At 72.5% G+C, this 115,343-nt stretch carries 106 protein-coding genes, 2 pseudogenes and 1 riboswitch (2 of these 109 cut by a window edge); of the genes and pseudogenes, 89 read left to right on the forward strand and 19 right to left on the reverse strand.

Features of this window, described 5'->3' with window-relative positions:
- The 4 genes from thrS to ACN28G_RS07230 all read left to right on the forward strand — a co-directional run.
- Positions 1–409 carry the 3' portion of a threonine--tRNA ligase gene (gene thrS / locus ACN28G_RS07215; protein ID WP_421478744.1) on the forward strand. It extends 1,589 nt beyond the left edge of the window, so 409 of the gene's 1,998 nt are visible here — the last part of the coding sequence; its start codon lies off the left edge, out of view; the stop codon is at positions 407–409.
- Between the two features lie 179 nt (positions 410–588).
- Entirely contained in the window at positions 589–1,101 is a 513-nt protein-coding gene (locus ACN28G_RS07220) for an HIT family protein (RefSeq protein WP_421480876.1), read from the forward strand.
- Positions 1,102–1,148: 47 nt separating this feature from the next.
- Entirely contained in the window at positions 1,149–1,787 is a 639-nt protein-coding gene (locus tag ACN28G_RS07225; RefSeq protein ID WP_421478745.1) for a CG0192-related protein, read from the forward strand.
- Positions 1,788–2,053: 266 nt separating this feature from the next.
- Complete coding sequence (locus ACN28G_RS07230; RefSeq protein WP_421480877.1) at positions 2,054–3,106, forward strand: aldo/keto reductase; 1,053 nt, start codon at positions 2,054–2,056, stop codon at positions 3,104–3,106.
- A gap of 367 nt (positions 3,107–3,473) precedes the next feature.
- On the opposite strand, the pseudogene ACN28G_RS07235 reads toward ACN28G_RS07230, so the two are convergent.
- A pseudogene (locus ACN28G_RS07235) lies at positions 3,474–4,799 on the reverse strand (GTP-binding protein); the annotation flags it as partial.
- 270 nt (positions 4,800–5,069) lie between these two features.
- Between ACN28G_RS07235 and pgsA the strand changes: the two are divergent.
- The 11 genes from pgsA to ACN28G_RS07290 all read left to right on the forward strand — a co-directional run bounded on the left by pgsA (position 5,070) and on the right by ACN28G_RS07290 (position 12,844).
- A complete protein-coding gene (gene pgsA / locus ACN28G_RS07240; RefSeq protein WP_091436464.1) occupies positions 5,070–5,699 on the forward strand; it encodes a phosphatidylinositol phosphate synthase in 630 nt (209 codons plus the stop codon).
- 40 nt (positions 5,700–5,739) lie between these two features.
- A complete protein-coding gene (locus ACN28G_RS07245; RefSeq protein WP_421478746.1) occupies positions 5,740–6,672 on the forward strand; it encodes a phosphatidylinositol mannoside acyltransferase in 933 nt (310 codons plus the stop codon).
- Positions 6,673–6,688: 16 nt separating this feature from the next.
- Positions 6,689–7,849, forward strand: coding sequence for a glycosyltransferase family 4 protein (locus tag ACN28G_RS07250; RefSeq protein ID WP_421478747.1), 1,161 nt, complete (start codon positions 6,689–6,691; stop codon positions 7,847–7,849).
- Positions 7,850–7,870: 21 nt separating this feature from the next.
- Positions 7,871–8,374: a hypothetical protein gene (locus ACN28G_RS07255; RefSeq protein ID WP_091436473.1), complete on the forward strand. Its 504-nt coding sequence runs from the start codon at positions 7,871–7,873 to the stop codon at positions 8,372–8,374.
- Positions 8,375–8,597: 223 nt separating this feature from the next.
- Positions 8,598–9,515 (forward strand): pyridoxal 5'-phosphate synthase lyase subunit PdxS, encoded by a 918-nt coding sequence (pdxS, locus tag ACN28G_RS07260; protein ID WP_091436476.1) that lies wholly within the window; start codon positions 8,598–8,600, stop codon positions 9,513–9,515.
- Between the two features lie 74 nt (positions 9,516–9,589).
- Positions 9,590–10,195 (forward strand): pyridoxal 5'-phosphate synthase glutaminase subunit PdxT, encoded by a 606-nt coding sequence (gene pdxT / locus ACN28G_RS07265; RefSeq protein WP_091436478.1) that lies wholly within the window; start codon positions 9,590–9,592, stop codon positions 10,193–10,195.
- An 18-nt stretch (positions 10,196–10,213) separates the two neighbouring features.
- On the forward strand, positions 10,214–10,411 hold the full coding sequence (locus tag ACN28G_RS07270; protein WP_421478748.1) for a hypothetical protein: 198 nt from the start codon (positions 10,214–10,216) through the stop codon (positions 10,409–10,411).
- Between the two features lie 203 nt (positions 10,412–10,614).
- The gene (locus tag ACN28G_RS07275) at positions 10,615–11,367 is read left to right on the forward strand and encodes a YebC/PmpR family DNA-binding transcriptional regulator (protein ID WP_091436483.1); all 753 of its coding nucleotides are present in this window, start codon (positions 10,615–10,617) and stop codon (positions 11,365–11,367) included.
- Between the two features lie 111 nt (positions 11,368–11,478).
- The gene (locus ACN28G_RS07280; RefSeq protein WP_091446274.1) at positions 11,479–11,691 is read left to right on the forward strand and encodes a type II toxin-antitoxin system VapB family antitoxin; all 213 of its coding nucleotides are present in this window, start codon (positions 11,479–11,481) and stop codon (positions 11,689–11,691) included.
- Positions 11,688–12,083, forward strand: a complete 396-nt coding sequence (locus ACN28G_RS07285) for a PIN domain-containing protein (RefSeq protein ID WP_091436486.1) — start codon at positions 11,688–11,690, stop codon at positions 12,081–12,083. Before ACN28G_RS07280 ends, ACN28G_RS07285 begins: the two co-directional genes overlap by 4 nt.
- A gap of 128 nt (positions 12,084–12,211) precedes the next feature.
- On the forward strand, positions 12,212–12,844 hold the full coding sequence (locus tag ACN28G_RS07290) for a DUF402 domain-containing protein (protein WP_091446276.1): 633 nt from the start codon (positions 12,212–12,214) through the stop codon (positions 12,842–12,844).
- Between the two features lie 70 nt (positions 12,845–12,914).
- Here the strand turns inward: ACN28G_RS07290 and ACN28G_RS07295 are convergent, their stop codons facing one another.
- The 6 genes from ACN28G_RS07295 to ACN28G_RS07320 form a co-directional block, all read right to left on the reverse strand.
- A complete protein-coding gene (locus tag ACN28G_RS07295) occupies positions 12,915–13,979 on the reverse strand; it encodes an ABC transporter permease (protein WP_091436488.1) in 1,065 nt (354 codons plus the stop codon).
- Complete coding sequence (locus tag ACN28G_RS07300; RefSeq protein ID WP_091446279.1) at positions 13,976–14,869, reverse strand: ABC transporter ATP-binding protein; 894 nt, start codon at positions 14,867–14,869, stop codon at positions 13,976–13,978. The genes ACN28G_RS07295 and ACN28G_RS07300 overlap by 4 nt, the downstream gene beginning before the upstream one ends.
- A gap of 82 nt (positions 14,870–14,951) precedes the next feature.
- Positions 14,952–15,677, reverse strand: a complete 726-nt coding sequence (locus ACN28G_RS07305) for a response regulator (RefSeq protein ID WP_373868341.1) — start codon at positions 15,675–15,677, stop codon at positions 14,952–14,954.
- Positions 15,674–16,960, reverse strand: a complete 1,287-nt coding sequence (locus ACN28G_RS07310) for a sensor histidine kinase (RefSeq protein ID WP_373868345.1) — start codon at positions 16,958–16,960, stop codon at positions 15,674–15,676. The genes ACN28G_RS07305 and ACN28G_RS07310 overlap by 4 nt, the downstream gene beginning before the upstream one ends.
- Positions 16,961–17,033: 73 nt before the next feature.
- Entirely contained in the window at positions 17,034–17,978 is a 945-nt protein-coding gene (locus ACN28G_RS07315; RefSeq protein ID WP_091436493.1) for a permease prefix domain 1-containing protein, read from the reverse strand.
- Complete coding sequence (locus ACN28G_RS07320; protein ID WP_091436495.1) at positions 17,975–18,316, reverse strand: PadR family transcriptional regulator; 342 nt, start codon at positions 18,314–18,316, stop codon at positions 17,975–17,977. The genes ACN28G_RS07315 and ACN28G_RS07320 overlap by 4 nt, the downstream gene beginning before the upstream one ends.
- Before the next feature lie 136 nt (positions 18,317–18,452).
- On the opposite strand from ACN28G_RS07320, the gene ACN28G_RS07325 reads away from it, so the two are divergent.
- From ACN28G_RS07325 to ACN28G_RS07335, 3 genes are all read left to right on the forward strand, one after another.
- Positions 18,453–19,079 carry a TetR family transcriptional regulator gene (locus ACN28G_RS07325; RefSeq protein WP_091436497.1) on the forward strand — a complete coding sequence of 209 codons (627 nt, stop codon included), beginning with the start codon at positions 18,453–18,455 and terminating at the stop codon, positions 19,077–19,079.
- A gap of 87 nt (positions 19,080–19,166) precedes the next feature.
- Positions 19,167–20,753 carry an MDR family MFS transporter gene (locus ACN28G_RS07330; protein WP_091436499.1) on the forward strand — a complete coding sequence of 529 codons (1,587 nt, stop codon included), beginning with the start codon at positions 19,167–19,169 and terminating at the stop codon, positions 20,751–20,753.
- Positions 20,754–20,888: 135 nt separating this feature from the next.
- Positions 20,889–21,884 carry a hypothetical protein gene (locus ACN28G_RS07335; RefSeq protein WP_139135637.1) on the forward strand — a complete coding sequence of 332 codons (996 nt, stop codon included), beginning with the start codon at positions 20,889–20,891 and terminating at the stop codon, positions 21,882–21,884.
- A gap of 69 nt (positions 21,885–21,953) precedes the next feature.
- On the opposite strand, the gene ACN28G_RS07340 is transcribed toward ACN28G_RS07335, so the two are convergent.
- Positions 21,954–22,106, reverse strand: coding sequence for a hypothetical protein (locus ACN28G_RS07340; protein WP_175440504.1), 153 nt, complete (start codon positions 22,104–22,106; stop codon positions 21,954–21,956).
- 219 nt (positions 22,107–22,325) lie between these two features.
- Here ACN28G_RS07340 and ACN28G_RS07345 point away from each other — a divergent pair.
- Positions 22,326–23,155 (forward strand): annotated as a pseudogene (locus tag ACN28G_RS07345) (helix-turn-helix domain-containing protein).
- Here the strand turns inward: ACN28G_RS07345 and ACN28G_RS07350 are convergent.
- The gene (locus ACN28G_RS07350; protein WP_091436503.1) at positions 23,097–23,285 is read right to left on the reverse strand and encodes a hypothetical protein; all 189 of its coding nucleotides are present in this window, start codon (positions 23,283–23,285) and stop codon (positions 23,097–23,099) included. The pseudogene ACN28G_RS07345 and the gene ACN28G_RS07350 overlap by 59 nt on opposite strands.
- Positions 23,286–23,727: 442 nt before the next feature.
- Between ACN28G_RS07350 and ACN28G_RS07355 the strand changes: the two genes are divergently transcribed.
- From ACN28G_RS07355 to ACN28G_RS07365, 3 genes are read left to right on the forward strand one after another with little or no spacing between them, the layout of a single operon-like run.
- On the forward strand, positions 23,728–24,318 hold the full coding sequence (locus ACN28G_RS07355; protein ID WP_421478749.1) for a DUF4956 domain-containing protein: 591 nt from the start codon (positions 23,728–23,730) through the stop codon (positions 24,316–24,318).
- Complete coding sequence (locus tag ACN28G_RS07360) at positions 24,315–25,148, forward strand: polyphosphate polymerase domain-containing protein (protein WP_091436508.1); 834 nt, start codon at positions 24,315–24,317, stop codon at positions 25,146–25,148. Before ACN28G_RS07355 ends, ACN28G_RS07360 begins: the two co-directional genes overlap by 4 nt.
- Before the next feature lie 38 nt (positions 25,149–25,186).
- On the forward strand, positions 25,187–26,980 hold the full coding sequence (locus ACN28G_RS07365; protein WP_091436510.1) for a carbohydrate-binding domain-containing protein: 1,794 nt from the start codon (positions 25,187–25,189) through the stop codon (positions 26,978–26,980).
- Positions 26,981–27,101: 121 nt separating this feature from the next.
- Here ACN28G_RS07365 and ACN28G_RS07370 read toward each other — a convergent pair whose 3' ends face one another.
- The 4 genes from ACN28G_RS07370 to ACN28G_RS07385 form a co-directional block, all read right to left on the reverse strand.
- Positions 27,102–27,842, reverse strand: a complete 741-nt coding sequence (locus ACN28G_RS07370; protein WP_268239676.1) for a response regulator transcription factor — start codon at positions 27,840–27,842, stop codon at positions 27,102–27,104.
- Positions 27,843–28,041: 199 nt separating this feature from the next.
- Positions 28,042–28,608 carry a hypothetical protein gene (locus ACN28G_RS07375; protein ID WP_091446282.1) on the reverse strand — a complete coding sequence of 189 codons (567 nt, stop codon included), beginning with the start codon at positions 28,606–28,608 and terminating at the stop codon, positions 28,042–28,044.
- A 163-nt stretch (positions 28,609–28,771) separates the two neighbouring features.
- Complete coding sequence (locus tag ACN28G_RS07380) at positions 28,772–29,824, reverse strand: hypothetical protein (protein WP_139135638.1); 1,053 nt, start codon at positions 29,822–29,824, stop codon at positions 28,772–28,774.
- A gap of 3 nt (positions 29,825–29,827) precedes the next feature.
- Positions 29,828–30,436, reverse strand: a complete 609-nt coding sequence (locus ACN28G_RS07385; RefSeq protein WP_421478750.1) for a hypothetical protein — start codon at positions 30,434–30,436, stop codon at positions 29,828–29,830.
- Positions 30,437–30,694: 258 nt separating this feature from the next.
- On the opposite strand from ACN28G_RS07385, the gene dnaE reads away from it, so the two are divergent.
- The 12 genes from dnaE to ACN28G_RS07445 all read left to right on the forward strand — a co-directional run bounded on the left by dnaE (position 30,695) and on the right by ACN28G_RS07445 (position 46,818).
- Complete coding sequence (gene dnaE / locus ACN28G_RS07390) at positions 30,695–34,237, forward strand: DNA polymerase III subunit alpha (protein WP_421478751.1); 3,543 nt, start codon at positions 30,695–30,697, stop codon at positions 34,235–34,237.
- Between the two features lie 119 nt (positions 34,238–34,356).
- Positions 34,357–35,394 (forward strand): aminotransferase class V-fold PLP-dependent enzyme, encoded by a 1,038-nt coding sequence (locus ACN28G_RS07395; RefSeq protein WP_421478752.1) that lies wholly within the window; start codon positions 34,357–34,359, stop codon positions 35,392–35,394.
- 126 nt (positions 35,395–35,520) lie between these two features.
- Complete coding sequence (locus ACN28G_RS07400; protein WP_421478753.1) at positions 35,521–36,117, forward strand: transcriptional regulator; 597 nt, start codon at positions 35,521–35,523, stop codon at positions 36,115–36,117.
- Between the two features lie 107 nt (positions 36,118–36,224).
- On the forward strand, positions 36,225–37,286 hold the full coding sequence (locus tag ACN28G_RS07405) for an FAD-dependent monooxygenase (protein ID WP_091436523.1): 1,062 nt from the start codon (positions 36,225–36,227) through the stop codon (positions 37,284–37,286).
- Positions 37,287–37,445: 159 nt separating this feature from the next.
- Positions 37,446–37,973 carry a crossover junction endodeoxyribonuclease RuvC gene (gene ruvC / locus ACN28G_RS07410; protein WP_421478754.1) on the forward strand — a complete coding sequence of 176 codons (528 nt, stop codon included), beginning with the start codon at positions 37,446–37,448 and terminating at the stop codon, positions 37,971–37,973.
- A complete protein-coding gene (ruvA, locus tag ACN28G_RS07415; protein WP_421478755.1) occupies positions 37,970–38,572 on the forward strand; it encodes a Holliday junction branch migration protein RuvA in 603 nt (200 codons plus the stop codon). The genes ruvC and ruvA overlap by 4 nt, the downstream gene beginning before the upstream one ends.
- Positions 38,569–39,636, forward strand: a complete 1,068-nt coding sequence (gene ruvB / locus ACN28G_RS07420; protein WP_421478756.1) for a Holliday junction branch migration DNA helicase RuvB — start codon at positions 38,569–38,571, stop codon at positions 39,634–39,636. Before ruvA ends, ruvB begins: the two co-directional genes overlap by 4 nt.
- A gap of 121 nt (positions 39,637–39,757) precedes the next feature.
- Entirely contained in the window at positions 39,758–40,126 is a 369-nt protein-coding gene (gene yajC / locus ACN28G_RS07425; RefSeq protein WP_091436532.1) for a preprotein translocase subunit YajC, read from the forward strand.
- 221 nt (positions 40,127–40,347) lie between these two features.
- Positions 40,348–42,213: a protein translocase subunit SecD gene (gene secD, locus ACN28G_RS07430; RefSeq protein WP_175440505.1), complete on the forward strand. Its 1,866-nt coding sequence runs from the start codon at positions 40,348–40,350 to the stop codon at positions 42,211–42,213.
- 3 nt (positions 42,214–42,216) lie between these two features.
- On the forward strand, positions 42,217–43,401 hold the full coding sequence (secF, locus tag ACN28G_RS07435) for a protein translocase subunit SecF (RefSeq protein ID WP_091436536.1): 1,185 nt from the start codon (positions 42,217–42,219) through the stop codon (positions 43,399–43,401).
- 104 nt (positions 43,402–43,505) lie between these two features.
- Positions 43,506–44,069, forward strand: a complete 564-nt coding sequence (locus tag ACN28G_RS07440) for an adenine phosphoribosyltransferase (RefSeq protein ID WP_091436538.1) — start codon at positions 43,506–43,508, stop codon at positions 44,067–44,069.
- A gap of 169 nt (positions 44,070–44,238) precedes the next feature.
- Positions 44,239–46,818, forward strand: a complete 2,580-nt coding sequence (locus ACN28G_RS07445) for a RelA/SpoT family protein (protein WP_091436540.1) — start codon at positions 44,239–44,241, stop codon at positions 46,816–46,818.
- Positions 46,819–46,885: 67 nt separating this feature from the next.
- Here ACN28G_RS07445 and ACN28G_RS07450 read toward each other — a convergent pair whose 3' ends face one another.
- Positions 46,886–47,719 (reverse strand): peptidylprolyl isomerase, encoded by an 834-nt coding sequence (locus ACN28G_RS07450; protein WP_091436542.1) that lies wholly within the window; start codon positions 47,717–47,719, stop codon positions 46,886–46,888.
- 63 nt (positions 47,720–47,782) lie between these two features.
- A complete protein-coding gene (locus ACN28G_RS07455) occupies positions 47,783–48,652 on the reverse strand; it encodes a peptidylprolyl isomerase (RefSeq protein WP_421478757.1) in 870 nt (289 codons plus the stop codon).
- A 271-nt stretch (positions 48,653–48,923) separates the two neighbouring features.
- Here ACN28G_RS07455 and ACN28G_RS07460 point away from each other — a divergent pair, with 271 nt between their 5' ends.
- The 4 genes from ACN28G_RS07460 to ACN28G_RS07475 all read left to right on the forward strand — a co-directional run bounded on the left by ACN28G_RS07460 (position 48,924) and on the right by ACN28G_RS07475 (position 53,449).
- Positions 48,924–49,643 carry an MBL fold metallo-hydrolase gene (locus tag ACN28G_RS07460; protein ID WP_091436546.1) on the forward strand — a complete coding sequence of 240 codons (720 nt, stop codon included), beginning with the start codon at positions 48,924–48,926 and terminating at the stop codon, positions 49,641–49,643.
- Positions 49,644–49,733: 90 nt separating this feature from the next.
- Positions 49,734–51,062 (forward strand): histidine--tRNA ligase, encoded by a 1,329-nt coding sequence (gene hisS / locus ACN28G_RS07465; RefSeq protein WP_091436549.1) that lies wholly within the window; start codon positions 49,734–49,736, stop codon positions 51,060–51,062.
- Positions 51,063–51,131: 69 nt separating this feature from the next.
- On the forward strand, positions 51,132–52,067 hold the full coding sequence (locus ACN28G_RS07470; RefSeq protein ID WP_091436551.1) for an acyl-ACP desaturase: 936 nt from the start codon (positions 51,132–51,134) through the stop codon (positions 52,065–52,067).
- A 329-nt stretch (positions 52,068–52,396) separates the two neighbouring features.
- Positions 52,397–53,449 carry a S1 family peptidase gene (locus tag ACN28G_RS07475; RefSeq protein ID WP_091436553.1) on the forward strand — a complete coding sequence of 351 codons (1,053 nt, stop codon included), beginning with the start codon at positions 52,397–52,399 and terminating at the stop codon, positions 53,447–53,449.
- A 297-nt stretch (positions 53,450–53,746) separates the two neighbouring features.
- Here ACN28G_RS07475 and ACN28G_RS07480 read toward each other — a convergent pair whose 3' ends face one another.
- Entirely contained in the window at positions 53,747–54,409 is a 663-nt protein-coding gene (locus ACN28G_RS07480; RefSeq protein WP_421478758.1) for a DUF998 domain-containing protein, read from the reverse strand.
- A gap of 218 nt (positions 54,410–54,627) precedes the next feature.
- On the opposite strand from ACN28G_RS07480, the gene aspS reads away from it, so the two are divergent.
- From aspS to ACN28G_RS07610, 26 genes are all read left to right on the forward strand, one after another.
- A complete protein-coding gene (aspS, locus tag ACN28G_RS07485; RefSeq protein ID WP_421478759.1) occupies positions 54,628–56,448 on the forward strand; it encodes an aspartate--tRNA ligase in 1,821 nt (606 codons plus the stop codon).
- 102 nt (positions 56,449–56,550) lie between these two features.
- Positions 56,551–57,366, forward strand: coding sequence for a sugar nucleotide-binding protein (locus tag ACN28G_RS07490; RefSeq protein WP_421478760.1), 816 nt, complete (start codon positions 56,551–56,553; stop codon positions 57,364–57,366).
- 96 nt (positions 57,367–57,462) lie between these two features.
- Positions 57,463–57,639, forward strand: coding sequence for a hypothetical protein (locus ACN28G_RS07495; RefSeq protein ID WP_421478761.1), 177 nt, complete (start codon positions 57,463–57,465; stop codon positions 57,637–57,639).
- 76 nt (positions 57,640–57,715) lie between these two features.
- Positions 57,716–59,263, forward strand: a complete 1,548-nt coding sequence (locus tag ACN28G_RS07500) for a replication-associated recombination protein A (RefSeq protein WP_091436564.1) — start codon at positions 57,716–57,718, stop codon at positions 59,261–59,263.
- 2,939 nt (positions 59,264–62,202) lie between these two features.
- The gene (locus ACN28G_RS07505; RefSeq protein ID WP_091446287.1) at positions 62,203–62,838 is read left to right on the forward strand and encodes a hypothetical protein; all 636 of its coding nucleotides are present in this window, start codon (positions 62,203–62,205) and stop codon (positions 62,836–62,838) included.
- Between the two features lie 159 nt (positions 62,839–62,997).
- Positions 62,998–63,492: a DUF948 domain-containing protein gene (locus tag ACN28G_RS07510; RefSeq protein WP_421478762.1), complete on the forward strand. Its 495-nt coding sequence runs from the start codon at positions 62,998–63,000 to the stop codon at positions 63,490–63,492.
- Positions 63,489–63,794 carry a DUF6167 family protein gene (locus tag ACN28G_RS07515; RefSeq protein ID WP_091436570.1) on the forward strand — a complete coding sequence of 102 codons (306 nt, stop codon included), beginning with the start codon at positions 63,489–63,491 and terminating at the stop codon, positions 63,792–63,794. Before ACN28G_RS07510 ends, ACN28G_RS07515 begins: the two co-directional genes overlap by 4 nt.
- Positions 63,791–66,469: an alanine--tRNA ligase gene (gene alaS, locus ACN28G_RS07520; protein WP_421478763.1), complete on the forward strand. Its 2,679-nt coding sequence runs from the start codon at positions 63,791–63,793 to the stop codon at positions 66,467–66,469. The genes ACN28G_RS07515 and alaS overlap by 4 nt, the downstream gene beginning before the upstream one ends.
- A gap of 86 nt (positions 66,470–66,555) precedes the next feature.
- Positions 66,556–67,002 carry a Holliday junction resolvase RuvX gene (gene ruvX / locus ACN28G_RS07525; RefSeq protein ID WP_229688302.1) on the forward strand — a complete coding sequence of 149 codons (447 nt, stop codon included), beginning with the start codon at positions 66,556–66,558 and terminating at the stop codon, positions 67,000–67,002.
- Entirely contained in the window at positions 67,002–68,222 is a 1,221-nt protein-coding gene (gene mltG / locus ACN28G_RS07530; RefSeq protein ID WP_091436574.1) for an endolytic transglycosylase MltG, read from the forward strand. Before ruvX ends, mltG begins: the two co-directional genes overlap by 1 nt.
- A 143-nt stretch (positions 68,223–68,365) precedes the next feature.
- Positions 68,366–68,725, forward strand: coding sequence for a hypothetical protein (locus ACN28G_RS07535; RefSeq protein WP_229688301.1), 360 nt, complete (start codon positions 68,366–68,368; stop codon positions 68,723–68,725).
- A gap of 92 nt (positions 68,726–68,817) precedes the next feature.
- Complete coding sequence (locus ACN28G_RS07540) at positions 68,818–69,690, forward strand: shikimate dehydrogenase family protein (RefSeq protein WP_091446291.1); 873 nt, start codon at positions 68,818–68,820, stop codon at positions 69,688–69,690.
- 126 nt (positions 69,691–69,816) lie between these two features.
- Entirely contained in the window at positions 69,817–71,532 is a 1,716-nt protein-coding gene (locus tag ACN28G_RS07545) for a glycoside hydrolase (protein ID WP_421478764.1), read from the forward strand.
- A gap of 205 nt (positions 71,533–71,737) precedes the next feature.
- The gene (locus ACN28G_RS07550) at positions 71,738–73,666 is read left to right on the forward strand and encodes a hypothetical protein (protein WP_373868344.1); all 1,929 of its coding nucleotides are present in this window, start codon (positions 71,738–71,740) and stop codon (positions 73,664–73,666) included.
- Between the two features lie 96 nt (positions 73,667–73,762).
- Positions 73,763–74,314: an acyltransferase gene (locus ACN28G_RS07555; protein ID WP_091446295.1), complete on the forward strand. Its 552-nt coding sequence runs from the start codon at positions 73,763–73,765 to the stop codon at positions 74,312–74,314.
- Positions 74,307–75,986, forward strand: a complete 1,680-nt coding sequence (locus ACN28G_RS07560) for a lipopolysaccharide biosynthesis protein (protein WP_421478765.1) — start codon at positions 74,307–74,309, stop codon at positions 75,984–75,986. Before ACN28G_RS07555 ends, ACN28G_RS07560 begins: the two co-directional genes overlap by 8 nt.
- Positions 75,979–77,328, forward strand: a complete 1,350-nt coding sequence (locus tag ACN28G_RS07565) for an O-antigen ligase family protein (RefSeq protein ID WP_421478766.1) — start codon at positions 75,979–75,981, stop codon at positions 77,326–77,328. Before ACN28G_RS07560 ends, ACN28G_RS07565 begins: the two co-directional genes overlap by 8 nt.
- Entirely contained in the window at positions 77,325–78,887 is a 1,563-nt protein-coding gene (locus ACN28G_RS07570) for a lipopolysaccharide biosynthesis protein (protein WP_421478767.1), read from the forward strand. Before ACN28G_RS07565 ends, ACN28G_RS07570 begins: the two co-directional genes overlap by 4 nt.
- A gap of 6 nt (positions 78,888–78,893) precedes the next feature.
- The gene (locus tag ACN28G_RS07575; protein ID WP_421478768.1) at positions 78,894–79,790 is read left to right on the forward strand and encodes a sulfotransferase domain-containing protein; all 897 of its coding nucleotides are present in this window, start codon (positions 78,894–78,896) and stop codon (positions 79,788–79,790) included.
- Entirely contained in the window at positions 79,775–81,109 is a 1,335-nt protein-coding gene (locus ACN28G_RS07580) for a hypothetical protein (RefSeq protein ID WP_421480878.1), read from the forward strand. Before ACN28G_RS07575 ends, ACN28G_RS07580 begins: the two co-directional genes overlap by 16 nt.
- Positions 81,110–81,316: 207 nt before the next feature.
- Positions 81,317–81,799 carry a UDP-N-acetylglucosamine--LPS N-acetylglucosamine transferase gene (locus ACN28G_RS07585; RefSeq protein WP_421478769.1) on the forward strand — a complete coding sequence of 161 codons (483 nt, stop codon included), beginning with the start codon at positions 81,317–81,319 and terminating at the stop codon, positions 81,797–81,799.
- Positions 81,796–82,458, forward strand: coding sequence for a glycosyltransferase (locus tag ACN28G_RS07590; protein ID WP_421478770.1), 663 nt, complete (start codon positions 81,796–81,798; stop codon positions 82,456–82,458). Before ACN28G_RS07585 ends, ACN28G_RS07590 begins: the two co-directional genes overlap by 4 nt.
- Entirely contained in the window at positions 82,455–83,375 is a 921-nt protein-coding gene (locus ACN28G_RS07595; protein ID WP_421478771.1) for a glycosyltransferase family 2 protein, read from the forward strand. The genes ACN28G_RS07590 and ACN28G_RS07595 overlap by 4 nt, the downstream gene beginning before the upstream one ends.
- Before the next feature lie 503 nt (positions 83,376–83,878).
- A complete protein-coding gene (locus tag ACN28G_RS07600; protein ID WP_421478772.1) occupies positions 83,879–84,304 on the forward strand; it encodes a hypothetical protein in 426 nt (141 codons plus the stop codon).
- Positions 84,305–84,403: 99 nt separating this feature from the next.
- On the forward strand, positions 84,404–85,582 hold the full coding sequence (aroC, locus tag ACN28G_RS07605) for a chorismate synthase (RefSeq protein ID WP_421478773.1): 1,179 nt from the start codon (positions 84,404–84,406) through the stop codon (positions 85,580–85,582).
- 31 nt (positions 85,583–85,613) lie between these two features.
- Positions 85,614–86,120: a shikimate kinase gene (locus tag ACN28G_RS07610; protein ID WP_091436605.1), complete on the forward strand. Its 507-nt coding sequence runs from the start codon at positions 85,614–85,616 to the stop codon at positions 86,118–86,120.
- Here the strand turns inward: ACN28G_RS07610 and ACN28G_RS07615 are convergent.
- Positions 86,110–86,292: a DUF2243 domain-containing protein gene (locus ACN28G_RS07615; protein WP_421478774.1), complete on the reverse strand. Its 183-nt coding sequence runs from the start codon at positions 86,290–86,292 to the stop codon at positions 86,110–86,112. The genes ACN28G_RS07610 and ACN28G_RS07615 overlap by 11 nt on opposite strands.
- A gap of 119 nt (positions 86,293–86,411) precedes the next feature.
- On the opposite strand from ACN28G_RS07615, the gene aroB reads away from it, so the two are divergent.
- From aroB to nusB, 4 genes are all read left to right on the forward strand, one after another.
- Complete coding sequence (gene aroB, locus ACN28G_RS07620; RefSeq protein ID WP_421478775.1) at positions 86,412–87,488, forward strand: 3-dehydroquinate synthase; 1,077 nt, start codon at positions 86,412–86,414, stop codon at positions 87,486–87,488.
- Positions 87,485–87,928: a type II 3-dehydroquinate dehydratase gene (gene aroQ, locus ACN28G_RS07625; protein WP_091436609.1), complete on the forward strand. Its 444-nt coding sequence runs from the start codon at positions 87,485–87,487 to the stop codon at positions 87,926–87,928. The genes aroB and aroQ overlap by 4 nt, the downstream gene beginning before the upstream one ends.
- A 106-nt stretch (positions 87,929–88,034) precedes the next feature.
- On the forward strand, positions 88,035–88,592 hold the full coding sequence (efp, locus tag ACN28G_RS07630; RefSeq protein WP_091436612.1) for an elongation factor P: 558 nt from the start codon (positions 88,035–88,037) through the stop codon (positions 88,590–88,592).
- Positions 88,593–88,615: 23 nt separating this feature from the next.
- Positions 88,616–89,026 carry a transcription antitermination factor NusB gene (gene nusB, locus ACN28G_RS07635; protein WP_175440762.1) on the forward strand — a complete coding sequence of 137 codons (411 nt, stop codon included), beginning with the start codon at positions 88,616–88,618 and terminating at the stop codon, positions 89,024–89,026.
- An 82-nt stretch (positions 89,027–89,108) separates the two neighbouring features.
- Here the strand turns inward: nusB and ACN28G_RS07640 are convergent, their stop codons facing one another.
- Complete coding sequence (locus tag ACN28G_RS07640) at positions 89,109–89,597, reverse strand: transcriptional regulator (protein ID WP_091436620.1); 489 nt, start codon at positions 89,595–89,597, stop codon at positions 89,109–89,111.
- A gap of 286 nt (positions 89,598–89,883) precedes the next feature.
- On the opposite strand from ACN28G_RS07640, the gene pyrR reads away from it, so the two are divergent.
- The 18 genes from pyrR to ACN28G_RS07730 all read left to right on the forward strand — a co-directional run bounded on the left by pyrR (position 89,884) and on the right by ACN28G_RS07730 (position 111,131).
- Positions 89,884–90,468, forward strand: a complete 585-nt coding sequence (gene pyrR / locus ACN28G_RS07645; RefSeq protein WP_091436623.1) for a bifunctional pyr operon transcriptional regulator/uracil phosphoribosyltransferase PyrR — start codon at positions 89,884–89,886, stop codon at positions 90,466–90,468.
- 114 nt (positions 90,469–90,582) lie between these two features.
- Positions 90,583–91,509 carry an aspartate carbamoyltransferase catalytic subunit gene (locus ACN28G_RS07650; RefSeq protein ID WP_421478776.1) on the forward strand — a complete coding sequence of 309 codons (927 nt, stop codon included), beginning with the start codon at positions 90,583–90,585 and terminating at the stop codon, positions 91,507–91,509.
- Complete coding sequence (locus ACN28G_RS07655; protein ID WP_091436628.1) at positions 91,506–92,840, forward strand: dihydroorotase; 1,335 nt, start codon at positions 91,506–91,508, stop codon at positions 92,838–92,840. The genes ACN28G_RS07650 and ACN28G_RS07655 overlap by 4 nt, the downstream gene beginning before the upstream one ends.
- A complete protein-coding gene (gene carA / locus ACN28G_RS07660; protein ID WP_091436630.1) occupies positions 92,837–94,018 on the forward strand; it encodes a glutamine-hydrolyzing carbamoyl-phosphate synthase small subunit in 1,182 nt (393 codons plus the stop codon). The genes ACN28G_RS07655 and carA overlap by 4 nt, the downstream gene beginning before the upstream one ends.
- On the forward strand, positions 94,011–97,403 hold the full coding sequence (gene carB, locus ACN28G_RS07665; RefSeq protein ID WP_421478777.1) for a carbamoyl-phosphate synthase large subunit: 3,393 nt from the start codon (positions 94,011–94,013) through the stop codon (positions 97,401–97,403). Before carA ends, carB begins: the two co-directional genes overlap by 8 nt.
- A 34-nt stretch (positions 97,404–97,437) precedes the next feature.
- Positions 97,438–98,481, forward strand: coding sequence for a quinone-dependent dihydroorotate dehydrogenase (locus ACN28G_RS07670; protein WP_091436634.1), 1,044 nt, complete (start codon positions 97,438–97,440; stop codon positions 98,479–98,481).
- A gap of 79 nt (positions 98,482–98,560) precedes the next feature.
- Positions 98,561–99,838 (forward strand): adenosylmethionine--8-amino-7-oxononanoate transaminase, encoded by a 1,278-nt coding sequence (locus ACN28G_RS07675; protein WP_421478778.1) that lies wholly within the window; start codon positions 98,561–98,563, stop codon positions 99,836–99,838.
- A gap of 227 nt (positions 99,839–100,065) precedes the next feature.
- Positions 100,066–100,905, forward strand: coding sequence for an orotidine-5'-phosphate decarboxylase (pyrF, locus tag ACN28G_RS07680; protein ID WP_421478779.1), 840 nt, complete (start codon positions 100,066–100,068; stop codon positions 100,903–100,905).
- 175 nt (positions 100,906–101,080) lie between these two features.
- Positions 101,081–101,398, forward strand: a complete 318-nt coding sequence (gene mihF, locus ACN28G_RS07685) for an integration host factor, actinobacterial type (protein ID WP_091436637.1) — start codon at positions 101,081–101,083, stop codon at positions 101,396–101,398.
- A gap of 26 nt (positions 101,399–101,424) precedes the next feature.
- A complete protein-coding gene (locus ACN28G_RS07690) occupies positions 101,425–101,928 on the forward strand; it encodes a guanylate kinase (protein ID WP_421478780.1) in 504 nt (167 codons plus the stop codon).
- 19 nt (positions 101,929–101,947) lie between these two features.
- Complete coding sequence (rpoZ, locus tag ACN28G_RS07695) at positions 101,948–102,211, forward strand: DNA-directed RNA polymerase subunit omega (RefSeq protein ID WP_067373935.1); 264 nt, start codon at positions 101,948–101,950, stop codon at positions 102,209–102,211.
- Positions 102,212–102,228: 17 nt separating this feature from the next.
- The gene (gene coaBC, locus ACN28G_RS07700) at positions 102,229–103,437 is read left to right on the forward strand and encodes a bifunctional phosphopantothenoylcysteine decarboxylase/phosphopantothenate--cysteine ligase CoaBC (protein WP_091436639.1); all 1,209 of its coding nucleotides are present in this window, start codon (positions 102,229–102,231) and stop codon (positions 103,435–103,437) included.
- 81 nt (positions 103,438–103,518) lie between these two features.
- A complete protein-coding gene (metK, locus tag ACN28G_RS07705) occupies positions 103,519–104,712 on the forward strand; it encodes a methionine adenosyltransferase (protein WP_091436640.1) in 1,194 nt (397 codons plus the stop codon).
- Positions 104,713–104,783: 71 nt separating this feature from the next.
- Complete coding sequence (locus ACN28G_RS07710) at positions 104,784–106,763, forward strand: primosomal protein N' (RefSeq protein ID WP_421480879.1); 1,980 nt, start codon at positions 104,784–104,786, stop codon at positions 106,761–106,763.
- Between the two features lie 124 nt (positions 106,764–106,887).
- Positions 106,888–107,871, forward strand: coding sequence for an AAA family ATPase (locus tag ACN28G_RS07715; RefSeq protein WP_091436641.1), 984 nt, complete (start codon positions 106,888–106,890; stop codon positions 107,869–107,871).
- Between the two features lie 179 nt (positions 107,872–108,050).
- Positions 108,051–108,605: a peptide deformylase gene (gene def, locus ACN28G_RS07720; protein WP_091436642.1), complete on the forward strand. Its 555-nt coding sequence runs from the start codon at positions 108,051–108,053 to the stop codon at positions 108,603–108,605.
- A 7-nt stretch (positions 108,606–108,612) separates the two neighbouring features.
- Positions 108,613–109,539, forward strand: a complete 927-nt coding sequence (gene fmt, locus ACN28G_RS07725) for a methionyl-tRNA formyltransferase (protein WP_091436643.1) — start codon at positions 108,613–108,615, stop codon at positions 109,537–109,539.
- Positions 109,536–111,131: an RsmB/NOP family class I SAM-dependent RNA methyltransferase gene (locus ACN28G_RS07730; RefSeq protein WP_229688299.1), complete on the forward strand. Its 1,596-nt coding sequence runs from the start codon at positions 109,536–109,538 to the stop codon at positions 111,129–111,131. The genes fmt and ACN28G_RS07730 overlap by 4 nt, the downstream gene beginning before the upstream one ends.
- 91 nt (positions 111,132–111,222) lie before the next feature.
- Here ACN28G_RS07730 and ACN28G_RS07735 read toward each other — a convergent pair whose 3' ends face one another.
- Positions 111,223–112,107: a septum formation family protein gene (locus ACN28G_RS07735; protein ID WP_421478781.1), complete on the reverse strand. Its 885-nt coding sequence runs from the start codon at positions 112,105–112,107 to the stop codon at positions 111,223–111,225.
- A gap of 256 nt (positions 112,108–112,363) precedes the next feature.
- Between ACN28G_RS07735 and rpe the strand changes: the two genes are divergently transcribed.
- The 3 genes from rpe to ribD all read left to right on the forward strand — a co-directional run.
- Complete coding sequence (gene rpe / locus ACN28G_RS07740; protein WP_091436645.1) at positions 112,364–113,044, forward strand: ribulose-phosphate 3-epimerase; 681 nt, start codon at positions 112,364–112,366, stop codon at positions 113,042–113,044.
- A gap of 2 nt (positions 113,045–113,046) precedes the next feature.
- On the forward strand, positions 113,047–114,009 hold the full coding sequence (locus ACN28G_RS07745; RefSeq protein ID WP_091436646.1) for a GGDEF domain-containing response regulator: 963 nt from the start codon (positions 113,047–113,049) through the stop codon (positions 114,007–114,009).
- Between the two features lie 57 nt (positions 114,010–114,066).
- A riboswitch (FMN riboswitch) is annotated at positions 114,067–114,238 on the forward strand.
- 136 nt (positions 114,239–114,374) lie between these two features.
- Positions 114,375–115,343, forward strand: the 5' portion of a protein-coding gene (ribD, locus tag ACN28G_RS07750; RefSeq protein ID WP_091436647.1) for a bifunctional diaminohydroxyphosphoribosylaminopyrimidine deaminase/5-amino-6-(5-phosphoribosylamino)uracil reductase RibD. 93 nt of this gene lie beyond the right edge of the window; 969 of the gene's 1,062 nt are visible here — the first part of the coding sequence; it begins with the start codon at positions 114,375–114,377; its stop codon lies beyond the right edge, outside the window.

Raw genomic sequence — 115,343 nt, forward strand, 5'->3', positions numbered from 1 at the left:
GGTGATGATCCACCGGGCGCTCTTCGGCTCGATCGAGCGGTTCTTCGGGGTGCTCACCGAGCACTACGCCGGTGCGTTCCCGGCCTGGCTGGCCCCGGTGCAGGTGGTCGGCATCCCGATCCGCGAGGAGCACACCGAACACCTGGACGGCTTCGTCGCGGCGCTGCGCGCCGAGGGCATCCGGGCCCAGGTCGACACCGGCGACGACCGGATGCAGAAGAAGATCCGCACCGCCCAGCAGCAGAAGATCCCGTTCATGGTGATCGCCGGCGACGACGACGTGGCCGCCGGCGCGGTCTCCTTCCGCTACCGCGACGGCTCCCAGCGCAACGGCGTACCGATCGCCGAGGCGGTCACCCACGTCCTCGACGTGGTCCGCACCCGCACCAACACCGGCCCCTCCGCCTGAGGTGTAAGGAAGGGCCCCCTGTTAACGCATTCGGTAGAGAGGGGTTCCCCTCTCACGCAGCCGCGTTAACAAGGGGCCCTTCCTTACGGTGGGACGGTGGGACGGGGCACGGGGGTGGTCCGGTGGCGGAACGTAGGATCGGGGGCGTGACAGGGGCGGAACGGCACACGGACAGCGGCATGGCCGACGGGCTGGATCGGCTCTGGACACCACACCGGATGACCTACATCTCCGGGGCGGACCGCCCCGAGGGTGGGTACGAGAAGCCGACCGGTTGCCCGTTCTGCCTCGCGCCGGGCCGCCCCGAGCCGGAAAGCCTGGTCGTGGCCAGGGGCGAGCACGTCTTCGTGGTGCTCAACCTGTACCCGTACAACCCGGGGCACCTGTTGGTCTGCCCGTACCGGCACGTCGCCGACTACACCGACCTGACCGCCGAGGAGACCGTCGAGCTGGGCACCTACACCCAGACCGCGATGCGGGTGGTCCGCCAGGTCAGCAGCGCCCACGGCTTCAACCTGGGGATGAACCAGGGTGGGGTGGCCGGTGCCGGGATCGCCGCCCACCTGCACCAGCACGTCGTACCGCGCTGGGGTGGGGACGCCAACTTCATGCCGGTGATCGGCCGGACGAAGGTCCTCCCGCAGTTGCTCACCGACACCCGTACGTTGCTCTCCGACGCCTGGCCGTCCTGACCCGGCCGCCCCCCGCGACGGGGGGACAGCGCCTACCCTCGTTGGGCATGGCTCTGCTTCACCGCGCTGAACTGCGTCCCACCAAGTTCGAGCTGCTGGCCGCCTGGTTGCCCGGTCGGGAGTGGTTCCACGGTCGGGTCGGCCGGACCGTCGACCGGGTGGCCGCGTACCGGTTCGACGACCCGGCCGGCCAGGTGGGCATCGAGACCCTGCTGGTGCGCACCGGGGAGGGGCCGGTCCACCAGGTGCCGCTCACCTACCGGGACGCGCCGATCGAGGGCGCCGACGGTCATCTGATCGGGGTCGCCGACCACACGGTGCTCGGGCGACGCTGGGTGTACGACGCCATCGGTGACCCCGTCTACGCCGCCGCGCTGGCCTCGGCGGTGCTCGCCGGCACCGGCCAGGCGTCGGAGTACTTCGAGTCCGACGGCGGGCGGGAGTACCGCGCCCCGAGCATGACCGTCGCCGTGGTCGGTGCCGGGCCCGCCGCCGTACCGCAGGTGGGTGCCGTACTGCGGGTGGTGGACGCCGATCCGGCCGTCGTGGTCACCGACGCGGTCGAGTTGACCGTGTGCCGGCGGTTGGGTGCCGACCGTTCCCTGCCGGCGGACGCCCCCGTGCTCACCGGCACCTGGGACGGCCAGCCGACCGCCCTCGCTCTGGCCTACGCCAGCCCACGGTGACGTCGCCCGGCCACCACCGCCGGACGGGCCGCCTGATGCCGTGCGGTGACGGCCCGGCGGTCAGCGCGTGACACTCGGCCCGATCCGTCGGTCGCGGTCACACCGGCCCTGACCTGCCCGTCGTGCCCGGCCTTCCGGATCCGTCGGTACGGAAGCCGAATTCGGCGCGGCCGACGGTGATCCGTGGACCTGGGCGGCCCGTACGGATGGTCGTGATGGACATCTGTCAGTTCGTGTCCGAAAGATGGCAGGATGCGTCGGTGGGCATGTCGACGCGCACGTTGGGCCGCAGCGGCATCGAGGTCAGCGCCCTGGGTATGGGCTGTTGGGCGATCGCCGGCCCGTGGTCGGAGGGCACCACCCCGCTGGGCTGGGGTGCGGTGGACGACACCGAGTCGATCAGGGCGGTCCGTCGGGCGCTCGAGCTCGGGGTGACCCTCTTCGACACCGCCGACACCTACGGTGCGGGGCACGGTGAACGGCTCCTCGGGCAGGCACTCGGCCGTCAGCGGGACGAGGCGGTGATCGCCACCAAGTGGGGTCACACGTTCGACGAGCGGGCCCGGCAGGCCACCGGCCGGGACGCCACGCCGGCGTACCTGCGCCGGGCGGTACGGGAATCGCTGCGTCGCCTCGGCACCGACCGGATCGACCTGTACCAGTTGCATCTGGCGGATCTGCCGGTGCCCCGGGCGCAGGCGCTGATCGGCGAGCTGGAGGAGCTGGTCTCCGACGGGCTGATCCGGGCGTACGGCTGGAGCACCGACCGGGCGGACCGAGCGGCCGTCTTCGGGCAGGAGGCCCCGCACGCCGCCGCCGTGCAGCACGCCCTCTCGGTGCTGCGCGACGCCCCCGACCTGCTCGCCGTCTGTGACAAGTACGACCTGGCCAGCATCAACCGGGGGCCGCTGGGGATGGGGTTGCTCACCGGCAAGTACACCCCGGCCTCGACCCTGCCCCGAGACGACGTACGGGGTCTCTCCTCGGGCTGGCTGGAGTGGTTCCGCAGTGGCCGGCCGGCCCCGGAGTGGTTGCGCCGGGTCGAGGCGGCCCGCGCCGCGTTGACCGCCGACGGGCGCACCCTGGCCCAGGGGGCGTTGGGCTGGATCTGGGCCCGCAGCGGGCGGACCATCCCGATCCCGGGCTGCCGGACGGTCGCCCAGGTCGAGGAGAACGCCGCCGCCCTGGCGCTGGGCCCTCTCCAGCCGGACCACTTCGTCGAGGTGGAGCGGCAACTGGCCGCCCTGCGTACCGCCGCCCTGCGGGAGGTGGACCGTCCCTACTGGCCCAGCCCCATGCTGCCCACCGCCTGGCCCTGAACGCCCCGGCCCGCCGGTCGCCTCGCCTCGCCCGACCGCGGCGGCCCGCCGGCCGGGTCGCCTCGCCGGACTGCGGCGGCCTGCCGGTCGGGTCGCCTCGCCGGACTGCGGCGGCCTGCCGGTCGGGTCGCCTCGCCGGACTGCGGCGGCCTGCCGGTCGGGTCGCCTCGCCGGACTGCGGCGGCCTGCCGGTCGGGTCGCCTCGCCGGACTGCGGCGGCCTGCCGGTCGGGTCGCCTCTCCGGACTGCGGCGGGTCGCCTCACGGGACAACGGCGTTGATCGACTCGGTTGGGCCGATATGGCGGCATCAACCGACCCCGGACACCGCCTTTTCGGCCCAACCGAGTCGATCAAGCCCTAGCTGATGATCAGCAGTGGGTCGTGCCGGGCGGAGATGGTGTCCCCGATCCCCGCGCTGCCGAGATTCGTGATCACACAGTTGTCGCCGGCGACGCAGAAGGGCACCTCGCGCCGGTCCCCGTCGAGCGCGTGGTGGAGGCGGCCGATCCGCTGGTCGGCGTCGTGCTCGGCACTGCCACGCTCGCCGGAGCCGGAGCCGGAGCCGGAGCCGGAGCCGGAGCCGGAGCCGGAGCCGGAGCCGGAGCCGGAGCCGGAGCCGGAGCCCGAGCCCGAGCCCGAGACCGAGACCGAGACGTGCACGTCCTGTCCGGGGCGCAGGGTGCCGGAGAAGACCCGGACCAGGCAGATCCGACCGAGAAGCGGATCGGTGCCGGTCCGGAGCACCTCGGCCACCAGCGGACCGTCCGGGTCGCAGGGCAACGGGGGGCGGGGTGAGCCGTCCACCCCGGTCACCGCGGGCAGGTCGCGCTCCAACGGCGACGGGACGGCCGTGACCAGGGTGTCGAGCAGGACGTCCAGGCCGACACCGGTGGCCGCGCAGACCGACAGTACCGGGTGGAAGTGGCCCCGCGCCACGGCCTGCGCCAGCTCGGCGACCAGCACCGCGCTGTCGATCTCCTCGCCGGCGAGGTAGCGGTCCATCAGGGACTCGTCCTCGCTCTCGGCGACCAGCGGATCGATCAGCTCGTGCCGGGACTCGGTGATCGCCGGCAGGTGCTGCGGCTCGGGTTCGCGGACCTGGGCCGGCAGGCCGGTGGTGTAGTCGAAGACCTGGCGGGTGACCAGGTCGAGCAGCCCGGCCACCGACTCACCGTCGTCGCCGAGCATGATCAGATGCAACGGCAACACGTTGTCGCCGAACACCCGCTGGCACAGCGCCACCACCTCGTCGAAGTCGGCGCGGGGGTGGTCCAGCCGGGTCACCGCCACCACCCGGGGCAGGCCCAGGGCGGCGCACTCCTCCCAGCGGGCGGCGGTGGCGGTGTCCATCCCGTCGACGGCGGAGACCACGAACAACGCCGCGTCGGCGCCCCGTAGCCCGGCCCGCAGACCGTCCTCCGGGCCGTCCGGGCCGTCGCCGTCTCCGCACGGGTCCAGCAGATTGATCTTCACACCGCGGTGCCACAGCGGTACGCAGGCCAGGCCGACCGCCCGCCGCTGGCTGCCCGCCGCCGCGTCCGGACCGTCCGCGTCGCCGGCGGCCAGCAGGGCCTCCACCAGGGTGGTCTTGCCCGAACCGGAGTGCCCGATGAGCACCACGTTGCGTACCCGGTCGGGTGCCGTGACCACCGACGGCACGCCGGTGGTGCCGTCCTGACCGTGCTGCGCCATCGGGCGCACCTCACTGCGCTGCGCCATCGGGCGCACCTCCTCGACCGGTGGTGGTGTCCGCCACCCGTTACGGCAGCGGGCCCGGGGCTGATCCGCGGCGATATCCTCCGGTGTCCCGCCGTCCCGCACCGACGGGGCAGGCACGTGGGTGAGCTGGCTCACCATCACCGCCCGATTTCACCTCTTCGACCGGCCGCACACCACCACGCCGCGCCGGGCGACCACCGGCCGTATCGCGGACGGTGGACCGCCCGTTATCGTGGGACCGCCATGGCGAAGATCTTCCAAGTGTCGGCCCGAGCGGGGATGACCCGCGTCGTCGAGCCTGTCGCACGCGGCCTGCTGAAAGCGGGCGTCACCCCCAACACGGTCACCGTGGCGGGCACCGTCGGGGTGCTCGTCGGTGCCCTCGGCTTCGGTGCCCGCGGCCACCTGGTCACCGGAGCGCTCATCGTCACCGTCTTCGCGTTGACCGACCTGCTCGACGGGACGATGGCCCGGATGTCGGGCGGCTCCACCCGCTTCGGCGCGTTCCTCGACTCGAGCATGGACCGGGTCGCCGACAGCGCGGTCTTCGGCGCCGTGGCCTACTGGCTCGCCACCCAGGGCGACTACCCGTCGGTGGCGGCGGCCCTGCTCTGCCTGGCCGTCGGCGGTCTCGTCTCGTACGTGAAGGCCCGCGCCGAGGGACTCGGCATGACCTGCAACGTGGGCATCGCCGAGCGTACCGAGCGGTTGCTCATCGTCGGCGTCGGCGGCCTGCTCACCGGCCTCGGCGTGGACCGGGCCCTGCCGATCGCGCTCTGGCTGCTCGCGGCGGTCTCGGTGTTCACCGTCGGGCAGCGGATGGTCCACGTCCACCGGCAGGCCCGCCAGCTCGAGCCGGGCGGCCAGCGGTGACGGCCACCGCACGTGGGCCCGGGGTGACGGGCGGGCGCAGGTGAACGCGACCGAGCTCGGGTACGTCGCCGGTTGGCGGCTGGTCCGCGCGCTGCCCCGGCCGATGGTCGCCGCCGCCTTCCGGGCCGGGGCGGACCGGTCCCACCGTCGCGGCGGTGCCGGGGCCCGCCGGCTGCGGGCCAACCTACGCCGGGTGGTCGGCCCGGCGATGCCCGAGGCCGAGCTGGACGACCTGGTCCGGCAGGGTCTGCGGTCGTACGCCCGGTACTGGATGGAGGCCTTCCGGCTGCCCGCGCTGAGCCGGGAGCAGATCCTGGCCGAGTTCCGGCTGGGCAACTCCGAGTCGCTGGCCGCCGACGTGGCGGCCGGGCGGGGCGCGGTGGTGGCGCTGCCGCACGCCGGAAACTGGGACCTGGCCGGTGCCTGGGCGGCGGCCACCGGCTGGCCGATCACCACGGTCGCCGAGCGGCTCAAGCCCGAGGGGGTCTTCGAGCGGTTCGTGGCCTTCCGGGAGGGGCTGGGGATGGAGATCCTGCCCAACCACGGTGGTACCCGGCCCACCTTCGACGTGCTGGTGGACCGGCTGGGCGCCGGTACGGTGGTGCCGCTGCTCGCCGACCGGGACCTCTCCGCCCGGGGCGTGGAGGTGGACTTCTTCGGCGGCCGCACCCGGATGCCGGCCGGCCCCGCGCTGCTGGCCATCCGGACCGGCGCCCCGCTCTACGTCGCCTCGATGTGGTACGAACCGGACGCGGCCTGTGCCGCCCTCGACGGTCCGCTGACCCTGCCGGCACCCGACAGCGGCCCGCTGGACCAGCGGGTCCGGCTGCTGACCCAGCGAATTGCCGACGGTCTGGCGGCGGGCATCGCCCGTCATCCGCAAGACTGGCACATGTTGCAGCGTATGTGGCTGGACCAGAAGGGCCCGGGACCGGACCGTACGAGGCCCCCGGCCGCCACCGGCTCGGTCTGAGACGAAGGGCACTGACGTGCGGATCGGCATCGTGTGCCCGTACTCCTTCGACGTTCCCGGCGGAGTGCAGAACCACGTCATGGACCTCGCCGAGGCCCTGATCGGGCTCGGTCACCAGGTGAGCGTGCTCGCCCCGGCCGACGAGGACTCCGAACTACCGGCGTACGTGGTGCCGGCCGGCCGGGCGGTGCCGCTGCCGTACAACGGTTCGGTGGCCCGGATCGCCTTCGGCCCGGTCTCCACCGCCCGGGTCCGGCGCTGGATCATCCGGGGTGACTTCGACGTGCTGCACGTGCACGAGCCGCTCACCCTCAGCCTGTCGATGCTCGCGGTCCTGTCCGCCCGGGGGCCGGTGGTGGCCACCTTCCACACCGCGATGACCCGGTCCCGGGTGCTCTCGGCGGCCCAGGGGGCGCTGCGGATCGTGCTGGAGCGGATCACCGCCCGGATCGCGGTGAGCGCGCTGGCCCGCAAGGTGCAGGTCGAACACCTCGACGGCGGGGCGGTGGAGATCCCCAACGGGGTCACCGTGCGTAAGTACGCCGGGGTCGATCCGCTGCCCGGGTGGCCGGGGGAGTGCGCCTCGGGCGTCGGCGGCAGCATCGGTTTCCTGGGCCGGTTCACCGAGGCCCGCAAGGGCTTCCCGATCCTGCGTGACGCCTTCGTCGAGCTGGCCCGGCAACGGCCCGGCCTGCGGCTGCTGGTCGCCGGCCCCGGTGACCCGGACGACCTCTACGGCCGGTTCCCGGCCGACCTGCGCGAGCGGGTGGACTTCCTCGGACGGGTCTCCGAGGCGGACAAGGCACGCATGTTACGCAGTGTGCATCTCTACGTCGCGCCGAACACCGGTGGGGAATCATTCGGGATGATCCTCACCGAGGCCCTCGCCGCCGGCACCACGGTCGTCGCCAGCGACCTGGACGCGTTCCGTCGGGTGCTCGACCAGGGGCGGGCCGGCTGCCTCTTCCCCAACGGTGACGCCGTGGCGCTGCGGACGATCCTCGGCGAACTGCTGGACGATCCGGTGCGTCGGGCCGCGCTGACCGCCTGCGGCGACCAGGTGGTGGCGGGCTTCGACTGGCCCGTGGTGGCCCGGCGGGTGGTGGAGGTCTACGCCGCCGCCATCGAGGCGACCGACGGGCGGGTCATCGACCAGGAATGGGTGGGGCTGGGCTGAGCGGAACGGAGCAGCACTACGATGCCGGGCATGTGGTGGGTGGTGGGCGCGACCGTGGTCGTCGGCCTGGTCGCGGCGTACCTGATCTGGACCGCCGGCCGGGTCGAGCGGCTCCAGGTCCGGGCCGAGTCGGCCGCCCGTGCCCTCGACGCCCACCTGCTGCGCCGGGCCGCGGCCGCGGCGGTGCTGGCCGAACGGCGGTTCGGTGTCGAGCTGTACGCCGCCGCGCGGATCGCTCTGGACGCCGGGCCGCAGGAGCGGGAGGCGGCCGAGAACGACCTCACCCGCCAACTGCGCTCGGTACGGCTGGACCCGACCGACCCCGAGTGCGAGGCGGTGATCGCGGCCAGTCGTCGCCTGGCGCTGGCCCGGCAGGTGCACACCGACCTGGTACGCGACGCCCGGGCGGTGCGGGGGCGGCCCCTGGTGCGGCTGTTGCGGATGGGGCGTGGCCACGACTGGCCCCGCTACTTCGACGTCGACGACCCCACCCTCACCACCCCCGCCGCCGACGTCCCCGCCTGAGGTGAAAGGAAGGGCCCCCTCTTAACGCATTCGGTAGAGCGGGGCACCCCTTTCACCCTCGCCGGGGCACCGGGGACTCCAGGCTGGCCGGGCAGCCGCAGCAGGCGGGGTGATGACGGCCACAGAGCAGGCCACCGTGGGGCTGATTGGCTGTCGGGTGCGCGTTGTGGCCGTCGTAGCATTTCGACAAGCCACCCCGTACCCGTCCGAGGAGCGATGACCCGTGTCCGAATCCACCGCCGCACCCGCCAGCGCCACGCCGACCGTCGGCACCGCCCGCGTCAAGCGCGGCATGGCCGAGATGCTCAAGGGCGGCGTCATCATGGACGTGGTCACCGCCGAGCAGGCCAAGATCGCTGAGGACGCCGGCGCGGTCGCGGTGATGGCCCTCGAGCGGGTTCCCGCCGACATCCGTGCCCAGGGCGGGGTGTCCCGGATGAGCGACCCCGACATGATCGACGGCATCATCAACGCGGTCTCCATCCCGGTGATGGCCAAGGCCCGCATCGGCCACTTCGTCGAGGCCCAGATCCTGCAGTCGCTCGGCGTCGACTACGTCGACGAGTCCGAGGTGCTCACCCCGGCCGACTACGCCAACCACATCGACAAGTGGGCTTTCACCGTGCCGTTCGTCTGTGGCGCGACCAACCTGGGTGAGGCGCTGCGCCGGATCACCGAGGGCGCGGCCATGATCCGCTCCAAGGGCGAGGCCGGCACCGGTGACGTCTCCAACGCCACCACCCACATGCGCAAGATCCGTCAGGAGATCCGTCGGCTGCAGACGCTGCCCACCGACGAGCTCTTCGTCGCGGCCAAGGAGCTGCAGGCCCCGTACGAGCTGGTCAAGGAGATCGCCGAGACCGGCAAGCTGCCGGTGGTGCTCTTCACCGCCGGTGGGATCGCCACCCCGGCCGACGCGGCGATGATGATGCAGCTCGGCGCGGAGGGTGTCTTCGTCGGCTCCGGCATCTTCAAGTCCGGCAACCCGGCCCAGCGGGCCGCCGCGATCGTCAAGGCCACCACCTTCCACGACGACCCGGACGTGCTGGCCAAGGTCTCCCGGGGCCTGGGTGAGGCGATGGTCGGCATCAACGTCGACGACATCCCCCAGCCGCACCGCCTGGCCGAGCGCGGCTGGTGACGTGAAAGGAAGGGCCCCTTCCTAACGCCTGCGGTAGGGGAAGGGGCCCTTCCTAACACCTGGAAGGAAGACACGTGACGGTACCCGTGATCGGCGTGCTCGCATTGCAGGGCGACGTCCGCGAACACGTCACCGCGCTGACCGACGCGGGCGCCGAGGCGCGCGCGGTGCGTCGGGCGGAGGAGTTGGACGCGGTCGACGGGCTGGTGATCCCGGGTGGGGAGTCCACCACGATCAGCAAGCTCGTCGACATCTTCGAGCTGCGCGAGCCGATCGACAAGCGGATCGCCGCCGGCCTGCCGGTCTACGGCTCCTGCGCCGGCATGATCATGCTGGCCACCGAGGTCCTCGACGGCCGGCCCGACCAGCGGGGCTTCGCCGGGATCGACATGACGGTCCGGCGCAACGCCTTCGGCCGCCAGGTCGACTCGTTCGAGGCGCCGGTGGAGATCGCCGGGGTCGAGGGCGGCCCGCTGCACGCGGTCTTCATCCGCGCCCCCTGGGTCGAGCGGGTCGGCGACGACGTCGAGGTGCTCGGCACGGTCACCGCCGGCCCGGCCGCCGGGCGGATCGTGGCGGTCCGCCACCACCACCTGCTGGCCACCTCGTTCCACCCGGAACTCACCGGCGACGCTCGGCTGCACGCCTACTTCGTGGACCTGGTCCGCGCGGCGCGCTGACCGGAGGACCTGCGGTACGTGACACTGCGGCTCGACGACGGGTGCACCTTCGTCGAGGTGATGTCGGGCCCGCACCTGCCCGACCCGCTGCCGTCGCTGGCGGCGATCCGTCGGTTCCGGGCGGGGCTGGCGGAGCGCTGCGACCTGCAGGAAATGGCCGCGGCGACCGTGTCGGGGGCGTACCGGACAGGGGAGTGGTTTTTGTCTGGTCTGTAGAGCTCGGGGGAGATCAGGCCGGCGGCCGACGTGCGGCGGGTGACGTCCACCCGCCGCACGTCGGTAGGATTGCCGAGATTCGGCGGGGCATCTGCTCGCCACGGCTTCCACCAGGGTCGACCGGCACCACCGCGTGCGCCGGGTGGGGTCGGTGCGGGCACGGTGCGGTCGACGCAGACGGCGGGTAGCAACGGAGGTAGCAGATGTCCGGCCACTCAAAGTGGGCGACCACCAAGCACAAGAAGGCCGTCATCGATGCCAAGCGTGGCAAGATGTTCGCCAAGCTCATCAAGAACGTCGAGGTCGCCGCGCGCACCGGTGGTGGTGACCCGGCCGGCAACCCCACCCTCTTCGACGCCATCCAGAAGGCCAAGAAGAGTTCGGTGCCCAACGACAACATCGACCGGGCGGTCAAGCGCGGCTCCGGCCTGGAGGCCGGCGGCGCCGACTGGCAGACGATCATGTACGAGGGGTACGGCCCGAGCGGCGTCGCGATGCTCATCGAGTGTCTCACCGACAACCGCAACCGCGCCGCCACCGAGGTACGCACCGCGCTGACCCGCAACGGTGGCTCGCTCGCCGACGCCGGCTCGGTGTCGTACATGTTCTCCCGCAAGGGCATGGTGATCGTCCCGAAGGAGCAGACCAGCGAGGACGACGTCATGCTGGCCGTCCTCGACGCCGGTGCCGAGGAGGTCAACGACCTCGGCGAGGCCTTCGAGGTGATCTCCGAGCCGACCGATCTGGTGGCCGTGCGCACCGCCCTGCAGGACGCCGGCATCGAGTACGAGTCGGCCGAGACCTCCCTGGTCCCCAGCGTGAACGTGCCGCTGGACGAGGAGGGCGCACGCAAGATCTTCAAGCTGATCGACGTGCTGGAGGACTGCGACGACGTGCAGAACGTCTACGCCAACTTCGACGTCTCGGACGACGTGCTCGCGTCGGTCGAAGCATGAGGTGCTGACGGCCCCGTCGGACCTCAGGTGACGTGGTCGCCGGGACTGTCGGCTGACCTTGCCTGGATATACGCGCCTCCCGGATATATTCTTCTCCGGGAGGTGCGTTCGATGGCGAAAACTCTGTTGGATCTCGACGAGGATCTGCTGGCGGAGGCCACCGCGGCGCTCGGCACCGCGACCAAGAAGGAGACGGTGACGCTGGCGCTCCGACAGGCGGTGGAGTCAAGCCGCGAGCGCCGCCAGCAGGCCTTGGCCGACCTGCAGGAGGTCGCTGATGCTGGCGGATTCGACTTCGACCAGCTCGACGAACTCGACAGGTGAAGTACCTTGTCGACACCAGCGCCCTGGTCCGGATGGTTCGGCGTCAAGCTGATCCGCAGTGGTCCGACCTGGCGGCCCGTGGCCTGATTGCCATCTGCGATCCGGTGCTCGTGGAGACGCTGACCATCGCGGACGCCAAGGCGTACGACCGGGTCGAGCAGGGACTGCGCCACGTCTACCCCTGGGTTCCCGTACCGGATGACGCCTGGCAGGTTGTCCGGGCAGTCCGGCAGGAACTCGCCAGTCACAGCGCCCATCAGGGTCTTTCCGTGGCAGATCATCTCGTGGTGGCCACGGCGATTCGGCTGAAATTGGTGGTGCTCCATCAGGACTCCGACTTCGAAACAGTGGCCCGGTTGGTACCCCAACTGAATCAGGAACGGATCACCTGACCGCGGGGATCTTCGCGCACCGGGACGTCGGTGACGAGGTCATGGCCGCCGTGGCTCGTCGTGTCGACACGGCCCGGACGGCGGCGGCGGTTACCCTGGTCCGGTAGCGGCCGGATCAGGGAGTGTCGATGTCCTTGACGCAGAGTGGACCAACGCGCCGGTTCGCCCCGGGTGAGCCGGTCGTGCGCCGCGAGATCCTGCTCGGCGAGGTGTGGTTCGGCATGCCCACCGTCTGTGTCGAGGACTCCCCGGACCTGCTCGCGCTCTACCTGCCCGAGGGTGCCGCCTTCGGCTTCCCCGAAACCGGGGTCTTCCCGGCCGGCCGGCACCCCTGGCAGACGGGCGGTCACCAGCGGTGGACCGGGCCCGGCAAGCTGATGCTGCACCTGCCCGGGGTGGCGCACTCGATCGACGTGTTCTGGGTAGGCCCCGAGCGGGCCTTCGCCGGCTGGTACTTCAATCTCCAGGATCCGTTCCGGCGTACCCCGATCGGCATCGACACCCTCGACCACGAGCTGGACCTGTGGTGGGCGGCGGACGCCGACCGGTACGTCTGGAAGGACGTGGAGCTGTTCGGGCAGCGGCTCACCGAGGGGCGCTACCCGGGGCAGGGCGAGGCGATCCGGGCCGAGGGGGCCCGGATCGCCGATCTGCTCGACGTGGGACGGCGCTGGTGGGACGAGGCCTGGGCCGGGTGGCGCCCGGACCCCCGTTGGCCGGTGCCCCGCCTCCCCGCCGGCTGGGACACCGTCCCCTGCTGACCGGGCGCCGGGCCCGACCGAAACCCGATCCCGGGCCGGCCTGAGGCCGGAACCCGGGCCGGGTCGTGGCTCAGCCGATCCGTTCCCGCTGCCGCCAGGCCGTCGACATCGAGGTCCGGCCGTTGGTACGCAGCAGCGATCCCTCGTAGAGCCGGGCTCCGACCAGGACGAAGGCGACCGCGCTGACCGCCAGCAGGGCCAGCGACAGCACTGGCTCCCAGCCCGCCGCGTCACCGGTGAAGGCCCGTAGCGGCATCGCCATCGGCGACGAGAACGGCAGGTACGACAGCAGTCGCAGGATGCCCGCGTTGTCGTTGAGGAAGACCACCGCGAAGAAGGGCACCATCAGGGCCATCTGCACCGGTGTGGAGGAGGCGGCGATGTCCTCCTGCCGGGCCACCAGTGCCCCGGCCACCGCCCACATCGCGGCCAGCAGCAGGAATCCGAAGAGGAAGAACGGCACGAACCAGGCGATCGCCGGCCCCAGCAGGCCGAGCAGGTCGGTGTTGCCGCTGAACGCGAGACCGGCGAAGGTGACCAGCGCGATCAGGGCGATCTGGCCCAGGGCGAGCAGGCAGCCGGCGATCACCTTGCCGGCCAGCAGGGCCCGGACCGGTACCGCGGCGACCAGGATCTCCACGATCCGGGTCTGCTTCTCCTCGGTGATGCTCTGCGCGATCTGCAGGCCGAACGTCTGGGAGGTGATGAAGAAGACGAACGCGAGGGCGAAGGGCACGATGAAGGCGACGAACGGGTCGACCGCGTCCGGATCGAGGAACCGGACCGGCGGTGCGACGCTGAGCGCGTTCACCACGTCCTGGGGGGCGTTGGCCAGGGCGACCACGGTCGGTCCGGAGACCACGGCGGCGTCCACGTCGCCGTCGCGTACCGCCTGCTCGGCGGCGGCGTCGTCGGCCACGGTGCGGACCTGCAGGCCGGCGTCGCGCAACCCGGCGGCGACGCTCTCGGTGGCCACCGCGACGCTGGACGGCCCACTGGAGAACAACCCGGGCAGGATGGTCGCCCCCGCCGCGATGAGCAGGAAGATCAGCGTACTGATCAGGAAGGTACGGTCGCGCAGCTTGACCCGGATCTCCCGGCCGGCGACGAGGCGGGTGGCCTGGTACGTGTTCACTGGGTGACCTCTCGGAAGATCTCGGCGATCGTGGGGGTGACCGGGCGGAAGGCGCGGACCGGGCCGCGCGCCAACGCCTCCCGCAGCACCTGCTGGTCGTCGGCGTCGGCGGTGAGGTCGAAGACCGCACGCTGCCCGTCCAGGTCGACCAGGGTCACGCCGCGCTGGTCGCGCAGCCAGCCCGCGTCGGTGTCGACCACCAGCTCGAACCGGGGCCGGGCGTAGGTCGAGCGCAGCTCGTCGCGGCTGCCGGTGGCCCGGATCTCCCCGTCGGAGATGATCACCAGGTCGTCGCAGAGCCGTTCCACCACGTCGAGCTGGTGGCTGGAGAAGAGCACCGGCACCCCTCGGGCGGCCCGTTCGCGCAGCACCGCCAGCAGCGTGTCGACGGCCAGCGGGTCGAGCCCGGAGAACGGCTCGTCGAGCACCAGCAGCTCCGGGTCGTGGACCAGCGCGGCGGCGATCTGCGCACGCTGCTGGTTACCGAGGGAGAGCGTCTCCAGCAGGTCGTCGCCGCGGGCGTCGAGCCCCACCTGTTCGAGCAGGTCGTCGGTGGCCCGCCGGGCGGCGGCAGGGCCGAGCCCGTGCAACCGACCCAGGTACGTCACCTGTTCGCGGACGGTCATCTTGGGGTAGAGACCGCGTTCCTCCGGCAGGTAGCCGAAGCGTTGCCGGTCGGAGGTGGTAAGCGGCGCGTCGCGCCAGCGCACCGACCCGGCGTCCGGGGCGAGGACCCCCAGGATGATCCGCATGGTGGTGGTCTTGCCGGCACCGTTGCCGCCGACGAAGCCGGTCATCCGGCCAGCGTGCACGTCGAAGGTGACGTTCTTGAGTACCTGTCGGTCGCCGAAGCTGCGGTCGACCCCGTCGAGTCGAAGGGTTGTGGTCACCCGACCCACGGTAGGGCGGTCGGCGGGGCCGTCCCTCGGGCCGGGGGAGGATCATCGGGGTCCGCCGTACGGCGGATCCCGGTCACCCGCCGGGCTGGACCACCCCGTGTTCGTACGCGAAGATCACCGCCTGGACCCGGTCGCGCAGGCCGAGTTTGGTGAGTACCCGGCTGACGTGGGTCTTGACGGTGGCCTCGCCGAGACCGAGGGTGCCGGCGACCTCCGCGTTGCTGGCACCCCGGGCGACCAGGACCAGCACCTCGTGTTCCCGGGGGGTGAGCGCGGCCAGGGCCGCCCGGGCGTCTGCTCCGGTTCGGCCGGCGCCGGCCGGGCCGACCGACCGGGCGAAGGCGGTGATCACCGTCCGGGTGAGTTCCGGGGCGAGCAGCCCGTCGCCACGGGCGAGCACCCGCACGGCCTCGACGAGCTCCTCCGGGGTGCCGTTCTTGAGCAGGAAGCCACCGGCACCGGCCCGGAGCGCGGCGAAGAGGTAGTCCTCGCGGTTGAAGGTGGTCAGGATCAGCACCGCCGGACCGGGTCCGGCGCCGGCGGTGCCGGTGATCTGCCGGGTGGCCTCCAGGCCGTCCATGCCGGGCATCTCCACGTCCATCAACACGACGTCCGGCCGGGTTGCCCGGGTCAGGGCCACGGCCCGGTCGCCGTCGGCGGCCTCGCCGACCACCTCGATGTCGTCCTCCACCTCCAGGATGACCCGGAAGCCGGTACGTACCAGGTGGTGGTCGTCGGCGAGCAGCACCCGGATCGGCCGCCCACCCTCGGCACCGGCACCCACTGCGGGGCCGGTCACCGCGTCGGTCCCGTCGCGTCGGTGGCCAGCGGGAGGCGGGCCCGGACCCGCCATCCACCGCCGGTGCGGGGACCCACCTCCAGCACACCGTCGTGCGCGGCGACCCGCTCCCGCATGCCGATCAGCCCGAGCCCACGCTCACCTGAGGCGGGTCCGCCCCGGCCGTCGTCGGTCACGTCGATCTCCAGCTCGTGGTCCAGGTACCGGATCCGGACGTCGACCAGGGTGGCACCGGCGTGTTTCAGCGTGTTCGTGATGGCCTCCTGCACGATCCGGTACCCAGTCTGGGACATCGAGCCGGGCAGCGGCACCACGTCGCCGTACACCCCGACGCTGGCCTTCAGGCCGGCGTCCCGGGCCCGGCCGACCAGGTCCGGCACCCGGTCGATGTCGGCGCCGCCGGGGCGCCGGTCGTCCTCGTCGGTGTCGACGGCGCGCAGCAGGCCGAGCATCCGGCGCAGCTCGTCGACGGCGGTGCGGGCGGTCTGTTCGATCGCGGCCAGCGCGGTACGCGCCTTCTCCGGGTCCTTGTCGAACACCCGGCGGCAGGCGGCGGCCTGTACGCCCATCACCGAGACGTGGTGGGCCACCACGTCGTGCAGCTCGCGGGCGATCCGTACCCGCTCGCCGACGACCGCCCGTTCGTGTGCCTCGGCCTGTGAGCGGCGTAGCTGGTCGGCCTGGGCGCGCAGCTCGTGGTCGCGGCGGGCGGCCACCCAGGCGGTCTCCCCGAACAGGTAGGCGAAGCCGAAGAACAGGCCGTTGAGCAGCACCCCGTTGACCATCACCGCGAGCACCGGCGGCACCGGGCCGACCGCCAGGGAGAAGGCGTCCGGGCCCAGCTCCCGGAAGCCGACCAGCGCGTAGTACAGCCCCAGCCAGGCGAACATCGTGCCGATGACCCCGATGCGTAGCCGGCGGGCCAGCCGTCGGTCCTGACCCCAGGCGCCAAGGGTGTAGATGGCGGCGAAGAGCGCACCGCTGGTGATCTGGCTCTCCGGTGCCGCCCGGCCCTGCCCGGCGATGTAGGCGATCGAGATGACCAGGGTGGTCACCGCCGGCCAGCGTCGCCGCCAGATCAGTGGCAGGGTCGCCGCCAGCGCCCAGAAGACCTGCTCGGGTGCGGAGGGGCCGGGCCCCAGGATGAACATTCCGGCGCTGCGGGCCAGGGTGAGGCTGAACAACGCCAGCGCGGCGACGGCCAGCCCGATCCAGAGGTCGATGCGACGCTGTCGCGGGGTGGGACCGGGCCGCCGCCACTGGTGGTCGTTGGAGGTCTGCACACCGGAACGATGCCATCCCGGGTCGAGCGAGATGTACGCCACCTGCGTTCCCACCCGTCCTACGCTGGGTCGATCACCGCTGCCGGTACGTCTTCACCGCCTTGTCGGCGGTGTCCCAGACCATGATCGCCGCGATCGAGACGGCGGCCACCGTGCTCGCCGTCGCCAGGTTGTCGCCCTCGCGCAGCCACTCGAAGCGTTGCACCAGCGCCGGGTTGAGCAGGCGTTCGGTCAGCAGCAGCCAGATCGTGGGCACTCCGAAGGCCAGGTTGAGGGCGGCGGTGACCGCGACGAGTCGCCAGCTCCACCGCCCGATCCGGTACTTGACCAGCTCGAAGATGATGCTGGCGAGCAGGACGGCGGCGAGCACGGGCAGCCAGGAGTCCCAGAGCGCCGGGTCGAGCAGGGGGATGTTCTCCCCGTCGGCTGCGGTGACCGAGGAACGCAGGTGCTGCCAGGGCAGGAAGATGAGGGCGAAGAGCAGTCCGACGATCGCGGCGACCGTGTCGGGAAGCGAGATGCTCCGCTCGGCGGTGTCCTCCGGGAGCTGGTCGACGGTCCACTCCGGCAGTGCCCCGGCGGTGCCGGTGCGCTCCAGGATCGCGAAGGTCAGGGTGACCCAGAAGCAGATCTGGACCGCCACGCTCAGGGCGGTGGTGATGCCCGATCCGATCGCGCCCGCGCCCGCGCCGGTGGCCGCCTCGACCAGGGCGACCACCGTGCCGACGAGGGCCGGCACGAAGGTCAGCAGCACTCGGAGCAACCGCCGCCAGGCCAGGTAGACGGCGGGGCCGATGAGCTGCAGCCGCTGGTCGGCGTAGCGGGCGGCGAGGCGTTCCGGGTTGCCCAGCTCGGTGAGCACGTCCCGTTCGGCGGTGGCCGGGTCCTGGCCGGCGCCGGTCCGGTCCTCGACGGCGTCGGTGATGGCGGCGCGCAGCTCGGCGACGATTTCCTCCCGCCGCGCGGCGGGGGCGGCGCGCAGGGTGGCGGCGAGGTAGCGGTCGGTCAGGGAACTCAACGGTCCACTCCTTCGATCAGGCCGGTCACGGCGGTCTGGACGGCGGCCAGGTCGTCGAGGAGCCGGGTAAGCACCGACTCGCCCTGCTCGCTGGTCCGGTAGAACTTGCGCGGGCGGCTCTCGTCGGTGTTCCACTCGCTGGTCAGCAGGCCCTGCTCCTCCAGGCGGCGCAGCAGGGGATAGAGGGTGTTGGCGTCCACCGGGAATCCGTACGCCGCCAGGCGCTGCAGCAGCGCGTAGCCGTAGTCGGGGCGGCGCAGCGCGATCAGGCTCGCCACCACCACCGTGCCCCGACGTAACTCCTGCAGATGCGTCCGGAGGATGTCGTCATTGCCCATGCGTCACACCATAGTGTGTGGCACACAGCATTGTCCATCGCACATTACTGTCGATTGAGCGGCCTGTGCGCGTACCTGGGTCGTGTCACATTCCGAAAGTTTGCAGTCTCTGCACCTTCGCTCCTAGAGTGAGGGCATGACCTCCGACGGACCGCTCGGTCGGCGCGACCGCAAGAAGCGGCAGACCCGGGCCGCGCTGTCCGCCGCCGCGCTGCGCCTGGTCGCCGAGCGTGGGCTGGACCAGGTGACGGTGGAGGAGATCAGCGAAGCCGCCGACGTCTCCTCCCGGACGTTCTTCAACTACTTCGCGGCCAAGGACGAGGCGCTGGTGGGTGACAGCGAGGGCGACCGCGAGCGGGTCCTGCGCGCCCTGGCCGACGTGCCGGCACAGGTGCCCGCGCTGCGGGCGATCCGACTCGCCCTGACCGAGGTGATCGAGGACGTGGAGGGCGAGGCCGAGCTGTGGTTGCTGCGGATGCGGGTGGTGATGCAGCACCCGGTCCTGCTGGCCCGCCTGGTCTCCGGCAACGCCGCCACCGAGCAGGCCCTGGTGGCGGCGGTGGCCGCGCGCACCGGGCTGCCGCCCGAGGACACCTACCCCGCCCTGGTCACGGCGGTCACCGGTGCCGCACTGCGGATCGCGATGGTCCGCTGGGCCCACAGCGGCGGCGCCCGACCCCTGCCGGACCTGGTCGACGAGGCGTTCGCGGCGGTCGCCGCCGGCCTGCCCGACCCGCGTCACCCCGAACCGCACCAGCGGTGATCCCCGACAACCCTGTCCCGACAACCCTGTCCCGAACACCCGGCGCGACCGCGTCGGAGTGCGCACTGATCGTGTGAGGAATCGACGATGACCGCATCCGCCGTGCCGGTGGAGCCACTCAAGGTGGGTCCCGGCCGAATGTCCCAGCGAGAGGTGCTGCAGGCCCTCTCCGGTCTGATGGTGGGCCTGTTCGTGGCGATCCTCGCCTCGACGGTGGTGGCCAACGCGCTGCCGCGCATCATCGCCGACCTCAACGGCAGCCAGACCGTCTACACCTGGATCGTCACCACCGAGCTGCTGGCGATGACGGCCACCGTGCCGCTGTGGGGCAAGATGGCCGACCTCTACAGCAAGAAGCTGCTCATCCAGCTCTCGCTCGGCCTGTTCGTGCTCGGCTCGCTGATCGCCGGACTCACCCCCAACGTGGAGATCCTGCTGGTCAGCCGGGTCGTGCAGGGCATCGGCGCGGGCGGCATGACCGCCCTGGCGATGATCGTGATGGCGGCCATGATCCCGCCCCGGGAGCTGGGCCGGTACGCCGGCATCTTCGGCGCGGTCTTCGGCGTCGGCACCATCGCCGGCCCGCTGATCGGTGGGGTCCTGGTGGACACCTCCTGGCTGGGCTGGCGCTGGTGCTTCCTGATCGGCGTACCGTTCAGCATCGTCTCCATCGCGTTGCTGCAGCGCACCCTGCACCTGCCGGTGGTCCGCCGCAAGGCGAAGATCGACTGGTGGGGCGCGGCGCTGATCACCGCGGGCGTCTCCACCCTGCTGGTCTGGTCCTCGTTGGCCGGACACCGCTTCGCCTGGGCCTCGGGCTGGACCGCGCTGATGGTCGTCGGCGGCCTGGTGCTGCTGGCACTGGCGGTGTGGGTCGAGTCGAAGGTCGCCGAGCCGATCATCCCGCTCAAGATCTTCCGCAGTCGCACCGTCACCCTGACCACCGTGGCCAGCGTCCTGGTCGGCGTCGCGCTCTTCGGCGGCACGGTCTTCCTGTCGCAGTACTTCCAGACCTCGCTGGGTAAGTCGCCCACCGTCGCCGGGCTGATGAGCCTGCCGATGATTCTCGGCCTGCTGGTCTCCTCGACCGTCGCCGGTCAGCTCATCACCAAGTTCGGCCGGTGGAAGATCTACCTGGTGGCCGGCGCGGCCGTGATGACCGTCGGCATGCTGTTGCTGAGCACCATCGACGCCGAGACCGGCGTACCGCTGCTCTCGCTCTACATGGTGGTGCTCGGCACCGGCGTGGGCATGCTGATGCAGAACCTGGTCCTCGCCGCGCAGAACGACGTGCCCGCCCACGAGTTGGGCGCGGCGACCTCGGTGCTGACCTTCTTCCGCAGCATGGGCGGCGCGATCGGGGTGAGCGCCCTCGGCGCGGTGCTGGCCAACCGGGTGACCGGCCTGATGACCGAGCAGCTCGGCCCGGCCGCCGGGGCCGCCGGGGGCGGCACCACCGAGGTGCCCGACCTCTCCGCGCTGCCCGCCCCGGTCCTGGCGGTGGTCCGCGACGCGTACGCCACGGCCACCTCGGAGCTGTTCCTGATCGGCGCACCGATCGCCTTCCTCGCCCTGGTCGCGGTGGTCTTCATCCGGGAGAAGCCGCTGCACGAGGTAAGCGGCGACGAGCGGGCCCAGCAGGAGGCGTCGTCACCCGTGACCTTCGTCCACTGATCGACTTTTATAGCGATATGGGGTTTTTGTTGCCTTAAGTCCGTTTAGTCTCGGGTCGATGTGACCCCTCCCGACCGTCGGGAGGCGAGACGGACAAGAGGCGACAGCGTGAAACTGGGAAGACGAATCGCATCGGTGGCGACAGTGGTCGTCGCGGGCACGGGATTCGCGGGCTTCGTCGCTCTGGCGACCGGCGGTCCCGCCGTGGCGGCACCGGGTGACGCGAGCGCGCGGGGCGTGGTGGTCGATCTCTCCGCCAGCGTCCTCGGGACGACTGTCATCAGCGCCAACGCGACCATCGGCAGCGCCACGGCTCCGCCCGGTGGGGGCACCGACACCACCACCGGCCTGGCCGTGACGATCCCCGGAGCCGTCGGGGTGACCGCCAGCGGCACCGTGGTGGAGGTCAGCGCCACCCGGGGTCCGACCGCATCGTCGGCCAACGCCGACATCGCCGCGCTGGCCCTCGGCGTGCTGGGGGTGCCGGTGGTCGACGCGGAGCTGATCACCGCCGCGGTGAACTGCCCGCAGGTAGGCACCCTCACCGCCGACACCACCGTCGTCGGACTGAACCTGTTCGGCACGCCCGTCGTGCTGGTGCCGAACACCCCGGGGGTGACCGCGAGCGCCGCGGTGACCGTCCCCGGGCTGACCGAGGCCAGCCTGACCGTCACCCTGACCAGCGTCGAGGCGGTCACCGCCGACACCGCCGCCGCCGTCGCCGTGCAGGCCAGCATCCAGCTGACCGGGACGATCGTCGGGGGTCAGGTCCTGGACATTCCGGTCGGTACGGTGATCCTGGCCGAGGCGGCGTGCGAGCGGCCGTTGGCGCCGACCTCGCCGACCGCCACCCCGACCCAGCCCACGGCCTCGCCGACGGTCACCCCGACCGCCTCGCCGACCCAGCCCACGGCCTCCCCGACGGTGTCGCCCACGGTCTCGCCGACGCAGCCGACGGTCTCCCCGACGGTCTCGCCGACCTACCCGCACCCGACCAGGCATCCGCACCTGCCGGTGACCGGCGACAGTGCCTCCGGTCTGTTCTGGACCCTCGGAGTCGGCACCGGGATGGTCCTGGCCGGCGTCACCGTCCTGACCATCATCCGCCGACGCCGATCCATCGAGACGTGACGGCCAGCGGTCGACCCTGAGTCGACCTGAGTGGGCCCCGGGCGAACCGCCCGGGGCCCACCGCGCCGTTCAGGTGCTGTCGCGGTGCCGGCGGGCCCACCCGACGAACCGCCGGAACAACTCCGCCGGCGCGGCACAGACCCGGCACCGCCAGGTCGGACGGGCCGCCACGTGCCGCCGCAACACCGCCACCGACACCCCCGTGTCCGTCGCTCGCCGCACCCCGGTCACCGTGCCCGGCCGCGCCGAGGCCCGCCGCCGACCAGCCGGATCGCCGTCCGCAGGAGACTCCGACCGGGTACGCCGGACGGCTCGACCGGCACCGGAAGGTGCCGGTCCGGGCAGCCGCTCCACCGCAGCCCCCGCAGACGCAGCAGCACGGTGCCACGGCGGCAACTCGGCAGATACCTGCGCGAGCTGCGGGAGAACGCGTACGTGACGGTGACGGCGGCGGCCAAGGCCCTGGAGTGGTCCGGCCCCCGGATCTGGCGGTACGAGAGCGGCCAGGTGCCGATGCACCCCAACGACAACGACATCGACGCGATGTGCCGGCTCTACGGGGCCGACCCGGAGACCACCGAGCGGCTGCGCGCCCTGGCCGGGGAGACCCGGGCCAAGGGCTGGTGGCACAGCTACGACAACGTGATCAAGGACTGGTTCCGCCTGTACGTCGGCCTCGAAGCCGCCGCCAGCGTGATCCGGCAGTACGAGGTCAGTGTGATTCCGGGTCTGCTCCAGACGGTCGAGTACATGACCGAGGTGATCGCCACCGATCATCCGACGATGAGTGAGCAGGACCGAGCGGGCCGGGTGGACGTGCGCCTACGCCGGCAGCGGTTGTTGGCCGTGTGGTGCCGGTGGCACCGCGCCTTGAGGTGATCCTGAACGAGGCGGCGCTCCGTCGGCCACTGCGGGACCTGAACGCCATGGCCCGGCAGTTGGACGCCCTGGTGGTCACCGGACGGCAGCACAACGTCCAACTCCGGGTGCTGCCGCTCGCCGCCGGACTGCCTCGTTGGTCGGCCGCGCCGCCGTTCGTACTGTTCGACTTCCCTGCGGAGAACGTCCGGGCGCAGGAACCGTCGACGGTGTACATGGACGGTCCCTGTGGGGCGGTCTACCTGGACCGGCCGCACGAGATCGAGACCTACGAGGACATCTGGCGCGGGCTGGTCGAGCGGGTGTTGGATGAGGACGAGTCCGGTGAGTTGATCACGGCTCTGGCGAAGGAGCGGAGCGTACCCGGGCGATGCCGGCGGCGACGGCGGTGAAGCCGGTGGCGGCGGCGCGGGCGGCGGTCTCCTGGGCCTGGTGGTCGGCGGCGGCGGTGAGGCTCTGCGCCCGTTCGACGCCGGTCAGCAGGGTACGCAGTTCGCCGGTGATCTCTTCGACAGAGGACATGATCGGGCACCTCGCACGGGTGAGGGATGGGTGCGAGGGTCGAAACTACCCCCGTTGCGAAACCACTTTCACGTTCGGCTGTCCCCGGCGGACAGCGGGCCGCGGCGGCACCGCGGCCGGCGCCGCCCGGCGTGCTGCCACCGCCGAACGGGAGCGGCTGCACGCTCTGGCCGTCCGAATGCATGCTCGCCGGTCGTACCTAACACGGCCTGATGCCGAACTCGCCCCGAGGTGTCGCCCTCGACCTGCCTTCCGGTGCTGTGACGGAGTGTGGCTCCACAGGTCACCTTCTGTCAGATCCTCTGAGCGAACTCTGAGGTTTCAGGCGCCCCATGGTGGGGTGCGCCAGCCTACTGTTATCCATCGATGTTCGGCGATTGTTCACCGCCGCTTCGGACCCTGTTCACCGGTCAGAGCCGCATGGGCGCCTGGAGGAGCCGTTATGTCACGTTTGGTGCTGGTCGGGATAAACCTGATCGCTGTGAGCCTGCTCGTCTTCGGGATGTACCTACCCCGGCACCGGCGGCGGGATCTCGTGGTGGCCTACCTCGGGGTCAACGTGGGTGTTTTCGCCGTCGCCACCTCGCTGAGCAACAGCACGGTCGGCGCCGGCCTCGGGTTGGGACTGTTCGGTGTGCTGTCGATCATTCGCCTGCGCTCCACCGAGTTGGACCAGCACGAGGTCGCGTACTACTTCTCCGCGCTCGCCCTGGGCATCCTCGGCCCACTTGCCGGTACCTCGCTCTGGGTGGTCGCCGCGCTGACCGGGCTGATCCTGGCGGTGATGTACATCGGGGACCATCCCCGCATGCTGCGCCGACATCGGCGACATCTGCTGGTGCTCGACACCGCCTTCACCGATCCGGTCGCCCTCACCGCGCACCTGGAACAGTTGCTTGGCGCGCGGGTCTACGCCGCCAACGTCGAACGGCTCGATCTGGTCAACGACACCACGGTCGTCGACGTGCGGTACTCGCAGCCAGCCTCGGCCGCGACTGCCCGACGCGCCGTCGAGGTCGGAGCCGGTCGATGATCGCGATATCGAGCTGTACGGGTGCCCTGACCGGTTTTCTGCCGATAGGTCTCGCGGAGCTGACGGAACGGGCGGCGCTGCAGACCCGGGTCGACCGCAAGTATCTGGTACCCCTCGCCGAGGTGCCGAGGCTACTTACCGCACTGCAGCCGGTCGGCCAGGTACTGACGATCGACGGTCTGCGGACCTTCCGCTACGAGTCTGTCTACTTCGACACTCCCGACCTGGTCAGCTTTCGACTCACCGCGCACCGACGCCGCCGCCGGTTCAAGGTCAGGACGCGGACCTACCTCGACTCCGGCCACTGCTGGTTGGAGGTGAAGACCGAGGGCGTTCGTGGCGGCACGGTCAAGGAACGGGTCCCGTACCGTCGCGACGACAGCACCGTGCTGTCTCCCGGGCGGTCCTTCGTCGACGGGGTGCTCGGCCCCGTCACGGACGGGCGGGCCCTGACGTTCGCACCGACACTTGTCACCCGGTACCTACGCACCACGCTCTACCTGCCCACGGGCGGGAGCCGGGCGACCGTCGACGTGGGGCTGTCCTGGGAGGACGAGTCCGGCCGTCGACTGGACCTGCCCGACCTCGCGATCGTGGAGACGAAGACCGCCTCCGCCGTTTCCCCCGTCGACCGGCTGCTCTGGCGTAACGGCCACCGTCCGGTGGCGGTCTCCAAGTACGCCACGGGTCTGGCCGCACTCCACCCCGATCTGCCCGCCGCCCGGTGGCGGCGCATTCTCCGGCGACACTTCGTGCCCACCGCGGGTGCCACGCAGCTGGGTGAGCTGTTCGATCGGCCGGCGGAGCAGTCGCGACTCCCACTCGGCTGACGGATCGACCGTCAGCTCACGACAGACAGGATGGACAGATGAGACTCTCCCCGAGACCGGGCCCCGACGGCGGACGCCGTGCTCCGGCCCGGACTGCCGGCCGCGCGGGCCTGGCGATCGTCGCCGCGACCGCGACTGCCCTCTGGGCCGGCGTCCCGCAGGCGGTAGCTGCCGGTCCCGCCGACGTGGGACTGCTCGCGGCCGGTCCCGCCGCTGCCCAGGCCATGGCCGCCAACCAGGCGGACCACGACGATCCCGCTGATCACAACTGGAACAGCGGATCCGTCGTGCCCGTGACGCTGACCGGCGGCTCCGCCACCTCCGCTGGCCCCGGCATCAGCGTCAGCGGCGCGGTGGTCACGGTGACCACGGCAGGCACCTACCAGTTCACCGGCACGCTCACCAACGGTCGGATCGTGGTGAACGCGACCGGGACGGGGATGGTCCGACTGATCCTGGCCGGCGTCACGGTGAACAACTCCACCGGGGCCGCGCTGCAGGTCGATGCCGCTGGTGAGGTGATGGTGGTCCTGGCCGCAGGTACCACCAACCGGCTCAGCGACGCCAGTAGCTACGTCTACCCCGACCCGACGGTGGACGAGCCCAACGCGGCCCTGTTCAGCAAGGCCAATCTGACGATCGCCGGCACCGGCACGCTGGACGTGCGGGGCAACGCATACGACGGAATCGCCAGCAAGGACGGCCTGGTGGTCACCGGTGGGACGATCGTCGTGAACGCTCTCGACGACGGCATCCGAGGCAAGGACTACCTGCTGGTCGAGGGTGGCACGGTCACCGTCACCGCCGGCGGGGACGGGCTCAAGTCCGATGAGGACGGCACCGCCGCGGCAGGCTACGTCGCCGTCGCCAACGGGACCGTGACGGTGACCGCGAGCGGGGACGGCGTCGACGCGGCCAGCGACGTGGTCGTCTGGGGCGGTGTGCTCGGAGTGCGGGCCGGCGGCGGCAGCAGCGTCCCGGTCGGCAGCTCCTCCACCAAGGGAATCAAGGCCGGAACGCTGCTCGTGGTCAGTGAGGGGCGGGTCACCGTCGACTCCTCCGACGACGGGGTCCACTCGGACGGGGCGTTGACCGTTGACGGCGGCACCGTGACGGTGGCCACCGGTGACGACGGCCTCAAGGCCGGCTCGACCCTGACCGTCGCCGCCGGTTCGGTCACCGTCAGCCGTTCGTACGAGGCACTGGAGGCGTTGAAGGTGTCGGTGACCGGGGGAACGGTCAACGTGACCGCCACCGACGACGCGGTCAACGCGGTGGAGGAGGGCCTCAACGAGTTCGTGATCGCCCCGAACGCGTGGATCCGGATCTCGGGCGGCACGCTGGTGGCCAGCGGTGGCACCGACGGGCTGGACTCGAACGGCACCTTCACCCTGTCAGGTGGCACGGTGGTGGTGAGCGGGTCACCCACCCGGGGCGGTGGCGAAGGCGGCCTGGACTCCAACGGCGCCGCCACCTTCACGGGCGGCACGATGCTCTCCTCCGGGCTCAGCGCCTCCACCGTCACCCTGCCGACGAGCGGCCAGGGCTGGGTGTCGGTGCGGTTCAGCGCCGTGCAGGCGGTCGGTACCATCGTGCACCTGGCCACCACCTCCGGTACGCAGCTTGCGACCTTCCGGGCCGAGAAGCGGTTCCAGGAGGTCGTCCTCACCAGCAACCAGATCACCCGGGGCGCCAGCTACCGGGTCTACACCGGCGGCAGCGTCTCGGGTACGGCGGTCGGTGGCGGAACGTACCTCGGCGGCACCCTCTCCGGGACGCTGCACTCCACGGTGGTCGCCGGTCAACGTACCGGTGGTGGGCCGCGCCCCTGACCAGCGCAGAGGGCAGTAGCCCCGGGTAGCCGCCTTCGGGATCCAGGGCCTCCTCCTCGGGGGCCCTGGACGACCCTTGCGCCCAGGTGGTCGGCGGACCGCGGTGCCCGTCGTCATGGACTCATCGGTCTCCCCGCTCCACCACCCGTAGGGTGTAGCCGGCTCCGCGCACGGTCTGGATCAGGGCGGGGCCGAGCCCGTCCAGCTTGCGGCGTAGCGAGTGGACGTAGGACTCGACGATCCGGCCGTTGCCGCCGAAGTCGTATCGCCAGACGTGGTTGAGGATCTGCGCCTTGCTGACCACCGACTCGGCGTGCACCAGCAGGTACCGCAGCAGGCGGAACTCGGTGGGGGAGAGCGCCACGAGCCGGTTGCCTCGGCGTACCTCGTGGGTGCTCTCGTCCAGTTCGAGGTCGGCGTAGGCGAGCAGTCGGGAGCCCGCGACGGACGACAGGTCCGGGCGACTGCGGGTCAGGATGGCCCGGATCCGCAGGATCACCTCCGCCAGGTTGAACGGCTTGGCCACGTAGTCGTCGGCACCGAGAGCCAGCCCGGTGATCCGGTCCTCGACGCTGGCGCGGGCGCTGAGGAAGAGCACCGGCACCTGCCGCCCGGTCGCCCAGAGCAGGTGCGCCACCTCGAAACCATCCAGGTCGGGCAGGACCACGTCGAGTACGACCAGATGCGGATCGAACTCCTCCGCCGCCGTCAGCGCTGCCCGTCCGGTGCTCACCACCCGCGTCTCGTACGCGACCATCCGGAGGGTGGAGGCGAGCAGAGCAGCGATGCCCGGCTCGTTGTCGACCACCAGGATGCGGGCGGCCAGGGCCCGGTCCGGCGGTGCCGGCGATCGACCATTCAAGCAATGAGCATCGATATGCATGAGGTGTGCCTACGGGAGCCTCCTGTGTGTCAGCTGTGCGTGAGCTGTCACCCGCGTGGCGACCGGAGGCGGTCGGCAGGCCTGGCCATGGGGGAAGCTGCGGTCGACCGGCCGCCTCCGGGAGCAGTCGGAGGCGGTCGGGCCGCGGTAGACCCGGCGAAGGCCTACCGGACGTGGATCAGCAGGGTGTGCCCTGGCGGAAGCTCCGCTCGACGAAGGAGGCCGGGCCGACCTGGAAGTAGCCGACGCCCGGCCGGATCGGGTGGCCGGTGAACAGCTCGACCCGGGGGCCGTACCGAACCAGGTAGGCCGTGGCGGTGCCGGCGTCGTTGCTGATCAGTGCGCCGCGGGTGCCGTAGGTCTGCGCCAGGTCGGCGAAGGAGTCACCGACCCCCGCCCCGGCGGGTGAGTGGGGCGGGTTGGTGGCGGTGCCGATCGCCACCAGGCGGCCGGCGCGGAAGGTGAGCAGGATCTTGCCGGCCCAGCTGCCGGTCACCCCGGCAATCACCACGTCGTCGCAGCCGCCGGGTGCGGTCGAGTCGATCAGGCCGGCGGCGGACAACGTGGTCAGGCTGGCGTCGATGCGGAACGGGCCGGCGCCGCCGACGCTGAGGATCTGGGTCTGCTCGGCCCGTACCCCGGCGGGTGGGCCGGCCTGGGCCGGCGCGGGAGCGCCGACCGGGACGGCCAGGAGGCCGACGGCGGCCAGGACGGCGACGGCGACGCGGGCGGTGGGACGCGTCATGGTGATCACCTCCGGTGATCGGAGAAACCGCCGGCCCGGCCGGACCGGCGGTGGGAGGACGGTGTCCCCGCAGGCTAGACGCGCTGCGTCCGGAGCGGTCCCACAGAGTCCGAGATCGGACCGACCGGCCATCACCGTCGATGTCATGCCGTCCGGTGTGGTCTCAGACGGCGAACCGGTCCACCCGGGACCGGGCCCGGCGTACCGCGACGACCAGCCACATCCCGGCCGCGAGGGTGAGCGCGCCGAGCAGTGCGACGAGCACCGGCAGCCGGTCCGACAGGGTGGCGGGCAGACCCCAGGAGCCGTTCTCGTCGGGGAAGGTGATCTCACCGGTGAACTCGCGGTGGATCCGTCCGCTCTCCAGCCGGAGCCGGGCCTGCCAGGGACCGTTGGGTAGCTGCCGGTCCAGTCGCACCTCGGCGTGTGCGGTGCCGCCGGGGGCGACGGTGGTGCCGACGGTGACACCGAACGGCCCGGCGGAGAGTCCACCCGGTCCGTCGGAGAGCCACAGCCTGCCGGAGAGGTCCAGGGCCCGTTCCCCGGTGTTGCGCACCGTGGCCCGGACGATCGGCAACCCCTCCTCGGTACGCCCCGGAACGAGCTTGTCGATCTCGAAGTCCGACGGCGGGTCACCGCCGGGGCCGACGTCGAGGTAGAGCCGGATGCCCGTCCGGTTGATCTTCTGCACGTTGCCGTGCTCCGGGTCGGGCGCCGCGCTGGCGACCGAGGCCCAGATCACCCCGTAGCGTTCGCCGCGCGGCGCCGAGGGCGGGATCTTCACCGTCGCGCGCAGCGTGGTGGTGCTGTGCGGTGGCGCGACGAAAGCGGGCTGGTCGATCCGGACCCACTCGGGCAACTCGTTGACCTGCGGGTCGGTCGACGGCACGAACTTGTTGTCCCGGATCTCGGCGGTGCCCACCGACATGGTGATCCGCTGGGGTCGAGGGGAGGTGTTGGTCACCGCGAAGCGTCGGGTCATCTCGGTGCCGGGCTTCATGTGGTCCACGATGTACACCTTGGCGCGCGGGTCGTCGTGCCGGTCGGCCGACGCCTCCAACAACTGGATGCCGATGCTGCCGTCCGACTTCCCCTGCTTGTCACCGGTGTCCCGGTCGCCTTCGGCGGCGACCGGGACACCGGTGACGGCGAGGAACAGCAGGACGACGAGCGACACCAGGGGCGTACGCCATCGCGACTGTTTCGCCGGGATCATCGATCAGGCGACCGTGTGGGTGATCGTGCCGGTGAACGTGCCGGCGATGGCGGTGATGGGGATGGCGACGGTGAGCAACGGGTCCCAGGTCGCCGAGTTGTTCCCCGTCTCGGTGGCCACCACGGTGTGGCTGAACGCGGTGACGGGAGCCGTCAGGGCGTCTCCGTCCGGCGGGGGCGGCGGGCTGCAGGTGCCCGGCTGGCCCGGGACGAAGGTGCCGCTGCCCTCGGTCGCGGTGGCGTCGCCCGAGCAGTAGTAGACGTCGCTGGCCGGGATGCTCGTACCCGGGTCGGCGCCGGTGCCGGTGATGAAGCTGGTGCTGCTGACCGTGGCGGTCCAGCTCGGGGTGGCGCTGGCCCGCAGGTCGTCGACGGTCACCGCGCCGAGCTGGCCGTACGCGTAGCCGCCGGGCGCGCCGTTGTTGGTCAGCGCCACGGGGCCGTCCGGCACGGTGATCTGCAACGCCCCCGCGGTGACGTCGAAGGTGACCGTCGTGTCACACTCGATGGTCTCCAGACAGGTGCCCGCGTACGCGGGCGTCGCGGTGAGCACCCCGGCCACCATCACTGCGGCCGTGCCGATGAGTGCCATCGACGTGAGTCGTCTCTTCACTGGCTTGTACCTCCTGGGTCGGTGATCGCTGCCGGCTCAGACTAGGAATCACGTAGGCGTTAAACCCTTTTTGTCCGGTTTAGTCACACCGCTGGGTGAATATCCAGGTCGTAGTGCTTGCCGCGGCCCCGACCGGATGACTGAAGGTGACGTCCGGGCAGCAGTCCGCGTGGCTCGTCGCCGGCCGCCAGTCGATCTCGGTAGGGTGGGCCGTCGGCCTTGACCAATCCATGATCACGATCCGGGGGGACGCCACGCATGGGCGATTCGTTCGCGCATCTGCACGTGCACACCGAGTACTCGATGCTCGACGGGGCGGCCCGGCTCAAGGACCTCTTCGCCGAGGCCAAACGGCTGGGCATGCCGGCGGTGGCGATCACCGACCACGGCAACATGCACGGCGCGAACGACTTCTACAAGCAGGCCATGGCCGCCGGGGTCAAGCCGATCCTGGGCGTCGAGGCGTACGTCGCGCCGGAGTCGCGCTACCACAAGAAGCGGGTCAAGTGGGGCCGGCCGGAGCAGAAGAGCGACGACGTCTCCGGTAACGGCGCGATCACCCACATGACCATGTGGGCGGCGGACAAGGCCGGCCTGCAGAACCTGTTCACCCTCAACTCGCGCGCCTCCATGGAGGGCCACTACGTCAAGTGGCCCCGGATGGACATGGAGTTGATCGCCGAGCACGCCCAGGGGATCATCGCCACCACCGGCTGCCCGTCGGGGGCGGTGCAGACCCGGCTGCGGCTGGGCCAGTTCGACGAGGCGCTCAAGGTGGCCTCGGCGTACCAGGACATCTTCGGCAAGGAGAACTACTTCCTGGAGATCATGGACCACGGTCTCGACATCGAGCGCCGGGTCCGTGAGGGGCTCACCGAGATCGGCCAGAAGCTCGGCATCCCGCCGGTGGTCACCAACGACTCGCACTACACCCACGAGGCCCAGGCCACCGCGCACGACGTGCTGCTCTGCGTGCAGACCGGCAGCAACATCGACGACCCGAACCGGTTCCGCTTCGAGGGCGGCGGCTACTTCGTCAAGTCCGCCGACCAGATGCGCGCGGTGGACAACTCCGAGCTGTGGCAGGACGGCTGCCGCAACACCCTGCTGGTGGCCGAGAAGGTCGACCCGGCCGGGATGTTCGAGTTCCACAACCTGATGCCCCGGTTCCCGGTGCCCGAGGGGGAGACCGAGGAGTCCTGGTTCCGCAAGGAGACCTTCAAGGGGCTCGGCCGGCGCTACCCCGGCGGCATCCCCGAGGGGCACGTCGTGCAGGCCGAGTACGAGCTGGGCGTCATCAACCAGATGGGGTTCCCGTCGTACTTCCTCGTGGTCGCCGACTTCATCCAGTGGGCCAAGAGCCAGGGCATCGCGGTCGGTCCCGGGCGGGGCTCGGCGGCCGGCTCGCTGGTCGCGTACGCCCTGGGCATCACCGACCTGGACCCGATCCCGCACGGGCTGATCTTCGAGCGGTTCCTCAACCCCGAGCGGGTCTCGATGCCGGATGTCGACATCGACTTCGACGAGCGTCGGCGCGGTGAGGTGATCAAGTACGTCACCGACAAGTGGGGTGAGGACAAGGTCGCCCAGATCGCCACCTTCGGCACGATCAAGGCCAAGGCCGCGATCAAGGACTCGGCCCGGGTGCTCGGCTACCCGTACGCGGTAGGCGACCGGATCACCAAGGCGATGCCCCCGGCGGTGATGGGCAAGGACATCCCGCTGGAAGGGATCTTCGACACCAAGCACCCCCGGTACGCCGAGGCCGGTGAGATCCGCGGCATGTACGAGGCCGAGCAGGACGTCAAGAAGGTGATCGACACCGCCCGGGGCATCGAGGGGCTGATCCGGCAGACCGGTGTGCACGCCGCCGGCGTGATCATGTCCGCCGAGCCGATCATCGAGCACATCCCGCTGATGCGCCGGGACTCCGACGGGGTGATCATCACCCAGTTCGACTACCCGACGTGTGAGTCGCTCGGGCTGTTGAAGATGGACTTCCTCGGCCTGCGCAACCTGACCATCATCGACGACGCGGTGAAGAACATCGGCCTCAACCACGGCCGGGAGCTGGACCTGCTCGCCCTGCCGCTGGACGACAAGCCCGCCTACGAGCTGCTGGCCCGGGGCGACACGCTCGGCGTGTTCCAGCTCGACGGCGGGCCGATGCGGTCGCTGCTGCGGATGATGAAGCCGGACAACTTCGAGGACATCTCCGCCGTCCTGGCGCTCTACCGGCCCGGCCCGATGGGCGTGGACTCGCACACCAACTACGCGCTGCGCAAGAACGGCCTCCAGGAGATCACCCCGATCCACCCGGAGCTGGAGGAGCCGCTGCGGGAGATCCTCGCCCCCACCTACGGCCTGATCGTCTACCAGGAGCAGGTGCAGCGCGCCGCGCAGATCCTCGCCGGGTACACCCTCGGCCAGGCCGACCTGCTGCGCCGGGCGATGGGCAAGAAGAAGAAGGAGATCCTGGACAAGGAGTTCATCCCGTTCCGGGACGGCTGCCGGGAACACGGCTACTCCGACGAGGCCATCCAGAAGGTCTGGGACGTGCTGGTCCCGTTCGCCGGGTACGCCTTCAACAAGGCGCACTCGGCGGCGTACGGGCTGGTGTCGTACTGGACGGCGTACCTGAAGGCGCACTACCCGGCCGAGTACATGGCGGCGCTGCTGACCTCCGTCGGTGACGACAAGGACAAGATGGCGCTGTACCTGTCGGAGTGCCGGCGGATGCGCATCCAGGTGCTGCCGCCGGACGTGAACACCTCCGCCGGGCCGTTCACCCCGGTCGGCAAGGAGATCCGCTTCGGCCTCGGCGCGGTGCGCAACGTCGGCGCGAACGTGGTCGCCGCGATCATGCGGTGCCGCGAGGAGAAGGGCGAGTACGCCGACTTCTACGACTTCCTGAGCAAGGTCGACGCGGTGGTCTGCAACAAGAAGACGATCGAATCGCTCATCAAGGCCGGCGCGTTCGACGTGCTGGGGCACCCGCGCAAGGGGCTGCTCGCGGTGCACGCCGACGCGATCGACGCGTACGCCGACGTCAAGCGCAAGGAGGCGGTCGGCCAGTACGACCTCTTCGGCGCCGGCTTCGGCGTCGCCGAAGCCGGCGCGGGAACCAGCAGCACCACGGTGATGCCGATCATCGGCGACAGCGAGTGGGACAAGCGGGACAAGCTCGCCTTCGAACGCGAGATGCTCGGCCTCTACGTCTCCGACCACCCGCTGTTCGGCCTGGAACGGGTGCTCGGCGCGGCGGCCGACACCACCATCGCCGCGCTCAGCGAGGAGGGCGTGGTGCCCGACGGCGCGGTGGTCACCCTGGCCGGCATCCTCTCCGGGGTGCAGCGCCGGGTCACCAAGCAGGGCCGGGCCTGGGCCTCGGCCACCCTGGAGGACCTGGCCGGCGGGGTGGAGGCGCTGTTCTTCCCCAACACCTACGAGGTGATCGGCCAGTACATCGCCGAGGACGCGATCGTGGTGGTCAAGGGGCGGGTGGACCGCCGGGACGACACGCCCCGGATCATGGCGATGGACATGTCGATGCCGGACGTGACCAGCAACCCGGCCAACAAGCCGGTCACCCTCACCATCCCGGTGCACAGGTGCACGCCGCCGCTGGTGGAACGGCTCAAGGAGACCCTGGTGCTGCACCCCGGCGACACCGAGGTGCACGTCAAGCTGCTCAACGGCGGTCGGACCACCACCCTGCGGCTCGGGCCGTTCCGGGTCGCGGCCACCACCGCGCTGATGGGTGACCTGAAGAGCGTGCTCGGCCCGGCCGCCGTGAGCTGAGCGGACGTCGGCCGGGCCGGCCGGTGGCCCGTCCGGTCCGGCGGTGGCCCGGGGTGCAGCGGCCACCACCTGCCGATTGGCGCTCCCCGGTGGGTCCGCGCCTGACTAGCGTCAGCGGCATGGAGTTGGCGAAGGCACAGCAGTTGTGGCGACCCGAACCGGGTTGGCTGGACACGGCCAGCTACGGGTTGCCGCCCGAACCGGCCTGGACGGCCCTGCAGGAGGCGCTGGCCGACTGGCGGGTGGGCCGGGTCTCCTGGCGGGGCTGGGGGGAGTCGACCCAACGGGCCCGGGTCGCCTTCGCCGACCTGGTCGGGGCACCCGCCGAGGACGTGACGACCGGCGCCACCGTGTCGCAGATGCTGGCCCCGATCGCCGCCGCGCTGCCCGCCGGGGCCACCGTCGTGGTCCCCGAGCAGGAGTTCACCTCCAACCTCTTCCCGTGGCTGGTGCAGGCCGAGCGCGGGGTGCGGGTGCGTACCGTCGACGCCGGCCGGCTCGCCGAGGAGATCGACGCCGACACCTACCTGGTCGCGTTCAGCCTGGTGCAGTCCGCCGACGGCAGCGTGGCCGACCTCGACCGGATCGTGGCCGCCGCCCGGGCGTACGACGCGTGGGTGGTGGTGGACGCCACGCAGGCCTGTGGCTGGCTGCCGTTCGACGCGACCCGGGCCGACGCGGTGGTGGTCGGGGGGTACAAGTGGCTGATGGCGCCGCGCGGGGTCGGCTTCGGCTACCTGGCCCCCGAGCTGCGCGAGCGGCTGCGGCCCGACGCCGCGGGCTGGTTCGCCGGGCCGGACCCGCACGACTCCTACTACGGGCCGCCGCTGCGGCTGGCCGACGACGCCCGGCGCTTCGACATCTCCCCGGCCTGGTTCAGCCTGGTCGGCGCGGCCCCCGCCCTGGAGCTGCTGGCCGAGGTCGGCATCCCGGCCGTGCGGGAGCACAACGTGGCACTGGCGAACCGGTTCCGCGCCGGACTGGGCCGCCCGGCGGGGGACAGCGCGATCGTCACCGTCGACGTGCCCGGCGCCGAGCAGCGGCTGGCCCGCGCCGGGGTCCGGGCGGCGGTCCGGGCCGGCCGGGTCCGGGCCTCGTTCCACCTCTACAGCACCCCGGACGACGTGGACCTGGCTCTGACCGCCCTGCTCGACTGACGGCCACCCCGCCACCCGCGCGCGGGGCGGGCGGCACCGCGGGCCGGGCGCATCCAAAAACGGGAGTACGAGCGAACTCCCGGGTAGTGATCGCCTACCCGGGGGGACGTCGTGCGGACCGATCCGATGCCAGCCGACCTGGTCGAGACGGCCCACAAGCGGCTCTGGGCAGCCGCCGAGGACCTGGACCCCAACCGGATCGCCGGCATCGTCGGTGAGCTGGCCGAGGAGTCCGGGGTGGCACCGCTCTGGGATCAGGTGTGCGTGCCGGTGCTGGGGGCGCTGTCCGGCTGGGCGGCCAGCGAGATCGCCGTCGAACACGCCCTCTCCGAGGGGGTACGCGTCGGTCTGGACGTGCACCGGCGACTGTCCCGACGGCCGTACCCGCCCGACGGGGTGCTGCTGGCCGGTGCCGAACAGGAGCTGCACTGCCTCGGGTTGCACGCGCTCGCCGCGGCCCTGCGGGAACAGGGACGGGGTTGTCTGCTGCTCGGCCCGGCGCTGCCCTGGGTGGCGCTGGCCGGCGCGGTGCAGCGGACCCGCCCGCACACCGTGGTGGTCTGGTCGCAGACACCGGTGACCGGCCGGGCGTACCGGCTGATCCGCTTCGCCCGGGAGTTTCCGTCGGTGCGGGTGCTGGCCGCCGGACCGGGCTGGATCGAGCCGCTGCCCGCCCCGATCACCCTGCTGAGCGGCCTGGTCCCCGCCGTCCGGGCCTGCTGAGCCCCGGGCGGGCGGGCGCGTCGACCCTGGGGGCGACCAGCCGCGGTACGCCCCGACGGCGGCCCGCCGGTCCCAGCCGACGGCCGCCACCTCGTAGCCTGTCGATCGTGGACAGGCGAGCGGTGGTGGTCGGTGGGGGTATCGGTGGGCTGGCGGCGGCGATCGGTCTGCGGCGGGCCGGTTGGCAGGTGACCGTTCTGGAGCGCGCCACCGGACTGCCGGTGACCGGCACCGGCCTCGGCATCTGGCCCGCCGCGCTGCGCGCTCTCGGTGCGCTCGGCGTGGGGGAGCAGGCGCGTCGGCGGGGACGACCGCAGCTCGGCGGGGAGTTCCGTCGCCCCGACGGCAGCCGGATCGCCAGCATGGACATGCGCAAGCTGATCCGCCGGTACGGCGAGACCGTGCACCTGATCACCCGACCGGCGCTGCTCGCCGTGCTCGCCGAGGCGCTGCCCGACGGTGTCGTCCGGTTCGGCACCCCGGTGACCGACCTCGCCGGGCTCACCGACCGATACGACCTGGTGGTCGGTGCCGACGGGCTGCGCAGCGTGGTCCGGGCCGGGCTGTACGGCGACCGGTACCCGCTGCGGCACACCGGCACCGTGGCCTGGCGTGGGGTGGCCCCGGTGGAGGTCGCCGTGGGCGGCGAGACCTGGGGGCGGGGCACGAAGTTCGGTGTCACCCCCGAAGGACCGGGCCGGACCAACTGGTACGCGGTGCGCACCGCCCCGCCCGGCTGGCGACCCGCCGCCGGTGACCTCGCCGAACTTCGCCGGCTCTTCGGCGACTGGCACGACCCGGTGCCCCGGCTGCTGGACGCGATGACCCCGGACGAGGTGCTCCGGCACGACGTGCACGACCTCACCCCGCTGCCGAGTTACGTCGGTGGCCGGGTCGCGCTGCTCGGCGACGCCGCCCACGCCATGACCCCCGACCTGGGGCAGGGCGCCTGCCAGGCGCTGATCGACGCGGTGTCACTGGCCGAGTGCCTCGGTGCCGGCGTGGAGGTGGCCGCCGGCCTGCGGGCGTACGACCAGAGCCGGCGACCACCGACGCAGCGGATGGCGGTGCTGGCGAGGCGGGCCGGTCGGCTCGGTCAGGTCCGGCACGCCACCCGGCTGCGCGACGGTCTGCTGCGGCTGGCCCTGGCCGCCGGCCCGCCCGGCTGACCCGCCCGCCGCGACCGGTCCGGTGCTCGGCGTGTCCGGTTCGGCCCCGTTCGGCCTGGCCGAGCCCGAACGGGTCGGCGTGTCCCCGGAACCGGGCTGACCCGCCGCCCAGTAGGGTGTCGAACACACGTACTGCTGGCGGTTCGGGGAGGAGGCGGCGTGCGGGTGCTCGGCGTCGACCCGGGGCTTACCCGGTGTGGGGTCGGCGTGGTGGAGGGGGTGCCGGGCCGGCCCTGCACGCTGGTCGCCTACCACGTGGTGCGCACCGATCCGGACGACGACCTGCCGAACCGCCTGCTGCACCTGGACCGCTGCCTGACCGACCTGGTCGCCGAGCACCGGCCGGACGCGGTGGCCGTGGAGCGGGTGTTCAGCCAGCACAACGTCCGGACGGTGATGGGCACCGCGCAGGCCAGTGGGATCGCCGTGCTGGCCGGTGCGCGGGCCGGGTTGCCGGTGCAGACGTACACCCCGAGCGAGGTCAAGGCCGCGGTGACCGGTTCCGGTCAGGCCGACAAGCAGCAGATGACCGCCATGGTGACCCGGCTGCTGCGGTTGGCCGAGCCGCCCCGGCCGGCGGACGCCGCCGATGCCCTGGCGCTGGCCATCTGCCACGTCTGGCGGGGTGGCACGCGGTCCCGGCTGGCGGCGGCGGCGCAGCGGGCACGACGAGGAGGAGCAAGATGATCGCCAGCGTACGCGGCACGGTGACCGCGACCGGTCCGGACCACGCGGTGGTGGAGGTGGGCGGGATCGGGCTGGCCGTCCAGTGCGCCCCCGGCACGCTGGCCGAGCTGCGGGTGGGCGCGCCGGCCCGGTTGGCCACCAGCCTGGTGGTCCGGGAGGACTCGCTCACCCTGTACGGCTTCGCCGACGACGACGCCAAGGCGCTGTTCGAGCTGCTCCAGACCGCCAGCGGGGTCGGCCCCCGGCTGGCCCAGGCGGTGCTCGCCGTGCACTCCCCCGAGGAGGTGCGCCGGGCCGTGGCCAACGCCGACATCGGCGCGCTGACCCGGGTGCCGGGGATCGGCAAGAAGGGCGCCGAGCGTCTGGTGCTGGAGCTGCGGGACCGGATCGGCCCGGTGCCGGTGGGCACCGACGGCGCGGCCGGGGTGACCGCCGGGGCCTGGCCCGAGCAGGTCCGTCAGGCCCTGGTCGGGCTCGGCTGGACGGCCGTCCAGGCCGACCAGGCGGTGGCCGCGGTGGCCGAGACCGTCGAGGGTCCGCCGCCGCCGGTGCCGGTGCTGCTCCGGCAGGCCATCCGGCTGCTGGGCCGGACCCGATGAGCGAGACCGAGGGGCTGATCTCGGCGTACGCCACCGACGCCGAGCGCGACGCGGAGGTCAGCGTCCGGCCCCGACGGCTGGCCGAGTTCATCGCCCAGCACCGGGTCCGCGACCAGCTCGACCTGCTGCTGCAGGGGGCCATGCGCCGGGGTTCCCCACCGGACCACATCCTGCTCTCCGGGCCGCCGGGGCTGGGCAAGACCTCGCTTGCCAACATCGTCGCCGCCGAGCTGGGCACCGGGATCCGGGTGACCAGCGGCCCGGCCATCGAACGCTCCGGGGACCTCGCCGCCATCCTGACCGGCCTGGCCGAGGGCGACGTGCTCTTCATCGACGAGATTCACCGGATCGCCCGCCCGGCGGAGGAGCTGCTCTACAGCGCGATGGAGGACTTCCGGGTCGACGTGGTGGTCGGCAAGGGGCCGGGGGCCACCGCGATCCCGCTGGACGTGGAGCCGTTCACCCTGGTCGGCGCGACCACCCGGTCGGGCCTGTTGACCGGCCCGATGCGGGACCGGTTCGGCTTCGTCGCGCACCTGGACTTCTACTCCCCGGCCGATCTGGAGGCGCTGCTGCACCGCTCGGCGCGGATCCTGGGGGTGCCGATCACCGACGACGGCGCGGCCGAGATCGCCGGCCGGTCCCGGGGCACCCCCCGGATCGCCAACCGGCTGCTGCGCCGGGTGCGCGACTTCGCCGAGGTCCGGGCCGACGGCGTGGTCACCGTGGAGACCGCCCGCGCCGCGCTCACCGTGTACGACGTCGACGCGCTCGGCCTGGACCGGCTGGACCGGGCGGTGTTGACCGCGCTTGTCGAGTCGTTCCGGGGCGGCCCGGTCGGGCTCTCCACCCTGGCCGTGGCGGTGGGGGAGCAGCCGGACACGGTCGAGGAGGTCTGCGAGCCGTTCCTGGTCCGGGCCGGCCTGTTGGCCCGGACGCCTCGGGGCCGGGTCGCCACCGAGGCCGCCTGGCACCATCTCGGCCGTATCCCACCGAATGGTACATTTGCCACCGAGTTGCCCGCCGTGCCCGACCTGTTCTCCGGCGCGCCGGATGAGCCGTGATCCGTTCGTGATCTGTGTCGCATTCGGCGTTCCCAGGTGCAGGGACTAGACTCGCCGCGGTCTGTACAGGACGTGAGAACTCGCCTCCGCTCCGGCGCCCGACGCGTCGGTCCGGGGGCTGATGGGAAGGTCAGCAACCGTGCTTATCGCAGCAGAGGGCGGCGGAGGAGCGAGCAGTTTCACGCCGCTCCTGATGATCGCTCTGCTCTTCGGCGTCATGTACTTCATGATGATCCGCCCCCAGCAGAAGCGCCGCCGGGAGGCGGAGCAGATGCAGTCCGGGCTGTCCGCCGGCGACGAGGTGGTCACCATCGGCGGTCTCTACGGCACGGTGACCGACGTCGACGACGAGACCGTCCTGCTGGAGGTCGCCCCCGGCGTGCAGACCCGGTACGCGCGCCCGGCCATCGCCCGGGTGACCAAGCGGGTCGAGCAGGAGGAGGAGACGTCCACCGGCACCACCGAGGGCGTCGAAGTCGTCAAGGAGTAGCTACCGCGCCCGTCGGGCAGCGGATATTGTCACAAGTGGATAGACAGGTCGGTGCCCGTCCCGGCACTCCCACGCCCCCCGTCCTTCGCCGCTGAGCCGGCGACGCGGGGGTGTCGTGCCAGGCGGGGAGCCGGCCAGGCACCGACGTCGCCGGGATCTCCGGCCCGACCTCCGCAGCCGTTCGCACCGGCGGCGCGACCGTACAGGGAGACAGGACAGCCGTGGCACCACCTCAGGGACAGATGCGCCCCGGGCGGCAGCTCGCCGTGCTCGGGATCATCTTCGTGGTCCTCTATCTTTTGGTGTTCTTCGCGGGCGGTGCCAGCGGTGGCTGGAAGGACCGGTTGGAGCCCCGGCTCGGGCTGGACCTGGTCGGCGGCACCCGGTTGACGCTGGAGGCGACCAACACCGTCGACGGCCGGCCGCCGACGTCGGAGAACCTCGAAGAGGCCCGGCAGATCATCGAGAGCCGGGTCAACGCCTACGGGGTGGCCGAGGCCGAGGTGGTGACCGAGGGCGACCGAAACATCGTCATCTCCCTGCCCGGTGAGAACCGCGACCTGACCGACGTCGGCAGCGCCGCCGAGCTGCGTTTCCGCAAGGTGCTCAAGGCCGCCGACGGCAGTGGCACGATCGCCCCGCCGCCGGCGGCGACGCCGAACCCGTCCGGCAGCCCGGCACCCAGCCCCTCCGGCGGCACCGAGCCGGAGGTCACCTCCTCGCCCTCGGGCGGACAGGGCGGGATGGCCCCCACCCCGGATGCCACCCCGACGCCGAGCGCCCCGGCCCCCTCGCCGAGCGCCAGCGCCGCGCCGGAGACGCAGACCATCGAGCAGCAGCGCCAGGCCGTGCAGCAGAAGGTGGGCGCCGAGGCCTGGCAGGCGGCCAACGCCCTGCAGGCCCCGGCCGACCTGGCCACCGACCCGTCGCTGGCCGAGAAGCTCGCCCCGTTCGCCGAGCTGACCCCGCGCGAGGTGGCGGTGCTGCCGGTCCCGGTGCAGTTCAACGTGCCTACCGTCGGCTGCGCCCAGCTCGACGAGCGGCCCCCGGCGTCGATCAAGGACGAGAACCAGCAGGCGGTGGCCTGCGAGGCCGGCGCCAAGTACCTGCTGGACCAGGCCAAGGTGCTCGGCACCGACGTCAGCGGCGCCAGCGCGGTGATGGACCAGACCAGCCAGTGGGTGGTCAGCCTGGACTTCAAGAGCGGGGGCCAGGAGAAGTGGACCGAGCTGACCCGTGAGTCGTTCAACAACACCGGGCAGGCCTGCGACGCCAGCGCGCTGGGCCAGGACGGCAAGTGCCGGGTCGCGGTCGTGCTGGACAACCGGATCGTCTCCGCCCCCGAGATCCAGGGCGTGCTGACCGGTAGCTCGCAGATCACCGGCAACTTCACCCAGGCCGCCGCCAGCGAGCTGGCCGGCAACCTGCGCTACGGCGCGCTGCCGGTGACCTTCGAGGAGCAGGAGCAGCAGAACGTCACCGCCACCCTGGGCGAGAGCCACCTGCGCGCCGGTCTGCTCGCCGCGGGTATCGGCATGCTGCTGGTCGTCATCTACTCGTTCTTCTACTACCGGCTGCTCGGCTCGGTGATCTTCCTGAGCCTGGTGCTGTCGGCGCTGCTGCTCTTCGGCGCGATCGTCTTCCTGGGCCGGCAGATCGGCTTCACCCTGACCCTCGCCGGGATCGCCGGCATCATCGTCTCGCTCGGTGTGGCCGCGGACTCCTTCGTCATCTACTTCGAACGGCTCAAGGACGAGATCCGCGAGGGCCGCAGTCCGCGCAGCGCGGTGCCTCGGGCCTGGACCCGGGCCCGTCGGACGATCATCTCGGCGAACGCCATCACGCTCATGTCGGCGGTGGTGCTCTACGTCGTGTCGGTAGGCACGGTGAAGGGCTTCGCCTTCGCCCTCGGCCTGGCCACCGTCCTGGACCTGCTGGTGGTCTTCCTCTTCCGGCACCCGATCATGACGATGTTCGCCCGCACCCGGGCGTTCCTGTCCCCGCGGGTCAGCGGCCTGGGCCGGGCCCTGCCCGCCCGCACCGAGCAGCCGGCCAAGCCCCGTAACCAGCGCGTCAAGGAGGCCTGAGCAATGGCTGATAATGGTCTGGGTGCCCGGCTCTACCGGGGCGAGGCCGGTCTCGACATCGTCGGCCGGCGCAGGCTGTGGTTCTCGGTCGCCGGCGTGCTGGTCCTGCTCGCGGTGCTCAGCGTCGGGATCCGCGGGTTCAGCCTGGGCATCGAGTTCGCCGGCGGCAACTCCTTCCAGGTGCCGGCCAGCGTCGGCACCCTGGAGGAGGCCGAGACGCAGGTCGACGAGGCGCTGGCCGGCCCGGGCGGCGGCGCCGAGGTGGTCACCGCCCAGCAGGTCGGTGGCACCAGCGGCAACTTCTACGAGATGCGGACCACCCAGCTCTCCACGGAGCAGGCCAACGCGGTCAAGACCGACCTGGCCGAGCGGTTCGGCATCCCCGCCGACCAGATCAGCGGCAACCAGGTGAGCGAGGCCTGGGGCAAGCAGGTCACCTCGCGGGCGCTGCTCGGTCTGGTGATCTTCATCGCCCTGGTCACGCTCTACCTGGTGGTGCGCTTCGAGTGGCGGATGGCGGTCGCCGCCATCTTCTCCCTGGTGATGAACCTGGTCCTCACCGCCGGCATCTACTCGGCGGTCGGCTTCGAGGTGACCCCGTCGACAATCGTCGGTTTCCTCACCATCCTGGGCTTCGCGCTCTACGACGTGGTGGTGGTCTTCGACAAGGTGCAGGAGAACACGAAGGGCATCACCGCCAACAACAACCAGACCTACGGTGACGCGGCCAACCTGGCGGTCAACCAGAGCCTGATGCGGTCGCTGAACACCTCCGTGGTCGCCCTGCTGCCGGTCGGCGGTCTGCTCTTCATCGGTGCCGGTCTGCTGGGCGCGGGGACCCTGAAGGACCTCGGTCTGGTGCTCTTCGTCGGTATGGCGATGGCGTTCCTGACCTCCATCCTGCTGGCCACCCCGCTGCTGGTGGTGCTCAAGAACCAGGAGCCCCGCATCCAGTCGCACAACAAGCGGGTGCTGGCCCGCCGGGGTGCCCTCGCCTCGGGGGAGAGCACCCCGAAGGGCGCGCCGCGTACCGCCGAGGAGCCGGACCACGAGCCCGACCAGGAGGTGCCGGCGCTGGCCGGCGCGACGCCGAAGGTCGGCGCCCGGCCGGCGGGCAAGCGCTCCGCCGGGGCCCGGGGCGGCCGGCCCGGCGGCGGCAACCGGCCGGGCGGCGCCAAACGGCGCTGACCGGGTCGCACCACCCACCCGGTGACAACCGGTTCGACGGCGTCCTTCATGCTGTGCGCGCAGCATGCAGGACGCCGTCGTCGTCGAAGGGGAACGGAAGCGCCGTGCCGGAGACCGAGAACTCAGTACGCGGAGACAGCGGCCCCGAGGTGGCCGCCCTGGTGGCCAGCAGGGTGCTGGACGTGCCGGACTTCCCCGTACCCGGTGTCCTGTTCAAGGACCTGATGCCGCTCTTCGCCGACGGTGCGGTGTTCCGCGAGGTGACCGACCGGATCGTGGCCCACCACGGCCGGGACTCCTTCGACGTGGTGGTCGGCATCGAGGCGCGCGGGTTCGTGGTCGCCGCCGCCGTCGCGTACGCCACCGGGGTGGGCGTGGTGCCGGTGCGCAAGGCCGGCAAGTTGCCCCGGGCGGCCCACTCGGCCTCCTATGCCCTGGAGTACGGCGAGGCCACCCTCCAGGTGCACACCGACGCGTTCACCGCCGGACACCGGGTGCTGGTGGTCGACGACGTGCTCGCCACCGGTGGCACCGCCGGGGCCACCCTCGACCTGGTCGAGCGGGCCGGCGGCACCGTCGCCGGCTTCACCGTGCTGCTGGAGTTGGCCTTCCTCGGTGGCCGGGACCGGCTCGCCCCGCGTCCGGTCCATGCCCTGCTGACCGTTTGACCCCGGTGGGCCGGCGGGCCGAGGTGGACCCGTACGACCGGCGGAGCGGCAGGGCACGGTGCGTACGAGTAGCATTGCCCATTGCTGGCCGGGCGGGCGACCGTCCGGCGGTGTGATACCCAGGCCGACCCTGACGGTCGGCGCATCCCGGCGAGCGGTGAGGAGGCCGGTGTCCCACGATGTCGTCCCTCCGGCGGAGGGCACGGTGCACCCCACAGGCGACACGGACAGCTCGGTGACCGACCGGCAGGACACCACCGGTGAGTCGGCGGCGGGTGTCGCCGCCAACGGCACCGGACCGGCCGCCCCGAGTGACGTCGGACGGCCCGGAGACGGTGCCGCCGACCTTCGACCCTCCGGCGGCTTGGGCACGGGCTCCTTCGGTGACCCGGCTGCCGGCCCGGTGCTGACCTCCGACGCCGGTCCCGACCCGGTGGTGGTGGCGCTCGGCACCGACGAGGACCCCTCGCCGAGCGCCGGTTTCGGCCTGTCCAGCGCGCCGACCGGCCGCCGGGTGCGGGCCCGGCTCGCCCGGTTCAACGCCCCCTGGCAGACCTCGCAGGTAAGCGAGGTGCTGGAGCCGCTGATCGCGCTGCACCGCGAGAATCACCCCAAGGCCGATGCCCGGCTGCTCCAGCGGGCCTTCGACACCGCCGCCCGGTGGCACTCGGGTCAGTACCGCAAGTCCGGTGACCCGTACATCACCCACCCGTTGGCGGTCGCCGGCATCCTGGCCGCCCTGGGCATGGACACCACCACCCTGGTCGCGGCGCTGCTGCACGACACCATCGAGGACACCGAGTACACCCTCGACCAGATGCGCACCGACTTCGGCGGCGAGGTCGCGCTGCTCGTCGACGGGGTGACCAAGCTCGACAAGGTCAAGCTCGGTGACGCGGCCAAGGCCGAGACGATCCGCAAGATGGTCGTGGCGATGGCCAAGGACCCGCGGGTCCTGGTGATCAAGCTGGCCGACCGGCTGCACAACATGCGTACCCTCTCCTTCCTGCCCACGCCGAAGCGGGAGCAGAAGGCGAAGGAGACCCTGGAGATCCTCGCCCCGCTGGCCCACCGGCTGGGTATGAACACCATCAAGTGGGAGCTGGAGGACCTGGCCTTCGGCACCCTGTTCCCGAAGCGGTACGAGGAGATCCTCCGGCTGATCGGGGAGCACCAGCCGCAGCGGGAGGCGTTGCTCAAGCAGGTCACCCAGAAGGTGGGCACCGACCTCAAGGCCGCCAAGATCAAGGCGGAGACCACCGGCCGGCCGAAGCACCTCTACTCGATCTACCAGAAGATGATCGTGCGGGGGCGCGACTTCAACGACATCTACGACCTGGTCGGGGTGCGGATCCTGGTCGACACGGTGCGGGACTGCTACGCGGCGCTGGGGGTGATCCACGCCAACTGGCAGCCGGTGCCGGGCCGCTTCAAGGACTACATCGCGATGCCCAAGTTCAACATGTACCAGTCGCTGCACACGACGGTGATCGGGCCCACCGGCAAGCCGGTGGAGATGCAGATCCGCACCTACGCGATGCACCGTACGGCGGAGTTCGGCATCGCCGCGCACTGGAAGTACAAGGAGCACAAGGGCACCCAGGTCGTCGGCCCGCCGGCGCACATCGACGAGATGACCTGGCTGCGGCAGTTGCTGGACTGGCAGCGGGAGGCGGCCGACCCGAGTGAGTTCCTCGACGCGCTGCGCTTCGACCTGTCCAGCCAGGAGGTGTACGTCTTCACCCCGAAGGGCGACGTCATCCCGCTGCCGACCGGGTCGACGCCGGTGGACTTCGCCTACGCGGTGCACACCGAGGTCGGGCACAAGTGCATCGGGGCGCGGGTCAACGGCAAACTGGTGCCGTTGGAGTCGACGCTGTCCAACGGCGACGTGATCGAGATCTTCACCTCCAAGTCGGAGACGGCCGGCCCGACGCAGGACTGGCTGGGCTTCGTCAAGAGCCCCCGGGCCCGCACCAAGATCCGCCAGTACTTCAACAAGGAACGGCGTGAGGAGGCGATCGAGACCGGCAAGGACGCGATCGTCAAGGCGATGCGCAAGCACGGCATGCCGTTGCAGCGGATGCTCACCTCCGACAACCTGATGGCGGTCGCCCGGGACCTGCACCTGATCGACGTGGCCTCGCTCTACGCGGCGGTCGGCGACAGCCAGGTGTCGGCGCAGTCGGTGGTGCAGAAGCTGATGGCCACCTACGGCGGCGAGGAGGGCGCGGCGGAGGACATCGCCGAGACCGCCGTGGCCACCCGGCCGCCGCGCAGCCGGGCCTCCAGCCACGACCCGGGGGTGGTGGTCCGGGGCGTCAGCGACGTCTGGATCAAGCTGGCCCGCTGCTGCACCCCGGTGCCGCCGGACACCGTCTTCGGCTTCGTCACCCGCTCCGGCGGGGTGAGCGTGCACCGCGACGACTGCGCCAACGCCGAGGACCTGCGGGCGCAGAGCGAGCGGGTGGTCGAGGTCAGCTGGCGGCTCACCTCCGCCTCCACCTTCCTGGTGGCGATCCAGGTGGAGGCGTTGGACCGGCACAAGCTGCTGGCCGACGTCACCCGGATGCTCTCCGAGGAGCGGGTGAACATCCTCTCCGCGACCGTCACCACCACCCGGGACCGGGTGGCGGTGAGCCGGTTCAGCTTCGAGATGGCCGACCCGAAGCACCTGGGTCACCTGTTGGCCGCGGTCCGCAAGGTCGACGGCGTCTTCGACGCGTACCGGGTCACCTCGAACTCCTGACCCGGCGCCCACCAGCATAGACGCCCGCCGGCTGCGAGCCGGCGGGCGTCCTTGTCGGTGCGTTGGGTCAGGCGTCGCTCATCGTCAGGTCGGTGATGACGACCTCCTTCTTGGGGTGGCCACCCCCGGCCTGCTCGGCGAAGGCCTTGTCGTCACCGGCCTTGGCGACCTCCTGGACCAGCTCCATCCCACCGGTGATGGTGCCCACCACGGTGTAGTTGGGGTCCAGCGGCGAGTCGCCGTAGACGATGAAGAACTGGCTGCCGGTGCTGCCCGCCTGCCCGGAGTTGGCCATCGCGATGACGCCCTCCGGGTACGGCGGACGTTTGTCGGTGGGCAGGTTCTCCTCGGCCAGCCGGTAGCTCGGGCCGCCGGTGCCGTCGGTGTCCCGCCAGCCCTTGCCGGTGGCGCTCGGGTCACCGCACTGCAGCACCTTGATGCCCTCGGTGACCAGCCGGTGGCACTTGCTGTTGTCGAAGAAGTCCTTGCTGGCCAGGTAGGTGAAGCTGCCGGCGGTGCAGGGGACCAGGGCCCGGTCGACCTTGGCGGTGATCGGACCCAGGTTGGTGGTGATCGTCATGGTCTGGGTGCCGGTGTTGGGCTGCTCCGCCGGCGGCATCCCGACGTCCTTGATCGTGGGCGGCCGCTGGTCGGCCGGGACCTCGGTGAAGGCGCACTGGACCTTACCGGCGGCCGGGCCGGCGGTCTGCTCGGTCTCGTCGTCGCCGCCGAGGCTGGTCGCCAGCCAGACGGTGCCGGCGACGACGAGCAGCAGCGCCGCCGAAGCCCCGACGACGGCCTGGGTCTGCCGGCGTTTGCGGGCCTTGGCCGCACGCTCGGCCATCTCCCGTTCGAGTCGGGCCCGCGCCGCGGCGCGCTGCCGATCTCTGGTGGACGTCACGCCTGGATCCTCCTGGACTGCTCGGGCGCGGTCGGTGCCGCTGGTCTGCTGGACGAGGGGTGGTCAGCCGGCGCTCGGGCTGGCCGACGGGGTAGGCGACACCGCGTCGCCGATCGGTGGCGCCGTCGTGGTCGGCTGGCCGACGGTGAGGCTCTGGATCACCACGTCGGTCTTGGGCTTGACCTTCTCCCCGGCCTCGTTCTCCACGGTCGGCAGGGCGCCGACCTTCTCCACCACGTCGAGCCCCTCGGTGACCCGGCCGATGACCGGGTACGCCGGCTCGGCCGGGTCGAAGTCCTTGAAGAAGATCAGGAACTGGCTGCCGTTGGCCCCCGGCGCGCTGCCGACCATCGCCACCGTGCCCTTCGGGTACGCCGGCGGCGCGTCGGCGGCGCCACTGGGCGCGGGCTCCGGCACGTTCTCGTTGTAGAACGAGTAGGTGGGCCCACCCAGGCCGGTGCCGCTGGGGTCACCGCAGCGCACCGCCCCCTCGGTGGTGATCTCGTGGCACGGGGTGTTGTCGTAGAACGAGCGGCTGGCCAGGTGTTCGATGCTCGCCGCGGCACAGGGCGCGGCGGTCAGGTCGAGCTCGGCGGTGACCGTGCCCTGGCCGGTGGTGACGGTCATCGAGCGGGTGCCCTCGGTGGGCAGCCCGGCGGTGGCCGGGGTGCCCACGTCCTTGAGGTTGGTGTTGCCGGCACCGTCCTGCGGGGTCCAGGCGCAGACGTCCGCGCTGGCCGTCTGCTCCTCGGGGTCGGAGTCGAAGGCGCCCAGCGCCCACGCCGAACCGGCGACGATCAGCACCAGCGTCAGTGCGGCGCCGACCCCGGCCTGGATCTGGCGACGCCGCCGTAGGGCGGCGGCCCGCCGGGCCTGCTGGCGGTCGAGCTTGGCCCGCGCCAGTTTGCGCTGCCGGTCCCTGCTGGAAGCCACCGGTGCTCCCCTTTCCTCTACCCTGGTCGTCGTGGCGGGCGGGCGTGCCCCGTCGGGCGTCACGTGCGCCACGCCACACGCCCGCCAGAGTGTACGGGTAACAACTGGGAAAGTGGTGTACGAGGTCGGTACCGGCCACCGGGCGCGGTCCCGTCGACGCATCGGAGCCGGTCACTGGCTGCCGTCGACACCCCGGGGCGGGCGGCCGGTGGGTGGCCCCGGGCCGGCTAGGCTGGCGACCGGAGGACACCTCGACGGAAGGGGAGCGGACGTGCTCGTGGCCGGCTTTCCCGCCCAGGCCTTCGACACCAACTGCTACGTGGTCGCCGCCGGCCCCGGGGAGCAGTGCGTGGTGGTCGACCCGGGCATCGGCGTCGTGGACCAGCTCGACGCCGTGCTCGCCGAGCACCGGCTGCACCCGGCCGCGGTGCTGCTCACCCACGGCCACGTCGACCACACCTTCTCGGTCGCGCCGGTGTGTGGCGCGCGGGGGATCACCGCGTACGTGCATCCGGGCGACCGGGAGATGCTGGCCGACCCGACCAAGGGCATCTCGGCGGACCTGGCCGCCCTCTTCGGCGGCCGGCTGGCCTACAGCGAGCCGGACGACGTCGCCGAGCTGACCGACGGCGCCACGCTCAGCCTGGCCGGCCTGGAGATCACCGTCGACCACGCCCCGGGTCATACCGGCGGGTCGGTGCTGTTCCGGCTGCCGGCCGCCGGCTCGGAGTGGGAGGCCGACCAGCTCTGCCTCTCCGGTGACGTGCTCTTCGCCGGCTCGATCGGCCGCACCGACCTGCCCGGTGGCAGCATGCCGGCGATGCTCGCCAGCCTGCGCGGCAAGATCCTGCCGCTGGCCGACGACACCGTGGTGCTGCCGGGCCACGGACCCGCCACCACCATCGGTCGCGAGCGGGCCGGCAACCCGTACCTGCGTCAGGTGTCGGAGGTCGACGCCGGTCGGCCGGTCGGCCCCGCCCGCGGCCTGTAGCCCGCACCGCAACGACCTGCCCTACCGGCACGACTTCGCCGCACCGCCACGACCTGTCCGCGCGTCGCGCGGGACCGCGAGGAGCACCTCATGAGCAAGCCCACGCCCATCTCCGGGTTCCCGGAGTGGACCCCGGCGCAACGGATGATCGAGCAGTTCGTCCTCGACCGGATCCGGGCCACCTTCGAGCTGTACGGCTTCGCCCCGCTGGAGACCCGCGCGGTGGAGCCGCTGGACCAGCTGCTGCGCAAGGGGGAGACCTCCAAGGAGGTCTACGTGATCCGCCGGCTGCACGAGGAGCCGGGCGCGACGGCCGGTGACGACTCGCTCGGCCTGCACTTCGATCTGACCGTGCCGTTCGCCCGGTACGTGCTCGAGAACGCCGGCAAGCTGCAGTTCCCGTTCCGCCGGTACCAGATCCAGAAGGTGTGGCGGGGCGAGCGTCCGCAGGAGGGGCGCTACCGGGAGTTCGTCCAGGCCGACATCGACATCGTCGACCGGGACACCCTGGCCGCGCACCACGAGGCGGAGATGCCGCTGGTGATCGGCGACGCGCTGCGCTCGCTGCCGATCCCGCCGGTGACCATCCAGGTCAACAACCGCAAGATCTGTGAGGGCTTCTACCGGGGCATCGGGCTGACCGACCCGGAGGCGACCCTGCGGGCGGTGGACAAGCTCGACAAGATCGGCCCGGCGAAGGTCGCCGACCTGCTCGCCGAGACCGCCGGGGCGAGCCCGGCGCAGGCCAAGGCGTGCCTGGCGCTGGCGGAGATCTCCGCACCGGACGCCTCCTTCGCCGACGCGGTGCACGCCCTGGGGGTGACCGACCCGCTGCTGGAGGAGGGGATCGCCGAACTGGTCGCGGTGGTGCAGACCGCCGCCGCGCACTCGCCCGGTCTCTGCGTGGCCGACCTGCGCATCGCCCGGGGGCTGGACTACTACACCGGCACCGTCTACGAGACCCAGCTCGCCGGGTACGAGCGGTTCGGCTCGATCTGCTCCGGCGGCCGGTACGACAACCTGGCCAGTGCGGGCGCGGTGTCGTACCCGGGGGTGGGGATCTCGATCGGGGTGACCCGGCTGCTCGGGCTGCTCTTCGGCGCCGGTGAGCTGTCGGTGTCCCGGTCGGTGCCGACGTGCGTGCTGGTCGCGGTGGCCAACGAGGAGCAGCGGACGGCGAGCAACCGGGTCGCCGAGGCGCTGCGTCGGCAGGGGGTGCCGACCGAGGTGTCGCCGAGCGCGGCCAAGTTCGGCAAGCAGATCCGGTACGCCGAGCGGCGGGGCATCCCGTACGTCTGGTTCCCGGGGGCCGAGGGGGCCGCGGACGAGGTCAAGGACATCCGGTCCGGCACGCAGGTCGAGGCGGTGGCGGGGCAGTGGACGCCGCCGGCGGCCGACCGCACCCCCCTGGTCGGCTGAGACGTTACTGGCGCGTACGCCGGATGCGACCTACGGTTGCGTAAGTTACGCCACCGTAGGGAGATCCTCGTGACCACACTGAGCCAGACCGCACTCCTGCTCGAACTCGAGCCCGTGGTGGAGCGCAACCTGAACCGGCACCTCACCATGGCCAAGGAGTGGTTCCCCCACGAGTACGTGCCGTGGAGCGAGGGACGCACCTTCGACGGCCGGCTCGGCGGCGAGCCGTGGCAGGAGTCCGACTCGACGCTGCCGGACGTGGCCCGCACTGCGCTCATCGTAAACCTGCTGACCGAGGACAACCTGCCCTCGTACCACCACCAGATCGCCACCCTCTTCGGCCGCGACGGCGCGTGGGGGACCTGGGTGCACCGCTGGACGGCCGAGGAGGGGCGGCACGGCATCGCGATCCGCGACTACCTGACCGTGACCCGGGCCGTCGACCCGGTGGAGCTGGAGCGGGCCCGGATGGTGCACATGTCCCACGGGTACTCCAACGCGCACGACCACCACATGCTCAACTCCCTGGCGTACGTGTCGTTCCAGGAGCTGGCCACCCGGATCTCGCACCGCAACACCGGCAAGGCCACCGGCGACCCGGTCTGCGACGCCCTGCTGGCCCGCATCGCCGCCGACGAGAACCTGCACATGGTCTTCTACCGCAACCTGCTCGCCGCCGGGTTCGAGGTGGCCCCGAGCCAGACGATGCGCGCGGTCGCCGACGTGCTCGGCAACTTCGCCATGCCGGGGGTCGGCATCGAGGGCTTCACCCGCAAGTCGGTGGCGATCGCCCTGGCCGGCATCTACGACCTGCGCCAGCACCGCGACGAGGTGGTCATGCCGGTGCTGCGCCAGTGGGACGTCTTCAACGTCACCGGCCTGGACGCCGACGGGGCGGCCGCCCAGGAGTGGATCGGCGCGCACCTCGACGATCTGGACCGCGCCGCGTCCCGCTTCGAGGAGAAGCGCGACGCCCGCAACGCCCGTCTCGCCGCCGCCCGCTGACCCACCCCACCTTTCGCGGTCACCGTCGCGCCATCTTCCGCGTCACCTTCGCGCCGCCGAGCGCCGGCCGCCCGCTGTCGGGGCGGACCGGCGCTCGGTCGCGTCCTGCCGCAGGTACGTCCCACGACAACGGTGGGTGTCCAGATTGTTGCGCTTGGATCGCGTCACGTATGTGAGGGGTGGAATGCTATGGATCAATCTCTTGATTAGCCAATCAGACATGTGAATACTTCTCCGGGACGCGGCTGTTTCCCCAGATCAGCCGGATTTGCTCCACCCGGGCCCGTCACCCCCGCCGGGCCCGTCACCCCCTCCCGGGAGGTCAGTACATGCGACCCACGAGGTCAACCCTCCGCCACGCCGCCACCATCGCCGTGGCCGGATCCCTGGTCGTCGGCTCGCTGATCGGCGCGCCCGCCCAGGCCGCGCCCGCCTCGCCCGCCTCACCCGACGCCGCCACCGCCCTCGCCGAGCGCCTCGGCGACCGGTCCGCCGGGGCGTACGCCGACGCCTCCGGCAAGATGGTCGTCACGGTCACCGACGCCGCCGCCGCGCGGCAGGTCACCGCCAACGGCGCCACACCCAAGCTGGTCAAGCGGGGCGCCGCCGAGCTGGCCAGGGCCACCAGCGAGCTGGACCGCTCGATCACCATCGCCGGCACCGCCTGGTGGACCGACCCGGTCACCAACCAGGTGGTCGTCTCCGTCGACCCCACCGTGACCGGCGCGAAGCTGGCCAAGGTCCAGGCCGCCGCCGCGAAGTCCAACGGCGCGGTCCGCATCGAGGCCGAGGCCGGCGTGCTGAGCACCCGCATCTCCGGCGGCCAGGCCATCTACGCCGGCGGCGGCGGCCGCTGCTCGCTGGGCTTCAACGTCCGCAGCGGCAGCACCTACTACTTCCTGACCGCCGGGCACTGCACCAACATCTCGGCGAGCTGGTACTCCAACTCCGCCCAGACCAGCCTGCTCGGCAGCCGTACCGGCAGCAGCTTCCCGGGCAACGACTACGGCATCGTGCGGCACAACAACGCCGCCAACGCCTCCGGTGACGTCTCGCTCTACAACGGCACCGTCCGGGACATCACCGCCGCCGGCAACGCCACCGTCGGCCAGTCGGTGCAGCGCTCCGGCAGCACCACCGGGCTGCGCAGCGGCTCGGTGACCGCGCTCAACGCCACCGTCAACTACGCCGAGGGCCGGGTCACCGGCCTGATCCGGACCAACGTCTGCGCCGAGCCGGGCGACAGCGGCGGCTCCCTGTTCAGCGGCTCCATCGCCCTGGGCCTCACCTCGGGCGGCAACGGCAACTGCCGACTCGGCGGCACGACCTACTTCCAGCCGGTCGGCGAGGCGCTCAGCGCCTACGGCGTCAGCATCTTCTGACCCACCGACGCACCGAGCGGGCCGCCGACCCCCGGCGGCCCGCTCGCCGCTGTGTAAGGAAGGGCCCCCTGTTAACGCTTTCGGTAGAGCAGGGTCCCCCTCTCACCGCCTGAACCGGGCGGCCGGCCCGGACGAGGCGGCCGGGCCCCGACGAGGCCGCTGGTCGGAAGGGGCGCTGGGCGCGGACGGGGTCGCTACGCCCGGACGAGGCCGCCGGGCCGGGCGGGGCCGCCGGGCCGGGCGGGGGCGCCGGGTCGGGCGGGGGCGCCGGACGGTCGCGTCGCGCGGGTCCGCCGCTCAGCGTCGGGAGCGGGTGGTCAGCGCGCCGGCGACCAGCAGCGGGCAGAGCGCCTCGGCGGCGGCGGCCACCCGTTCGGCCAGCCCCACCCGGTCGCCGCCCCCGGCCAACTCGACGACGAACCAGGCCACCAGGACCAGCAGGCCGACCGAGAGCGCGACCCACCGAAGCCGGCTGTCCGCGTACCCCTCAGGGGTCGTCCGGGTTGACGGGTGGCGGCCGGCCTCGGACCCGGCCGGTCGCGGACCGGGGGTGGTCGGGCCCCGGGTAGCGGCGGGCGGGGCGAACGCCGGCCAGAGCGCCAGCGCGCCGAAGGCCACCGCGGCGGCGACGGTGTGCGGCGCGGCGCTGCCGCCCCCGGCCGGCAGCGGAAACGCGGCCACCGCGACGGTGGCCACCCCGCCGAGCGCGAGCAGTGCCCGCCCACCGGCACCGAGGGTACGCAGACCGGCGGCGGTCACGCAGTGGCACAACCCGAGGCCGACCAGCCCGAGCGTCATGATCCACCGGTCGGTGGCGTCGACGGTGGCGAGCGCGCTGATCGTCCCGGAGACCCCGTCGAAACCGCCGGGCTGGCGGGCCGCGCCCAGCGTCCAGCCGCCGATCAGGAAGACCGGCGCCGCGCCGGCGGAGGCCAGCACCCACCGGGGTACGACACGCATCCCGGCACCGTACGCGGTGCCGACGGCGGCTGAGCGGGCCAGGTCGGGTTCCCCTCCGGTCCACGGCGACGGCCTCAGGTGGTAACAGGGGACCCTTCCTATACCGGATGCGTTAACCGGGGGCCCTTCCTTACGGTGGGGTGCGCCCGGTGGGGGTGGACGGTGGAGGGCCCTGACAGAATGCGGGGGCAGCCGTTAGACGTGAGGAGACGTAAGCCGTGATCCGTACCCATGACGCCGGCAGCCTGCGCGCCAGCGACGCCGGCACGACGGTGACGCTCGCCGGGTGGGTGGCCCGCCGGCGCGACCACGGCGGTGTCGTCTTCGTCGATCTGCGTGACGCCTCCGGGGTCGCCCAGGTGGTCCTGCGCGAGGAGGACGCGCACGCGCTGCGCAACGAGTTCTGTGTCAAGGTCACCGGCGAGGTGACCCGCCGCCCCGAGGGCAACGAGAACCCCGAGCTGCCGACCGGCGAGGTGGAGGTGACCGCCGCCGCGCTGGAGGTGCTCTCCGAGGCCGCGCCGCTGCCGCTGCCGGTGGACGACCAGATCGAGGCCGGCGACGACATCCGGCTCAGGTACCGCTACCTCGACCTGCGTCGGGGTGGCCCGGCGAAGGCGATGCGGCTGCGTTCGCGCGCCAACCAGATCGCCCGCGCCGTGCTGCACGAGCGGGACTTCCTGGAGATCGAGACGCCGACGCTCACCCGCTCCACGCCCGAGGGCGCCCGTGACTTCCTGGTCCCGGTGCGGCTGCAGCCGGGCAGCTGGTACGCGTTGCCGCAGTCGCCGCAGCTGTTCAAGCAGCTGTTGATGGTCGGTGGAATGGAGCGGTACTACCAGATCGCCCGCTGCTACCGCGACGAGGACTTCCGCGCCGACCGGCAGCCGGAGTTCACCCAGCTCGACATCGAGATGTCCTTCGTCACCCAGGACGATGTGATCGACCTCGGCGAGGAGATCGTCGTCGCGCTCTGGTCCGACCTGGCCGGCCACGAGATCCCCCGGCCGATCCCGCGGATCACCTGGCACGACGCCATGGCGCGGTACGGCTCGGACAAGCCGGACCTGCGCTACGGCGTGGAGCTGACCGAGCTGACCGAGTACCTGCGCGGCACCACGTTCCGGGTCTTCGCCGGCGCGATCGACGCGGGTGGGTACGTCGGCGCGGTGGTCATGCCGGGCGGCGCCAGCCAGACCCGCAAGGAGCTGGACGGCTGGCAGGACTGGGCCAAGGCGCGTGGCGCGAAGGGCCTGGCGTACGTGGTGCTGGACGCCGAGACCGGCCAGCCGCGCGGCCCGGTGGCGAAGAACCTCTCCGAGGAGCACCTGTCCGGGCTGGCCGACGCCGTCGGCGCGAAGCCCGGCGACGCGATCTTCTTCGCCGCGAGTACGCACACCCGGGAGGCGCAGGAGCTGCTCGGCGCGGCCCGGACCGAGATCGCCAAGCGGGCGAAGCTGGTCGACGAGAGCGCCTGGGCGTTCTGCTGGGTGGTCGACGCGCCGATGTTCGAGCCGACCTCCGACGACAACGGCGGCACGGGCGGCTGGACGGCGGTGCACCACCCGTTCACCTCGCCGAACGCCGACTGGGTGGACCGGTTCGAGGAGGCACCTGACCGGGCGCTGGCCTACGCGTACGACATCGTCTGCAACGGCAACGAGATCGGCGGCGGGTCGATCCGTATCCACCGGGGCGACGTGCAGAAGCGGGTCTTCGACCTGCTCGGCATCACCCCGGAGGAGGCGCAGGACAAGTTCGGCTTCCTGCTGGAGGCGTTCAAGTACGGCGCGCCTCCGCACGGCGGGATCGCCTTCGGTTGGGATCGGGTCTGCATGCTGCTCGCCGGGGCGGACTCGATCCGTGAGGTGATCGCCTTCCCGAAGACCCGGGGCGGGTTCGACCCGCTGACCGGCGCGCCGACGCCGGTGACCGCCCAGCAGCGGATGGAGGCGGGCATCGACGCCAAGCCGAAGCCGGCCGCCGCGCCGCGTACCGGCACCGCCGGCCCGGCCGCCCCGGTGGCCGACCCGGTCTGAGGCTGGTCGGCCCACGGCGGCCAGGAGCACGGGACGACGGCGGTCCCCGGTGGGCGGTGGCAGGTCGGCCGGCCACCGGGGCACGGCAGGACAGGAGATGACGTGACGCTGCTGGTGGTGGGCGCCAGCGGGTACCTCGGCGGTGAGGTGTGCCGCCAGGCGGTCGCGGCGGGGCGACGGGTGGTCGGCACGTACCACGCCAACCGGGTCGAGCTGCCCGGGGTCGAGGTGCGCCGGCTGGACGTGACCGACCGGTCCGCCGTGCGCACCCTGGTCGCGGCGGTGCGGCCGACCACCGTGGTGAGCACCCCCTACCGGTACGACGACTGGACGGTCACCGCCGACGGCGCGGCCCACGTGGCCTACGCCGCCGCCGAGATCGGCGCCCGGTTGGTGCATCTGTCCAGCGACGCGTTGCACGCCGGCCGCCCCGAGCCGTACGCCGACGACGACGTGCCGACCCCGGTCTTCGCGTACGGGGCGGCGAAGGCGGCGGCGGAGACCGCCGTGCGGGCGATCGACCCGGGGGCGGCGCTGGTGCGTACCTCGTTGATCGTCGGCGACGAGCGCAGCGCGCAGATCCGGCTCTGTCTGGACGCCCTCGCCGGTCGCGCGGCGCTCTTCACCGACGAGGTCCGCTGCCCGGTCGACGTGACGGACCTGGCCGCCGCCGTGCTGGAGGTGGCCGCCGGTGATCACGCCGGCCTGCTCAACGTGGCCGGCCCGGAGGGGGTCAGCCGCGCCGGGCTGGGGCTGCTGGTGGCCCGCCGGTTCGGGCTCGACCCGGCCGGCCTGCGGACCGCCACCAGCGCCGGGTCGGGCCTGGTCCGCCCGGTCGAGGTGCGACTGGACATCTCCCGGGCCGCCAGCCTGCTGAACACCCGCCTGCGCGGCGTCACCGAGCTGCTCACCCGCTGAGCGCCGGACCGGGACAGTTCCACCGTGGAGATTGGCGAGCCGACCGAAGGGGTACATCCCGGTCGACCTACTGGTAACCCCCACCGGAGGACCACCATGCTCGCCATCGTCGCTGCCGTCGTCTTCGGCTTCGCGCTCCTGCTCGACCTCATCAACTCCGACCTCGGCGCACCGGACCTGTTCAACTGGAACACCCTCGTGCTGATCGGGCTCCTGCTGCTGGCGCTGCACCTGGGCGGGGTCGGCAGCCGGGTCCGGCGCGGTCGACGCTGACCGGTACCGATCATCACCTGGCCGGGGCCGCGCCGCGATTCAGGCGGTGCGGACCCGGCCCGGTACTGTTCCTCTGATGGATTCCGACGCCCTGTTCCCACTCGGTGAGCCGACCGGCGCGCCCAGCGCCCCCGCCGGGGCCGGCGTCGATGTCTTCACCACCGTGGGCACGGACGCCCCGCTGCCGGTCCGGATGCGCCCGGCGAGCATCGAGGAGCTGGTCGGGCAGGAGCATCTGCTCGCCCCGGGCGCTCCGCTGCGACAGCTCGTCGGTGGTGGCGCGCCGCTGTCGGTCATTCTCTGGGGCCCGCCCGGCAGTGGCAAGACCACCATCGCCCACCTGGTCGCCCGGGCCACCGACCGCCGCTTCGTGGCGATGTCCGCCCTGTCGGCGGGGGTCAAGGACGTCCGTGCGGTCATCGACACCGCCCGTCGGCAGCGCCGCTCGGGCGGCCCGCAGACCGTGCTCTTCATCGACGAGGTGCACCGGTTCAGCAAGACCCAGCAGGACTCGCTGCTCGCCGCGGTCGAGGACCGGACGGTCACGCTGCTCGCCGCCACCACCGAGAACCCGTACTTCTCGGTCATCTCCCCGCTGTTGTCCCGGTGTGTACTGCTCACCCTCCAGCCGTTGGACGATGCGGCCGTGCGCGGCCTGCTGCGCCGCGCGGTCACCGACGAGCGCGGCCTGGCCGGCGCGCTCACGCTGGCGAGCGAGGCCGAGGACCATCTGGTACGCCTGGCCGGCGGCGACGTCCGCAAGGCGCTGACCGCGCTGGAGGCCGCGGCCGCCTCCGCGACGGCGCTGGGCGCCGACCGGATCGATTTGGCCACCGCCGAGCAGGCCGTCGACGTGGCGGCGGTGCGCTACGACCGGGCCGGTGACGCCCACTACGACGTGACCAGCGCCTTCATCAAGAGCATGCGCGGCTCCGACGTGGACGCGGCCCTGCACTGGCTGGCCCGGATGCTGGTCGCCGGTGAGGACGCGAGGTTCATCGCCCGTCGGCTGGTGATCTTCGCCAGCGAGGATGTCGGGATGGCCGACCCGAGTGCGCTGAGTGTGGCCACCGCCACCGCCCACGCGGTGGAGTACGTCGGTCTGCCGGAGGTCCAACTGAACCTCGCCCAGGCGGTGATCCACCTGGCCACCGCCCCCAAGTCGAACTCCGCCACCGTCGCCATCGGGGCGGCGATCGGCGACGTCCGGGCCGGTCGGGGTGGACCGGTGCCCCGGGGACTGCGCGACGCCCACTACGCCGGCGCGCGGGGGCTCGGACACGGCACCGGCTACCGCTATCCGCACGACGACCACCGTGGGGTGGTCACCCAGCAGTACGTGCCCGACGATCTTGTCGGTACCGACTACTACCGTCCCGGTGGACACGGCGCGGAGCGGTCGGTCGCCACCCGGCTGCCGTTGCTGCGGCGGATCGTCCGCGGGCTGCCGCAGCCGGCACCCGGTGCCGGGGGCGTGGCCCCGGGAGAGGGTCGCGATCCGTCGGGGTCAGGTGGTCGGTCGGCGACGCGTGACCGGTCGGGGGCCATTGACCGGTCGGGGGCAGTGGCCGCCGACGCGGCCGAGGAGGGCGGCGCAGATGCCGTCGGGGAGGGTCAGCAGTGAGATCCCGTGGTTCGGAGCAACCGGAGGACGGCCCGGACGAGCGGCGTGATCCACGCCCCAAGGGACGCCGCTGGGGGCGGGGCAAGGCCGAAGCCGAGCCGCCGCCGCCGGAACAGGGCGAGGAGTTCGGCTGGATCGACGACCTGCGGTCGGCCAAGGAACAGCGCGGGGAGATCGGCCCCGACCTGCCCCATCCGCAGTCGCCGCCCGGCGCGGGTCCCCCGCCGCTGACCGGACCTCCCGGTCGTCCCCCGGCCGGTCCACCCCCGCCCGGTCCACCCCCGCCCCATTCCGCAACGCCCGGTGCCCGCCCCGGTGGCGGGCCGCCACCCGGCGTCCGGCCCGAGGCCGGTCCACCCTCCGGCCGGTTCACCGCCGCGAGTCCACCACCCGACCAGGGGCCACCGGGGACGCCCGCCGGCCGGGTGCCGCCTCCGGGACCGTTTCCCTCTCCGGTGCCGCCGGGTTCGGTGCCGCAGGGTCCGGTGCCGCAGGGTCCGGTGCCGCATGGTTCGGTGCCAGTGGGCCCGCCGCCTGGTCCTGGGTCAGTGGGCCCGCCGCATGGTCCGGGGTCAGCGGGGCCGCAGCCTGGGCCGGCGCAGAACGTGCGACCGCCGGGTCAGCTTCCGCCCGCGCCGCCGGTCCAGGCCGGTCCGGGGCCGGCTCCGCGCCCGCCGATGGGCGACCCGCCGGGTCAGCACCAGCCGCCCGGGTTCCCCCCGGACCGGATGGCTCCGCCGCCGGGTGCGGCGCCCATCGCTGCCCCGCCTCCCGGCTCCCACCCCACGGGTGGGCCCGCGCCGGGCCCCCGCACCGCGAGTGCTCCGCCGCCGGCTGCCCGTCCTGGCCACGTCCCGCCTCCCGGTGGCCGTCCTGCGGACATGCTGCCTCCCGGTGGCCGTCCTGCGGACCCGCCGGCTTCCGTGACGCGGGCCGCCGCGTCGGTTCCGGTCGGGGTGCGACCGGTGACGCCTCAGGTGCCTGGTGCGCCGGGTGGGCCGATGGGGCCGGCCGGACCGGTGCCGCCCGGCCCCGGTGCCGGCAGCGGACCGCCACCGGCTGGGCCACCGGGCCCCGCTCGCCGGGACCACCCGGATCCGGCCGGGCCCCGCCGTTCGGTGGACGTACCCTGGCCCGGTTCGCCAGTGCCACCGCGAGCGCCGCACGAGGACGGCCGGTCGACCGAGCAGTCCCGTCCGCACCGTCACCCCGCAGCTTCCGAGGCGGGCGACCGTGCCCCGGGTCGGGTGACGCCACCGGCCGGCGAACGCGGTGAAGCCCGCCATACCGGTGCACCCGTCGACCACGGCGGCCCCGGGGAGCCCGGCCGCCACGGCGGTCCTGGTGAGTCCGGCCGCCACGGCGGTCCCGATCCGCGCGGCGACCACGACCGCGCCACGGCATCCGGTTCCCGGGGCCGGTCCGGCGACGCCCCCCGTCCCGGTGAGGTGCCCCGGTCCGGTGGCCGTCGCCGGGCAGCCGAGCCCGACGAGCCGGCGGTGCCGAGGTCGGGAAACGCACCAGCCATTCCCGACGAGCCGACCGCACCGGCCGGTGGACAGACCGGTGCGGGGGTGCCCCGGGACGGGCGCAGCGGCGGGTTCCCCATGGTGTCCGGGCCGGAGGACTCCGGGGCGCTGCCGCGCGGCAGCGCCGCCGTGCCCCAGTCGACCGGCGCGTTCCCGACCGCCGCCGGCAATGAACGCGGACGGGGCGGTGGTGGCCGCCGTCGGGCGGCTGAGGAGGACGATGGCCGCCGTCGGGCGGCTGATGATGACGGCCGTCGTCGGGCGGCGGAGGATGACGGGGACTCCGTGGCGGGTGCCCCGGCCGAGCCGCCGAGCCGATGGCCGGTGAACCCGCAGGGCAGTCGTCCCGCCGACGCCACGAGGCCCCGCCGCGCCCCGGTGGACGGGCCGGCGAGCGGTCCACGGGGCGGTGCGGTGACCGTGCCGCGGCCTTCCGGTCAGGAGCAGACCGGGGGGCGTTCGGCGGTGCCACCGGGCTCCGGCCGGGCTCCGGTCGGTCGGGCCCGCCCCGGTGGCGACATGCCGCCTCAGGTCGGCGCGCCTCCGTCTGGACCGCTTCCGTCCGGACCGCCTCCGTCTGGACCGCTTCCGTCTGGACCGCCTCAGTCCGGACCGCTTCCGTCTGGACGACCTACGTCCGGACCGCCTCCGGTCGGTGCGCCGACCCGTCCCACCACCGGTCCGGAACCCGGGCCGACCAGCGGTGGCCCGAGCGGACCGGCAACGGGGGAGCACCGGTCGGGCGGGCCACCGCAGACCGGGGCGCATCCACACCTTCGTCCGGTGACCGGCCGGCAGTCGACCCTGCCCGGTCCCGCCGCCGGTGGCCCCGGCCCCCGGCCCGAGACCGGGCCGGTCGGGCGGGGCCGGGCAGCACCCGAGGAACATCGGGTGGGCGCACCGGGGGCGCCGGAGCATCGGCCGGGCCGGGCAGCACCCGAGGCGCCGCGGCCGGGCGTACCGGGGCCGCACGGACCGGGGGCGCACGTATCGGGCTCGCACGTACCGGGGCCGCCGGGCGTACCGGGGCCGGGGGTACCGGGGCCGGAGGCCGGCCTCCGGCCCGACGCCGATCGGCGTACCGTCGGGGCGGCCGCGGTGGTGCCGCCTCCGGCGGTGGCGCGCGCGGCGGCACCGGTCCGGCCGACCGGCGACGAGCGCCCCGCGGGGCGGGCGACCCCGCCGCAGCGGGAGCCGGACGTCGACCAGGCCGTCGCCGCCTCCCCGGTCCGTCCGCCGGCAGCGGGGGTGGCCCGGGTGGCCGCCGCCGCACCGGTGACCGGGCCGGGTGGTCCCCGACCGGCGACCCCCGGCGGCGTCCCGGACGAGCCGGACGCCGAGCAGGCCCGCGACGAGGCCGCGGACCGGACCGCGACGGCCGGGGACGGAGCCGGGGGCGCCCGCTCCGAGCTGCGCCGCCGGCTGCGGGAGCGCCGCCGGCTGCGGTTGGGCCTGCTGGCCCTGGTGAGCGTGCTGGTGCTCGGTGCGTTGCCGCTCTACTTCGGCATCCGTACCCTCAGCCGCGATCCGGTCTTCGACACCCTCGACGCCCTCGGCGTGCCGGGCTGGGCGGCGGTACGGGTCGAGGACGACGTCAGCGGCAGCCGCTGGTGTCTGCTCGACTGCCGGCTGCGCGAGCGCACCGTGGAGTCCGAGCGCCCACCGGCGGAGACCGCCCAGGCCTACGAGCAGGCGTTGGCCGCTGACGGGTGGCGGCCCTGGAAGGTGGACCGCTGCCCGGAGCAGCCGGCGAACGGCTCGTACACCTGCTGGCGGCGCGACGAGCTGACCCTCGACCTGTGGGTACGCGAACCGACGTGCGTGCCGCCGCCGGTCGACGGCGAACCCGCGATCGTGCCCTCACCGGCCCCGCAGGAGCGGTCGGCGGAGTGCAGCGGATCGTCGGTGTCGCTGAAGGTGCGCAACGCCATCGACGACGACCGGACCCGTCCGCAGCCGAGCACCGACCCCTCGTTGACCGGTGAGGATCCGTACCCGACGTTGACCGAGGACCCCCTGGGCGAGCCGACCCCCTCACCGTCGTGAGCCGACTTCCATCACTGACGGTAGGGTCTGGGGCTGGTGGGGCCGCTGGTCCCACCAGCCGATGACGCAGGGCGGATCACGCCCGACGCGGCACCCGGTGACGGTCGCCCGCCCGGCGAGGACGTCGAGGCTCGTTAGCTCTGTTTGAGGAGGACATGCGTGGACGGTGGACAGATCGCTGCCCTGATCGCGGCTGGCGCGTTCCTGATGCTGGTGGTCGTGCTGGCGGTGCCGATCCTGCGGCTGCGGCACACCGTGGACGCCACGACCAGGATGATCAGTGACCTCAACGAGCAGACCACGCCGTTGCTGGGTGACGTCAACGTGACGGTACGCAACGTCAACACCGCGCTGGAGCAGGTGCAGACCTCGCTGGACGGGGTGAACCTCCAGCTCGCCAAGGTCGACACGATGACCAGCCACGCGCAGAACGTCACGGCCAACGTGGCGAACCTGGCCACCGTGGTCTCCGCCGCCGCGGCGAACCCGCTGGTCAAGGTCGCCGCCTTCGGCTTCGGGGTACGCAAGGCGGCGTCCGCCCGGCGGCATGCCGAGACCGAGCGTGAGGTGCGCGACACGATCAAGCAGCAACGCCGGGCCGCCAAGCGCAGCAACCGCTCCGCCGGCGGGCCGGGTCTGGGGGACCGGTCATGAGGCGGCTGTTCTGGCTGGGCATCGGCGTGGCCGTGGGCGTGCTGGTGGTCCGCAAGGCGACCCGTACCGCGCAGGCGTACACGCCGGCCGGTATCGCCGACGGGCTGTCGCAATCCGCTGGCAGTCTGGTGGAGTCGCTGCGTAGCTTCGTGGAGGACGTCCGGATCGGGATGGCCGAGCGGGAGCAGGAGATCCACGAGGCGTTCGCCCGCGGTGAGGCGTTCGACGACAACTTCGCCGAGCTGCGGGAGGACCCGCGGATCGGGGACCGAGAGATTTTTCCGGAGGAGCACCAGCGATGAAGACGGCGGAGATCAAGCGGCGGTATCTCGCGCACTTCGAGGCGAACGGCCACGCCGTGGTGCCGTCCGCTCCGCTGCCCGCCATCGACGACCCGAACCTGCTCTTCGTCCCGGCCGGCATGGTGCCCTTCGTGCCCTACTTCCTCGGGCAGCAGACTCCGCCGTACCGGCGGGCGGTCAGCGTGCAGAAGTGCATCCGGACCCCGGACATCGACGAGGTCGGCAAGACCAGCCGGCACGGCACGTTCTTCCAGATGAACGGCAACTTCTCCTTCGGCGACTACTTCAAGGAAGGCGCCATCCCGCTGGCCTGGGAGCTGATGACCACGTCGTCGGCGCAGGGTGGGCTGGGGCTGGACGCCGACCGGCTCTGGGTGACCGTCTACCTCGACGACGACGAGGCGTACGACATCTGGCACCGCACGGTGGGGGTGCCGGCCGAGCGCATCGTCCGCCGGGGCAAGGGCCCGAACTTCTGGGACATGGGCATTCCCGGCCCGTGCGGCCCGTGCTCGGAGATCTTCATCGACCGGGGCCCGGAGTACGGCCTCGACGGCGGTCCGGAGGTCGACGAGGACCGCTTCATGGAGCTGTGGAACCTCGTCTTCATGCAGTACGAGCGGGGTCCCGGCGCGGGCAAGGACTACCCGCTGGTGGGTGAGCTGCCGGCCAAGAACATCGACACCGGCATGGGCCTGGAGCGGATGGCCTCGGTCCTGCAGGGCGTCGACAACCTCTACGAGATCGACGAGATCCGGCCGATCCTGGCCCGCGCCGCCGAGCTGACCGGCAAGCGCTACGGCGCGCACTCCGGGCACGTGGCCAGCGAGTCGCACCCGGACGACGTCCGGCTGCGGGTGATCGCCGACCACCTGCGTACCGCGCTGATGTTGATCGGTGACGGGGTGACCCCGAGCAACGAGGGGCGCGGCTACGTGCTGCGCCGGATCATGCGGCGGGCGATCCGGGCGGTGCGGCTGCTGGGTTACCAGGATCCGGCCCTGCCGGAGCTGCTGCCGGTGGCCCGCGACTGCATGGCCCCGTCGTACCCGGAGCTGGCCGCCGAGTTCGGCCGGATCGCCGACTACGCGTACGGGGAGGAGGAGGCCTTCCTGTCCACGCTGCGCGCCGGCACCACGATCCTGGACACGGCGATCGCCGAGACCCGGTCGGCGGGCCGCCCGGCGCTGTCCGGGGAGAAGGCCTTCCAACTGCACGACACCTACGGCTTCCCGATCGACCTGACCCTGGAGATCGCCGCCGAGCAGGGGCTGCAGGTGGACGCCGACGGCTTCCGCCGGCTGATGGCCGACCAGCGCAACCGGGCGAAGGCCGACGCCCAGGCGCGCAAGACCGGGCACACCGACGTGTCGGCGTACCGGGGGGTGCTGGACGCCGGCGGGCCGGTGGAGTTCACCGGTTACACCGAGCTGACCCGGGAGTCCCGGGTCCGGGCGGTGCTGGCCGGCGGCGGCGAGGTCGGCGCGGCAGCCGAGGGGGACACCGTCGAGCTGGTGCTCGACACCACCCCGTTCTACGCCGAGGGCGGTGGCCAGCAGCCCGACCAGGGTCTGATCACCGTCGGCGGTGGCCAGGTCGAGGTCTTCGACGTGCAGCAGCCGGTACCGGGGCTGATCGTGCACCGGGCCCGGGTCGTCCGGGGCGAGGTCCGCGCCGGCGAGACCGGGTACGCCGAGATCGACGTGACCCGGCGGCGGGCGATCTCCCGGTCGCACACCGCGACCCATCTGGTGCATCAGACGATGCGTAACTTCCTCGGCGCCTCGGCCACCCAGGCGGGTTCGTTGAACGCCCCCGGCCGGCTGCGGTTCGACTTCAACACCCCGACCGGGGTGGCGCCGAGCGTGCTGCACGACGTGGAGCAGCAGGTCAACGAGGTGCTCCTGGCCGACCTGGAGGTGCACGCCTTCATCACCACCCAGGAGGAGGCCCGGCGGATCGGCGCGATGGCGCTGTTCGGCGAGAAGTACGGCGAGCGGGTCCGGGTCGTCGAGGTCGGCGACTACGCCCGGGAGCTGTGCGGCGGCACCCACGTGGCCCGCTCGGCCCAGCTCGGCCTGGTCAAGATCCTCTCCGAGGCGTCGGTGGGTTCGGGGGTCCGGCGGATCGAGGCCCTGGTGGGCATGGACGCCTTCGGCTTCCTGGCCCGCGAGCACCTGCTGGTGTCCCGGCTGGCCGAGCTGTTCCGGGTCCCCGGCGACCAGGTCGCCGACCGGGTGGAGCAGACCGTCACCCAGCTGCGCGACGCCGAGAAGGAGCTGGACAAGCTCCGGGCGCAGCTGGTGCTGGGCGGGGCGGCGGCGCTGGCCGCCCAGGCCAGGGACGTGCGCGGGGTGGCGTACGTGGGCACCGAGGCGCCCGAGGGGGCGGCCGGCAACGACGTGCGGACGCTGGCCCAGGAGATCCGGGGCAAGATCGACCCGGCCCGGCCGGCGGTGGTCGCGGTGGCGGCCCGGTCCAACGGCAAGGCGTCGCTGGTGGTGTCGGTGAACCCGGCGGCCCGGTCCCGGGGCCTGGCCGCCAACGACCTGGTCAAGGCGGCCTTCTCCGGCCGGGGCGGCGGCAGCGCCGACCTGGCCCAGGGCGGCGGCCTGCCGGCGGCCGAGGCCCCGACGCTGCTGCTCACCGTCGAGAAGGCGATCGCCGACACGTGATGTGGTCAACCGTCGTCGACCCGGGTCACAGGGGAGCAGTCCCCGCCGCGGCCCGGGTCGACGCGTTACTGGGGGAGGGCCGGAGCGTGTTCGGGGTACGACTGGGCGTGGATGTCGGTCAGGTTCGTGTCGGGGTGGCCCGTTCCGACCCGCACGGGGTGCTCGCCACCCCGGTGGCCACCCTGGCCCGGGACCTCGGTGCCGCCCCGGAGGCGGTACCGGCCGACATGGCCGAATTGAAACGCCTGGTCAGCGAGGTGGAGGCGGTGGAGGTGGTGGTCGGCCTGCCGGTCAACCTCGCCGGAAAGCACGGGCCGGCGGCGGTGCACGTGACGGCGTACGCTGAGCGACTGGCCGAGGTGCTGGCACCTGTTCCGGTATCGCTCACCGACGAGAGGATGTCGACCGTGGTTGCTTCTCGTAGGCTGTCCGAGCGGGGCGTCCGTGGGAAGCGCCAACGTGCGGTGGTCGACCAGGCCGCCGCGGTCGAGATTCTGCAGAGCTGGCTGGACGCGCAGCGGAGGCGGACGTAATGATCGACGATCTGGACCTCGGGTTCGACGAGCAGGAGCGGGGGGAGAAGGGCCGGCACCGGCGTGGCTTCGTCGAGAGACGCAAGGCCACCGGCAAGGGCAAGGCGAAGTCCGGCGGCACGGGCAAGACCGTGATCGCCCTCTTCCTGGCCCTGGCGCTGCTCGGCGGCATCGGCGGCGGGGCCTACTACGGCTTCGATCGGGTGTCGAACTACTTCACCACGCCCGACTACGACGGTGCCGGCTCCGGTGAGACGACCGTCGAGATCAAGCAGGGTGCGTTGATCGCCGACATGGCGAACGCGTTGCACGAGGCGGGGGTGGTGAAGAGCCCCAAGGCGTTCGTCAACGCGGCAGCGGATAACTCCCGCAGCACCAACATCCAGCCCGGTACCTACAAGGTCCGCAAGGAGATGAGCGGCGAGAGCGCGGTCGCCGCCCTGCTCGACCTCAAGAACAAGATCGTCAAGGGGCTCACCATCCCCGAGGGCCGGACCGCCAAGAGCATCTTCAAGCTTCTTTCCGAGGAGACGAAGATCCCGGTCAAGGAGTTCGAGGCGGCGGCGAAGGACCCGGAGGCACTCGGTGTGCCGGACTGGTGGTTCAAGCGCAACGACGACAAGAAGGTCAGCAAGTCGGTCGAGGGCTTCCTCTTTCCCGACACCTACGAGCTTCCGCCAAACATCACCGCCGAGGGTGTGCTCTCGTTGATGGTGGACCGCTTCCTCACCGTTACCGGTGACATGGACTTCGCTGACAAGGTGGAGAAGGAGCGCGGCGGGATCAGCCCGTACGAGGCGTTGATCGTGGCGTCGATGGCGCAGGCCGAGGCGGGTAACGCCGAGGACCTCGGCAAGATCGCCCGGGTTGCCTACAACCGGGCCTACAGTGGCAACTTCCCCTGTAGCTGCCTGGAGTTCGACGTGTCGGTGAACTACTACTGGGAGTTGACCGGTAAGCCGACGAAGGCTTCGAAGGACATGCGTACCGAGGAGATTCGGGACCCGAAGAATCCGTACAGCACGCACTCGCATCCGGGTCTGACCCCCACTCCGATCAACAATCCGGGGAAGCTGGCGCTGGAGGGAGCGATGGATCCCCCGGATGGGCCCTGGCTCTTCTTCGTGGCGATCGACAGGGAGGGGCACTCCGCCTTCGCCGAAACCAACGCCGAGCACGAGCGCAACATCGAGAAGGCCAAGAAGAACGGGATCCTCTGAGCCGGGCCGCCTCGCAGGCAAGCAGCTCGACCCTGGCCGGTCGTGGCGGTCTCCGACCCCGCCTCACGCACGGTAGTGGGACGTTGACGTGTGATTCGCCCGGCGGTAGCGTCCCCAGTGGACGCTATACGGGGAGGCACGGGGTGAGATCTCTTCTGGGACGGCTGGCGGTCGGAGTGGTGGCGGGGATCGGGGTCTCCCTGGTCCTGGTGCCAGTTCCTGCCCAGGCGGCGGCGACCGAGCACTTCAGCACCACCGGAGCGGTGGGGCGGGCGGTGTACATCAAGAACGGTGACTGGAATCTCTATGCGCGTGATCCGCTGACCGACGGGCACTGCGCCCGCTGGCAGGTGCGTGCTCCTGGATCGAGCACCTGGAACTGGCAGGGACCGTCGGTCTGCACCGCCACCGAGCAGCACGCCACCTTCGGTCGAGCGCAGTACTCCTACCGCATCTGTCGTACCGGGGTGGGAAACTGCTCGGCACCGAAGACCCTGTACTGACCCAGCCGGAATCCGAGATAGTCTGGTCACCGCTGAAAGCGTGGCGGTCACACGGACGGAAGGCTGACGGGGACGTGGTGAGACGGGCGGCGGTGGTCGGCAAGCCGATCGCGCACTCGCTCTCCCCGGTGATCCACACCGCCGGGTACGTGGCGGCCGGGTTGACCGGCTGGTCGTACACCCGGATCGAGTGCGCCGAGTCCGAGGTCGCCGGCCTGGTCGGCGGCCTCGGCCCGGAGTGGGCCGGCCTGTCGGTGACCATGCCCGGCAAGGAGGCGGCGCTCGCGGTGGCCGACGAGGTCTCCCCGCTGGCCGCCGCCGTCGGTGCCGCCAACACCCTGGTACGCCGCCCCGACGGTTCCTGGTACGCCGACAACACCGACGTCACCGGCATGGTCGAGGTGCTGACCGCCGCCGGCGTACGCGCCGGTGCCACGGTGACCGTGCTCGGTGCCGGCGGTACCGCGCGGGCGGCGCTGGCGGCGGCGGCCCGGCTCGGTGCCGCCGGGGTGACCGTGGTGGCCCGCCGGGCGGCGGCCGTCGACGCGTTGCGCCCGGTCGCCGCCGCCCTCGACCTGCCACTGACCGGCGCGGGCTGGGACCCGGCCGGTTGGGACCGGACCGGCGGGGACCCGGCCGGTTGGGACCGGACCGGCGGGGACCCGGCCGATCGGGGCCCTACGGCCGGACCCGCCGACTGTGACGTGCTCGTCTCCACCGTGCCGAAGGGAGTCGCCGACCCGCTGGTCAGCCGGTGGCGGTGGCGGTCGTCCACCGTGGTCTTCGACGCCCTCTACGATCCCTGGCCGACTCCGTTGGCCGCCGCCGCCCAGGCCGCCGGTTGCCGTGTCGTCTCCGGGCTGGACCTGCTGCTGGCCCAGGCCGTCGGTCAGTTCGAACAGTTCACCGGGGTTCCCGCGCCGGTGCCGGCGATGCGCGCCGCCCTGCTGGCCGCCCGTCGTTGACCGGCCACGGCCCCCCGTTTCTTAGCTTTGGGTTAAGACGCGCTTACCCGTAGCTGTACGTGTGACGTCCCGCGACCCTCCTGGTTAGGCTGCACCCGGTACCACAGTCGACACAGGGAGTGTCCCTTGAACAGGCACGGGATTCACCGCCTCACCCGGCACGCCGGTCCCCGACGCAAGGCAGCCGTTCTCGGGGTGCTCGGCGTCGCGGTGGTGGGCGCTCTGGTGGCCACCATGATGCCGCTGCTGGCTGCCGACGATCCCGCCCTGGTGGCGGTGGCCGACACCACCGCCACGACGGTGCCGCAGGACGGTGACAACGGGGTCAAGACGTCCCTGGCCACCTGCCCGGCGCCCTGCGACGGCAACCCGCGCGGGGCCCGGGACGCGGTGGTCGAGTTCGCGGTGCGCGGGGTGCCCGCCACCGCCGTGGGCCTGCGGGCCACCCTGCGGGTGTACGCCTGGCGGGACGCCGCCGCCACGGTGACCGCGTACGCCTCCCCGGTGGACGCCCGGCAGGCCCGGCCCGCGCCGGTGGAGCCGGTCACCGCGTTGGACTCGGTGTCCCGGGTGGCCGAGGGCTTCAACGAGTGGGACGTCTCGGCGCTGGTGCGGGGCAACGGCAACTGGACGGTGTCCCTGGCCCAGTCCGGTCTGGACACCCGGCTCTACTGGGCGTCCCGGGAGAACCGCGACCCGGAGCTGCGACCCCGGTTGCTCGTCGACTACGACGTCGCGCCGACCGCGTCCCCGACGGTGCCGGCCACCTCGACCCCGGCGACCACCGCGCCGGCCAGCCCGACGCCGCGCGTCGAGCCGAGCACCCCCCGCCCGTCGGCGACCACCCCCGCGGCGACGCCCAGCACCACCGCCCCGGCCAACGGTTCGGGCCGGTGCGGGACGGTGTCGGCGAAGCTGGTGCCCTCCTGCGGCGCCTGGTGGGGGATGTACTCGCCGGCCTCGGCCGGCAACGGGTGGGACCACGGCCAGGCGGTGGCCGATGTGGAGGCCCAGGTCGGGCGGAAGTTCGACGTGGTGCACCGCTACCACGACTTCTCCAACGCCGGCAGCAACGGGGCCTTCCCCGACCCGTACGAGCAGCAGCAGCTGCGCGAGGGCAGGCTGCTCTTCTTCGCCTGGGAGTCCCGGAACTTCTCCACCGGTACGACGTTCACCTGGGCGGACGTCTACAGTGGCCGGCACGACGAGACGATCGACGCGGTGGCCGGTCGGATCAAGGCGGTCGGGGCGCCGGTGTTCATGGGCTTCGACCACGAGCCGGAGGACGAGCCGGCCAAGGGCAGCGACGCCGACTTCGTCCGCGCCTGGCGGTACGTGCACGACCGGTTCGCCAGGGCCGGGGCGTCCAACGCCGTCTGGGTGTGGGTGATGATGGGCTGGTCCGGCTACCACGACCGGTACGTCGGCCTCTACCCCGGTGACCGGTACGTCGACTGGGTGGGCTACGACCCGTACAACTTCCAGGTCTGCAACGGCAGCACGGTGTGGAAGAGTCCGCACGAGACGGTCGGTGGCTTCTACCGGTGGCTGGACGACAACGGGGTGGGCGCGGGCAAGCCCCGGATGCTTGCCGAGTTCGGCACCAACCTGCACCCGGACGACCCGGGGGCCAAGCGCCGGTGGTTCGAGGAGTTCCCGGCGGCCCTGAAGGCCCACCCCAAGATCAAGGCGGCGATCTACTTCAACTCGCCGGGGATGACCCGCAAGTCCAGCACCTGTGACATGACCATGAACCACAACGCCTCGGCGGTGGCCGGCTTCGCCCAGGCCGGGCGGGACTCCTATCTGCGTCAGCCGACCGCGCGGAGCACCCGCGACTGACCTCGGCCCGACAGTGACGTGGCCGGTATGGACCGTCCACGTCGCTGTCGGTTACCGGATTCAGTGACCGCCCAATCGGCGGATTTCCCTTGTGGCGCTGGACAAGGCACGCTACGCACGTTCTGTTGGCCCTCCCAGGAGGCACAGCGTGCCCGTTCCCTCCCTTCTCCGGCGTACCGCCGGAACCACCCGTGCCCGCGCGACGCTGCTCGCGGTGGTGGTCGGCCTCACGGTGCTGACCGCACCCGCCGCGGCGTCCGCCGCCGTGGTCCCGGCGCCCGCGCCGGCCACCCTCGTCTCGGCCAACCCCGCCGACCACACGCCACACGCCCGTGACGGTGAGACCCGCGCGTTCGCCCAGGTGGGCGACATGGTCTACGTCGGCGGCAGCTTCACCCAGATCCGCCTCACCGCCACCGCCACCTGGACCACCCAGCGCTACCTGTTCGCCTACCACCGCGGCACCGGGGCGATCTCCACCACGTTCCTGCCGGTGCTCGACGGGGCGGTCAACACCCTGATCGCCGGCCCCGGCGGCACCGTCATCGTCGGTGGCGCCTTCAAGACCGTCAACGGGATCGCCCGCCGCAACCTGGTCGCGCTCGACCCGACCACCGGCGCGATCATCGACAGCTGGGTCGGTCGCTCCGACGGCGGCAACGTCCGTGACCTGGTGCTGCACGGCAACGACCTGTACGTCGCCGGCGCGTTCAACTGGCTCAACGGCACCGCGCACACCGGGTTGGCCCGGCTGAACGCGACCACCGGTGCGATCGACCCGACGTTCAACGTCAACGCCACCGTGGGCCGGCACGAGACCAATTCGTACGTCTGGGCGATCGACGTCTCCCCGGACGGCAACACCCTGGTCGTCGGCGGTAACTTCACCCTCCTCAACGACCTGCCCCGCAACCAGATCGCGCTGGTGGACCTGACCGGGACGCCCTCGGTGATCGACTGGAGTTCGGAGAAGTTCGTCGCGGGGTGCGGCAGCCCCTCGACCTTCGTGCACTACGTGCAGGACGTGAGGTTCGGCGCGGACGGCAGCTGGTTCGTCGTCGGCACCAACGGCGGGTCGGGTTGGCCGTCGGCGTACTGCGACGCACTGGTCCGGTTCGAGACCGCCGCGCGGGGGACCGGGCAGGTGGCCACCTGGGTCAACTTCACCGGCAACGACACCATCACCTCGGTCGAGGTCGCCGACGGGGTGATCTACCTCGGTGGGCACTTCCGATGGCTGAACAACCCCAACGCCAGTGACGTCGCCGGCAACGGCGCGATCGACCGGCTCGGCATCGGGGCGGTCAACCCGGCCACCGGCATGCCGCTGAACTGGAACCCGCGCCGTACCGCCTCGTCGCTGCCGACCGGGGCCAGCAGTTGGGGCTCCTCGGTACCGGTGATCTGGCGCGGCACCGACGGGATCTACTTCGGGCACAACTCCGACGGGATGGGCAACGAGTACCACGGCCGGCTCGGCATGTTCCCGCTCGCCGGTGGACGTACCGTCACCCCGAAGAACCCGCAGCCGGCCGGCAGCGGCAACCTGCACCTGCGGACGGCCAACGGTGAGCTGGCCAAGGTCCCGTTCGACGGCACCACCCTCGGCACGGCGACCGTGGTCAGCCAGCCGAACTGGACCAACGCCGGCGCCACCTGGCAGGTCGACGACCGGATCTACTGGGCGCGTACGGTGACCGGCGCCCCGAGTGGCAGCCGGATCGACATCTCGCTCTACAACGGTACGGCGATCGGCGCGTCGTGGGAGGCGTCGGGCTACAACGACTGGTTCAACGCGGCGAACCTGACCGGCGCGTTCTACCTGGACGGTCAGCTCTACTACACCCGGACCGGGGCCAACGCGCTGTACCACCGGTACTTCGAGATCGACGGCAACTACCTCGGCGCCACCGAGTTCAGCACCCCGACCACCGGGATGACCTGGTCGGCGGTGCGCGGGATGGCCTGGGTGGACGGGCGGATCGTCTATGGACACACCGACGGTACGCTGCGTGCCGTGCCGTTCGATCCGACGGCCGCGCCGGTGGTGACCGGTACCGCGGCCACCGTGCTCGCGGCGCCGAGCCCGGGGTTGACCTGGTCGCAGTCGGCCATGTTCTTCTCCGTACAGTAAGGATCGACCGATCGTGATGGTTTCTCGGTAGATTGGTCGACCGGGGGCCGGCGACGCAGTCGCGTCGCCGGCCCCCGAGACGGTGGGGAGGGTGTGTTGGCTGGCGTCGCTCAGACCCGGCGGGGGCCGTTGCTACGCGCGGTGTTCGCGCTCCGGCGGGTGTGGTATCGGCTGCGCTACCGTCGGCTGACCCTCGGCCGGGACGTCGAGATCCGCGGCCGGCTCCGGCTGCGCCGCGGGGTGCGGGTGACCCTCGGCGACCGGACCAGGGTGAACAAGCTGGTCCGCTTCGCCGGGCCGGGTGAGGTGCGGGTGGGCGCGGACTGCCTGCTCAACGCCACCTGGATCGGTGCCTGGACCTCGGTGACCGTCGGTGACCGGTGCCTGCTCTCGGACTGCGAGCTGCTGGACAACGACTTCCACAACCTTCCCCCCGAGCTGCGGCACGCCCCGCCGACCGCGGCCACCCGCGCCCCGATCGTGGTCGGCGACAACGTCTGGATCGGCACCCACGCGCTGGTTCTCAAGGGCGTGCGGATCGGCGACGACAGTGTCGTCGGCGCCGGCACGGTCGTCCGGTCCGACGTGCCACCCCGGGTCGTCGTCGTCGGCAATCCCCAACAGACGGTGAAGAAGTTCCATGACTGAGCACGCCTCCGCCGGATGGTCCCCGGCCGACCGGCCGACCGGCCCACCCGCCCGTACCGTCACCATCACCGACGTGCTGCGGGTGCCGCTGCACCGGATCCGGTTGGTGGCCGCGATCGCCGGCTCCGGCCTGCTCGCCGCCCTCACCTTCGTCATGCTGGCCCCGGCGGCGGTGACCGCCAGCGCGGTGGTGGCGGTACGTCCGGTGGTGACCGACGCGTTCACCCCGACCGGCGGCAGCCCCGACCGGTCGGTGAACATGAACGTGGAGAGCGGCATCGCCACCGGCACCGACGTGGTCAGCCGGATCGCCGAGGCGGTCGGTCGTCCCTCGGTGGAGGTCCGCAACGCGCTGGAGGTCGAGGTACCCACCGGCGGGCAGATCCTGCGCTTCGTCTACCAGGGCCGCACCGTCGACGAGTCGGTGGAGACCGTCAACGTCGCCGCCCGCTCCTACCTGGACGTGCGCCGGGAGATGTACGAGAGTCAGCGCAACGAGATGCTGCGCTCCTACGACGCGAGCATCGCCAAGGTCACCGAGCAGCAGACCACGCTGCAGAAGCGGATCGACCGCAACCGGGGCACCGCCGCCGCCGACGCGGCGGTCAGCGAACTCGCCGCGGTCAACAACCAGCTCACCCAGCTCAACTCGGCGCGCAGCGAGATCGCCGCCGTCGACGTGAACCCGGGCTGGTTGACCCAGACCGCCGAGCCGGAGCTGGCCAACCGGGACGGCAGCCGGATGCTCTACCTGCTCGCCGGCCTGCTCGGCGGGACGTTGATCGGCGTGGTCGCCGCGTACGGCTGGGAGTCGATCGACAGGCGGATCCGCACGGTGGCCGACGGGCGGGAGGTCACCGGACTGCCACTGCTGGGCACCGTCCGGCGGCGGCGGGTGCCCGGCCGGGCACAGTTGGTCGACGCCGACGTCCGCTACGTCGCGATGGCGATCGCCGCGCAGGTCAGCTCGCCGGCCCGGGTGGCGGTGCTGACCACCCGGGAGGACTCGACCGCGACCACGGCCGGGCTCGCGGTGGCGCTCGCCGCCGACGGCCGTCCGGTCTTCGTCGCCGACGACAGCGGACGGGCCGGCCGGCTGCGCGAGGCGGTGCTGGCCGGCAGCAACCGGCTGCCCTTCGACCGGGTCGCGGTGGCGCAGCAGCCACACCTGCCCAACGGCACGGCACCGCCGGTGCGGGGGACCGGGGTGGTGTCGGTGCCCACCGCGGCGGGCGGGACGGCGGGTGCCGGGACGGCGCCCAACCGGCGGCCCTCGCCGTACCCGGCCGCCGCCCGTACCTCCGGCGACCCGGACGCCACCGCGATCGTGCCCCGGGTCACCTCCGGTCGGGCCGCCGCCCCCGGGCGGATCGTCGACGGCCGCCGGGGTGGCGCCGAGCCGACCGGCGACGGCTCGGAGATCACGGTGGGCCCGGGTAGCGTCCGGATCGGCACCGCCCGGCAGGCAGTGGGCCAACCGCTGGTGCTCTACAACGCGCCACCGGCCGAGTCCGACGAGCGGGGGGTGGCGCTGGCCCGGCAGGGCACCGCGGTGATCGTGGTCGTGCAGGACCGCACCCGACAGACCGACCTCCGGCGGTTGGTGGAGCGGCTGCGGGCGGCCGGGGTCAGCCCGATCGGCTTCGTGCTGACCCGCGGCAGCCATGGCTGACCCGCGCGCCGACGGCCCACCACCGTCGGCCGCCGTCGGACCGTCGGGGCCCGTCCTGCCGTCGGCCGCCGCGGTGCCGCTGCTGCCGGTCTGGCCGCTGGCGGTGATGTTCGGGCTGGTGCCGCTCTGGTGGCTGACCGGAGCGTTCTACCTGGGCTGGCCGTTGCTCGGCGCGTTGCTGCTCACCATCCTGGTCACCCGGGGCCGGGTGCCGTTGCCCCCGGGAACGGGCGGGTGGCTGCTCTTTCTCGCCCTGGTCGTGGTCAGTGCCACCCAGTTGCAGAACGCCGCCTCGCTGCTGACCTTCGCCCTGCGGCTGGCGTTCTACCTGACCGCGCTCATCGTCGGCTGCTACGTCTACGCCGCGGCCCGGGAGCGCCCCCGCCAGGTGACGGTGCTGATGCCGCTCTGCGCCTTCTGGTTCGGCCTGGTCACCCTGGGCTGGCTGGGGGTGCTGGTGCCCCGCTTCGCGATGACCACGCCGATGGAGGTGCTGTTGCCCGCCGGCCTGGCCAACACCCCGTTCATCCAGGACATGGTCCACCTCACCACCGCCGAGTTCAGCCCACGCTCGCTCAACCCGATCTACCGACCCGCCGCGCCGTACGCGTACACCAACAACTACGGCAGCGCGTACGCGATGAGCCTGCCCTGCGTGGTGGCGCTCAGCATGCTGCTGCGCCGGGGGCTGCTGCGCTGGGTGCTGCTGGGCTCGTTGCCGCTGTCGTTGGCACCGGCCTTCCTCACCCTGAACCGGGCGATGTTCCTCAGTCTCGGCGTCGGGCTGGCCGTGCTCGGGATCCGGGCCGCCCTGCGGGGCAACATCCGGGTCGCGGCCTCGATCGTCGGGGTCGCCGTGCTCGGCGCGGTGGCCACCCTCTTCATCCCGGTCGTCGACCTGATCAGCAACCGGGTGGAGTCCAGCGACACCAACACCGACCGGCTCTCGCTCTACACCGAGGTGCTCGACCGGGTCCGCGACTCGCCGTGGCTGGGCTACGGCGCGCCGGTGAACGTGGACACCGTCTCGGCCGACGCGCCGATCGGCACCCAGGGTCAACTGTGGATGGTGCTGTTCAGCCACGGGGTGCCCGCGCTGCTCTGCTTCCTCGCCTGGTTCGTGCTGGCGTACCTGGTCTGTTCCCGGGCGGTCTCACCGCCGGGTCAGTGGCTGGCCGTGGTGCCGGTGGTCTGCCTGGTCCAGGTGCCGTTCTACGGGATGGCCAACCAGAACCTGGCGCTGGCGTTCTTCGTGATCTGCTTCTCGATGGCGCTTACCGAGCGGGAACGCACCGTCGCCGGTGACCGGGTCCGTCGTACCCCGGTGGCGGTGCCCGCGTGACCGCCGTCGCGCCCCGCGCCGACCAGCCGGCCGACGACGCCACCGAGACCCGACGCAGCGCCCGCAGCGGCGCCGCCGGTCTGGTCGGGGCGGCCACCAGCGGACTTTTCGGCTTCGTCCTGGCGGTGGTGATCACCCGGGGCTACGGTACGGCCGGCTCGGGTGCCTTCTTCGCGGCGATCGGGGTGGTCACCGTCGCCACCGCGGTCTGCACCCTCGGCGCGGAGACCGGGCTGATGTGGGCGCTACCCCGGCGGCGGACCGGCCCGGACGGTGACGCCGCCCGGCTGCTGCCGGTGGCGCTGGTCCCGCCGCTGCTGATCGCGCTCCTGGTCGCCGTCGGTGGGGTGGTGGCCGCCGGCGGACTCGCCGGGCTGCTCCTCGACGGCTCGGGTGACGCCGGCCGGCCACTGCTGGTCGCCGCGTTCGTGGCGGTGCCGGTGGTGGTCGCGATGACCCTGCTGCTCGCGGCGTTGCGCTGTGTACGGCCGATCCGCGCGTACGTCGCCGTGCAGTTCTTCCTGCTGCCGGTGGCCCGGCCGCTGCTGGTCGGCGCGGTGGCCCTGGTCGGCGGCGGCCTGGTGCTGGGCCTGACCGGCTGGCTCGTCCCGGCCGGCATCGCCCTGCTGGCCTGCCTGGCGCTGGTCGCCGGGCCGGTCGGCCTGGGCCGGGCGGTGCCGCTGCGGCCCCGGCGCACGGACTGGTCGACGTTCTGGGGCTTCGCGCTGCCCCGGGCCGCCTCGGCGGCGATCGACGCCGGCAGCATGTGGGTCGGGGTGCTGCTCACCTCGGCGCTTGCCGACCAGACCCAGGCCGGTGTCTTCGGCGCGGTCGGCCGCTACGTGCTCGCCGGTCAGCTGGCCATGCAGGGACTGCGGGTGGCCGTGTCGCCCCAACTGTCGCGGCTGCTCGGCCGGGGGGAACGGGCGGCGGCGGCCACCGTGCACCGGCAGCTGACCACCTGGGCGCTCGTGCTGTCCTGGCCGGTCTACCTGCTGCTCGCCGTCTTCGGGCTGGCCTTCCTCCAGCTCTTCGGGCCGGAGTTCGCCGCCGGGGCCACCGCGATGACCGTGCTCGCCCTGGCGATGCTTGTCAACACCGGGGTCGGCAACGTGCAGAGCCTGCTGCTGATGGGCGGGCACAGCGGCCTGCACCTGGCCGCCGCGGTGGCCGGACTGGCCGGCACCGTCACCCTCGGCGTCGCCCTGATTCCCGGGTACGGCGCGACCGGCGCCGCCCTCGCCTGGGGGGCCGGGATCGCCACCGAGAACCTGATCGCCTTCAGCTGTGCCCGCCGGACGGTGGGGCAGCCGTTGACCGACCGGGTGATGGGCCGGGCCGCCCTGCTCACCGTCGCCGGCGTCGGGGCGGCCTCGGCGCTCGGGGTGCTGGTCGCCGGCCGGGGGATCCCCGGGCTGGTGGTGGCGCTGGCCGTGCTGGTGACCGGCGCGGTCGCCCTGGTGGCGGTGCCCCGGGTGCGGCGTGGCATCCGGGCGATCCTGACGCAGATCCGGGGCGGGCCGAACCCCGTCCCGACCCAACCCACGAAGGGCAGGTGAGCACCGGTGTCCTCGCTCCGAGACCGGATGAAACAGCTGGTACCGACCCAGGTCACCGACCGGGTCAAGGAGAGTCTGGTCGACTACGGGGTACGGACCAGCGACCGGCGGCCGTTGCCGGACTTCCTCATCATCGGCACCAAACGCGGTGGGACCACCTCCCTGTGGAACTACCTGATCCAGCATCCGCTGGTGCCCCGGCTCTTCCCGGCCTGGAACACCAAGTCCGCGCACTACTTCGAGGAACACTGGCGGCGGGGCGAGGCCTGGTACCGCTCGCACTTCCCGACCACCCGGCAGCGGGCGGCGCTGGAGAACCGGCACGGCGGCCCCGTCCGCGTCGGCGAGGCGGCCCCGCTGTACATGTTCCACCCGCTCGCCGCGCAGCGGGTGGCGGAGCTGATGCCGCAGGTGCGGCTGATCGTGCTGCTGCGCGACCCGGTGGAGCGGGCGTACTCGCACTGGAAGGAGCGGCGCACCCACGACATCGAGCCGTTGGAGTTCGCCGACGCCCTGGCCGCCGAGGCGGAGCGCACCGCGGGGGAGCGGGAGCGGCTGATCGCCGAGCCGGAGTACTTCAGCGAGCCCTACGACTGGTACACCTACCGGGCCCGGGGCCGTTACCTGGAGCACCTGGAGCCGTGGCTGGCGCGGTTCGAGACGTCCCAGTTCCTCTTCCTGCCCAGCGAGGACCTCTACCGCGACGCCCGGTCGACCTACGCGCGCACGCTCGACTTCCTCGGCCTGCCCGCCTTCGACCTGCCCGACTTCAAGGTCTACAACGACCGGCGGTCGGCGCCCCTGGACCCCGCGGTACGCGCCGAGCTGACCGACTACTACCGGCCGCACAACCAGGCGCTGGAACGACGCCTCGGGATGACCTTCGACTGGGGCGCGCGGTGACCTCGACCGGTGACCCGCGCGGACGTACCGACGGGTTGGGGTGGGTCAGCCGGGCGGTCTTCGGTGACGACCGGATCGGGCTGACCGTCGACGGTGCGCCGCCGGCCGGCCACCGGGTGCTGGCCCGGTACACGGTGGTGCCCTCGGTCGAGCGGGCCCGGTTCCTGCTGCCCCGGGGTGCGACCCGGGCCACCGCCGCGGCGCTGTTGGCGTACAACGCGCTGCGTCCGCCGAAGATCCGGGCGGTCCGGGCCGGACTCGGCGCGTTGGCCCGGATCGGGGTGCTGGACGCCGCCCGCTTCCCGACCCTGACCGTGTCGCTGCCGGCCGACGTGGATCCGGCCGGAGCGCTGCTCGCCGCGCACCTGGCCGAGCTGCTCGGCGTCCGTCCGGCGTACGCGGCCTGCGGGATCCGGCCGCCGGACCCCCACCACAAGCCGACGTTGCAGGTCTTCGCGGCCGACGGTCGTCCCCTCGGCTACGCCAAGATCGGGTGGAACGACGCCACCCGGGCCCTGGTGACCGCCGAGTGCGCCGCGCTGCGCGCGCTACCGCAGGCATCCGGTGTGGACGGCCATCCGGTGACGCCCCGGCTGCTGGCCGAACTGACCTGGGCCGGCCAGGTGGTCGCCGTGGTCGAGCCGCTGCCGCTGGCCGTGCGGGGCGTGCCGGTCGACGACCCGCCGAGGATCGGCGCGCTGCTCGCGGTCGCCCGCCGGGGTGGCGCACCCGCCGCCCCGCGGCCGCTGGCCGGCTCGACCTTCCTGGCCCGACTGACCACCGAGGCGGCCCGGGCCGCTGCCGCCGACGACACCATGGCCACGGCCACCGCCGGCAGCGGGGCCGAGCAGAGCGGGACGAGCCGGGCGGGGGGCGGCGAGCGGGCCGGGGCACGGGCGGTCGAGGCGGTCGCGGCGCTGGCCCGCCGGCACGGCGACACCGCTGTCGAGTTCGGACACTGGCACGGTGACTGGGTGCCGTGGAACCTCGGCCGGCATGCCGGGAACCTGGTCGCCTGGGACTGGGAGCACAGCGGGCCGGACGTACCCCTCGGGTTCGACCTCGCGCACGACGCCTTCCAACGGGCCCTGGTGCTCGACGGGCAGCCGGCCGGGGCCGCCGCCGCGGCGGTCGACGCCCACCTCGCCGCGCACGGTGCCGCGCTCGGCCTGTCGGCGGCGGGCCGGCGGCTGGTGGCCGACGCCTACCTGGTGGAGATGTGGCTGCGCACCTGGCGGCTCGCCGCCGGGGGCGCGGGGTGGAACCCGGCGCTGCATCCCGCGCTGTTGGACGTCGTCGAGAAAAGACATTCCGGTTGATCTGCCGGCCAGATCCGCCGCCGGAGGTCCACAATCCGACGTATCCGCAGGTGATGACGACACCATCGGTATGGTGTCCGCTGTGGATGACACCGGAGCCGGATCGCCGCGGGGGCAACCGGCTTCACATTCCACGTCGTTCTGTGATGTCCTGACTACCGATAGAAACCGTTGATTGTCCTTCCGGGCGTGCTTGTGGGGAGTCGCGTGGACCCGACCGTCGAGGATCCGGCTGATCCTGCTGTCCTGTTGCTGGTCGGCTCCAGCGGTGGCCATCTGGCCCAACTGCTGGCGCTGCGCCCGTGGTACGAGCGGTGGCCCCGGTGCTGGGTCACCTTCGACACCCCCGAGGCGGTGTCGCTGCTGACCGGTGAGGAGCTGGTCGCCGCCCACCATCCGACCACCCGCAACCTGCCCAACCTGCTGCGCAACGCCTGGCTCGCGATGCGGGTGCTGCGTACCCGGAGAATCGCCGCCGTGGTGACCACCGGCGCGGGCGTGGCGGTGCCCTTCGTGGTGTTGGCCCGCCTGCGGGGCATCCCGACGGTCTACATCGAGGTGTACGACCGCATCGACACCCCGACGCTCACCGCCCGACTCTGCCGACCGTTCCTGTCGGTGATGCTCGTGCAGTGGGAAGAGCAGCGCCGGCAGTACCCGGAGGCGACCGTCGTGGGGACCCTGCTGTGACCGGCGAGAGATCGACCCCCCTCGGTGGCCCCGACGTGACCGCCCGGATCCCCCGGCAACGGCGTCGGGAACTGCCGGCCCGGGCCCGGCTGCTCGTCGCCGTCGGCACCGACAAGCACACCTTCGACCGGTTGACCGACTGGATCGAGCAGTGGCACCGCGACCACGGCCACCGGGTCGAGCTGACCCTGCAACACGGGCACACCCGGGCCCCGGCCACCCCGGGCGCGGTGCCCTTCCTCGGTCACGACCAGCTGCAGGACGCGATGGCCAGCGCCGACCTGGTGGTCTGCCACGGTGGCCCGGCGACCATCCTGGAGGCCCGCCGGCACGGCCGGCTGCCCATCGTGGTGCCCCGCAACCCGGCCCACGGCGAACACGTCGACGACCACCAGCTGCTCTTCGCCCGCCGGCTGGGCGCCGCCGGGCTGGTGGCGCTCTGTGAGTCCCGGGAGGCGCTCGTCGCGGCGCTGGACGCCGGCCTGGCCGACCCGGGCCGTTTCCGGGTGTCGACCGACGACGGCTCGGGCGACGCCCGGCGGGCCGCCGTGGAGCGCGTCGGTCGGATCGTGGAGCAACTGGTGGCCTCGTCGAACCGGCCGCGTCGGCAGTGGTGGTGGCCGAGAGGCCGGGTAATGGACGGAGAACGCACCCGATGAGTCAGTACCCGACGGTCAGCGCCGTGGTTCCCACCCGGGACCGTCCGGAGTTGCTGCGGGCCGCGGTCACCGCGATCCTCGACCAGGACTACCCCGGCCCGATCGAGGTGGTCGTGGTCTACGACCAGTCCACCCCGGACCCGGGTCTGGCCGAGCTGTCCCGACCGGAACGGCAGGTCCGGGTGATCACCAACGGGCGGGCCGCCGGACTGGCCGGGGCCCGCAACAGCGGCACCCTGGCCGCCGAGGGTGAGCTGGTCGCCTTCTGCGACGACGACGACGAGTGGCTGCCCGGCAAACTACGGGCCCAGGTCGACGCCCTGCGCGCCGTGCCCGACGCGGAGTTCGTCAGCTGCGGCATCCGCGTCAACTACGACGGCCGTACCGTCGACCGGGTGCTCGACCGGTCGGAGATCACCCTGGCCGAGCTGCTGCGGGACCGGATGACCGAGCTGCACCCGTCCACCTTCGTGATCCGGGCCGCCGCCCTGCGTGACGGCTTCGGTCTGGTCGACGAGGAGATCCCGGGCAGCTACGCCGAGGACTACGAGTTCCTGCTCCGGGCCGCGCGCAGCGCCCCGCTGGTCAACCTGTCGGTGCCGTACGTGCTGGTGCGCTGGCACAAGCGGTCGTACTTCGCGCAGCGCTGGGACACCATCTCGGCGGCGTTGCAGTGGCTGCTGGAACGCTACCCCGAGTTCGCCACCCAACCGGCCGGCCAGGCCCGGGTCAGCGGCCAGATCGCCTTCGCCCGGGCGGCCTCCGGTGACCGGCGCGGCGCGGTGCGCTGGGCCCGCCGGACGCTGCGCGGCAACCCCCGCGAGCCGCGCGCCTACCTCGCGCTGGCGGTGGCCAGCCGGGTGGTCCGCGCCGACGCCGTCCTACGCACCCTCCACAAACGCGGCCGCGGCATCTAGGGTGCAAGGAAGGCCCCCCTCTTAACGCCTACGGTAGAGAAGGTCACCCCTGTCACCGCCGACGGCACGTAGCCCGCGAGTTGACCGGTCGTCCGGGCTCAGGTTGTCGGGAGCAGGCCGGAGCGGAGCCTGCCGACGTCGCCGACGGCGGGAGCAGCGACGTCGGTCCGTCACGCGGGGCAGCGGGTGCGGGGTCAGGACTCCGGTTCCGCACCGCGTTGGCGCAAGCGCTCCCGAACGGCCACCCCGACGGTCGCGCCGCCTCCCGTCGATCACCGCAGCCGCCGGTGCAGCAGGTCGCCGCGGCTCGGCGGGGCCATTCGGCCCGGCCGGTCCGCGTCACCGGCCGACAACCCACCGGGTACGGGCGACGACTTCCACCCCGCCGGCCACCACAATGGATCATTCCGGTCTGCCGGCCGACGGGTGGTGGTACCGGGCAGCCACGGCCTGATCCAGGTCTCGACGCGACACGAAGAGGTACCGCGACGCCCGGCAGATACGTGACACGGTCTGTCCGGTGGGGCCGGCTCCGGCGGCATGTGGCGTTCCTGTCCAGTGGCGTGGCGGTGGGCGTACTGCTGGTCCTTGGTCTGCCGATCCTGCTCGGCCCGCAGGTGCGGGTGTCGTGGTTGCTGGTCACGGTGCTGCCGCTGGGTTACCTGGCCGGGGTGGCCGCCCGGCGGCTCGGATGGCAGCCGGCGGCGTTCCGAGAGGGGCGGGCGTCGAGCTTGCGGGAGGACGTCCTGAGGGCGTTGGTGGCCATCCTGCCGGCACTTGCCGCGGCGCTCGTGGTGGCGGCGCTCACCGAGGCCGCGTCGGACCGGTGGTGGCGGTCCCTGCTCGCGGTCGCGCTGCTGGCGACGGCCGTCCCCGTCGGGATCGCACTGCGCCGCGAGCGGACCCACCCCCGCCCGTCGCGCGACTGAGCCGCCCCCCGGTGGGTGATAGGGGTGCCCTTCTCTACCGTACGCGTTAACAAGGGGCCCTTCCTTACAACGGCGACCGGGCGTGACAGACTGGTCGCCGTGTTGCGTTGGCTGACTGCAGGTGAATCGCACGGTCCCGCCCTCGTCGCGCTCCTGGAGGGCGTGCCCGCCGGCGTCGAGGTGACCACCGATGAGATCGGGCGTGAGCTGGCCCGCCGCCGGCTCGGCTACGGCCGGGGTGCCCGGATGGCGTTCGAGCAGGACGAGATCGAGATCATCGGCGGGTTGCGGCACGGGGTGACCCTGGGCAGCCCGGTGGCGATCCGGGTCGGCAACTCGGAGTGGCCCAAGTGGCAGACCGTGATGGCCGCCGATCCGGTGGATCCGGACGAGTTGGCCAGCCAGGCCCGTAACGCCCCGCTGACCCGGCCCCGGCCCGGCCACGCCGACCTGGCCGGCATGCAGAAGTACGGCCACACCGACGCCCGCCCGATCCTGGAGCGGGCCAGTGCGCGGGAGACCGCCGCCCGGGTCGCCGTCGGCACGGTGGCGAAGGCGCTGGTGAAGCAGGCCCTCGGCATCGAGATCGTGTCGCACGTGGTCGAGTTGGGGCCGGTGGCAGCCAAGCCCGGTCTGCGGCCGGAGCCGCGGGACGCCGAGCGGATCGACGCCGACCCGCTGCGCTGCCTGGACGCCGAGGCGAGCGCCCGGATGGTCGCCGAGGTCGACGCGGCGAAGAAGGCCGCCGACACCCTCGGCGGCGTGGTCGAGGTGCTGGCGTACGGGGTGCCGCCAGGGCTGGGCAGTCACGTGCAGTGGGACCGCAAGCTGGACGCCCGGCTGGCCACCGCGCTGATGTCCATCCAGGCGATCAAGGGCGTGGAGATCGGCGACGGCTGGCAGCAGGCCCGCTCCCGGGGTTCCGAGGCGCACGACGAGATCATGCCGACCGCCTCCGGGGTGCGTCGGGTCACCGACCGGGCCGGTGGCCTGGAGGGTGGCATCACCACCGGCGAGCCGCTGCGGGTGAAGGCCGCGATGAAGCCGATCTCGTCGCTGAACCGGGCCCTGGCCACGGTCGACGTGACCACCGGGGAGCCGGCCACCGCGATCAACCAGCGCTCCGACGTCTGTGCGGTGCCGGCCGCCGCGGTGGTCGCCGAGGCGATGGTGGCGCTGGTGCTCGCCGAGGCCGCCACCGAGAAGTTCGGCGGTGACTCGGTTGCGGAGATCCGCCGTAACCTGGCCGGCTACCTCGATGCCCTGGTGATCCGGTGAGCCCCCGGCGGGGCGCCACGGGGGGACTCCGGTGACGAAGCCGGTCTGTGTGCTGGTGGGCCCGCCCGGCTCGGGCAAGTCGACGGTGGGCGCGACCCTCGCCGCCGCGCTCGGGGTGCCGTTCCGGGACACCGACTGCGACATCGAGGCGCTGGCCGGCAAGCCGATCCCGGAGATCTTCGTCGACGAGGGGGAGGACCACTTCCGTACCCTGGAACGGGCGGCGGTGGTCGCGGCGCTGACCTCGCACCACGGGGTGCTCGCTCTCGGCGGTGGCGCGATCCTCGCCGAGGAGAACCGGGCGGCGCTGTTCGGGCACACCGTGGTGTACCTGTCGGTGGAGTTGCCCGACGCGGTCAAGCGGGTCGGGCTGGGCGCGGGCCGGCCACTGTTGGCGATCAATCCCCGGGCCACCCTCAAGCACCTGATGGACCAGCGGCGTCCGCTCTACACGGAGGTGGCCACGGCGACCGTGGTCACCGACGGGCGTACCCCGGCCGAGATCGCTGCCGAGATCGAGTCCCTGCTCAAGCACTGACCCGCGGTCCGGCGGCGTTCACCCGCTCCGCCGGGCCGCCGGCGACGGCACGCTGCGCATGCCACTGCCGGACCTGGTGCAGCAAGATGCCGTCGACGAAGCCGCCCAACCCGACACCCAGGACGGTGGCGGGCAGCCGGATGTCGGCGGCGTCGGGCGTCGAGTCGGCCATCGGAACCCTCCTCGGTTGTCGACCGTCTCCTGTCCGATCGCTGTCCGGTCAAACGTCAGGTGTCCGACGGTGGTCACGCGTCACCCGGGTGCACCGGGGTCTCGACTAGGCTGCCGGTGATGAACGAGGTGACCCGGATTCCGGTCGGCGGCGAGCGGCCGTACGACGTACTGGTGGGGCGTGGTCTGCTGGACGCGCTGCCCGGCCTGCTGCCGGGGGCGACCCGGGTGGCGCTGCTGCACGCGCCCCCGGTCAAGCCGTTGGCCGACGCGCTCGGCGAGCGGTTACGCGCCGCCGGTGTCGAGCCGCTGCCGGTCGAGGTGCCCGACGCCGAGGCGGGCAAGCAGATCGAGGTGGCGGCGGAGTGCTGGGACCGGCTCGGTGCCGCCGGGTTCACCCGTACCGACGCGGTGGTGGGTGTCGGCGGCGGTGCGGTGACCGACCTGGCCGGCTTCGTCGCGGCCTGCTGGCTGCGCGGGGTGCGCTGGGTGCCGGTGGCCACCTCCCTGCTGGGCATGGTCGACGCGGCGGTCGGCGGCAAGACCGGGGTCAACACGGCGGCCGGCAAGAACCTGGTAGGCGCGTTCCATCCCCCGGTGGGGGTGCTGGCCGACCTGGCCACCCTGGACAGCCTGCCCGCGGTCGACCTGGCCGCCGGGCTGGCCGAGGTGGTCAAGTGCGGGTTCATCGCCGACCCGGTGATCCTCGACCTGGTGGAGCGGGACCCGACGGCGGCCACCGACCCGGCCGGCGCGGTGACCCGGGAGCTGATCGAGCGGGCGATCCGGGTCAAGGCCGACGTGGTCTCCGGTGACCTGCGGGAGTCCGGGGTGCGGGAGGTGCTCAACTACGGCCACACCCTGGCCCATGCCATCGAGAAGGTGGAGGGGTACCGCTGGCGGCACGGGCACGCCGTCGCCGTCGGCCTGGTCTACGCCGGCGAGCTGGCCCGGCTCGCCGGCCGCCTCGACCAGGCCACCGCCGAGCGGCACCGCAGCGCGGTGGCCGCGCTCGGACTGCCCACCGGGTACGCCGCCGACGCCTGGCCGCAGTTGCTGGCCACGATGCGGGTGGACAAGAAGGCCCGGGGCAACCTGCTGCGGTTCGTGGTGCTCGACGGCCTGGCCCGCCCGGCGATCCTGGAGGGCCCGGACGACGAGCTGCTGCACGCCGCCTACCGGGAGATCAGTCGGTGAGCGCGAAGGTGTACGTGCTGAACGGGCCGAATCTGGGGCGACTGGGCAGCCGGCAGGTCGACGTGTACGGGCAGACCAGCTACGCGGACCTGGTGGCGCTCTGCGAGTCGACCGGTCGGGAGCTGGGCCTGGACGTGACGGTCCGGCAGACCGACGCCGAGCACGAGTTGTTGGGCTGGCTGCACGCCGCCGCCGACGAGCAGGCGGCCGTGGTGCTCAACCCGGCCGCCTGGTCGCACTACTCGTACGCGGTGCGGGACGCCTGCGCGATGCTGCGCGGCCCGCTGGTCGAGGTACACATCTCCAACATCCACGCCCGGGAGCCCTTCCGGCACCACTCGGTGGTCTCGGCGGTGGCCACCGGGGTGATCTGCGGTCTGGGGGTGGACGGCTACCGGCTCGCCCTGCACCACCTGGCCGCCCACCGGGCGGCCAGCTGAGGCTGCCCGCCCCGACCTGCGGCGTCCGGCGCAGGGCCTGGGTGACGGGTCGACACGGCTAGTAGACTTGCCAGGTCTGTCCGCCAATTGATGATCAAGGCAGGAAATGGCCACCACCAACGACCTCAAGAACGGCCTGGTACTCAACCTCGACGGAGAGCTGTGGGCCGTCGTCGAATTCCAGCACGTCAAGCCCGGTAAGGGTGGTGCCTTCGTCCGCACCACGCTGAAGAACGTGCTGTCCGGCAAGGTCGTCGACAAGACCTTCAACGCGGGCACCAAGGTCGAGACCGCGACCGTGGACAAGCGCACCATGCAGTATCTGTACGCCGACGGCGAGGACTACGTCTTCATGGATCTGGAGACCTTCGACCAGATCTCCGTGCCCGGCGGCACGGTGGGCGAGGCGGCCAACTACCTCCTGCCCGAGGCCGAGGCGACCGTGGCCACCCACGAGGGGGTGCCGCTCTACATCGAGCTGCCCACCAGCGTGGTGCTCCAGGTCACCTACACCGAGCCGGGTCTGCAGGGCGACCGGTCGACCGGCGGCAACAAGCCGGCCACCGTGGAGACCGGGGCGACGGTGCAGGTGCCGCTCTTCATCACCACCGACGAGAAGATCAAGGTCGACACCCGCGACGGCCGTTACCTCGGCCGCGCCTGATGGCCGAGGGGCCGAAGCAGCAGATGCCGGCGCGCCGCAAGGCGCGTAAGCGGGCGCTGGACGTGCTCTACGAGGCCGACCTGCGGGACCGGCCCCCGGTCGAGGTGCTGGCCGGCTACCTCGAGCGGATCGAGAAGCCGCACCCCGACCACCTGGGGTACGCGGTCAGCCTGGTCGAGGGGGTCGCCACCCACCTGGACCGGATCGACGAGCTGGTCGCCAGCTACGCCGAGGGGTGGACGCTGGACCGGATGCCGGTGGTCGACCGCAACCTGGCCCGGATCGCCGTCTACGAGCTGCTGCACGTCGACGAGATCGACGACCCGGTGGCGATCAGCGAGGCCGTGGAGCTGGCCCGGCAGATGTCGACCGACGACTCGCCGCGCTTTCTCAACGGCCTGCTCAACCGGATCGCCGAGTACACCACCCGGTGACCCGCGCGCCCCGTCCGGGGGCGCCGTGACGACCAGGGGCCCGTGCCGGACGGCACGGGCCCCTGCATCGGTTGTCGGTGGGTCAGGAGGCGAAGAACGCCCGCGGGTCGGCGACCAGCACGCCGTGCTCGGTGAGCCGCTCGATCAGGCCCGACGGTGAGGCGTCGTAGACGATCGCGAGGGCGCGCAGGTCGTCGGCGCGGATGGAGAGCACCCGCCCGTTGTAGTCGCCGCGCTGCTGCTGGATGGCGCGGGCGTAGCGGGCCACGTACGCGAGCTCCTCGGAGGCCTCGTCGTAGAGCCGCTCCAGGTCCAGCACGATCTTGCTGGTGGGCTCGTGACGCACCCCGCTGCCGTCGGGCAACAGCTCCGAGACGGGAACTCGGTAGAAGTCAGCCAACTCGGCCAGTCGGGACACCGTGACTGCCCGGTCACCGCGTTCGTACGAGCCGACCACGACGGCCTTCCACCGTCCGTTCGACTTCTCCTCCACCCCCTGCAGGGACAGGCCCTGCTGCTGGCGGATGGAACGCAGGCGGGCGCCCAGCGACTTGGCGTATTCAGAGGGCATACGGACACTCCCAGTGCTGTTCGGGGTTCACCCAGCGATCGCTACGGAGCGTGACGGTACGGGGATTGCGACAACTGGTCAAGTGCTGGGGTGGTGCCGGTTGTCGCCGGCGGGGGAGTTGTCCGCATTTCGGCGTCCTGAGCCGGGGATCAGTGGGTGGCGGACGGCACCGCGGTGACCACTGGTAACGTGGCGTAAGCCCCGGCCCGGGTCGCCCGTCGGCCCGTCCGGTGCGATCCGACATCCTTTAACGACCCGTCCCGTGAGGCGGGGAAGGAGGTCCGCTGTGGCCTACCCGGCGGCTGCCCATTCGTCACCCCCGCGACAACCCTCGGTGAAGGTGATCCTCGCCGCAGCCGACGTCTCGCGGGTGGTCGACCGCATCGCCCACCAGATCCTGGAGAAGACCCAGGGTGCCGCCGACACCGTGCTGCTCGGCATCCCGACCCGTGGGGTACCGCTGGCCCGTCGGCTGGCCGACCGGATCAGCACCTTCGAGGACGTGGCCGTGCCGGTCGGCGTGCTCGACATCACCCTCTACCGGGACGACCTGCGTCGCCACGCCACCCGGGCGGTGGGCCCCACCCAGCTGCCCCCGGCCGGCATCGACGGCCAGCGGGTCGTCCTCGTCGACGACGTGCTCTTCTCCGGCCGTACGGTGCGGGCCGCGCTCGACGCGCTGAGCGACATCGGCCGCCCCGCCTCGGTCCAGCTCGCCGTGCTGGTCGACCGGGGCCACCGGCAACTGCCCATCCGCGCCGACTACGTGGGGAAGAACATCCCGACCGCGTTGGCCGAGAACGTCAAGGTCACCCTCGCCGAGACCGACGGCACCGACGAGGTACGCCTCTACGGCGGTGCCTCCCAGTGAGCGCGAGGAGTGCAGCGCAGCGGAGCCCCGCAGTCGCGAACGAAAGGCTGGTCCAGTGAGCGCGAGGAGTGCAGCGCAGCGGAGCCCCGCAGTCGCGAACGAAAGGCTGGCCCAGTGATCAGACACCTGCTCTCCGGGGCCGACCTGGACGCCGACACCGCCACCCAGATCCTGGACACCGCCGCCGAGATGGCCACCGTCGCCGGCCGCGAGGTCAAGAAGCTGCCCGCGCTGCGCGGCCGGACCGTGGTGAACCTCTTCTACGAGGACTCCACCCGGACCCGGATCTCCTTCGAGGCGGCGGCGAAGCGGCTCAGCGCCGATGTGATCAACTTCTCGGCCAAGGGGTCCAGCGTCACCAAGGGCGAGAGCCTGAAGGACACCGCGCTGACCCTGCAGGCGATGGGGGCCGACGCGGTGGTCGTCCGGCACCCCGCCTCCGGCGCCCCGCACCGGCTCGCCGACTGGGTGGACGGTTCGGTGGTCAACGCCGGCGACGGCACCCACGAGCACCCCACCCAGGCGCTGCTGGACGCGTACACCATGCGCTCCCGGCTGGGGCGGCTGGCCGGCCTGTCGGTCGCGGTGGTCGGGGACGTCCTGCACAGCCGGGTGGCGCGCTCCAACGTCCTGCTGCTGTCCACCCTCGGTGCCAAGGTCACCCTGGTCGGACCGCCGACGTTGATCCCGGTGGACATCGCCGCCGCGCTCGCCCCCGGCACCGGCGTCTCCTACGACCTGGACTCGGTGCTGCCCGGCTCGGACGTGGTGATGATGCTGCGGGTGCAGCGGGAACGGATGAACGACTCCTACTTCCCGTCGGCCCGCGAGTACTCCCGCCGCTACGGCCTGGACGGCCCCCGCATGCGGCGGCTGCCGGAGCACGCGATCGTCATGCACCCCGGCCCGATGAACCGGGGGATGGAGATCACGCCGGAGGTCGCCGACTCACCCCGCTCCACCATCGTCGAACAGGTCGCCAACGGGGTCTCCGTACGGATGGCCGTGCTCTACCTGCTGCTCGGAGGGAACAACCGGTGACCGCGTACCTGATCAAGAACGTGAGCGTGGTCGGTGCCGCGCCGACCGACCTGCTGATCCGCGACGGCGTCGTGGCGCAGGCCGGTGCGGGGCTGTCCGCGCCGGACGCCGTGGTGGTCGAGGCCGACGGCCTGGTCGCCCTGCCCGGCCTGGTCGACCTGCACACCCACCTGCGTGAACCCGGCCGGGAGGACGCCGAGACCGTCGAGTCCGGCTCCCGGGCGGCGGCGCTCGGCGGTTACACCGCCGTCTGCGCGATGGCCAACACCTCGCCGGTGGCCGACACCGCCGGCGTGGTGGAGCAGGTCTGGCGGCTCGGCCGGGAGGCCGGCCTGGTCGACGTGCAGCCGATCGGCGCGGTCACCGTGGGCCTGGCCGGCGAGCGGCTGGCCGAGCTGGGCGCGATGGCCGACTCGGCGGCCCGGGTCCGGATCTTCTCCGACGACGGGCACTGTGTCGCCGACCCGATGCTGATGCGCAGGGCCCTGGAGTACGTGAAGGCGTTCGACGGGATCATCGCCCAGCACGCCGAGGAGCCCCGGCTCACCGAGGGCGCGCAGATGCACGAGGGTGAGGTCTCCACCCGGCTCGGCCTGACCGGCTGGCCGGCGGTCGCCGAGGAGGCGATCATCGCCCGGGACGTGCTGCTGGCCGAGCACGTCGGCAGCCGCCTGCACATCTGCCACGTCTCCACCGCCGGCAGCGTCGAGGTGCTGCGCCACGCCAAGGCCCGAGGGGTACGCGTCACCGCCGAGGTGTGCCCCCACCACCTCCTCCTGACCGACGAGGTGATCGGTGGAAGCGGGGCGGGTGCCGTCGCGGGAAGCGGTGAGCCTGGGAGCCCCGCAGGTCGGAGCTACGACCCGGTGTTCAAGGTCAACCCGCCGCTGCGGACCGCCACCGACGTGGCCGCGCTGCGCGCCGCCCTGGTGGAGGGGGTGATCGACATCGTCGCCACCGACCACGCGCCGCACGCGGTGGAGGACAAGGAGTGTGAGTGGGCGTACGCCCGACCGGGCATGCTCGGGTTGGAGACGGCGCTGTCGATCGCGCTGGAGGTGCTCGGGCCCGAGTGGGACCTGATCGCCGAGCGGCTCTCCCGCGCCCCGGCCCGGATCGCCGGGCTCAGCGGACACGGCGTCGACCCCGCGCCCGGGGTACCGGCCAACCTCACCCTGGTCGACCCGGCGGTCCGGCGCACCATCGAGCCGGCCGACCTGGCCAGCCGTAGCCGCAACACCCCGTACGCCCACATGACGCTCCCGGGTCGCGTCGTCGCGACCTTCCTGCGCGGCGAGGCGACCGTGCTCGACGGAAAGGCCGTGAAGTGACTGTCAGAAAACCCGCGATTCTGGTTCTGGAGGATGGTCGGACGTTCCACGGTGAGGCGTACGGCAGCGTCGGGGAGACCTTCGGCGAGGCGGTCTTCAACACCGGCATGACCGGCTACCAGGAGACGCTTACCGACCCGTCCTACCACCGTCAGGTGGTGGTGCAGACCGCACCGCACATCGGCAACACCGGGGTCAACGACGACGACGACGAGTCGGGGCGGATCTGGGTGGCCGGGTACGTGGTCCGCGACCCGGCCCGGGTCAGCTCGAACTGGCGCGCCCGGGGTGGGCTGGCCGACCGGCTGGCCGCCGAGGGTGTGGTCGGGATCAGCGGCATCGACACCCGGGCGCTGACCCGGCACCTGCGGGAGCGGGGTGCGATGCGGGTGGGTATCTCCAGCGTCGACGACGATCCGCAGGCCCTGCTGTCCCGGGTCCGGCAGGCCCCCGAGATGGTCGGCGCGGATCTCTCCGCCGAGGTGAGCACCGCGCAGCCGTACGTGGTCGAGGCCGAGGGGGAGCACCGGTACACGGTGGCCGCGTTGGACCTGGGGATCAAGCGCAACGTGCCGCGTCGGCTCGCCGCCCGTGGGGTGACCACCCACGTGCTGCCGGCCGGTTCGACGATCGAGGACCTGCTCGCCACCGGCGCGGACGCGGTCTTCTTCTCGCCCGGCCCGGGGGACCCGGCCACCGCCGACGGCCCGACCGAGCTGGCCCGGGAGGTGCTGCGTCGGCGGGTGCCGCTGTTCGGCATCTGCTTCGGCAGCCAGATCCTCGGCCGGGCGCTCGGCTTCGGCACCTACAAGCTCGGCTACGGCCACCGGGGCATCAACCAGCCGGTGCTCGACCGGGCCACCGGCAAGGTCGAGGTGACCAGCCACAACCACGGCTTCGCGGTCGCCTGGCCGGGCCGCGAACAGCAGCCCGGTGCGGTGCGGGTGCCGGGTGCCCAGCCCGGCGCGGTGGTGCCCGACCAGGTGGTCGAGACGGACTTCGGTGGGGTGCAGGTCTCCCACGTCTGCCTCAACGACAACGTGGTGGAGGGGCTGCGGGCCAGGGACGTGCCCGCCTTCACCGTCCAGTACCACCCGGAGGCGGCGGCCGGCCCGCACGACGCGGACTACCTCTTCGACCGCTTCGCCGAACTCATCGAAGGTGGGAAGAATGCCTAAGCGGACCGATCTCAAGCACATCCTGGTGATCGGCTCCGGGCCGATCATCATCGGGCAGGCCTGCGAGTTCGACTACTCCGGCACCCAGGCCTGCCGGGTGCTGCGCGAGGAGGGGATCCGGGTCAGCCTGGTCAACTCCAACCCGGCGACGATCATGACCGACCCGGAGTTCGCCGACGCCACCTACGTCGAGCCGATCACCCCGGAGTTCGTCGAGCTGGTCATCGCCCGGGAGCGCCCGGACGCGGTGCTGCCCACCCTGGGTGGGCAGACCGCGTTGAACACGGCCGTCGCCCTGCACGCCGCCGGGGTGCTGGACAAGTACGGCGTGGAGCTGATCGGCGCGAACGTCGACGCCATCAACCGGGGCGAGGACCGGCAGCTGTTCAAGGACGTCGTGGCCCAGGCCGGGGCGCGGCTGGGGGTCGAGGACCCGACCGCCCTGGTGCCCCGCTCCCGGGTCTGCCACTCGATGGCCGAGGTCGAGGCGACCGTCGCCGAGTTGGGCCTGCCGGTGGTGATCCGGCCGTCGTTCACCATGGGTGGCCTCGGTTCCGGTATGGCGCACACCGACGAGGACCTGGCCCGCATCGCCGGTGCCGGGTTGGCGGCCAGCCCGGTGCACGAGGTGCTGATCGAGGAGAGCGTGCTCGGCTGGAAGGAGTACGAGCTCGAACTCATGCGCGACCGGCACGACAACGTGGTGGTGGTCTGCTCGATCGAGAACGTCGACCCGATGGGCGTGCACACCGGCGACAGCGTCACGGTCGCGCCGGCGATGACCCTTACCGACCGGGAGTACCAGCGCCTGCGTGACCTGGGCATCGCGGTGCTGCGTGAGGTCGGGGTGGACACCGGTGGTTGCAACATCCAGTTCGCGGTGAACCCGGCCGACGGTCGGATCGTGGTGATCGAGATGAACCCGCGGGTGTCCCGTTCCTCGGCGCTGGCGTCGAAGGCGACCGGCTTCCCGATCGCCAAGATCGCCGCGAAGCTGGCCATCGGGTACACCCTCGACGAGATCCCCAACGACATCACCCGCAAGACCCCGGCGGCGTTCGAGCCGAGCCTGGACTACGTGGTGGTGAAGATCCCCCGGTTCGCGTTCGAGAAGTTCCCCGGCGCGGACCCGGAGCTGACCACCACGATGAAGTCGGTGGGCGAGGCGATGAGCCTGGGACGTAACTTCACCGAGGCGCTGAACAAGGCGATGCGCTCGATGGAGACGAAGGCGGCCGGGTTCTGGACCGTGCCGGACCCGGCCGACGCGACCAGGGAGAACACCCTGGCCGCGCTGCGGGTGCCGCACGACGGTCGGCTCTACACCGTCGAGCGGGCGCTGCGGCTCGGCGCCTCGATCGACGAGGTCCATGCCGCCTCGGGCGGGATCGACAGGTGGTTCCTGGACCAGATCGCCGGTCTGGTCGAGCTGCGGGCGGAGATCGTGGCCGCCCCGGTGCTCGACACGGAGCTGCTGCGGGTGGCCAAGCGGGCCGGGCTGTCGGACCGGCAGCTGGCCGCGTTGCGTCCGGAGCTGGCGGCCGAGGACGGGGTACGCACCCTGCGGCACCGGCTCGACGTCCGGCCGGTGTTCAAGACGGTGGACACCTGCGCGGCCGAGTTCGAGGCGACCACGCCGTACCACTACTCGACGTACGACGCCGAGACCGAGGTGACCGGTTCGGCCCGGCCGAAGGTGCTGATCCTGGGCTCCGGACCGAACCGGATCGGGCAGGGCATCGAGTTCGACTACTCCTGCGTGCACGCGGTACAGGCGCTGCGAAGCGCGCCGAGCGGGGCAGCCGCTGCGTCCGGTTCCGGTGCCGACGGTGCCGGCTTCGAGACCGTCATGATCAACTGCAACCCGGAGACGGTCTCCACCGACTACGACACCGCCGACCGGCTCTACTTCGAGCCGTTGACCTTCGAGGACGTGCTGGAGGTCTGGCATGCCGAGGACACCTCCGGCCGGGCGGCCGGCGGTCCGGGCGTGGTCGGGGTGATCGTGCAGCTCGGCGGGCAGACCCCGCTGGGGTTGGCGCAGCGGCTCAAGGACGCCGGGGTGCCGGTGGTCGGCACCTCCCCGGAGTCCATCCACCTGGCCGAGGAGCGGGGCGCCTTCGGTGAGGTGCTGGCCCGGGCCGGGCTGCGCGCCCCGGCACACGGCATGGCCACCTCGTACGAGCAGGCCCGGGCGATCGCCGAGGAGATCGGCTACCCGGTGCTGGTCCGCCCCTCGTACGTGCTGGGCGGGCGGGGCATGGAGATCGTCTACGACGACCCGACGCTGCGGGACTACATCGGCCGGGCCACCGACATCTCGCCGGACCATCCGGTGCTGGTGGACCGCTTCCTCGACGACGCGATCGAGATCGACGTGGACGCCCTCTGCGACGCCGACGGCGAGGTCTACCTGGGTGGCGTGATGGAGCACATCGAGGAGGCCGGCATCCACTCCGGTGACTCGTCGTGCACCCTGCCGCCGATCACCCTGGCCGCCTCGCACATCGAGCAGGTCCGCCGCTACACCGAGGCGATCGCGCACGGGGTGGGCGTACGCGGTCTGCTCAACGTCCAGTACGCGCTCAAGGACGACGTGCTGTACGTCCTGGAGGCCAACCCCCGGGCGTCGCGGACCGTGCCGTTCGTGTCGAAGGCGACGGCGGTGCCGTTGGCCAAGGCGGCGGCCCGTATCGCGCTCGGCGCGAGCATCGCCGAGCTGCGCGCCGAGGGGATGCTGCCGCCCAGCGGGGACGGTGGCACGATGCCGCCGGGCGCGCCGATCGCGGTGAAGGAGGCGGTGCTGCCGTTCAAGCGGTTCCGCACCCCGGCCGGCAAGGGGGTGGACTCGCTGCTCGGCCCGGAGATGAAGTCCACCGGCGAGGTGATGGGCATCGACCCGCACTTCGGGCACGCCTTCGCCAAGTCCCAGTCGGCCGCGTACGGTTCGCTGCCGACCGGGGGGAAGATCTTCGTCTCGGTGGCCAACCGGGACAAGCGCGCGATGATCTTCCCGATCAAGCGCCTGGCGGACCTGGGCTTCGAGATCGTCGCGACCGCCGGCACCGCCGAGGTGCTGCGCCGGCACGGCGTCACCTGCGAGGAGATCCGCAAGCACTACGAGACCGGGCAGGACGACGACGCGGTGTCGCTGGTCCTGCGCGGCGAGGTGGCCCTGGTGGTCAACACGCCGCAGGGCTCCGGGGCCAGCGCCCGCTCCGACGGGTACGAGATCCGCAGCGCTGCCGTGACCGCGGACATCCCGTGCGTCACCACGGTGCCCGGTGTGGCGGCCGCGGTGATGGGCATCGAGGCCCGGATCCGGGGGGACATGCAGGTCCGCCCCCTGCAGGATCTGCACGCCACCCTGCGGGGACTGCGGTGACCGGGTGCCTGCTGCCGGGCGAGGGCGGTCCGGCGTGATCTTCGAGCGGGCGGTACGTCCGTGGCTGTTCCGCCTCGGCGGCGGTGACGCCGAGGCGGCGCACGACTGGACGCTGCGCCGGCTGGCGGTGCTGGCCCGGCAGCCGGCGGCGCTGGCCGCGCTGCGGGCCCGGTACCTGGTCCAGGCCCCCCGCACGGTGTTCGGGGTGCGGTTTCCCAACCCGGTGGGACTGGCCGCGGGGATGGACAAGAACGGGTTGGCGTTGCCGGCCTGGTCGGCGCTGGGCTTCGGCTTCGTCGAGGTCGGCACGGTGACCGCGCACGCCCAGCCGGGCAACCCCCGGCCCCGGTTGTTCCGGCTGCCCGACAGCGCCGCCGTGGTCAACCGGATGGGCTTCAACAACGCCGGGGCCGAGGCGCTCGCGGTCCGGCTGGCGGCGTTGCCCCGCCCGCTCGGGGTACCGCTGGGCATCTCGCTCGGCAAGTCCAAGGTGACCCCGTTGGACGAGGCGGTCGAGGACTACCTCGCCTCCTACCGGGCGTTGCGTTCCCACGGCGACTACTTCGCGGTCAACGTCTCCTCGCCGAACACCCCGGGGCTGCGGTCGTTGCAGGACAAGGAGCACCTGGACGCCCTGCTGGCGGCGCTGGTGGGGGAGAAGCCGGTGCTGGTCAAGATCGCTCCGGATCTGACCGAGCCGGCCATCGCCGAGCTGCTGGAGGTCTGTCTGGCCCGGGGTGCGGCCGGGGTGATCGCCACCAACACCACGTTGTCGCGCGACGGCCTGGCCGCCGCCGACCGGCCGCGGGGCGCGCAGGCCGGTGGGCTCTCCGGGCGACCGTTGGCCGAACGGGCCCGCGCGGTGGTCTCCTTCGTGCACACCGAGACCGGTGGGCGGCTGCCGGTGGTCGGGGTGGGTGGGATTCTCGACCCGGACGACGCCACCCGGATGTTCGACGCCGGCGCGAGCCTCGTGCAGCTCTACACCGGTTTCATCTACCGTGGGCCGGGCCTGACCCGCGCCGTGGCCCGAGCCGCGGCGGGTGTCGCGCCGCCGACCGCGGCCACCCTCCGGTGACCCCCGCCCGGCGTCCGCGACGTCGATCCGGCGCGCGCCGCCGGGCGGGACACCCCCAGCAGGTACGGCAGGAGCAGCGGTGACGCCCGAGGAGATCCTGGCCGCCGACCGGGCCCACGTCTGGCACCCGTACGCGCCACTGCCCCCGGCCACCCCGCCGTACGTGGTGGCCGGTGCCGAGGGGGTCCGGCTGCGCCTGGCCGACGGGCGGGAGCTGGTCGACGGAATGTCGTCGTGGTGGTCGGCGATCCACGGGTACCGCCATCCGGTGCTCGACGCCGCGGTCACCGACCAGCTCGGCCGGATGAGTCACGTGATGTTCGGCGGGCTGACCCACGAGCCGGCGGTACGGCTGGCCCGTAACCTGGTCGAGTTGACCCCCGACGGGCTGGAGCGGGTCTTCCTCTGCGACTCGGGGTCGGTCAGCGTCGAGGTGGCGGTCAAGATGTGCCTGCAGTACCAGCGGGCCACCGGTCGACCGCAGCGGCGCCGGCTGGGCACCTGGCGCGGCGGGTACCACGGGGACACCTTCCACCCGATGAGCGTCTGCGACCCGGTCGGCGGGATGCACCATCTCTGGACCGACGTGCTGCCCCGGCAGGTCTTCGCCCCGCAACCGCCGGACGGCTTCGCCGCCCCGCCCGATCCGGCGTACGCCGCGACGCTTGTCGAGGCGGTGGAGCGGCACGCCGACGAGCTGGCCGCGGTGATCGTCGAGCCGGTGGTGCAGGGCGCCGGCGGGATGCGCTTCCACCACCCCGAGTACCTGCGGGTGCTGCGCGAGGTGACCCGGGCGCACGGGGTGCTGCTGGTCTTCGACGAGATCGCCACCGGGTTCGGCCGGACCGGGACGATGTTCGCCGCCGAACACGCCGGGGTCACCCCGGACGTGCTCTGTCTCGGCAAGGCGCTGACCGGCGGGTACCTCAGCCTGGCCGCCGCGCTCTGTACCCCGGAGGTCGCCTGGGGCATCTCCGCCGACGGCGGTGTGCTGGCGCACGGTCCCACCTTCATGGGCAACCCGTTGGCCTGCGCGGTGGCCAACGCCTCCGTGGGGCTGCTGCGCGCCGGTGACTGGGCCGCCGAGGTCCGCCGGGTGGGCGCCGGTCTGGCGGCCGGGCTGGAGCCGCTGCGCGGCGCGCCGGGGGTACGCGACGTGCGGGTGCTGGGCGCGATCGGCGTGGTGCAGCTCGACCACGAGGTGGACCTGCCCGCCGCCACCGCCGCGGCGGTGGGGCGGGGCGTCTGGCTGCGTCCGTTCCGGGACCTGGTCTACGCCATGCCGCCGTACGTGACCGACGACGACGACCTGGCCCGGATCACGGCCGGGATGGCCGCGGCGGTGGCGGCGGGCTGAGCCGCCGGGACCCTCGGGCCGCCCCGTCCCACCGGGCGGCCGGTGGGAGGCCGTGGGCCCGCCCCACGACGGGGACCCGTCGGGGAGTGTCCGGGCCACCCGGTGGCGTCGGTCGCCCCGGTGTGGGGCCACCCGGGGCGTCGGGGACCCGACGGCGTGAGCCACGCGACGGCGTGGGAGGACGTGCGACGGCGCAGCCGTCGCGGGAGAGAGGGAGTTGCACAGCGATGGAGACCTTCGGGAGCCGACTGCACCGGGCGATGACCGAGCGGGGACCGCTCTGTGTCGGCATCGACCCGCACCCCGAGTTGCTCCGCCGGTGGGGCCTGCCGGACACCGTCGAGGGGCTGGACCGATTCGCCCGGACCGTCGTGGAAGCGCTCGGTGACCGGGTTGCGGTGATCAAGCCGCAGTCGGCCTTCTTCGAACGTTTCGGAGCCTCGGGCGTGTCGGTTCTAGAGTCAACTATCCGACAGTTACGAGATGTCGGCTCGCTCGTTCTGCTGGACGTCAAGCGCGGTGACATCGGTTCGACGGTGCGCGCGTACGCCTCCGCGTTCCTCCATCCATCCAGCTCGCTGTATGTCGACGCGATCACCGCGAGTCCGTACCTGGGGGTCGGGTCGCTGGCTCCGATGTTCGATTTGGCCGCCGAGCACGGTGGCGGCGTATTCGTCCTCGCGCTCACCTCGAACCCGGAGGGTGCCGCCGTGCAGCGCGCGGTCAGTCCCGACGGGCGGACTGTCGCGCAGACGGTCATCGACGAGATTTCCCAGCTCAACAGCGGTTGTGAACCGCTCGGTAACTTTGGGTTGGTGGTGGGGGCGACCATTGGCGAGACAGGTCACGACCTGTCGTCGGTGGGCGGGCCGCTGCTCGCCCCGGGGCTCGGCGCACAGGGTGCCACGGCCGCCGATCTGCGTACCGTCTTCGGCTCCGGGCTCTCCGCCGTGCTGCCGTCGTACTCCCGGGAGGTGCTCAACGCGGGCCCGGACACCGCCGCGCTGCGGGCCGCTGCGGACCGGGTGCTGGCGGACTGCCGGGCCGCGCTGAGGCCTGTCGACTGACTGACGGCTCGGTCACTTTGCGTCCATGGGCGCGTGCCCACGTTGCCGAAAGCTCCGTTGACCGCTAGTTTTCCCCGCGCTGGGAACCACGGACCCCTTTGGTTGCCAGCGACACCACGTTTCACAGATGCGGCGGTGCGTCCCGCCCGTCGCGATAGGGACCTGAGGAGAACTGGTGCCGCTCCCGTCACTGACCCCCGAGCAGCGCGCAGCCGCGCTGGAAAAGGCTGCGGAGATCCGCAAAGCCCGTGCTGAGCTGAAGGAGCAGCTCAAGCAGGGCAAGACCACCCTCGCCGCCGTGCTCGACCGGGCCGAGTCCGACGATGTCGTCGGCAAGCTCAAGGTCTCGGCCGTCCTGCAGTCGATGCCGGGCATCGGCAAGATCCGGGCGACCCAGATCATGGAGAAGCTGAAGATCGCCGACAGTCGCCGCCTGCGTGGGCTCGGCGAGCAGCAGCGCAAGGCGCTGCTGGGAGAGTTCGCCGCGAACTGAATCGCGGCAGCGTGTAGAAACAAGCAGTGAGCACGGACGGCGAGACGCGCCCGGCAGCTCGGCTCACTGTCCTGGCCGGACCTTCCGGTGCCGGCAGGGAGAGTGTGGTCGAGCTGGTCCGGGCGCGTTCCCCGGCCATCTGGACTCCGGTGCCGGCCACCACCCGGCCGTGCCGCGAGTGCGAGGTGGACGGAATCGACCGGGTCTTTCTCGACCCGGTCGAGTTCGACCAACTGGCCGCCGCCGGCCAGTTGCTGGAGTGGGCCCGGATCGGGCCGTACCGGCGGGGTACGCCGGGCGAGTCGGTCCGGTCCCGGTTGCGTGCCGGTCGGCCGGTGCTGCTCCCGCTGGACCTGGTCGGCGCGTCGCAGGTGCGTGCGGCGTTCCCGGGGTCCCGGCTGGTGCTGCTCCGGCCGCCCGGGTACCGTCCCGAGCCGGCCGTCGACGCCCTCGTGGACCACACCGTGCTGCACGACCGTACCGAGCGGGCCGTGGACGAACTGGTAGGCTTGCTCGGTTCTGTCACTTGAGACGACGCTGAGGTTATTCGTGGGATCCATCGCCAACCCCGAAGGCATCACCAACCCGCCGATCGACGAGCTGCTCGACAAGACCACCTCGAAGTACGCGCTGGTGATCTTCGCCGCCAAGCGTGCCCGTCAGGTCAACGCCTACTACAGCCAGCTCGGCGAGGGCCTGCTGGAGTACGTCGGCCCGCTGGTGGAGACCACCCCGCAGGAGAAGCCGCTCTCCATCGCCATGCGGGAGATCAACGCGGGCCTGCTCACCGCCGAGCCGACCGACCAGCCGTAGTCCGCCCCGGCCCGCCGATGTCCGCCGAGATCGTCCTCGGAGTCGGCGGCGGCATCGCCGCCTACAAGGCGTGTGAGCTGCTGCGACTGTTCACCGAGTCGGGGCACCGGGTCCGCGTCGTGCCGACCGGGTCGGCCCTGCGCTTCGTCGGCGCGCCGACCTGGGCCGCGCTCTCCGGACAGCCGGTCGCCGACGACGTCTGGGCGCAGGTGCACGAGGTGCCGCACGTGCGGCTCGGTCAACGGGCCGACCTCGTGGTGGTCGCGCCGGCCACCGCCGACCTGCTGGCCCGTGCCGCCCACGGCCTCGCCGACGACCTGCTCACCAACACCCTGCTCACCGCCCGGTGCCCGGTGCTGCTGGCCCCGGCCATGCACACCGAGATGTGGGAGCACCCCGCCACCGTGGCCAACGTCGCGACCCTGCGCTCCCGCGGGGTACGGGTGATCGAGCCGGCCGTCGGGCGGCTCACCGGCGCGGACAGCGGCAAGGGGCGGCTGCCCGATCCGGCCGAGATCTTCGCGATCGCCCGCCGGACGTTGGCCCGGGGCCCGGCCTCCGCCGACCTCGCCGGCCGGCACGTGGTGGTCACCGCCGGTGGCACCCGGGAGCCGTTGGACCCGGTGCGGTTCCTCGGCAACCGCTCGTCGGGCAAACAGGGCTACGCCTTCGCCCGCGCGGCGGTGGCCCGGGGCGCCCGGGTGACCCTGATCTCGGCCAATGTCTCACTCGCCCCGCCGGCCGGCGTGGACCTGGTCCGGGTCGGCACCACCGAGCAGTTGCGTACCGCGACGCTGTCGGCAGCCGCCGGAGCGGACGCGGTGGTGATGGCGGCGGCACCTGCCGATTTCCGACCGGCGAGCTACTCCACCAGCAAAATCAAGAAGTCGACGGACGAAGCCCCTACCATCGAACTCGTCATCAATCCCGACATCGCCGCCGAGTTGGGTCGGGACCGTCGGCCGGAGCAGGTACTGGTGGTGTTCGCAGCGGAGACCGGTGACGCCGAGGCCAACGGCCGGGCCAAACTCGCCCGCAAGCGAGCCGACCTCATCGTCATCAACGAGGTCGGTCCGGACAAGGTCTTCGGCGCCGACACCAACGCGGCCACCGTCGTCGGTGCCGACGGCGCCACGCACACCCTGGCCGAGCGGTCCAAGGAGGAGCTGGCCGACGACGTCTGGGACCTCGTCGTCGCGCGGTGGCCGGCCCTTCCCGAAAGGTGAGTGTGGCCCACCGTTCAAGCGTTCGTCGAAACCCGATGACTACACTTCCGCGGAACGACTTTTCCTCAGCTTAGGAGTGCCGTGACACGCCGCCTCTTCACTTCCGAATCGGTCACGGAAGGCCACCCGGACAAGATCGCCGACCAGATCAGCGACGGTATTCTGGATGCGCTGCTCGCCGAGGACCCGCACAGCCGGGTGGCCGTGGAGACCCTGATCACCACGGGTCAGGTCCACGTCGCCGGCGAGGTGACCACCAAGGCGTACGCCGACATCCCGACGATCGTGCGGGAGACGATCCTGCGGATCGGGTACGACTCGTCGAAGAAGGGTTTCGACGGGGCGTCCTGTGGCGTCAGCGTCTCGATTGGCGCCCAGTCGCCGGACATCGCCCAGGGCGTCGACAACGCCTTCGAGCTGCGTACCGGGTCGTCGGAGAGCGCGCTCGACGCGCAGGGCGCCGGTGACCAGGGCATGATGTTCGGCTTCGCCTGCTCCGAGACGCCGGAGCTGATGCCGCTGCCGATCGCGCTGGCGCACCGGCTGTCCCGTCGGCTCGCCGCGGTCCGCAAGGACGGCACCGTGCCGTACCTGCGCCCGGACGGCAAGACCCAGGTCACCATCGAGTACGAGGGGCTGCGCCCGGTCCGGCTGAACACCGTCGTGGTGTCCAGCCAGCACGCCGCGGACATCTCGCTGGAGTCGCTGCTCACCCCGGACGTACGGGAGCACGTGATCACCCCGGAGCTGGAGGGCCTCGGCCTCGACACCGAGGGTTACCGGCTGCTGGTCAACCCGACCGGCCGGTTCGAGGTCGGCGGCCCGATGGGCGACGCCGGCCTGACCGGGCGGAAGATCATCGTCGACACCTACGGCGGGTACGCCCGCCACGGCGGCGGCGCGTTCTCCGGCAAGGACCCGTCCAAGGTGGACCGGTCGGCCGCGTACGCGATGCGCTGGGTGGCCAAGAACGTGGTGGCCGCCGGCCTGGCCGAGCGGTGCGAGGCGCAGGTCGCGTATGCGATCGGCAAGGCCCACCCGGTCAGCCTCTTCATCGAGACCTTCGGCACCGAGACCGTGCCGGTCGCCTCGATCGAGAAGGCCGTCAGCGAGATCTTCGACCTGCGTCCGGCCGCGATCATCCGCGATCTCGACCTGCTCCGCCCGATCTACCAACAGACCGCCGCGTACGGCCACTTCGGCCGGGAGCTGCCCGAGCTGACCTGGGAGAGCACCGACCGGGCCGCCGACCTCAAGTCGGCTGCGGGAGCCTGACCGGCACCAGGCGCAGCGACCGGCGACCCGCGACGGGGTCGCCGGTCGCTCGTGTCTGTGTCGACGTACCCCTGCCCCACCTGGACCGCCCCTTCGACTACCTGGTCCCCGCCGACCTGGCCGACGTCGCGGTCCCCGGTGCCCGGGTCAAGGTGCGCTTCGCCGGGCAGCTCGTCGACGGCTGGCTGCTGACCCGGGTCGCCGAGTCGGCGCACCCGGGCAAGCTGGCATACCTGGAGAAGGTGGTCTCGCCGGTGCCGGTGCTGGCCCCGGAGATCGCCCAGCTCGCGCGGGCGGTCGCCGACCGGTACGCCGGCGTCCTGGCCGACGTGCTCCGCCTCGCCGTGCCACCCCGGCACGCCCGGGTGGAGAAGGCGGTCACCGCCGAACCGCCGGCCCCAGCCGGCACGGCCGAGCTGACTGAGCCGGCCGGCACCGTCGGCGTGCCGGTCGCCGTCGGCCAGCCGACGCCCACCGCCGCCCCGGGTCGGCCCGAGCCGGCCGAGACCGGGTGGCGGGACTACCCGGCCGGGCCGGCCCTGCTGCGGGCGTTGACGCAGGGCCGGGCCCCCCGGGCCGTCTGGTCGGCGTTGCCCGGCGCGGACTGGGCCGACCGGTACGCCGAGGCCGCCGCGGCCACCGTGGCCGGTGGCCGGGGCGTGGTGATGGTGGTCGCCGACGCCCGTGACCTGGACCGGCTCGACGCGGCGCTCACCGCGGTGCTGGGCGACGGCCGGCACGTCTGCCTCTCCGCCGCACTCGGGCCGGCCCGGCGCTACCGGGCCTTCCTCGCTGCCCGGTTCGGTGCCGTGCCGGTGGTGATCGGCACCCGGGCGGCGATGTTCGCGCCGGTACGGCGACTCGGTCTGGTGGCGATCTGGGACGACGGGGACGACCTGCACGCCGAACCCCGGTCCCCGTACCCGCACGCCCGGGAGGTGCTGCTGACCCGGGCCCGGCTCGCCGACGCCGCCGCCCTGGTCGGCGGGTACACCCGTACCGCCGAGGCACAACTGCTGGTGGAGACCGGGTGGGCCCGGGAGGTGGTCGCCGGCCGGGAAACGGTGCGGGCGCGTACCCCGGCGATCGCCCCGACCGGTGACGATCCGCAACTGGCCCGCGACCCGGGTGCGGTCACCGCCCGACTGCCCAGCCTGGCCTGGACCACCGCCCGGGACACCCTGCGGGCCGCGCTGCCGGTGCTGGTGCAGGTGCCCCGCCGGGGTTACCTGCCGGCGGTGGCCTGCGCCGAGTGCCGCACCCCGGCCCGCTGCCCGCACTGTGCCGGGCCGCTGGCCCTGCCGTCGGCGACCGGTACGCCGGCCTGCCGCTGGTGTGGCCGGGTCGCCGCCGCCTACGCCTGCCCGGAGTGCGGCGGGCGGCGGCTGCGGGCCGCCGTCACCGGTGCCCGGCGCACCGCGGAGGAACTCGGTCGGGCCTTCCCCGGGGTGCCGGTGCGCACCTCCGGACGGGAGGAGGTGCTGGCCACGGTGCCCGGCGGGGCCGGGTTGGTGGTCGCCACGCCGGGGGCCGAGCCGGTCGCCGAGGGCGGCTACGGCGCGGTGCTGCTGCTGGACTCCTGGGCCCTGCTCACCCGCGCCGACCTGCGGGCGGGGGAGGAGGCGCTACGCCGCTGGATGAGCGCCGCCGCGCTGGCCCGGCCCGCCGCGGCCGGCGGGCGGGTGGTGGTGGTCGCCGACGGCGCCCTGGCCCCGGTGCAGGCGCTGCTGCGCTGGGACGCCGGCTGGTTCGCCGCCCGGGAGCTGGCCGAACGCCGGGAGCTGGGCTTTCCGCCGGCGGTCCGGATGGCCAGCCTCACCGGGTCGGCCGCGGCGGTGGCCGACCTGCTGGCCGAGGCGCGCCTGCCGGACGCGGCCGAGGTGCTCGGCCCGGTCCCGGCCGACGACGACCGGGAGCGGATGCTGGTCCGGGTCCCCCGGGCGCGGGCCGCCGCGCTCGCCGAGGCGTTGCACTCCGCAGCCGGCGTACGCACCGCCCGTAAGGCCACCGATCCGGTACGTCTGCAGGTCGATCCGCTGAGCCTGTTCTGAGCGTCGCGGTGACGGAGTGTGCTGGGCGGGGTGGTAGCATCGCCCGTCATGCCGTGCCGGTCCCGGTGTCCCCATGGTGCCAGGGTCGATGACGTGTTCCATTGGTGATCTGAGGTGGACCAGCGTGACCGTTCGTCAGTCGATCGTCTTCAACGGTGACCTCGGTAGCGGCAAGAGCACCGTTTCCGTCGAGATCGCCAAGCGGCTGGGGCTGCGCCGGGTCAGCGTGGGTGACCTGTACCGGCAGATGGCCCAGGAGCGGCAGATGACCGCGCTCCAGCTGAACCTGCACGCCGAGCTGGACCAGGCGGTGGACGGTTACGTCGACCAGCTCCAGCGGGACATCGCCGCCTCCGGTGAGCGCCTGGTCATGGACTCCCGGCTGGCCTGGCACTTCTTCACCGACGCGCTCAAGGTGCACATGATCACCGAGCCGGGTGAGGCGGCCCGGCGGGTGCTGGCCCGTCCGTCCGGCCCGGCCGAGAGCTACACCTCGCTGCAGGAGGCGAAGGCCAAGCTGCGCGAGCGCAGCGAGAGCGAGCGGAACCGGTTCATCGTCCGCTACGGCGTGGACAAGGCCCGGCTGCGCAACTACGACCTGATCTGCGACACCACCCGGGCCCCGGCGGAGGAGGTGATCGAGCACATCGTCGCGGTGTTCACCGGCGCGCTCGGCACCGACGTGGTGCAGGACAGCCCGCCGCTGCTGCTGCTCGACCCGGCCCGGGTCTACCCGACCGAGGACATCGCCGCCCTGCGGGACCTGTGGGACTCCGACTTCGTCGACGCGGTGGCCGCCGGCGGCAACGCGGCCCTCGAACCGCTGCGGATCGGCTTCACCGGGGAGTACTTCTTCGTCGTCGACGGGCACCGCCGGCTCAGCGCCGCGCTGCAGGGCGGGTTCCGGCTGGTCCCGGCCCAGTTGGTCGCCGAGGTGGACGAGCCGGTGGTGGGCGGGATGAGCGCGGTGGACTACTTCGCCGCCCAGGTCCGCCCCAGCACCGTCTACGACTGGGAGGCGGCGCACCGGATCCACCTCCCGTTGCCCGAGCACGCCCTGCTCGGCGGGGACGCGGTGCTGGCCGGGGAACCGGGCCCCGCCCTCTGACCGGTGGTGGGGTGACCCGACACGCCGCGACCGGTCCGTAGACTGGTACGGCAGAGTTCCACCCGCCGTCTTCCGCCGTCGCGGCACCGATCCGCCGTAGTGGTACCAATCGGCCGTTACGGTACCGATCCGCCGCAGCGGTGCTCATCCGCCGTCGCGGTACTAAGGAGCATTCCCGCGTGACCGTCCAGCCCATCCGTCTCTTCGGCGATCCCGTGCTGCGCACGCCGGCCGATCCGGTGGTCGACTTCGACGTCGAGCTGCGCAAGCTCATCACCGACCTCACCGACACGATGCGTGACCGCAGCGGTGCCGGCCTGGCCGCACCGCAGCTCGGGGTGGGTCTGCGGGTCTTCGCCTTCGACGTCGACGACGTGGTCGGGCACCTGGTCAACCCGGTGCTGGAGTTCCCCGATGCCGAGGAGCAGGACGGCCCGGAGGGGTGCCTGTCCATCCCCGGCCTCTACTTCGACACCAAGCGTCGACAGAACGTGATCGCCAAGGGCTTCAACGGCTACGGCGACCCGATGCAGATCGTCGGCACCGGGCTGATGGCGCGCTGTGTCCAGCACGAGACCGACCACCTCGACGGGGTGCTCTTCCTCGACCGGCTCGACCCGGCCGGCCGGAAGGCCGCGATGAAGGCCATCCGGGAGGCCGAGTGGTACGACGCGGCCGCTCCACCGACGGTCAAGACCAGCCCGCACGGCAGCCCCTTCGGCCTGGGGCGGTGACCGGCCGATGCGACTGATCTTCGCTGGTACGCCCGCTGTCGCGGTACCCGCCCTGGCCGCCGTGGCGGCCTCCGGGCACGAGCTGCTCGCCGTGGTCACCCGCCCCGACGCGCCCGCCGGCCGGGGCCGGGGTCTGGTCCGCTCCCCGGTGGGAGCCTGGGCCGACGAGCACGGGGTCGAGGTGCTGACCCCCGCCCGCCCCCGGGAGCCCGAGTTCCTGGACCGGCTGCGCGAGCTGGCCCCGGACTGCGCGCCGGTGGTCGCCTACGGCGCCCTGGTGCCGCCGGTGGCGCTGGAGGTGCCCCGGCACGGCTGGATCAACCTGCACTTCTCGCTGCTGCCGGCGTGGCGGGGGGCCGCGCCGGTGCAGCACGCCGTACTGCACGGCGACGAGCTGACCGGGGCCAGTGTCTTCCAGCTCGAAGCGGGCCTGGACACCGGACCGGTCTTCGGCACCCTGACCGACGAGATCCGCCCCGCCGACACCTCCGGGGACCTGCTGGAGCGCCTCGCGCACTCCGGTGCCGGCCTGCTGGTGGCGGTGCTGGACGCGATCGAGGCGGGCACCGCGCGGGCCGAGCCGCAGCCCGCCGACGGCGTGTCGTTGGCCCCGAAACTGACCGTGGAGGACGCCCGGGTGCGCTTCGGCGACCCGGCCTTCGCGGTGGACCGGCGGATCCGGGCGTGCACCCCGGCACCCGGTGCGTGGACCACCTTCCGGGGTGACCGGGTCAAGCTCGGCCCGGTCACGCCGGTGCCGGACGGCCCGGCGCTGAAGCCCGGCGAGCTGCTGGTGGAGAAGGCCCGGGTGCTGGCCGGTACGGCCACCACCCCGGTGCGCCTCGGTGAGGTGCGGGCGGCCGGCAAGAAGGCGATGCCGGCCACCGACTGGGCCCGGGGTGTCCGGGTGGGCGCCGGCGAGGAGCTCGCGTGAGCGCCGCGCCGGTCGGCGGAGAGCCCGGCCATCCGCAGCGCCGTGACGACCGACCGCGCCGTGACGACCGACCGGGCCGTCACGACCGCGGGGACCGGGGCAGCGGCCGGGACCGGGACAGCAGGGACACCCGGGGCAGCGGCCGGGACCGGGACACCCGCGGTGGCGCCGGCGGACGCGACGGTCGAGGTCGGGTCGACTCCGGCCGGTACGGCGGGGGACGGGTGGCCCGGGCGGCCGTGGACCGGCCCCGGTTGGCGGCGTTCGAGGCGGTGGCCGCGGTGCACCGCGACGACGCCTTCGCCAACCTGGTGCTGCCGATCATCCTGCGCGAAGCCGGGCTGTTCGGTCGGGACGCGGCCTTCGCCACCGAGCTGACCTACGGCACGCTGCGTCACCTCGGCACCCTGGACGCGATCCTCACCGCCGCCGCCGGGCGGGACGTGGCCCGCATCGACCCGCCGGTACGCGACGCGCTGCGGATCGGGGCGTACCAGCTCCTGCACACCCGGGTGCCGGCGCACGCGGCGGTCTCCTCCACGGTCGACCTGGTCCGGGTGATCGGTGAGGGGGCGACCGGGTTCGCCAACGCGGTGCTGCGCGAGGTCACCACCAAGGACGCCGACGCCTGGGTGGCCCAGCTCGCCCCGCCGGTGGACACCGATCCGGTGGGACACCTCTCGGTGGCGTACAGCCATCCCCAGTGGATCGTGCGGGCCTTCTCCGACGCGCTCGGCGGTGACCTGGGGGAGACCACCCGGCTGCTGATCGAGGACAACGTCCGGCCGCCGGTGCACCTCTGCGCCCGGCCGGGGCGGGCCGACGCGGCGGCGCTGGCCGACGAGGTAGGCGGTGCCCCCGGCGCCTTCTCGCCGTACGCGGTGTATCTCTCCGGTGGCGCGCCCGGTGACCTGGCGGCGGTGGCCGACGGCCGGGCGCACGTGCAGGACGAGGGTTCCCAACTGGTCGCCGACGCCCTGGTCGCCGCGGACCTGGACGGCCCGGACCGGCGCTGGCTCGACCTCTGCGCCGGACCTGGCGGCAAGGCCGGGCTGCTCGGCGCGCTGGCCGTGGGGCGGGACGCCCAGCTGACCGCGGTCGAGGTGGCCGAACACCGGGCCCGGTTGGTCGCCGAGGCGACCCGGGGGCTACCGGTGACCGTGCTGACCGCCGACGGGCGTGACGTCGGCGTCGAGCCGGAGCTGCCGGAGGGGCACTTCGACCGGGTCCTGGTCGACGCGCCCTGCACCGGCCTCGGCTCGTTGCGGCGGCGGCCGGAGTCACGGTGGCGGCGGCAGCCCGCCGACCTGCCGCCGTTGACCCGGTTGCAGCGGGAACTGCTCACCGCCGCCCTGCGGGCGGTCCGTCCCGGCGGGGTGGTGGCCTACGTGACCTGCTCACCGCACACCGTGGAGACGCACGTGACGGTGACCGAGGCGGCCCGCCGCTGCGGCTTCGGGGTGGACTTCGTCGACGCCCGGCCGCTGCTGCCGGCGGGGATGCCGGGGCTGGGGGACGGGCCGACGGTCCAACTCTGGCCGCACCGGCACGGCACCGACGCGATGTTCCTGGCCGTTCTGCGCCGCAGCTGAGCCACTCCGGTGGGCGTCGGCCGGGGGTGACCCTCCCCCGGCCGACGCGCGCCTGGGCGGCCCGGACAATTGACCGCCCATCCCGGGTGGCTCAGATGGCCGGCAGCCCCTTCGGTCCGGCGTCGCGCATGGACCGGGTCAGCTTGCGGTCGTCGCTCCACAGGAAGCAGCGCACCCCCCGGTCGCCCTCCTCCCACTCCCGCTGCGACGGCGGGTAGAAGATCGAACCGGCCCGGTACGGCAACTCGTTGTTGTTCGGCACGGCGGCGAAGGCCGCGATCAGGCTCATGCACCGCCGGTGCACCTGCGCGTTGGCCTTGCTGAACGCGGCCCAGCTCATGTCCTTCTCGACGTACACGCCGACGAACTCGGCCCGGTGCGGCTCGGTGCAGAGCACCGGGGCCATGTAGTTGAGATTGCCGCCGATCAGTTTGGGGTCGAAGCACCGGTGCGCCAGCGGGGAGTCGCCGAGCAGGGCCCCGCGCAGGCTGCCGACCCGGTTGACCGGGCGGGTGTTGTCGATGCTGTCGGTCTCGCTCAGATCGCAGCGGAACCAGCGGGCGCCGGCCCGCCAGGCGGAAGTGGACGGTACCGCGATGTTCAGGGTGAGCCGGGCCGACCGCCAGTCGCCACCGAGCACCTCCCGGACGCGTAGGTCGCACTCGCCCCGGGCGGTCCGCAGGGCCGGTGATCCCGGCTCCGGGCGGGTGTCGTCGGTGACCTCGTTGGCCACGAAGCTGCCGACGTGGATGGCCTCGGCCAGGTGGGGCCGGGAACAGTCCACCGTGTCGTAGGTGCTGGCCTGCGCGACCACGCTGATCCGGGGCAGGCAGGCGCCGGCGGCGGGGACGAACAGCTGCGGCTCCCGCAGGGCCGGCCAGTCGTCGGTCAGGTCACCGTCTCCGCCATGTGCCGGCAGGCAGCCGCCCAGCACCACTGTGCCGGCCAGCGCCAGCGCCCCAAGCCACCGTCGCATCGTCTGCCCTTTCCGGGAGCTGACGGCCGGTTGCCGCGACCCGAGCGGCGTTGCCCCGCCGGGCGTGCAGCATACGACACCGTCCCTCATGGAGTTTCGTCCCGTTTCCGTCGATCGGCCAGTCATCATTGGCCTTTCGTGCTAGATCGCCGGATCGGACGGGTCATTCTGCACCGCCGGTCACGGTTGGGTGACAGGGGGTTCGGAATGGTGCCGCGATGGCGACCGGGGATGGCTGCGTTCGTACACTGGCCTGGTGACCGTACCGCCGCCGATCGTGGCACCCAGCATCCTGGCCGCTGATTTCTCCCGTCTGGCCGAGGAGGTGCGCGCCGTCGAGGGCGCCGCGGACTGGCTGCACGTCGATGTCATGGACAACCACTTCGTGCCCAACCTGACCATCGGGCTGCCGGTGGTGCAGAGCCTACGGGCGGTGACCGAGCTGCCCTTCGACGTGCACCTGATGATCACCGACCCGCGCCGGTGGGCACCCGGGTACGCCGACGCCGGGGCGTACAACGTCACCTTCCACGCCGAGGCGTGCGACGACCCGGTGGCGTTGGCCAAGGACCTGCGCTCGGCCGGGGCGAAGGCGGGGCTGGCCATCGACCGGGACACCCCGATCGAGCCGTACCTCGACCTGCTGCCCAGCTTCGACACGTTGCTGATCATGACGATCAAGGCCGGCTTCGGCGGGCAGCGATTCCTGCCGCACCTGCTGGACAAGGTGCGTGCCGCCCGTCGGCACGCCGCCGCCGGTCACCTGGAGCTGCGCATCGAGGTCGACGGCGGGATCGCCGCCGACACCATCGAGCAGGCCGCCGCCGCCGGTGCCGACGCCTTCGTCGCCGGCACCGCCGTCTACGGCGCTGACGACCCCGCCGAGGCGGTGCGCAACCTCCGGTCCCTGGCCGACCGCGCGACCAGCGGTCACTGAGCGTGGAGCAGGCCGACGACGCACCCGACGTCATCCTGGTCGTCGACGACGACGAGGACATCGCCCGCTTCGTCGAGTTCAACCTCCGCCTGCACGGTTTCGACGTGCTGCACGCCTTCGACGGCCAGGAGGCGCTGGAGGTGATCGAGCGGCGGCGGCCGGACCTGGCGGTGGTGGACCTGATGATGCCGCGCATCGACGGGATGGAGCTGACCCGGCGGCTGCGCGCCAACCCGCTGACCTCCGCCCTGCCGGTGATCATGTTGACCGCCAAGGGCATGACCGTGGACAAGGTGCACGGGCTCAGCGCCGGCGCCGACGACTACCTGGTCAAGCCCTTCGACACCGCCGAGCTGGTGGCCCGGGTCAGCTCCACGCTGCGCCGCAACAAGGAGTTCCGGGAGGTCTCCCCGCTGACCGGCCTGCCCGGCAACAGCCGGATCCGGCGGGAGATCGGTGACCGGGTCCGCAGCGGGGTCGACTACGCCGTCGGCTACATCGACATCGACCGGTTCAAGAGCGTCAACGACCGGTACGGCTTCGTCCGGGGCGACGAGTTCATCTCGACGCTGGCCCGCAGCCTGCACCGGGCGGTGGTCGCGGTCGGTCAGCCGCCGGCCTTCCTCGGCCACGTCGGCGGCGACGACTTCGTGATCGTCTGCAGCCCGGACCAGATCCGCCCGCTGACCTCCCGGGCGGTGGTCGACTTCGAGACCGCCGCCGACCGGCTGTACGACCCGACCGACGCCCAACGGGGCTTCGTCGAGCTGAAGGACCGGCGGGGCAACATCCGCAAGGCCGCCCTGGTCACGCTCTCCATCGGGGTGGCCCTCTCCGACGTGAACAAGCGGATCACCGATCCGCTCGCCGCCATCGCCACCGCCTCGGAGATGAAGACCGTGGCCAAGAGCCAGCCCGGCTCGTACGTCGCGGTCGACCGTCGCCGAGCCGACGGTGTGAGGTAGCACGCCGGAATAGCGACATCCGGCGGTTGGCGTGTAAGACTTCTTCAGGTACCCACCACGCGCTGGCGGGACTCGGTGTAATTCCGAACCGGCGGTGATCCACGGCCCCGGCCGTGGTAAGCCCGCGACCCGGACGGCTCTGCCGCCCGGTGGACCTGGTGAGACCCCAGGGCCGACGGTTGAGTGCGGCACCACCGCGCTCAGACAGTCCGGATGGGAGACAGCGCGCGGGACGGACGGGTCTGCCCGGCCGCTGGTCTCAGCTGCCGCGTCGCCCCCCGGGGTCGGCTCTGCCGTACCCGGCCTCCGCCACCGCCGTGCTCCACCGCCTGCGCGCGACCGGCGAGTGAGAGGGCAGGCAGACGATGACCGGCGTCTCCGTCGACGAGGCGATGCGTCGCGCGAACGAACTGGCCGCGCGGGGGCTCGGCACCACCAGCCCCAACCCGGTGGTCGGCTGCGTGCTGCTGGACGCCGACGGTCAGGTCGTCGGCGAGGGCTTCCACGCCTACGCCGGCGGCCCGCACGCGGAGATCGTCGCGCTGGCCCAGGCCGGCGAGCGCGCCCGCGGCGGCACCGCGGTGATCACCCTGGAACCCTGCAACCACACCGGCCGCACCGGCCCCTGCAGCACCGCCCTGGTCTCCGCCGGCCTCGCCCGGGTGGTGATCGCGGTGGAGGACCCCGATCCGGTGGCCAAGGGCGGCGCCGACACGTTGCGCGCCGCCGGCATCCGGGTGGATCTCGGAGTACGCGCCGACGAGGCCGAAGCCGGCAACATCGCCTGGCTCACCTCGATCCGCCGGGGCCGGCCGTACGTGATCTGGAAGTACGCGGCGACCCTCGACGGGCGGTCGGCGGCGGCCGACGGCACCAGCATGTGGATCACCTCCGAGGCGGCCCGGATGGACGTGCACGCCCTGCGCGCCACGGTCGACGCGGTGATCGCCGGGATCGGCACCGTGCTGGCCGACGATCCCCGGCTCACCGCCCGTAACCTGCGCGACGGCAGCCTGGCCATCCGCCAGCCGCTACGGGTGGTGGTGGACTCCTCGGGGCGTACCCCGGCCGACGCCCAGGTCCGCGACGGTGCCGCCCGGACGTGGATCGCCACCGGTGCGGAGGTCGGGGTCGACCCGGCCGGCCGGGTGGACCTCGCGGCGCTGCTCGACGCCCTGCACACCAGGGGCATCCGGGCGGCGTTGCTGGAGGGCGGCCCCCGGCTGGCCGGCGCGTTCCTCGCCGCCGGTCTGGTCGACCGGGTGGTCGCCTACCTCGCACCCCGGCTGCTCGGCGCCGGCCCGACCGCGCTTGTCGACGCCGGGGTGCACACC

Source organism: Micromonospora sp. WMMA1923, assembly GCF_049179195.1.
GTDB classification, from domain to species: Bacteria; Actinomycetota; Actinomycetes; order Mycobacteriales; family Micromonosporaceae; genus Micromonospora; species Micromonospora yangpuensis.

Coding starts and splice junctions, on each gene's coding strand:
- aroB (WP_421478775.1), top strand. CDS start 86,412: ATGAACGAGGTGACCCGGATTCCGGTCGGCGGCGAGCGGCCGTACGAC.
- ACN28G_RS07365 (WP_091436510.1), top strand. CDS start 25,187: ATGAGACTCTCCCCGAGACCGGGCCCCGACGGCGGACGCCGTGCTCCG.
- ACN28G_RS07360 (WP_091436508.1), top strand. CDS start 24,315: ATGATCGCGATATCGAGCTGTACGGGTGCCCTGACCGGTTTTCTGCCG.
- coaBC (WP_091436639.1), top strand. CDS start 102,229: ATGTCCGCCGAGATCGTCCTCGGAGTCGGCGGCGGCATCGCCGCCTAC.
- ACN28G_RS07565 (WP_421478766.1), top strand. CDS start 75,979: ATGGCTGACCCGCGCGCCGACGGCCCACCACCGTCGGCCGCCGTCGGA.
- ACN28G_RS07515 (WP_091436570.1), top strand. CDS start 63,489: ATGAGGCGGCTGTTCTGGCTGGGCATCGGCGTGGCCGTGGGCGTGCTG.
- ACN28G_RS07380 (WP_139135638.1), bottom strand. CDS start 29,824: ATGATCCCGGCGAAACAGTCGCGATGGCGTACGCCCCTGGTGTCGCTC.
- ACN28G_RS07615 (WP_421478774.1), bottom strand. CDS start 86,292: ATGGCCGACTCGACGCCCGACGCCGCCGACATCCGGCTGCCCGCCACC.
- ACN28G_RS07225 (WP_421478745.1), top strand. CDS start 1,149: ATGGCTCTGCTTCACCGCGCTGAACTGCGTCCCACCAAGTTCGAGCTG.
- yajC (WP_091436532.1), top strand. CDS start 39,758: ATGGGAAGGTCAGCAACCGTGCTTATCGCAGCAGAGGGCGGCGGAGGA.
- ACN28G_RS07595 (WP_421478771.1), top strand. CDS start 82,455: ATGAGTCAGTACCCGACGGTCAGCGCCGTGGTTCCCACCCGGGACCGT.
- ACN28G_RS07400 (WP_421478753.1), top strand. CDS start 35,521: ATGCCAGCCGACCTGGTCGAGACGGCCCACAAGCGGCTCTGGGCAGCC.
- ACN28G_RS07475 (WP_091436553.1), top strand. CDS start 52,397: ATGCGACCCACGAGGTCAACCCTCCGCCACGCCGCCACCATCGCCGTG.
- ACN28G_RS07355 (WP_421478749.1), top strand. CDS start 23,728: ATGTCACGTTTGGTGCTGGTCGGGATAAACCTGATCGCTGTGAGCCTG.
- ACN28G_RS07480 (WP_421478758.1), bottom strand. CDS start 54,409: ATGCGTGTCGTACCCCGGTGGGTGCTGGCCTCCGCCGGCGCGGCGCCG.
- pyrF (WP_421478779.1), top strand. CDS start 100,066: ATGGAGACCTTCGGGAGCCGACTGCACCGGGCGATGACCGAGCGGGGA.
- ACN28G_RS07290 (WP_091446276.1), top strand. CDS start 12,212: ATGTCCTTGACGCAGAGTGGACCAACGCGCCGGTTCGCCCCGGGTGAG.
- ACN28G_RS07500 (WP_091436564.1), top strand. CDS start 57,716: ATGGATTCCGACGCCCTGTTCCCACTCGGTGAGCCGACCGGCGCGCCC.
- secF (WP_091436536.1), top strand. CDS start 42,217: ATGGCTGATAATGGTCTGGGTGCCCGGCTCTACCGGGGCGAGGCCGGT.
- ACN28G_RS07395 (WP_421478752.1), top strand. CDS start 34,357: ATGGAGTTGGCGAAGGCACAGCAGTTGTGGCGACCCGAACCGGGTTGG.
- ACN28G_RS07325 (WP_091436497.1), top strand. CDS start 18,453: ATGACCTCCGACGGACCGCTCGGTCGGCGCGACCGCAAGAAGCGGCAG.
- ACN28G_RS07350 (WP_091436503.1), bottom strand. CDS start 23,285: ATGTCCTCTGTCGAAGAGATCACCGGCGAACTGCGTACCCTGCTGACC.
- ACN28G_RS07735 (WP_421478781.1), bottom strand. CDS start 112,107: ATGCGACGGTGGCTTGGGGCGCTGGCGCTGGCCGGCACAGTGGTGCTG.
- ruvA (WP_421478755.1), top strand. CDS start 37,970: ATGATCGCCAGCGTACGCGGCACGGTGACCGCGACCGGTCCGGACCAC.
- pgsA (WP_091436464.1), top strand. CDS start 5,070: ATGGCGAAGATCTTCCAAGTGTCGGCCCGAGCGGGGATGACCCGCGTC.
- ACN28G_RS07330 (WP_091436499.1), top strand. CDS start 19,167: ATGACCGCATCCGCCGTGCCGGTGGAGCCACTCAAGGTGGGTCCCGGC.
- ACN28G_RS07640 (WP_091436620.1), bottom strand. CDS start 89,597: ATGCCCTCTGAATACGCCAAGTCGCTGGGCGCCCGCCTGCGTTCCATC.
- ACN28G_RS07255 (WP_091436473.1), top strand. CDS start 7,871: ATGCCGGGCATGTGGTGGGTGGTGGGCGCGACCGTGGTCGTCGGCCTG.
- ACN28G_RS07375 (WP_091446282.1), bottom strand. CDS start 28,608: ATGACGCGTCCCACCGCCCGCGTCGCCGTCGCCGTCCTGGCCGCCGTC.
- ruvB (WP_421478756.1), top strand. CDS start 38,569: ATGAGCGAGACCGAGGGGCTGATCTCGGCGTACGCCACCGACGCCGAG.
- ACN28G_RS07275 (WP_091436483.1), top strand. CDS start 10,615: ATGTCCGGCCACTCAAAGTGGGCGACCACCAAGCACAAGAAGGCCGTC.
- fmt (WP_091436643.1), top strand. CDS start 108,613: ATGCGACTGATCTTCGCTGGTACGCCCGCTGTCGCGGTACCCGCCCTG.
- dnaE (WP_421478751.1), top strand. CDS start 30,695: ATGGGCGATTCGTTCGCGCATCTGCACGTGCACACCGAGTACTCGATG.
- alaS (WP_421478763.1), top strand. CDS start 63,791: ATGAAGACGGCGGAGATCAAGCGGCGGTATCTCGCGCACTTCGAGGCG.
- ACN28G_RS07320 (WP_091436495.1), bottom strand. CDS start 18,316: ATGGGCAATGACGACATCCTCCGGACGCATCTGCAGGAGTTACGTCGG.
- mltG (WP_091436574.1), top strand. CDS start 67,002: ATGATCGACGATCTGGACCTCGGGTTCGACGAGCAGGAGCGGGGGGAG.
- carB (WP_421478777.1), top strand. CDS start 94,011: ATGCCTAAGCGGACCGATCTCAAGCACATCCTGGTGATCGGCTCCGGG.
- ACN28G_RS07220 (WP_421480876.1), top strand. CDS start 589: ATGGCCGACGGGCTGGATCGGCTCTGGACACCACACCGGATGACCTAC.
- efp (WP_091436612.1), top strand. CDS start 88,035: ATGGCCACCACCAACGACCTCAAGAACGGCCTGGTACTCAACCTCGAC.
- ACN28G_RS07280 (WP_091446274.1), top strand. CDS start 11,479: ATGGCGAAAACTCTGTTGGATCTCGACGAGGATCTGCTGGCGGAGGCC.
- ACN28G_RS07230 (WP_421480877.1), top strand. CDS start 2,054: ATGTCGACGCGCACGTTGGGCCGCAGCGGCATCGAGGTCAGCGCCCTG.
- ACN28G_RS07560 (WP_421478765.1), top strand. CDS start 74,307: ATGACTGAGCACGCCTCCGCCGGATGGTCCCCGGCCGACCGGCCGACC.
- nusB (WP_175440762.1), top strand. CDS start 88,616: ATGCCGGCGCGCCGCAAGGCGCGTAAGCGGGCGCTGGACGTGCTCTAC.
- ACN28G_RS07495 (WP_421478761.1), top strand. CDS start 57,463: ATGCTCGCCATCGTCGCTGCCGTCGTCTTCGGCTTCGCGCTCCTGCTC.
- hisS (WP_091436549.1), top strand. CDS start 49,734: ATGAGCAAGCCCACGCCCATCTCCGGGTTCCCGGAGTGGACCCCGGCG.